Here is a 115343-nt window from a genome sequence, read left to right on the forward strand (position 1 = left end):
CGAACGCTATTATCTGAAAACAGAATGCCAGATTAAATTATTCTAACAAACCGCCGTATACCAGACCGGTACGTACGGTGGTGTGAGGGGACAGTGAGGGAAATAATCCCTCACTTCCTACTCGATTAGGATTCCTAGCGCGGCTATTCATCAGCCGCTCCTGGCTCATTTCTTAAAGTAGTTCTCATTAAAGCGGCATTCCTTGTCAAACAGGGCGTAGGTCTTTCTTTGGGTGGCCGCAATGATCTCCAGTTCTTCCGCTGTTAAAAGCCGTCCTTCCTGTTTGGCGGTTGCTTCTATAGTGTCCAGCAATTGATAAAGTGCAAATACCATGTTGTCGCCTTTGAAATACTCACGGCGCATTAGTTCCGTTTGCTGGATAAATTCATCTTCCGACACGCGCTCCACTTCATCCTTTCCAAACATCACCTTGGGAAGATAATCGGCTCCGGGTACAAACCTGCCGGTATCCCAATCCAGCTTCAATACCTGCATGCCGCCATTTTCGAGGGGGAGCAACTGTACGGTACGATTGCCGACTACAAAATATTGGGGTGCATCAGGGTTGTTCTGTGTATCATTCATAAGTTATTCTTTTACAGTTTCTGCAGGTTTGGCGGTAGCTTCTTTTATTGCTTTACCAAAAATCTCATTTACCCTGGCTTCTATTGACAAAGCGATGGCATGTTGTTCCGGTGTTAACAGGCCGTCGGCTCTGGCTTTGTCCGGGGCAACCACCCGCTTTATTTCATATATCGGATGCTCGAAACTAGCTACTTTATCTATCTGTTCCAAGTGCAGCCTTAATTCGGCTACATGGCCATTGGACATTTTAATACTCATGAGCACATCGCGGTATCCGCTTTGCTGAGGATCTGCAAAGCGATCCTTGACTTTAATGATCCTGCCGCCAAATTTGCTTTTTATCACCGCCAAGGCCTGGTAGAGTCCTTCCAGGGTTGTAAATACGAATTTGCCACCTGCCAGGTCCACCAGCCAGGACGCGTCGCCGCCATATTCATCTTTGACCTTCTGTGAGGCCCGTTCTTTCCCTTTAAGGCCTGGACGCATTTCTTTGCGGCCACCGGCTTTTTTTACGGCAGGGTCACTCAATATTTCATCCATCACATTGCTTAACTCTTTAGTAGCTTCGGCTGCATCCACATATAGTTTATCCAGATCTGCCGTTGACTGCCGGGGTTTGCCCTGGTTGATTGCTTTTACCTCTTTTTCAAATTCCCCGCTAATTTTCCGTTGTTCTTCCGTTAATGGTGTAGCCTCCCGCAGGTCCCTGCCTTTATATTTTTCCACGACTTTATCCGCGCCAAGGTCTTTCAGTTCTTTCATCACTTCTTCTATTACCGGAATTGCCTCCGGATGTTCAGCGAAGCTCTTGAGGATATTGGGGTTTGCTTCCAGGTATTTGCGGATCGGATCAAATTTATACAGCTGGGCTTTAACTTTCTCGATCTTGATGATCAGTTCAATTTCCTTCATGGCTTCTGCTGCGGTTTCCTCCCGCATTTTCTGTTCACGTGCTGCACCTCTGGCGGCTACTTCTTTGGGACTCATGAATTTTTCATATCCATCAGCGGCGTTAAGCAATTCCTTCGCAGCGGTTGCCTGCTCTATGTCAGTCAACATCTTATCCATTGCATCCAGCTGCTCTTTTACCATGGCATCAATCTCTTTCAACACACCAGATCTCATTTGTTCTGTCAACCTGGCTTTATAACTTTCAATGCTTTTTCTTCCTTCCGGTGTTTTAGCCAGGTCCTTCCAGGGGATTTTCTGACCGTCCTTAACGGAAGACTGATCAAAGAAGCTATTGTCGCCACTTTCCAGCTTATCCACGAACGTATCCGTGTCCATTTTTTCAATTTCCGTTGCTGTTTTCAGTGCATTTTCCTTAGCTTCTTCGCCTGCTTTTACGAGGTTCTCGCGATGTCCTTTTACTTCGGTTTGAAATTCTGCTTTTACTTTTTTCAGGTTTATGCCTGCCTGTACCTGTCGTCTGAATTTTGTAAGAGCTCCATTTATTTTAGCCACTGTTTTCGGGAAAAAGGTTTTTGCTACAAACCGTATGGCTAGTGCCAGTGCTAACAATCCCACGGCCATTATCACGTTGGTAAGTGCGGCGCCGGCCTTTTTCACCTGCTCTTTAAACTCTTCTTCTGTAGTGGCCTGTGAGGCGGCTTTTATGCGTAGCTGTGTTTCTGCGGTGGACAGTACGATGGTTCCAGCCAGCATATATCCCATAAATGCTGCAATGGTAGCTAGTTCTCCTACGCCCGTTAACCAGGATAATACGTACAGCACGCCGCCTACTGCCAGTAGCCAGCCGGACAGCTTGGCGCCGGCTCCTACGCCTCCTGCCCATCTGGCCCAGGCGTTGGCATCTCCGCTGGCGGCTTCCTTGATATCCTGTCCCATGCCTTTAAAGGTATCGCCGGTATTTTGCAGGGTAGCTGCTTTTGCAAAGTCCACTGCGGTTTCACCGGGATGGTCTTTCATGTATTCCAGTTGCGCTTTGGTAACATCCCAGGTTTTTTTAGCTGCCAGGTCGTACCGGTCAGATTCCGACATGGTGCGGATATCCTTGCCATCCAGGTTTTTCAGCGCACCGTCCATCGCCTCCTGCATGGATGCGGGGCCTGCCTGTTTTGGAGCTGCCTGCTGTTCCTTCATGGCCGCTATTATCTGGGCTTTCCGGGCCAGGAACATATCGACCGACTTTTCAAAAAGCTGGAGATTATCGGTAGCGCGTAAGGTCAGCATTTTATATACGGCCAGGTCTTCCTGGGAAAACTGTTTCAGCTTTTCTGCTATGCGTAGCAATTGTTGATAGTCGCCGGGCTTGAAGGTGCCTTCGCCACCCATCAGGGCTTTTAATTCTTTGGGGAGGTCCTCCAGTTTCTTTTTTTCCTCCAGTACTTCGTTACGCATATTTTCCCAGGTGGTTGCGTTCCCTTTTTCTCCTGGTTTGATCTTGGTGGTTTTTCCGGAGACTTCGTAGTATCTTTTATCGGCTTCCGCATTTACTTTATCCTGGCTGTCACCCGGTAAAGCTTTGAAATCTTCTTTTAGTTGTTGTTCTTTCTCCGCTTTTTCTGCTTTGGCTTTTTCCAGTTTTGCTTTGTGCAGTTGAAAAGGTACGATCTGCCCCCTGTTTTTGCTCATGTCGCAATAGCTGCCACAGGTCCATGACAGATTCATTTCCTTGCCATAGGTCACCCGTTCAAATAGCCGGTACATTTGTTCAAGGGTAGTATAGCTTTGAGGTACTTTTACCTGGAACGGTATATAATCAGGATTTTGTTTTTTCTGACGCTGGATTTTTTTCTGGATACCGCTGTTTTGCTGCACCACATGTGTTAGTTCGTGGGCCAGTAGCTTGTCGCCTTGTTTGCTGCCAGGGCTATAGGTACCCTGGTTAAAATATATATCGCTGCCATGCGTAAAAGCGTGGGCGTTTAGTTGCTCACTCAGTTGCACGGCAGTTGAGCCGGTATGTATTTTCACATTGCTGAAGTCTGCGCCAATCGCGTTTTCCATATGTGCGCGGGTGTTATCCGGCAATGGTGCTCCACCGCCCTTTGTTTGTTGCAATGTGGTTGCTACATCATCCCCTGCGGTTACTTCCCCTGTTTTCTCTTTCCTGCTGACAGGTATTGCATCTTCACTTTCATCTTGCTGCATTAATTCCTCTTCTTCGCAATGGGCGCATTTTCGCTGTACTGCGTTGGCAGCTGGTGAAAAGAAAGGCGGTAGCTGGCTACGTGTAAGATCCGGCATTGCCGTTACTTTATCGGCCACTGCATCGGCTTCCTTTTCATAAGGATCGTCAGGAGGATTAACTACCAGTTTGGGTTGTATGCCTGCTGGAACAAAAAAGGGAGTCGCACTGCTTTTCTCAATAAAATTTGCATTGGCAGCCGGCACCGTATTTTTGGGTGATTGAGTTTGATGCTCCATGTCAATGTGTTTTAGTCCCTGGTGTCACAGCAACATGCCGCTGGGAATAAGCGTTCAGCCGGGTTTCCGGGAAAAGGGGTTTATCCATGATGTTCGTAATTCAGGGGTTACAGATTATTATTTTTTTGGGGTCAGGCAGTACCTGCTTTATTTGCTGCTCAAAGCTGTTGTTAACACATGAGTTGAGTGAATTCTAAATTAACTGAAAAAAAAATGCCGGCAAATTTTTTTCGAGGGGATGAGGGGAATAGCGTATAAGTACTGATGGGGGAAAGGTAGAAGTATCAGGGTGGAAATGTAAAAGTTCCACAGGCGCAGGAGAAAACAGGCTTGTGTTAACAGAAATTTACATTTAATGTAAATTTTAATTTACTAAAAAGGTAAATTTTTGTAGATTCGCATCTCAACTTAATTGTCATGTACATTGAAGAGCAATCTACGGATAAAAGAATTTTAGTTGATATAGAATTAGTTACGAATGAGGATTTTAATATTATAAAAGATTTATGCAAATTTGATTTTGACTGGAGTCAATACAAGAGTGAGCTGGTTATAAGCTAGTTCCGTGTATGACAAATGACATGGCTGGACTTACAGCGCTAATTGATCATTCTGAAGAGGGTTTTTGTTATATAGAGATAAAGTTATTAGAATCTGCGAGGGAAAATATTGGTATAAATAAGAAGTACAGGAGGGTAGCAGGTACGCTTATAGCCTTCGCTTGCCGTGAGGCATTTAGGAAAGGTTATTATGGTGCCGTATTCTTAGTCCCTAAAACCAAATTAATACCGTATTACATACAGAAATATGGATTTAAAAATGTTGGAAGAGGACTATGGTTGGATATGGATGCATCCCTCGGATTAATAGAAAGGTATTTGTAAAGCAACTGAGTTTTGAAAATAATATTAACACAGGAGGTCTAATCATGAAGAGCGATAGAAAACTGAAAAAGCATACCCTTGATGAAATCGCTGATGCCCATCTTCTGTCTGAAGATTTAAGCCAAAAGGAAAGGGCAGCAATTCTAAAAGAATTAGCGATGGCCAAAGATAAAGCTGTTTCCAATTTATCTAATGAAAAGAGAATTCTCGCATCCATCCTGCAATTAAGATTTGAAATGGAAGACTATGCGAGTAAAGCTGTCTATGATAAAAATAGCTCATTTGGAGCCTTCCTGAAAACATATATCTCCAGGCTTCAGTTAAGGAACAAGGATTTTGCTGACCAGTTGGGGATGGAACCATCGGAACTGAGCCATATTTTGAGTGGATACAGGAGGCCTAATGACAAAATACTGATACGGCTGGAACTCCATTCTAACAAGAATATTTCAGCGCTGCTCTGGTATAAGATTCTGGAAAGGGAAAAGGAATATGAGTTGTCTACAAACTTTAGTTTGCGGGAAGCGGAAAGGCCTTATGTGAAGCAGTATTTTTCGTATTCATTTTAGTTGGAGGGGGGTAAGCTGTCTGGGTGTATGTATTTTATTATTATGTATTCAGAAATTGGTTTTAGTCGCCGCTGTTGTATAGGATGGTAGCCTGGGGCTGTAAAAAACTCTATATTATTGTCTTTCTTTGAGTACCATACATTTCCTACCGCATTTAAAGTGATGGTATCTGGTTGGGTGATTTTTTTGAAATTCTTTAATTTGAAGGAGTCTAATCCGATTACCAAAGTATCATGAAAAGTTTGATTACATGACACCTGTATGTAATGGTCCCCTGCCCAGTACATACAACTTTCTTTTCCGGCTAAAAGTCGACCATAATACCTTTGATAGCTCCAGTATCCGGTTATTGATAGGATAAAAAACATTAAACCTGCTAAGCCTTTTTTTCGAAAAGCTGATTGCTTGCTCAGATAGCCTGCAGGCCTGAGCATCATCCATTTATTCCACAATAAATTACTAACTTTTTCCTCCTTTTGGGGTTCGTCATTTGTTGTAGAGATACTTTTGGGTTCCTTTTTAGGGATTACTTCCTTCTGTGCAACTTCTTCCGACAGTATTTCCTCTACCTTGTTTGTTTCTTGGAGGTTGGTCTGGTACCTTCTTCCAATCTGATAAGGTCTTGATTCAAAATCCGTCAGCCATGCCAGTAATTCAATATTCTTAACGTCAGTATTTGAGATCTGTTTTCTCAAATAATTTACGAGGGGTTTAAACTTATCAGGATCATGTTTTCGGATAGCCTGAATATATTCTGGAACACTGTCTTTTTTGCCAAAGAATGTTCTGAGTATTTCCTCGTCCTTTGTGCGATAACGTTCATGGCATACTGCTATACATTCTTCCCTGATTTTAGCCGGTGTGGGATGCACGAGGCGATGTGAGAGGGCATTATTAGCCTTTTTATTCTCATAATCTGCGTAAACCTGCGTTTGATAATCGATAAACATCTTAAAAGTATAAGGTTGTATAACTGAATTTTTGGAATTGGTCCAGCTATTCTGGAATTAGCCGGGAATTTTCGGAATTCTCGGAATTGTTTGCATATCAGCCACTTATGCCGGGGTACCTTTGTTTCGAAATCAATTAGTCCTTGTGTTAGCTAGCGGGACTACTGTACAGAATTGATTTCGCCGGAGTAAAGAGAGCGGTTGTCTGTAACCAGCCTGGGAAGTGTTTACCTGCTTCCGCTATCGATACTCTTCCCTTCCCAACAAACTGTGAGAAGCGCTTCTCACAACCTCATCAGTACGGCTCTAAAAGCCTACCCATTCTTAAACATATTAATTATTAATACAATGCTTTATTTATTTATAAGTATGTTTTGGGCATTGGTGTGCCCGGACTACAACAGTGCTACTACTAATGGTAATGGTCCACAGATGACTACAATGGATACAGGAGGAGAAACTGGTCATGTGCCACCTTATCCACCACCCCCACCACCAAAACCACAATCAAACTAAATACCTTGAATGGTAAGGCAGGAATTAACCTGCCTTACCGCTTTTAGATAATAACTATTTTTAACAATATTGGTTTTATTAACATTTGCATAACTATAGAGTCTGATTTTTTACTCCTAATCCTGAATGCTGCCGGAAATAAAAATATATATTTGTTATACTTTGTGTCGATAGAGAATCCTTCTGTAAATGAAGTTGTAAACGAGAATAACTCATTTCCAATATCCCCTTAAAATTGTCATAATTTGAGAACTCCAGTTTGCTTTCTGATATTGATTTGTCTCTTTGCCTGCCATAAGCAACGTTCCCCTGTGCCAGTCGTATTTGAACCTGATTTTCAAAAAGGCTTGGCATTATTACATGTGAAAAATGATTCAGCTTTTTATTACTTTAATCAAGTCGTGTCACATTCAGATGACAGTCTACAGATTGCCATGGCATATAACAGCATGGCATCTATACAGTCGGACGAAGGAGACTATTTTGGCAGCCAGGAAAACCTACTTAAATCTCTTCATTTTTTGCACGAAAAGAGAAAGGAAGATTCCACCTGTCTTTCGTCTGATTATAATGAGCTGGGAATGACCAGTTCCAGTCTGAAAAATTATGCGGCTGCAGTTGATTACTATGATCGGGCATTGGCTTTCGCTACACATGATGGAGCTAAACTGATATACCTGAATAACAAAGCACTAGCTTACCAAAAAATCAAAGAGTTTGCCAAGGCCATTATTATATTTGACAGTCTTCTAAACAAAAACGACACAAACAGACGCTCTTATGCCAGAGTTTTATCTAACAGGGCGCGTACTAAATGGCTTCAGAACTCCAATTACTTGGCTGCTTCTGAGCTGTGGACCGCATTACAGATCAGGACAGAGGAGCAGGATCTTTGGGGCCAAAATGCCAGTTATTCCCATCTTTCCGATTATTACGCCCGTACACGGCCGGACTCGGCTTTGATTTATGCTCATCGAATGTATAATATCGCAATTCGGCTTAATAGTCCTGATGATCAACTGGAAGCATTACAGAAATTGATCCTACTAGATTCCCCACTTAATAATCAACAGTATTTTGCCCGTTATCAGTCTTTGAACGACAGTTTACAAACGGCCCGTAATAATTCAAAAAACCAGTTTGCCCTCATTCGTTATGATGCAGAGAAAAACAAACTGGAAAATATGCAACTTCAAAAAGAAAATGCTGATAAGCAGTTGCAGATTTTTCAACAGCGGATGATGATTTATGGAGGCCTTACTTTAGCATTTTTTGGTTTGGCCTCCTCTTATTTCTGGTTTCGCAAAAGAAAGCAGAAAATCATCCAGGAGGAGAAATTGAAACATTCCAAAAAAGTACACGATGTAGTGGCCGGTGACATATATAGTCTGATGACAGAAACAGAGCACAATGGTATGATGGAAAAAGATGTGCTTCTGGATCGGTTAGATGATATTTATAATAAGTCCCGGGACATTTCTTATGAACAATCTCATAAAACCAAGGTTCCCTATCATGAAGAAATTGCCGGTTTACTAGGTATATTTAAATCAGAAACCATAGGAGTGGTAACGATCGGTAATAACTATGAATTGTGGGAAATGTCCAGTGATACCACCCGGTCTGAATTAAAATACATTATACGGGAATTGATGGTGAATATGAAAAAACATAGTGCCGCTACCACGGTAATCTTCAATTTTGAAAAAACTACTAACTGTATAAACATAACTTATACAGATAATGGTGTAGGACTTGCATCCGAAATTAAACAGGGAAACGGATTGAGAAATACGGTTTCCCGTATAAATGCAATCGGAGGAGTAATTAATTTTGATATGGCAGTAGAAAAGGGAACGAAAGTCTTAATATCCTTTCCAATTTGACAAACATGATAAATAAAGTATTAGTTGCCGAAGATCATCAGACCGTAAATATTTCAGTACAAAGAACGCTTGACGGATTAGGGATTATATGTGTTGATCATACCTATTATTGTGATGATGCACTAAAGAAGGTGGAAGTTGCTAAAACACTTGGAGACTCATATGATCTGCTAATAACTGACCTTTATTTTGAGGATGATGGGCTGACGCAGACTATTAAAGATGGTATGTCGCTTATTCCTGCTGTAAGAAGGATACAGCCAGAATTGAAAATACTTGTATTTTCTGGGGAAAAAGAGCCAACTGTGATCAGGCGTATGAAAGAAGACATTGGCATTGACGGTTATGTGATCAAGGCAAGAAATGATGCAAAAGAATTAGAGATGGCGATGGATGCAATTTCCAAAAATCAAACCTATTTTCCACGTATATCTCAACAGAAAATGAAATATGGAGAGGCCTTTAATCTTTCTTCGCATGACATAGCTATATTAAAGCTGCTGGCGAACGGCATTTCTCAGAAAGATATTCCATTACACCTGAAAAAAGATAACCTCATTCCTTGTAGCTTGAGCAGTGTGGAAAAAAGACTCAATAAATTGAGAGAAGAATTCAACTGTACAAATAATGAACAATTAATTGCAGCTTGCATCGTGGCGGGTTTTTTGAAAATGACTTCCTGAATTTCACAAGCTTTTCTTACACCCTATTTGTTCCAAGGCAGCCATTGCTTCAGCAGTGGCATTTTTTTTTATATTAACTACTTGTATCCTTCATTTCATAAAAAAGTAGCAGATACGGTTTTCCGTAAAATTTACCGTGTTGTAGTAGCTAATTTTGATACAACAAATAAAGAAAGTCATGAAAAAAACATTTTATGTATCAAAAATCCGGCAGGCAAATGGTGATCATGAAGTACACGAAGCATCCTGCCCAAAATTACCATTGTCTCAAAACCGGGTACATTTAGGTGAATATTACACATGTGCCGAAGCGGTGAATGCAGCCCGCAAATTATTTCCTACTGCAGATGGTTGCAAAATTTGTTCGCCTCAATGTAATACCAGGTAACTGGTTTGAGAAATCTGTACCCTATGTTTTGTTTCCTTTCGCCATTATTCTAATAGTAAGTACCGGTCTTTTAAGACTACTTTGAAGAGTGCCTGAAACAGTAGTAGGAAGGCGCTCTTCATGGTTTTTTCGCCTATTCCTAATCGATAATACCACAACTTCCTCTAAAATATCCAAACTATGAACCAGATTGATCAGCAAGTCATAAATGATAATAAGGAAATTTTTTACAGGATTATATATGAATTACAACACGCTACCTCTGAAATACTAATAGCTACCGGTTGGTTTACCGATGATGATCTATTTAATGTGTTGCTGGAAAAGCTGGATCAGGGGGTTGGTATTGAGATCATCATTGCTGATAACCAAGATAATGAAAAGCTCGACTTTAGCCAGTTGGTAGCTAGGGGGGCAGCCGTTCATAAAATTAAGAGTAATGGATATGGTGTTATGAACCAGAAATTTTGTGTCATCGATCAGCGAATAGCTCTGCACGGATCCTATAATTGGACGGTAAATGCCAAGAAAAATAATCACGAGAGTATTATTAGCACCAATCATAAAGAGACAATTGAGTCGCTCATCAGAAATTTTAATGAAATCAAACACCGGATTTCGGGCCTGGCAATCCCCATAGAGCCACATATTGTGCCTACATTGAAAGGTGAAAATCCCCCCTTCCAAAATATGAAACGCGCTATTTCCAATATTGAAATAGATTTTGAACATGTGTTGGATTCCATGATTGCTGCGGAGGTAGGAAGCTTTGATCGCAAGTTACTAAGAGAGCAAGGGTTTGAACGGTGTGGAGCAAATAATGGCGATCACCAGGTTTTATATAAAGCTTTAGATACCCTGTATTCTGTGTTTATCAATGAAATTGATGTGATCGAAGATAAAAAGAGAAGGCTGATAACAAAAATTGAAGAGTATCAGACCAAAAATAAAGGTCAGCTAGAAAAAGAGCATGAAATTGACATCAATTTTTTGGAGCAGGAAAATGCGAATCAAATCGCAAGCCTCGAAGTGCAGGGGATAAAAATTACTACTGAAATAGCGGCGGCAACGCAGCGTATTAAAGAAATTAGGGAGAATAAAATACCATTGTTAGAAAAGGAAAATGAAGTGCTTAGCAAGCAGATTAAGGTGGCTGAGCAGTCTATAGTGAGACCTATATTTAAATGGTTTGAGTTTATTCCGGTAATGGTTTTTAATATTTCTTTGCTCTGCTATTTAGTAATATTTTATTCTTCTGCAGCCTATATTTTGTTATTTGGTGTAGAGGATGCTAAATTACAACAAACCCAAAATATTCCGGTTTCCCCAGCACAAATTTTCAACCCGGAAGCATTAACGCAAGTCTTGCATAAGACGGGTACTGCAACACTATTTATATTCCTGTTTGTATCCGTTCCGTTGGCTTTTGCCACTATTGATCATTTTGTAAAGCCCAAACATAAAAAGTTGGTAGCAATACTAGGTTTCTTATTTGGCATTTTTATGCTGGACGGCGCAATAGCTTTTAAAGTGGCACAGGCAGTGTATGAAGTGAATTATGCACAAGGTATTGTTAATACACGATGGACTACTGATATGGCTTTTACTGATACAAATTTTTATCTCGTGTTTCTATTTGGTGCATCAGGCCTGATACTGTTTAAGCTCACATTTAAGAAACTGATTCAGATATTCGAAGAAAGAAATCCGGATCTAATTGCACAACAAAATCAGTTGCGCATTAAGCAGCTACTCGAAGAAATATCTGTGACTACAAATAAAGTAAAGGAACTGATAGAAAATATAGTGTTGATCGAGGAGCAGATCCTCCGTCTGAAGGCTGACCTGCAGCAAACGGATATTGAATTGAGAGAATTGCCTGGAAGATTGAATAAGGACTTGCAACTGAAAAAGGTGCAATTGCTGAGAAATTTGGAAAGTATTGACAGGATTTCAATCATCTATATAATGCATATTCAATCTGACAATATACCCGTCTCCATTGATGCCCTTAAAGATCGGATAAATGTTTTTCTCGAAGGCTGGAATGATTTCCTACATAAAGAATATGCTATTACCAAAGCCATTTTTAAGACGACTCAGGCAGCTGAAGTTGCCGCTAAATGGCAACAGGAGAATGTCCATGTTCGTAAAATTGATAAACGTGTAAAATTGCCCCAGGATGTCTAAGTTTCTACATTTTTTATTTGTCACGATTCTTTTCATAAAGTGTGGGCCATCGGAAAAAGGGTCGAATGAACCTTCTGGCAAGCAGATTTCTGTCACGCACTTTAATATTTTGTTTGTCCCGGATATGTCCAACCGGGTGAATCCTGGACTCTACCAGAGGCCGTTGGCGGATATGGATATACTTTCTGTAATCACACAGAATTTGTATCCTACTATCCTGAGATTTAAGCGGGCAGAAAATCAGCAAGATAAACTAATGATTGATTTTGTGAATAAAGGGTTAATCAATCAATATGGTGTAAATACAGATAAGCTATTGATTGACTTTAGCCGTTTCGCGAATCAAAATGACAGAATTAACTATATCGCAGAAAGAGAGGGTGTGAATAGGACATTAAGGAGCGATATAAATGAAATGAGCCTGGAATATTCTCGCATCAATAATTTGGCTATCAAACAAAATACGGGTGCAGATATTTGGAGCTACTTCCATCAGGGTATCGATGAAAAAAGAGTACTTCCTGTTTCCAAGCCTCTTATTTATATGAATAACAGGTATGTGAATTCCTATCGTAACATCCTCATTCTTCTTACAGACGGCTACATTGAGGCAGGTATTTTTAACAAGGGATTTGATTTGAGTAAAAAGAGTATTGATATGTTCCGAAAAGCTTTCTTACAATCGGGTGAAAGCGATATGGGACTTTTTCTGCAGAGGAATAAGCAGTTTCAAATAAAACCAGTGAATAATCAATTATTGCAAAATCTGGAAGTACTGGTAATGGAACTCTATGATCGTTCCTTGTCTCCTGCCGGTGTTGCGACCATACATCCAACTGATATGGAGATTATCAGGCTATTTTGGACAAATTGGTTGCAAAATTCCAAAGTAAAACGGTTTGAATTGCATTCATACGCCACTTCGAAAGATGAAGCGGAAAAGACTGTTCTACACTTCCTGGGCATTTCTAAAACATGATATCAGTTCGCCTACTAACAATTAAATATTTTTTATGAGTTGGTCTTACCGTAAATCTATCAGCGCCGGTCCATTTAGATTAAATTTTTCAAAGAGCGGAATTAGCTATTCAGCAGGGGTGAAGGGAGCGAGAATAAATGTGGGCCCCCGAAGTACATTTGTTAATTTGAATACCAATGGAATCAGTTATCGACAAAGACTGTCTAATCCTATTATCCCGCGGCCAGCAACCACGCCTGCGTCTGTTCCAGTTCTAGAATCAATACCCGGTCAAATAGGAGTCGAGATAACATCCGGCGCGGTTGACGAACTTACAGACATAGATTCGCAGGCGTTTATTACTGAATTGAATGAAAAAGCCTCGTTAGTGCCTTACACACCTCGTGTAACTGTTTTCCTGTTGTTTTTACCCTTTCTACTGATGTTTTTCTCCTTTGGCAGGCGCGATAGGGTTATACAGGCAGCAATGGATACAACATTAGTACGAATTTTTGCCGTTAATGGTACCAATATTAGGAAAGAGCCAAATATGAAAGCAAAGATCCTGAAGATTGCGTCCTATGATGAGAAATATGCACTTATTAGCGACAGTAATAATAAATGGATTAAAGTTAAGGTAGGGGATTCGGCAGGTTACGTTAGCAGGGAACTGGCAGAACTTGATCGTCAATCCACTACCGAAATAAAAGAGACGGAATGGTACCTGATTAACAAATACTTGGGTTATGAAGTCTTGCTTTGCCTATTGTGTATAGGATTAGTGAGTATTTGGTTATGGAAACTGGATAAGAAAAGATTTACAATGGAGTTACATTATGATATGGATGCCAGGTACCAGCAAATCTATGAGCAATTTAAAGAGCATTTTAACACCTTTTGCAAATCTTCCCGGGTTTGGCAATACCTCAATGCACAAGGTACAACCGATTATAAACGAAATGCAGGAGCTGGAAAGTTGATTAGGCGTGTGGAGATTAAAGGCATAACAGGAAACAAAGCCCCGCTTCCATGTTTTTGCACGAATGTGAGTATACCTTGTATCTCCCTTCAAAATATGGAGCTGTATTTTTTACCAGAGCGCTTGTTGATGAAACGTGGAAATGTCTTTGCAGCTGTATTTTACAAGAATCTCCTGGTTGCTGGTCAGATTACGAATTTTGTGGAGTCGGATCGTTTACCGTCAGATGCGAGAGTGGTAGATTATACCTGGCATTATGTTAATAAGAACGGTGATCCCGACAAGCGTTTTAGTTATAATCCAAGGATTCCGATATGCGCATATTCCGAATACACTTTTACGTCTGATACGGGCATTTTTGAAGTATTAGCTACTTCAAAAGTCGCAGCTATGGATGATTTTGCAACTTTCATTAAAAAAATCGGAGTTCTTCAAAATTTAGTTGGAGCAAATTATCAATAAAGTCAATCCATCGCTCCTACAGCCCCCACCATTACCAACATTTCTCAAAATAAAAAAAGCCTTGTGAATTTCACAAGGCTTTTTCTGCGGACCGGACGGGACCGCATAAATGCCTTATAAATCGCAGTTTTACAGCAGGTTTCCGGTTAGTGTATCCGAATTTGCTACCTCGCAGTATAACTTATTTTGACTGTGTTTGAAAGAGCTATAACCACTACAAATATACGAAAATAGTTGCTAAATAAAAGCAAAGAGAACTAAAATTGATGTTCTGTAATGCTGAGCTGTCGTGCCTTATACCCTTGGATGACACGGCGAAAACCTTCTGGATTGGTGTGCTTACGTCTTTTTAGTAATTTTGAATGCTCTAAAATAAGCAACAAGACTATGGCCGCTAATTTGATAACGAAAGAAACTAGACGTAAAATTGCCGATTCATTAATCCTTGGGGGATATTCTTATCATGGTAGGTTGACGGAGGCTGATTTTTTGGCCCGTTTGTATGATTTACAGAGTATGGCATCTACTGATACCAGAAGGGAATATAACACTGCATATAAGGATATCCGGCAACACGCAGACAATAATCCAGGAGATTGGGCTGAGGATTGGGTATTTAATGATGATCGCTTCAATTTAATGTACTGCCGTGATGAGGAATTTCTTGCCTTTTTAATTGAGTCGATAAACCCATCCGCAAAGCAAGATCCAGAGAATATTCCCAAATTATTGGAAATCTATAATCGACTTCTGCATGGTGATGGTTTTCATCTTTACCAGGCGGATAATATTAAAGGACTGCCGATATATAATTGGGAGAGAAATGACAAAACACAGTCTCAACTTGCTGCTAAAACAGTCGTAATTAAGGAACGTCTAAATACTGCCTATGTCAACAGGAAAATAGAACAAATGAACAGTGCTATTGCTACTGATACTGATGTTGCTATTGGAACAGGTAAGGAATTACTGGAAATAGTTTGCAAGTCTATTATGAAGCAGAAAGGAGCTGAAATCGACAAGGATTGGAGTTTACCCAAACTACTGAAGGAAACTACAAATGTCCTTGATTTTAAACCTAAAGATGCTGCTAATCCTGAAGCGGCAGAAAGATCGATTAAACAGTTGCTTGGAGGTATATCATCTATTGTTCAGGGGGTTACTGAGCTTCGGAATTCTTACGGCTCCGGGCATGGGAAGGATGCAGACTTTAAAGGCTTGGACCCAATGTTTGCCAGGATTTTTGTCGGTGTTGTGGCTGAAATTTCAGGTTTTTATTTATCGGCCAATGGCGATGCCGAATTGGTCGAATCTTAGGATTCACAATAGTATGAGGGTTAGCCCGTTTAACCCACTATAAACTTTTCTACTTCTATTTCTTTCAAGCCGGTAAATAGACAAAATTCAGAAATACTAATGAATTGCCCCGGTTTTTTCCCGTAGGCTTCTCGGATGCGCTGCATCAATAACCGGGCGGTCCGCTCGCTGCGGCCGGTGATGTTTTCTATATCACGGGCGTAAATCACTATGCGTTTAGGTATCAATCTGTGCGAATTCGGCATATTCGGAATGGAAATTTTTTTGGGTTAAGATGCCGGCTTACGTTTGGTGTGGTTATGCGAATTTACAGCATCCTGCGCAGATGTGAGCCTAACGGGCTTGGCTATGTGAAAGCCCTTTTTAGTATCCTAAATTGTTTTAATATGGCAAAACAAAGCGGAATCCTCCCTCTTAAAGGTACCATAGGCAACATTACCTTTTACAAAACTAAAGCCGGACACCTGGCACGTGAGAAGGGCGGTATTGATGCAAATCGTATCGCTACAGATCCGGCGTTTGTCCGCACCCGTGAGAATGGTGCAGAGTTTGGCCGGGCTGGTAAAGCCGGGAAACTCCTGCGTACCGCATTCCGCGCAATGCTTTTGAATATTGGCGATAGTTACATGTCTTCCCGTCTGACCCGTGAAATGGTGAAGGTGATACAGGCAGATGCTACTAATGTCAGGGGCCAGCGCAACGTTATTGATGGAGAAGCCGAATTGCTGAAAGGTTTTGAGTTCAACATCAATGGACGTTTAGGAGGTACCTTGTATGCTCCGTTTACTACTGCTATTGATCGCGCAGCCGGCACATTGATAGTCGATATACCACCGTTTATTCCGGTCAATATGTTGGCTGGCCCTGCAGGCGCCACGCATTTCAAGGTGCAGGCAGCCGGTGCTGAAATTGACTTTGAGGCGGAAACTTTCGTCAATGGTAATGCGACCAGTGCCGAGCTTCCCATCGATGCTACCGCTACTGCTGTTATGAGTCTGACCGTTAATGTAACGGATAATAGCACTAAACCGCTGTTCCTTGCGCTCGGCGTAGAGTTCTATCAGCAAGTTAATGGGGCGTTATATAGCCTTAAAAACGGGGCTTTTAATGCGCTGGCTTTGGTTGATATTTCCGGGATAGCTGCGGTACCGGGTCCATAGCTTTGAAATGGTCAATCATGACCAGATTTTTTAACCTTCAAATAAGCGTGTATGAAACTTACACAACGTCTTACAGCATCAACACCACCGTTTTTTAGTAAGGTGCGCAATATAGGCTTGATCCTGACCGCGATAAGCGGGGCTTTGATGGGCATCCCGGCGTTACCTGTTATCATTGTCAAGGTAGCCGGTTACCTGGCGGTTGCCGGTACGGTTATGAGTGGTGTTAGCCAGGCAGCAGTTCAAAAGGAAGGCGGTTAACCCATTGTTAAATATTCTCCGGCCAAAGGTGTGGTTACCTTACGGATTGTTTGGTGTAAAGGCACTCGTTTACAACGGGTGCCTTTTTATTTCATAATAGATTCAAGCTTTGATTTGGCAACAAAGGCATCTATTACAGCCATTAAATACTCTTGATCCTTTGATGACAGCTTTTCCAGCTTTTCCAGTTTCCCTATCAGCAACGGCGATATGTTGGAAGAAGTTTCTGATTCAGGATCGATATTTCTAACCAGGTAATCAAGCGATACATTTAGTGCGTCTGCCATTTTACCCGCAACATCGATGGAGGGAGTTGTCAAATCCCTTTCGTATTTCCCTACCATATCGCGGTTAGTTCCAATTGTTGCTGCCAGCTGATCTTGTGTTAGATTTTTTCGCTTCCTTGATATTGTTAGTCTTTCTCCAAATGACATGATTAATATGGTTTTAATAAATGTATGATTTAAAACTAAAAGTTGAAGTACGTGGTATTAATATATTAGTGAAAATAGGTATTTATTTGTGTGATTTATTATGCGCTCTATTAGGCGTATTTGATTCTATGTATCCCATTTAATGACGTTATCATGACACTATTTATGGTAAATAATACCTTTTAGACTTGTTTGAATGAGTTCTATTTCATACATTTGTATTGTTAATAATTCATAAAAATAAGTCTTATGGAACACAAAAGCAGAATTGCAAAAATACACTATAAGTCAGTGCCTAGGGATACCTACTATAGAAAAGTCCCCTGGCTTAACCTATCTGGAGTATGGCTCGAAAAACTAGGCTTTGACGTTGGCGACAATATTAAAATTGAAATACAACAAAACTCGCTGGTTATCACTGTTGCTGAAAAAGCCCCCAAACCAGAGCCATACTTATAAAACCTGCTCGCAGTAACCAATCATTGAAAAACCTTTAGTTAACCCTTTTTTATGCTTTGCATTTATACTGACACCTCAGTCATTGGGGGATGTTTTGACAAAGAATTTCAGAAATACAGCAATGCGCTGTTTGACGAATTTAAGGCCGGCACTAATAAGCTCATATTATCGGATGTCGTAAAAGCGGAGTTGGAACGAGCGGGACCTAATATATTGAAAAAGCCAGACGAAGTTCCAACCAGATTTAAAATTGAAATTAAAACAACCCTTAAGGCGGCAAAATTAGCGCAGGCGTACATTGAGCAAGGTGCTTTAAGTAACAAATGTCAAAATGATGCTTTACATATTGCTCTTGCCACATTGCAAAATGCAGATGTTCTTGCCAGTTGGAATTTTAAGCACCTCGTTAACCTAAACAGGATAAAAATGTATAATTCCATTAACTTGCAGTTGGGCTACCGAACCATTGACATTCGGACACCAAGAGAAATTTTAAAACCACATCTGCCATGAAAAAGAAAAAATCTTATGATGCAGTGGCTGAGGCTCGGAGAATCAAGGAAGAAATGAGCCTCAAATACTTTGGTAAATTTGACCTGCTGTTAAAAGAACTCAAAGAAGTAAGAAAAAGATACAAACTAAGAACCCAAAAGGCTTAACGCCCACCTCTCCCGCAACTATAATAATCAAAATGTCAATTTGACCACCTGCTTTTTACAGCAAGGGGAACAGGCATACTATTGATTTTATGGTACCAGTCAGGCCCCCTCCGCGGGGCCTCGATTGGTTGGGGTTTTGCGTTTACGAAGGGATTTGGCGACGCGTACACGCCTGGCTTATTGGTTAATAAAGTAGTTCAATTGCCAGCATTTGATACCGCTATTATATCCGCTTTTTTCCTGTCAGAATTTTAAGCCACAGGAGTTACCAGGTAATCTCAGTTTATGCTTTCGAGCTAGGGGTATCAGAAAATCAAACACAATAACGTCCGGGACAATAGATGATGGGTTACAACTGCTGGGCCTATATTCTATCGTAGGTCAAAGATCAACTGCTGAGCATTTATACCAAGCTGATCCCATCATCTATTGGCACGGACGCAGCGCGATAAACAAAAGCTGATCAAGGTCCTAAAGCTCAGGTTCGCGCTCCCTTATTCTAAAGCCCTATACGCTATATTTATCATGCTATTGGGATGTAGTTAGTTTACGGATTCAGCTACAGGTAAGAATATACTGCAACTATACCTCGGCTGAAGTAAAATGTATTTCAACAGAATTCACCTGGTATCAACGAATGAAAACCTTGTCGATCCTGCATTCCATTTCCTTGAATAAAGTTTAAAAGCCGGCATCTCAGTGTCGTTTCGTCGATATGCGTGGCTTATACAGTCTTGGAAACATTACTGCAATGATCGTTGATTAGTAGGCACCGTCCGCCCCCGCCGCCCACCGCCCCCGGCTGCTGTGGCGGGAGCTGAACGCAGACCGTAGCGCAGCCCGGAACGAGCCCCGGAGCGAAGCGGAGGGGCGAGTGAAGGGCAAGCGAAGGGCAAGTGAAGCGAAGCCACAGCAAGCCGCGCCTTCGACCTATGTCTGGCCGGGAGCGGAGCGGACGGCAAAATCAAAAATGCAAGGCCGGGGGCGGAAGGCGGGGGGCGGACAAAATGGGCAGCAAAGGGATTGCGGGCCATGAGGCGGTACCGAATAGAAAGAAACGAGCAAGACCGGGAGCTGCCCGAGCGTAGGACGAGGGAGCGCGAAAAGGGTGACAGGCCGGAGCGCAGCCCCGAAGTGCAGCCCCGGAGCGAAGCGGAGGGGCAAACGAGGGGCAAGTGGAGGACTGGCGCCCTTTTTGCCGACTGAGGCCGAAGCGAGTCCTTTTAACCCGCTTAATTCTACGCTTCGATCAGCTAATCTCAAAACCGCTTCGGTACGGGTATTTCTCTGCTGATAGTAGTAATACAGTTGAAGAGTGCGACGCAAGGATGCTTATAGAATTCCAGTCGCTGGACCCATAATTATTTATGGATAGAGAAATCGATTACTTTATAAGAGTTAAGTCGCTCTAAAAGGAGATAGTATTACCCTTGATGGACATTTTCAATTTTGGTATTTTGCCTCATTTTCTCGTTTACCTCATTGCCATAGCCAGTTTACAGAGAGTTTCTTTTTTTTATCTGCTGCTTGGATAGTAAATTTATTATAAATAGTGTACTGTGACATCAATAAAAAATATTCTTGAAGACAAAGGCCCCCTCTTAAGCGGAGAGCTAATTGAAATCCTAATATTGGAACACGGAATAAGTAATGAAGCTGCTCGGAAGCGTATATCCAGAATGAACACTCCTGTTCACAAGATAAAAGGATTCTTTACAGAAAATCAAACGTTCTGCTATTTAAGCACCCAATATAAACAAGACATCTATTTTGAGGGGCTTAGAAATGCATTCAGAAGTAGCGCGAAACGTATATACTCTATCATCTTGGCTTTAGAAAACCATCATGGATATCTTCATAAGGAGCAGCTTGCTGCCTATAGTTTCAGTCCAGTACTTGCCTTGAAGGGACATAAGCGTTTTGATGTACTGATCAAGAATCTATTGACAATGAATGTATTAAAGGAGGAAAATGACTATTATATAATTAATAATCAGATGGCCCTCATTGAACCCAACCATAGTCAATATAAAGCGATAGCTGTAACTCAGAAGTTCCTTCTGGACCAATTTAGTGAGTGGACCCGGAATATTGGATTAGGCTCCTACAATACAGGGAAGATTTATTCTGATTTCGGTAATTTCAAATGGGGATTCACGTCCATATCTTACTCAATAGGAATTAGCAACTTCAAGGACGGAAAAAAATCGGCTGGCTTTATTGTGGCAGATGTCATTCTTGGAAATAGCTTGTCTCTCCATGATGTCGATTTTTTTTTGCAGAAGATCTCCATCCTTCAACAAATGAAATCCCTTCCCAAATTCATTCCTTTCCTTATTGTAGACAGTCTATCAGCAGAAGCACTAAGCAAATTGAAGGAAAAAGGAGTCATAATTGGTTTTGTAAACGAACTATTTGGGAAAGGATTCACAGAACTCTTAAAATCACTTATTAATACAATCGCTCATGCCGGTGCAATCTTAAAAACTAATCCAGAAGGATTTTTGAATCTCATGGATAAAATTGATGGACTTGTTCAGGGTAAAACAAATAATTTAAGAGGCGATTTATTTGAACTGGCTGTCGGATTTTATCATAGTAGGTTTTGTCAAAGTATAGATATTGGTAAACTTATTAATGTTGAAGGGAATCGCAGAGAACTAGATGTATTCGCCATTTATGCAGATAAAATAATTGTGGCTGAATGCAAGGGATACAAACGTAAAGCCTCTTTGGCCGAGGTAGAGAAATGGACCAGTGACAAAATCCCGCTCATCAGAAAATGGATCTCAAGTCAGCCAACTTTTAACAATAAGGACTTAGTCTTTGAGTTCTGGTCAACAGGTGGCTTTGAAGATGATGCGCTGCACAAAATAGGAACTTTAATTAAAGTCAAAAAATACACTTTACACTTCTATGCAGAAAAGGAAATTCTGGATAAAGGTAAATCCCTAAGTATGCCTAGGTTCAATGAAACATTAAATCAATATTTTTTTAAAGAATCACTATAGTTTGAACATGGAGAATGTACTATCATTTCTGGATAACAGCCGCTACTATTAACTATAATGTTTTAAAACAACAAATACTATACTTGGATAATCTCCCATATCTCTGAATCTATGTTATGCAAGTGAGAATTGAAACGATCTTGATGAACTGCAAAAGCCAAAAGATGTGTTGGTCTGGAAAATCCAACATATGCCATTTTCATTGATTGACGCGTCAGCTTTTGATTTAGGTTTGAAGGTGCTCCGCCTTTTAAAACATTTGCAAGTCTTTGTGACTCATAACTTATTCCCCCGGGAGATCGCTCATAAAAAGTTTCCAAATACAGAGTTGCAGTATGAGTTTGTCCTTTAGTTGCATGAATCGTAGATACCTCAACTGCAATATTATTTGCGAAATAGGAATTACTTTTTACGGTAGTAGGTATTGGGTTAACAGGTGTTGGCGTATTGTCGAAGATGAATATCCTGCTTAGCTCAGTTTGATTTCCATCAAACTGAGCTAAAAAAGTCTGCATTTCAGTCCTTAACTCGGCTAAGACATGATTTTTTCGACCTAAAAGTATTCCTCTGCACGATCGGTATAATAAGAGTTTAAATCCTTTAAAATAAATCGGCTTCGATGCCTGTAAGAAATCAATTAACTTTTTTTTAGAATAAAATCGACCGTTAACATCTTTTATGTTTTCTAGTCTAAGCACTTTTAAAAAACCATTCAGAATATTATCGCTAATAGCTTTTGAATTATTAGAGTCGCCCGAAAGGATTAAGTATGCCTCCAAATGGTCATTGTCGATCTTTGTGCCAGTAGCTTCTTTAGTATATGAAGGAAAGTAACTAGAAAGCCTAATCTTATTAGGCTCAGCATTAGTAGTCCAACCTATCGCCTTATAGATCCGTTTAACATCAACAGGAATTAATCCATTCATTTCCATCTCCCTAATAATTGTGGTGAACTTATGAATTGTTTCAGTAATGTTATTATCATTATAAACTAGCAGGTGCGGCTTTATTGATACATTTGAGCCATCAGATTTTTTCAACAATCCTATTACCACAGTTGGAGTTAGAGCAAGATTCTGTACTATAGAGGCTACGTTAGGGCTTAGTCGCTGGCTTCCACTCAACAATAGACTCTTTGGTCTAGTTTGCCAGGGACCTGGTGAATTACCTTCTGTGACAAATATTGATTGATTTTTATCTCCTATTCTTTGGAGTATGCTTGCGGATGCGCCCTGATCCCAAAAAAGAGTTTCCAATAAATTATATTGGTGCTCCTCCATATCTTGCATTTCGTCTATAAAAATATATTTAAATCTCCGTTGCAATACTGTTTTAATTCTTGGAAATTTATCCACATATTCCTTCCCAAGAAGATAAGCACAGTTAAAAGATAAGTACCCGGCCTTTCTAATACCCATCTTCATATTGAACAAGGCACGATATGTAGTGGATGTTCGATCTCTTAAAGGGAATGTATTAGAAAAGGGGTAAGCGAGTATGTCATCACCAAGAATGCGTGAATCAAAGACGATCTTTTCCTTTTGACCTTCGCGATTCCTTAACCAACCATTTGCTCCTTCTGGCACATAATGACGTTCTCGGAAAATCTCATCATCGATTCTGATAATACTCCTCGCGTATTTATGCTCATAATAGGGACGTGCTAAAAACTCATCCACAAACCCTTGTATAGTGCCAATGTAATTTGGGTAAGAGAATAATTTCGGGCAGTGGAAACCAATTCTCTCCTTTATTTCGTTAACAGCAGCATTGGTATGCGAAATAACCAATATACCTCCACTTCTAAATGGCAAGTATCTCTCAATGATCAATAGTTTGGCCAGCAATGCTGTGGTTTTTCCACTACCTGGTACTGCTAGAAGATCACAGGTTGTGTTATCCAATATATAAGTAATTCTTTCTTCATCAAATACTTCCGTTTTTCCAAAAAGGATTTGTTCGGCATATTTGATATCGTTAGCATCAAATTGTGGCAGCATAGCGAATAGCATCTAACAGGTAAGTAATACTAGGTTCGGTAGTAAGATCATCAATTTGCGCCCTTTTAAGATTCTCTGCAAAACGTTGAGCAACAATAGTTTTAGAAACAGCTTCCTTCTTAACGTTTGGTAGATTATGTTCGCCGTTTTTAATATGCGCATAAATTTTATACGCAATTAGCTCATCTGATTCTTGCCAATTATTAAAATAGGTTTCTAGGTTAGTTATTGCGTTATTATACGGCCTTAAATCTGCAACACCATCATCTTCACGCTGTTCTCTTAAAGCTTCTAAAACCGATCTATACAGAATTTTTCTTAGCTTTACAGATCTGGCTATGCAATACTCCAATGTCCAAAATGGAGATACATAACTACGTACCGGACCTCCATTGTACTTTTGCTTACGTGCAGTGGCTTCAATTATGGCATTACTAATTTCTGCTTGAGTTAGTGGAATTTCCTGCTTTCTATTTGGGTCATCTGGATGAGGAATATTTTTTGTGGGCGCCGCTTCTATCGGTAATACATCAACGTCCGTTAATACTGCCACCGGAGTAGTCATTTGAGGGCCTATTTTACGCTTAAAGATTCCGCAATACCTCAAGAATGCTGTGTTCCCCACATTCACTATACAAACTCCTTTCTCCGTTAGATTTATTTTAATTTTGTTTGATAATTCGGGAAGAATTAACTCTTCACCCCATCCTTCAATCAAAATAACACCCTTTGCAAAAAATAAATTTGACTTCGTGACATCTAAAAAACGCATTAGGAATGAGTAGTCTGTTTTTTTGAGCATAGTATAATCAGCACCCATAGGAAATGTTTTGTCACCCTGACAGATTATGAGATTCTCCAATGGTATTTTTGAACCGATATTTGGGCTATGTGTGGTAAATATCAGCTGAACATTCTGTGCTTCTTTTTGAATCGTCTCAATTACTTGAAGCTGAACTTGAGGATGCAAGTGGGCTTCTATTTCTTCAATTAACCCTAAGCGGATGCCTTCCCAATTATCTTTTTGAAGGTGAAGTAATTCGGTAGCAATAGAAAGTAGGTTATGACTGCCCAGCCCAAGATTATAGCCAACATCAAACAATAAACATAATGACTCAAGAATACCTTTCAAGTCAGTTTTCTCCATTAGTATCTTAGAATCCATCTTACGAAACTGCTGAAGATACTTATCAATTATACTTTTTAAAATCTTCCCACCTTGTTGGTCAACGTGAAGGTCTTCACCGTTCTTATTTTGGCCTTTAAAGTAAGCTTCTATTTCGGCATTTAAATCTCTGTACAATCCTACAAAAGGATGAGTATTGTGTTGTCCCTCAAAAGCCTTATGTGCTATTAAAATTTGTGATGACCGTGAATTCCGTTTAGGTACCAGCTCCCATTTGGCATCACGCAATGGGCGCAAATAAGTGCATCTTAGTAATTCTTTGGCCTCTGCTGTTAGTAAATGGCCATTTGCATCGGCTCCTGCTTTTACATCATAAGGCAAAATTCTCTCACTATTCCTACTGGCATCCAAAATCAGCCTCAAATATGGCTTAGCATCTGTCCCAGTTCCACTCCACCCTAACCATTCAGTAAAATGTTGAGCCTCTGTATCATCCTCAAGTCCTTCAATAATACATTCTATCCTTAATCTGATTGCATCTGTATAAAAATCTTCTTGCTCTAACCTCAACCAGTCGTTGCTGTGCGTTTTCAAAACTAATTTGATGGCATCAACAATCGCTGTTTTACCTGAATCGTTTTCACCTATTAAAACATTTAAGCCTCTATTGAAATTTATAATGCAGTGTGGATTTTGAACATTAAATTGATCTTGATTGCCAAATTTGCGAAAATTCCAAAGTTTTAGTTGAGCAACATACATTGGTACAGAATTAAGGCCGCCAAATTATAAAATAAAATTGGATTAAGATGTTATGCACTCGTTATGTTACTATCTTTTCAATTAAAGTTGTACTTGGAGGCTAACAAACATGAAAGATCGCCTTCAATTCTGTCAGAATTACCATTAAGAAGTAGCTATTTTTGCGCGTCTTAATTTTATATTCTATGAAAAACTGGTTGATTTTCCCGACATGCGAGTATGTGCAGAAGGAAAACTATTATTATAGAGCTGAAACCTAAAAAAAATGGCAAATTATTAAAGTAACTAAGTATAATTGTCCGGGGTAGAGTATGCCACCTAATCATAATTCTTTTGATGGAGAATATATAATGTGATTAGAAGGAGCTCGTCTTAAAAGCCAACTTAAAAAGGAAGTTCGTCTTCATCATCAAGAATTTCAGGTTCAAATAACTTATCAATAAATGATTTATTTCTCGCAATCGCTCTTTCAAGTAAAGTTGAATATTTTAATACTTCTGTATAAAGAGTTCCATCAAAATTTTTGAATTCACCAACTATTCGCTTAGCCGGTCTGAAAGAAAAATTAAAATGTGCGGCATTTACAAAATCGGAATCATTGAATCTGACATCAAGGGGTTCCAATGTTTCCCCTATCAGATAACCATAAAATTGTTTAATTGGGAACTCATCCTTTGTTAAATTTAATATTAAGGACGCATAATAATTGATTTCCGCTAAATGATCTGCTACATTAGTATTGGGTGTTTTAAACTCAAGGATAATACATTTCTCTTCGGCAGGGAATAGAAGTACATCAGGCCTTTTTGATAATCGCTTTTCTCGGTTTGCATTAACAAATTTTTCCTGTTCGGGAGTCATATTTTCTATAAATATCTTCTGGCCATCGATAGTAACATTTCTAAGCTCTGACTCAGACACACCTTTAAATAAAATATAGTCTTCGCTAAGAATCCATAAATCACTTTCAATGGGAGTTCCTGTTCGCTGCGCAAAGAGTAGATTATGAAGCAACTTTTCATCTTCATTTCGACCCTGCTTTTGCATTTGCAATTCCCTTTTGAGAACTTTACTAAACATCTCTAACACTAAACGTCTTCTTGCAACATAATGAGTAAGAGCAGCCCGGTTTTGGTGTGGAATTTCCTTAGCTAGGTTTGTTACAATTTGGTTCAGGCTTTTGTCATAGTCTGTTGAAGTAGGATCTAAGTTTAATAGCTCATCATATTGCTTTTTTAGTTCTGCATCCTTTTTAGCGGCTTTTTTTGATTCATATACGTAAACTTTCTCAAGTATTTTCTCTTCACTGTCAGTAATGCCAATTCCTCTTAGATAATTTTCATCAATTAGAAACATCTCTTTAAGGTCAGATACTCTAGCCTGCATCTCTTCAGCCTTACGTGCAATATCAGGGTATAAGTTAAGGATGACAGCTTGCGCCTCTTGCTCAATATCATCAAAAAATATAATGTCTTCGTCAAATAAATCAGCTTCCTTTCCTCGACGTGGTATATTCAATTGACCTCTTAAATCTCCATCTCGCTTATCGATATATGGACTAGAAACGAGAAATAAGTATCTATAATTATCAATGTGATCTTCTGGTGTAAGACCAATTATGTTCAATTGAAAGTCTTTCTCGTCTACTATTTCTCCTTTGCTGGTAAGTTTTAATATGTTCTTAGGAAATTTATTTTTGGGTATTTTGAATGCTTGAATTAAAAAGTTCTCAAAAGTTTCCTTTTGTTTGAATTCTCCCTCCACTACTCCTTTGAAATTTATTGTAAAATCTTTATTGGTATCAACCGCAGGAATATCGGCATCATCAATGTATAGTTTTTCAACAAGTTCGCTTCCTCTATAGCTTTCAAGCGTAATTTTGGGTAGTTGTTGGCGATTTGCACAAAAGTACTGTATGTAGTGTCGTATAATCTCCTCTTTATAATTCTCAAGCGTTAAATTGTATGCTAGTTTATCCTTTGTATGGATAAGATTTTGTAAGGATAGTGAGGTATGTGAGTGAGTGTCTGTAGAGTCTTCATACTTTTCTAAGTATACAATTGCTCGTTCATGAAGAAATTTTTTGTTTTTACTCATCATGAACTTGCGTGTTTTAAATTTTTCTCCGTCTTTAAAAACGCTTTCAAATTCAGCGGTATGAAAAAATTGGATATATTGAAGACGGCCAGAGCCTCTATTGTGATAGCCTTTTTGATTGTCTTTATATGTCAAAAAACGCTGGAATTCTTCATCGTTAAATCCAATACCCGTATCTTCAATTACGATTGCATTCATCACCTTGCTTTCTTCAAATAGCTCCGGTTCATAGAATACCTTAACTTTTATTTCGCCATCTTTAGGATTTCCCTTCAATTGGCGAATTGCCTCTAAAGCATTCGTAAATGCCTCAAACAAGGGTTGTAGTGGATTATTATTCTTGCCAATTTCGTCCAATATGGCAGGGAAATAAACATATTCATTCTTTAAATAACCAAGGGTATTTAGCTCCATTGTCTGATAAATAAGTATTTAAAGATAGCTAAATAATTAATTCCTTCAATTCGTATAATGAATGGTACAGGAAACTGATAATTTCGTTGCTTTTCCAATTGCTAATACTCAGCTACTATTAAGAGAAAAGATATTGCGGTTGACCTCCAACGCAGAATCACGCCTTTGTGTATATTCTTCTCCCATATTCGCATACTCTGCATATATGATACATTCCACCCAATGCCGGCATCCTTGCAAGCTACGAATATGCTTATACGGTATTTCATGGCCATGCTGATAATTCTCCCTGATCCAGGTGCGCAAGTGTATTATACGTCGATAGATAATCTGATGAGGTTTCCAATGTTTCACCAGATTAATGGCATCTTCAATATACCAGTCATAGGTGAATACTTTAAACTCCTGATCGCAGATTCTTAGAACCTTTGTGCCATCAGGCTCGCTTCTAACAAATGTTACAAATGAAGGATACATAAGTTTTGGTTGTAGTGGTTATCGTCTTTTATCTGTGGTGGCGGGATCAAAGGCAATAAGATTGAACATTGCCCGCATCCTGCTGCGTAGCCGGTTGCCGTATAAATCTTCGAGCTCCTGGCTATTGAGATTAGTGGTAACGTGTGTGAGCATTTTATTGGCGATCAGCATGTCGTATCGTGATAGCAGAATCTCCGCCATGACGTTGCAATTATTCCCCCAGAAGTTAATGTTCGTTTCTAGTCCGAGATCGTCGAAGCAATGTACCCGCGGAATATTGGAGTAGGGGAAGAATGCGTTCCTACTGTATCTGCTTATTAGATCAAAACCAATCCTTCCGAATTCAAAACTGATGTCCCTGCAGGATATGATGGTAGGTCTGTAGGCTTCCGTGCACAATGATCGCATAAGACTGATAAGGGAGGTTTTACCGCAACCAATCCTGCCCGTCAGGAGTACCCCTTTATCTAGGTCTATACCTTCGTCTTTGGCGACCAGCTCATCGCGGAGGAAGTATGCCAGCAGTTTGAGTACCACCGGCCGGTCTATGTCATCGACCTTGAAATGAGGGCTGTAAACAGTTCTCCCGCGTTCCTCCAGCAGCTGTACCAGCTGATAGTAGTCATAAGGGGTCTGAGTAGCTTTTGTTTTCGTTGGTGTGGAGCCGTCCTGGCCCTGTTGCTGATTTGGTGTGTTTGTCATTGCTTTCGGGTTTTTGTGGATGAATGTTTAGTACCCATTTGTGAGCGGCAGCCTGCCAGTCGGTGATCGGTGTCTTGCCACCCTGTCGCCATCCGTTTGCCTGGTAGTGGTGGAAAAACTTGTCAGCTTCCACTTCCGGGTAGACGTGGGCGTTAAAAAGTTCCTGTACCTCGGATAGGGAGGGGAGAATTCGCGCGGCGCCTGGTGCATTTTCCGCGCGGGGTGTACCCGGATCGAATTGGTTCTCTTTAGTTTCATTTTTCCTATTTTTTTGTGGGAGCGGGAGCGTGTTTTCTCCCTCCCGTTTTAAATTGTTTATATGTTTATTATTAATGTGGCCCACTTTTGGGCCTGAGCGTGGCCCAGATTTGGGCCTAGTACGTGGCCCAGTTTCGTACTCATTACGTGGCTCACTTTTGGGCCACATGGCACCGCTAAAAAGTAGTAGTTGTTCGGGTGAAGGATCGGCAACAAAATCTGTCAATGTCAGGATCGTTATCAGGCTGGGCGCATACGGGTGTTTTGCAGGCTGATAGACGATATACTGGGAGAGGTGCAGATGCTTCAGACAACCAACGTAGGTGCTGCGGGAGCCAATACGGGAAAGGCTCATGACTTCTTCGCGCAGGATCGGAAAAGGGTTTTGGAACCGATATAGGTTCCAGATCTGGAATAATGCCATATACAGGCTGATATGATGCGCGTGTAAACGGTCATCTTTCCGCACCTGCGCGAAGAAGGCATTTAGATGCCTGATGTAGTTGGTCTGTGCAGATGATGCCGCCATCAGCTGCCTTTGACGTTTTTCTTGGTGCCTTCCATCAATTTGGTGATGTCGTTGAAGTCGTAGAAAATCAGGCCGCCGATTTTTGTAAAAGAGAGAGTTCCGTTAATGCGCATGTTTTGCAGGGTACCCGGGGAAATGCCTAACATGTCACGGACTTCGTAGGATTTGAGCCACTTACGGGGCTGTGTAGTAGGTATGTTGATAAGTTCCCGCAGTTCAATGAATAATTCCTTTTTGAAAACTGCGAGATCTTCACGGGTGAGGATTTCTGCTGCCATAAAATTTGGTTTTGTTTGATGGCAGCAAAAGAAAGGAGATAATCAATGCAAGAACAGTCACGGGGGTGACGGTACCCCCTGTAACTATTTGATAATTAAAGAACTATTTTTGTATAATACTTTTTGTAATGTGTTTGTATTGATTATAGCTGGAGGAGAAGATAGGTGAATACACAGTAAGCAAATATATTTATTGTTTTATGGGAATGGTTAACCAGGTCCATAAGGATTTCCCGCACGGCCTTGGATACAGCTGCATTATCTTTATAGAAATTACTCCGTAGGCTACCGGAAGATACATTGTCCTGCTTTACAGTGGTAAAAAAGTAGGAAAAGAAATCCAGCAGTTCAGTTTTATTTTTGTTGAGATATAGCCCGCTGTCCAAAAGTAATTTTATAATGTTGCCCAGCTGAGGTACAGAGAAAATAGTAACGACTTTAAAGTCTTTCCAGCGGCTTAATTCATCAGCGATATGACCGTTGTTAAATAGTGATCCTTTTTCTTTCTGATAGACAATTTCATCTGCAAGCCAGGACTGTAGTTGGTTTTGTAGTGGTGGATGAACTTTGCTGTAAATGAATCTGGGCTTAATGACTGTCTGGCTAATCTTCTTCTGAAGAAATATAAGACGGTCCAGTTTCTCTCGTATGGTGGGGAGCTCTTCTATGTCCTTCGTTACACTCTTGGACCAGTACCTGAAATAGTGTATGTTATTGAAGTTGAGATACTGCAGGAGGTCTTCCAACTTATCAGTGAGATTGGATTCTGCTTTATGGTTCTCCAACAACACACGCAGCTTCTTTTTATATTCTTTTAGATAGAAAAGCTGATGATAACTCACGGAACAACTCACATGTTCCGCTTCTAAGAAATCATTCAGCGGCAGTAGTATTATCGATAAGAGGTCTTCATCAATACCTCGTTTCATGAAATCATTTTGCAGGGATTCAAGTTCAAATACAAGGCCGTCCTGTGCAGAAAGCAGGTAGGTCATGGGGATCTTACAGTCAACGTCCAGGTATCGAAAGAATTCACGTTCCAGGAATGTCAGCAGTTCCGCAAGATTGCTATAAATAATTTTAAAGAGATTAGTCCATGTAACCTCATTGGATGGAACGTCCATCGTCATTATGGTCGGCACTGAAAGGGAAGTAGCTATTTGATCCATCAATAATACCAGTTGGTGTTGATGCAATTGAATATACCAACCAACCTGTGCATTGTTGCCTAAATCGTAAAGGTACTGACCGAAGCCGTGTAGCATCTTGTCTTTTTGACTGATCACATCATTAGTCGTGTAGGTAAAGAAATTCTTGTCTGGCTGCTCCAGTTTCAGGGCTTGGTGTTTAAGATCCACTCGAATTAATTTCTCGAAAAAAGATAACTGATAATGCTGCTGCATACGTAGCTGTTTTTAGAGTGTACCGGTAGTGTTGTTTTGGTTGGTGAACTCAAACATTCATGTTGTCAAAGAAACAGAGTCTTTGATCGGATATGGTGTCAACGAGGTGTGCAATAAATGATTTTGGATGATCCGTTGATGTTAATGTTTTGTTAAAATGATTGATTATCATGCCAAATACATAAAAGTATTTGGCATGATAAGTTTACGCAACAGCGCTGAATAGCATGGAATCCGGTAACGAGAGATTAAAGATTCCTTTCAGGGCCTTCATGTCCTTGCTCACTTTGGAAGCAACGATCTTAGCGTATATCTGCGTTGTCTTGATTGATTTATGGCCTAGCATGGCGCTGACTGTTTCCAGTGGTACACCATTGGCCAATGTTACTGTAGTTGCAAATGTGTGACGTGCGGTGTGCGTGGTGAGATGCTTGTTAATACCGCAAATATCGGCCACCTCTTTCAGGTAGCCATTGAAACGCTGATTGCTGTTGATAGGCAAAAGACAGTTATTGGCGACGCAATAAGGATGATTTTTGTATTTCTGCAGGATCTCTTTTGCAATAGGCAGCAGCGGAACATTTTCCCGGCACCAGGTCTTTTGTCTGTTCTTAACAATCCAGTCTTCGCCATCAAAGAATTTGCAAAGATGATCTGGGGCCAGTTGCAAAGCGTCCTTATAAGCGAAGCCGGTGAGTGCCATGAACAGATAAGCATCTCTGACTTCTTCCAGTCGCTTTACCGGCATGGCCTTATTGTACAATACGCAAAGTTCCTCCGCATCCAGGATGCTTCTTTCGGGATCTAAATAGGGGCATTCAAAATCTTCCAACGGGTTTGCATCCAGCCACTTTCTACGCACCGCCAGCTTTAAAAGCTGTTTGGTTTGCTTTATATACTTCATAGCGGTGTTATCGCCAAGGCACTGTATAGCTGTAAGGAAATGATGAAGATCCTCGCCGAAAGCGAAATCTATTTTATACAGTGGATAATCTGTAGTATTAAAAGTTGATTTTAAAAACTGTGTCAGCTTGTCTTTTGTAGTGATCCATTTTGTGAGGGATGCTTTCGCGCGTTTGCCGGCAGCTACCTTTTCTGCAAACTGGGTGTTATGGAAGTCAATTACCTGCAGCAATGATTTTTTCTGCTGCTGAACACCCAGGTAAGCATTTTTTAAAGACAGAGGGTCAACATTGGGGCCTCTTTCTTTGAGCAGGTTATAATGCCGGAGTAATTCAGACTTGACATGTGTTATCCGGTTGTTGATTTCTATGGCTTCAGCTGATTTGCCGATAATGACGCCCGCTTTCGTATCAAATTTTTTAGGCTCCACCTGGTAGCCCAATGAAAAACCATCTCTTGCCCCGCTGATGGTTATACGAACATTGATTGAGGCTTTGCCGTCTTTGTTTTTGTTGTCCTTACGAAGCCAGAATAAGATTGATAACTCTTGACTTACTTTCATTGCTGGTGTTTTAGGTTACCGAATTAGTTTGGTGTTGTTTGGTTCGGTCTGAAGCCTTAAACCCAGTGCAGATAAGTGTTAGCGGGGAAAAGGTTACACTAAAATTAGGCTTTGTCAGTGTATCCTAATTTGTAACCTTTCAGATTTGTTTGATGTAGTTTACCTTTACATGCTAAAAACAGAAAAGCCGCGTAAATCATACGATTTATGCGGCTTTAACTTTAAAGGAAGTCCTAGTTGCGGACCGGACGGGACTCGAACCCGCGACCTCCGCCGTGACAGGGCGGCATTCTAACCAACTGAACTACCGATCCTTTCCGTTGGGGTTGCAAATATAGGATTAAATATTTTAAATATCCAAATGATTTTTAAAATAGCCCCAAAATAAACTGACCCCGGTAAAAACCGGGGTCGCTATTTAACGCTATAATTTGTTGCCTTGCACAAATTGTCTGGCTATAATACATAGTAAGTTGGTCGTTCTACTAAGATCTCTTCCTGCTGCTCCTCCATCGTTTGCTCGTGAAGCATCTGACGCAGGTCCCGCTCAATCGTACGCGCAATCGTTGTCATCGGCGTATCCGTTGGCTTGCCCTCAAATGGATCCTGTAAGCTGATGCCCATGCGCTCAATCAGTAAAAACGATGCCGCAATAGCTACCACTAAAGGAATCTCCATAAACCCCAAGGAATCAATCAGGGCAAAAGGTAACAGCAGGATGAAAAATAACACTGTAAAGTGCGTGTATAAGCTGTAGGTCGCAGGAAATACGGTGTTCTTAATACGCTCACATTTTCCCATCGCATCACAAAGCCTGTTCAACGTGGCATCAAGCGCCACCTGCTGGTAGCTGTTAATCCACTCGTTCTCCAACGCCAGCTTAATATCTTTACCGTGTAAAAGCAACAGCGCAGCCGGCACATTATCATACTTCATCACATAGTTCAATTCCCTGCGCGTCAGCAACCGCTCCAAACCCTTTAATGGATCGGTTTTGCGTAACGACTGGCCAAGACTGTGCGTCCAGGCTGCCTGCCGCTTTATAAAACGTTCTCTGAAATGCTCTAACTCTTCTGATGGATAGGCCGTTGCTGTTAAACTTAATACCTGTCTTGACAGAGAACGTGAATCATTTACTATCGCGCCCCATATGGATCGCGCTTCCCACCAGCGGTCGTAGGCCTGGTTGCTCCTGAAAGCCAGCAGCAACGATAACACCGTGCCCAGTACCATCGGCACCGCAATAGGAATACTTATGTTTTTAAGATTGTATTGGTAGTAGAGGATGTTAATTAACATGCTATAGACCGCCACCACTAAAATCTCGTACTTTATCTTCCCGAAAACATAACCAAATGGGATATTCTTTCTAAGCAGCATAACACTCTGTTTTAATTATTCAGATGTAAGCAACAACGATGAAATAGTCGCTTTTACCACTACCTTTCTGCTTCCCGCTAACGTAGCAGCCAGCTTTGGTAATTTCGCCCTGCTGAGCAGCTTTCCGGGATTGTAACTCCGCTTACTCGGTGCATTGTACTCCAGGTCCGAGGGTTCCACAATCACGTCAATGTTGTTAGCCAAACAGAAATTCTTAAACGCAACACCAGTATCTCCATGGAAAAATTCAACCTTTAACTGATGAATACTGGACGCATATTTATTGCGGATAATCTCACAGCCATCCTTGAAATCAGCCGTGATCAACTCAATATGCCTGCTGTTACGGGTGAAAGTCACCAAATCAAAAATGGAATCAGGCATACGCAACGCATGCACGAATATTACATTCACCAACTCGTCCGGGTATTGGGATACTACGTTGTGTACATAACCAAGAGAACGTATGGAAAAGTCAGTAGGAATAAGTACATTTTTCATAGCTGTTGTATTTATGATACAAAACTATGACCGCACAGTTAGAACGCGGTAAGAAGTGGGTTAAAAGGTGGTAAGAATGTGGTAAGAAAACGGTAAGAAACACCGGAATTACAGCGGTAACTCCACCCTGATCTCAGTTCCGATGTTTACCTGACTCTGTACAATGATGTCGCCCTTATGCATCCGGATGATGTTCATCGCCAGCGGCAACCCAATGCCATAGCCCTTAAATTCACCGGTATTGGAGGCCCGGAAGAACGGAGAAAATATATACGGAATGTCCTGCTGAGGAATACCTATACCCTGGTCCTTTACTATGATGATCACCTTTTTGTCCGTCGCCGCCAGGGCAATTGACACCGGCTTATTATTAGAATACTTGCAGGCATTCATCACAATATTGCTCAAAGCCAGTTCCAGCAACTGCTCATTGCCCTTTACCGTCAGTTTTTCCTCCTCTTCAGGGAACAGGCTGTAATCTATATTTACCTGGCTGCCAGGAATCAATTTGTCAATTGTGTCTTTTACGGTAAACAGCAGTTCATCAGTGCGTACGGCCTGCCACTGCGGCTTCATGCCGTCAAAGCCGGTTTGGGCAAGGTGGAGCAAACTCTTTGTAATATGCTCGAGCCTGCCAGCCTCTGTCAGAATGCTTTCCATCGCTTTCTTATAGGTTTCCGGGCTCCTGTCCTTACTCAACGCCAACTCCGCCTCACCAATAATGGCCGTCAGCGGGGTACTCAGCTCATGAGATGCATTGCTCACAAAATTATTCTGCGTTTCAAACGCTGTTTCCAGCCGATCCAGCATGTTGTTAAATGTACCCGCCAGCTCATTCAATTCATCACCGCTGTTGTCTACATTCAGCCGCAGATGCAGGTTTCGGGAGCTGATACTCTTCACCTGGTTCATAATATGACGTATAGGCTGCAACGTTAGGCGACTAAAAAACGCACCTACACCTATTAATATGACAGAAGAAATAAGAAAACAAATCAGCAGAATCCTTTGCAGCCAGGCCATATAGTCCTCACTATACTGGTTAATGGCACTCACAATTACCACATACAGCCCCTGCTTGGATTTGTACAGCACTCCCTCATAAAACCGGTTGCCCTGGCGGTGTGTAGCCAAATGCTGCGTGAGCACGGTGTTGAAAAACGACTGCGGCAAATCCAGGTCGGTATTCATTTGTACATGCCCTGCACTGTCCACTTTCAGGAAATATTCCTTTTCCGCCGGCAGCTTCTCCAGGTGCTCTTCCCTGATTTCATTGTAGATAACAGCATCGGATTCATAATAGGGCAAGGTCGCTTTCGCCGCCAGATAAGCACGTATTTCCAGACGCTTGTAAAAGTCCTCGAAAGAATGCTGGTTGGCAAAAAAGTATACCAGTCCGCCCATGATCACAATGGTGGAAATAGTGAGTCCTGCAAAAGCAAGCAATATCTTATGGCGTATCTTCATCCAGATTGTTATCCTTTAGCATGTAACCCAGTCCGGTAACGGTTTGTATCAACTCGGACTGTCCGTTTTTATTTAATTTCTTGCGGAGATAATTAATATATACATCCACTACTTTGGTGTTCATATTAAAATCAATGCCCCATACCTGTTCCAAAATCTCCATGCGCGACAATACTTTCCGCGGATTGCGCAGCAAATATTCCAGCAGGCGGTATTCAGTAGCGGTTAGCTGAATGTCGTTTCCTGCTCTGGTGGCTGCTTTGGTGTCGGTATTCAGTGTCAGGCCCCCCATCTGCAATACAGTAGTAGGAACCACCGGGGCCGCAATGCCACTCTTACGCCGCAGCAGACTGCGTATACGCGCTTCCAGCTCCTGCAGCTTAAAGGGTTTCACCAGGTAATCGTCTGCACCACTATCTAATCCCATCACGATGTTTTCCGTCGTGCCAAGGGCCGTGAGCATTAATATCGGGGTCGCTATTTCCTCCCTGCGTATAGCCTTGCATACCTCAATGCCATTGAGGCCAGGCAGCATAACATCTAAAATTATCAGGGAAAATATGGGGTTGTCCAAAGCCATACGTAGCCCGCTGGCGCCGTCAGGCGCTACGCTTACCTCATACCCGGCTTCGGTTAAGCCCCGGGTAATCACAGATACTACAGCAGGTTCGTCTTCTATGAGTAATAATTTCATCTACAACAAATATAAGGCATCGGGCATTTACAGTTATCTATTATGTCTATATAATTAACATTTTTTATAGAGAGATGTAATATCTCGTCTGCAAGCCGCCCCGTAGTGGCAAAAAGTTAATTTCAATAATTGTATCTTTCGATTCGATATTTTTCCCGTTATGCTGCAGCGAGCCTTTTGCCTGATTATCTTTTTAGTGATAGTAGTGATCATCCTTTCACAATGCGTAGGTACCAAAACCGATCCGCGCGGGCCGGCATATGCCGGGGATGAATCCTGTAGAACCTGCCACCAATCGGAGTTTGACGATCACCTCTTATCGGCACACCATTTCGCCAGCGCCCCCGCCAATAAACACTCCGTCCTTGGTAGCTTTCTGGCTCCTGCCAATGTTTTTAATTTTCCGGGAGATATAACCGTTCGGATGGAAAGTGATAGCTCAGGGCTCTATCAGACCGCTTATCAACAAGGCACGCCGCAGGAGAAAGCCCATTTTGCCGTTACGATAGGGCAGGGAAGAAAGGCGCAAACGTATCTCTCTTTTAAAGAAAATAAATACTACCAGCTGCCCATATCCTATTTTATGCAGGTGCACAGCTGGGCTAATAGTCCCGGCTATCCCGCCACCCATCCGTATTTCAACAGATCAGTCCCTGCTACGTGCTTCTCCTGCCATAGCTCTTATGTACACGTAGAAGCCTCCTACGAAGGCATGCAGCGCATAGAAAAATTTGCGGAAAATGAAGTGATGTACGGCATCAACTGCGAACGCTGCCACGGTCCCGGACAGGAACACGCCGATTTTCATACACAGCATCCGAATGAAAAAACAGCTCAGCATATCACGCGTATCGGTAACCTTACCCGTCAGCAACAGGTGGATATGTGCGCCGTATGCCATTCGGGCCTGAAAACACCTCAGCGCTCGCTGTTTGAATTTAAACCAGGGGATAAGCTGGCTGACTACATCCTGGCCGATTACCTGGCTACCGCCGGCGAACAACATACCAACGACGTGCATGGCAACCAGTACCAACTGCTCACCGCCAGTAAGTGCTACCGGCAATCGAACCAGCTGACCTGTAACACCTGCCACAATGCTCATGCGGACAATCGCCATCACCTGCAAACCTACAATAACCAGTGTATAAGCTGCCACCAGCCGGCCACCGCGCAATTCTGTACCAATAAAGAACAGGCCCCGGAAGTTTTGCAGCAGCAATGTGTCAACTGCCATATGCCGGTACAGCCGTCCAGGGTGATCACCCTGCTGCCCGATGGGAAAGAGCAGCCAGTAGCCGATTCCCTGAGGTCTCACCTGATAAAGGTATACCGGTAGGCTATTTCCGGAATAAATGCCGGGGACCGCTCCCGGCGTCGCGATTGCCCTGCTCATTGTCGCAACCACCCCTGTTGCATTTGCCGGCTTCCACGTAACTTTAAAGTAAATACCCACCACATGGAAAAGAAAAATATAACCACCATCGACGCTTATATTTCCACCTTCCCCGCAGCTACACAAAAGCTGCTCAAGCAGGTGCGACAAACCATCAAAAAAGCTGCACCTGAAGCCACCGAAAAGATAGCCTACGCCATTCCTACCTTCGTATACCACGGCAACCTGGTTCACTTTGCAGGGTACAATCACCATATTGGTTTTTATCCTGCATCTTCCGGAGTAGCCAGCTTCGGAAAAGAGCTACAGGCATATCATACCTCAAAAGGAACCATACAGTTGCCATTGGATCAGCCCTTGCCTCTGGACCTCATTGCCCGTATCACCGCTTTTCGTATGAAAGAGAATATGGAAAAAGCAGGGAAAAAGAAATCGCCGACTAAAAAGGCCACGGATGAATTTTTCATCCCCCGGATTTCCAACCCTGCCCGCCGGGCCCTGGAAAGCATTGGCGTTACAACCCCCAGGAAACTGGCGAAGTATTCAGAAAAAGAAATACTGGCCCTCCACGGCATGGGCAAAGCTTCCCTGCCGCTGATGCGCGAAACACTGCTGCAGCATGGTCTCAGTTTTAAAGAAGCCTGAACTTAAATACTTGTTAAAATTGAAGCAAACACGGGCATCTTTAAGAAAGCGGTATAATAACTGATGAGGCTATACGTTTTTGAGCTAGATTTGCTACCTGATAAATTTATTTAAAACGTAGCAACGAGAGAATTTTTTAAAAAAATCGTGCCTATCCAACATGAAGAAGAATATTATTACCGCCATAGCTTTACTGTTTACTTCCTATGTCTTTGGTCAGAACAAGCCTGTGATAGGCGTTACCTTCAAAGGCAACGACAGCACCACTTACCAGTCGGCCATCCAGAACACTGTGGAAGATGCTTTCCTGCGTACCAAACGCTTTGACCTGGTAGAGCGTGGAGAAATGGATAATGTGAAAGGCCAGGCCTCTGAAGGCGCCAGTCTCACCGCTATGAAGGAACTGAAAGCGCAGTACCTGCTACTGGGCAACGTAGTAAGCGTGACGGAAGATCAGAAGCAAGCTAAAGTGCCCGTGCTGGGAACTACCGTTACCCCGCAGGCTGAAATCATTTTCAATGTAAAAGTACTGGACGTAAACACCGGCGACCTCGTAGCCTCCGGTAACTTCAATAATACCGGGAAAGGCAAAAACGCCTTCAACGACGCGCTGATGGGTACCCGTAGCCGCCTGGATAAATTCATCAAGGATAACTTTAAACTCACCGCTACCATCGCTTCTGTTGAAGAAAAAAATACCTACGGCGATGCATCCAAGGTATTGCTCACTGCTGGTAATGCAGTGGACCTCCGCGAAGGCGACGAATTTAAAGTATATGAAAACGTAGAAGTAAACGTAGACGGTAAAAAGATTAACCGTAAACGTACCATAGGTAAAATAGTTGTGTCCCGCATCGAAGATGAACACTTCAGCGTATGCACTGTAGTGGAAGGCGCCGGAGAAATTACCAAACTGCTGAACAACAATGCCACCCTGCGTTGTGAGCTCACAGCAGAGGCGCCAAAGAAATTATTCTTCCAGAAATAATACGTTGCACAATAATTAGTTTCGGTAAGGACTGCCTTCAGCAATGAAGGTGGTCCTTTTAATTTGTTGCATCTACGGACATAAGTGTCCGTAATTGAACAGAAAAACTGCATCTCTCCCTAAATAAAAATCGCTATAATCCTTTGCTGTAGCGTATTTCTGCTTTTTCTGGCATTATGGTACTGTTTGTGCCCACCTATAGAAAAACAAAAATATTGCACATGCGTACCTATATCACTTTTTTACTCGTGCTTTTTGCCAGTATTTCCAGCGCCGCACAACTTCCCGGAAAATATGTAACGCCGGTGGTGTTGCGGCTCGACAGCCTCTTCTGGCAGGCCTATAATACCTGCGATATCGAGCGGTTTCGCGGATTGCTGGCGGATGATGTTGAGTTTTATCACGATAAAGGCGGTAGTCTTACCGGGATGGACCCACTGGCAAACTCTATCAAGCAAAATCTTTGTAGCAACAGGGATAAATATAAATTAAGGAGAGAAGCAATTCCCGCTACGGTAAAGGTTTTTTTACTGGAAAATAACCACGAGGTATACGGTGCGCTTATAACGGGCATGCATATATTTTATGTAACAGAAGGTGCCAAACCCGAATATGCTGATGGCAAGGCCAGGTTTGAAATGCTCTGGCTGCTGAAAGACGGGCAATGGAAAGTATCCCGGGTGTTTAGCTATGATCACGGTCCTGCGCAGGATAACTAAATAGGACAAAATTATCATGATATGAGTTGTAACATATTGATTAATAAATATTTCTGAAGGGGTTAAGAAAAATTGTAATTTTTCAGAAAAGTTGTAATTTTAGTTTGATTATTTACGGCAGGAATCCGAAAAGGCCTAACTAGAGTAGGAAAAGAACCCCAAAATTGTATGTTATGAAGAAGCTAATGTGGTTAACATTAAGCGCCCCCATGTTTTTACTATTTGCCTTCACCATGCAGGATCGTCAGGCCAGAAACACCGGTATCCAGCGCACCAGCACAAACCTTTACACAGTAAACCGGACAGCGGTAAAAAATGTTTCCGCTGCAGATCAGGAAGAAATCAAACGCCTGGTGGTTGAAAAGTACAACATCAAGGATTTTAGTCGCGGCGAAATCACCATTGCCTCCAATGACCCCAGAACAAAGGCGATGGGCGGTATCCTGGATAACTCTATTTACAAAGACTGGGTATCCACCAAATTCATTTTCTGGAAACAGCTGACAAAGATTCCGCAGGACGCCATTCGTGCAAACGAAATCATGCAAAAGTATGCAGTGGCACCAGGCAGATAATTTTATCACCGGATGGCTGAAGCGCAACGCTCCGGCCATCCCTGGTTTTGGAAGGATACTGCTCTATGGCTGGATAATCCTGCACCTGCTGTTTATCAGCGTTGTTAACTCCGTGTCGGTATATGACTCCTACCAGGATTTTCACAAACAGCCGCGCAGTGCCGTATGGGCGCATAAGCTGGAAAGCTGGCTGAGCAAGCCTGCCCTGCAACGCTATGGCAGGTACACCGGCGCTGAAACCGGCTATGGATTTTTTGGTATCAACGTGCGTTCCAATGGTATGCTCATCGGTGAGTGTAACGGAGAGGCTATCACGCCTGAATTCCGATCCTTCGAAACCACGCTGCGCTTTTTCTCTATGGGCAACAGCCTCACGGATGAATTCATCAAACCCGGTGAACATACCGAAATGCTGAACGATTACAATCAGCTGGTGATGAAAAACATTGCAGTAACCCTGTTTCGCCGGCGCCACTGCATGGATACGGCTATCTATATCAGCTATAATATGCTGGATTTTCCTATGCTCCAACAAGTGCGGGGTGGTACAATGCCGGCCTACTCGCAGGTTAAACTTATTTCCATCAACTACAGCCTGAACGTATATGAACAACTCAGCAGGCATTAATCACGCGGCATGGTTGTTTTTCTTCCGCGTGAATGTGGCAGCGATTGCGTTGCTGCACTTCCTGGCCATACAGCCCGACTTTGCAGACCTGTACAGCTATGCAGGCTATATTTATCCTGATATCATGGACTTATCAACCGATCAGGTAAGTCTTACATTGGTGCGGTTACAGGAGTGGCTGCAACTCCAGCATATGGGTGTCAGTTATGAAACGTTGGTGTGGATATGCCGTATAGCCTATCCCGTTAGTCTGGTTTGTTTATTGCTGGGGTTACTGACCCGCGTTAATGCGCTGATAGCGCTGTTCCTGCAGTTGCTGCTGATCAAGTCCATTCACTTATATGAGTATGGGGTGGACGGCTATACGACGTTTGCACTTTTTTACTGTTGCATATTCCCGGTAGGTCGCGCTTACTCGCTGGATAACCGCTGGAGGCGCCGTACCGCTACACCCAATGCCACTGCATTCTTGTTTTTGCTGCGGGCACACCTGAGCATTGCTTATTTCTTTTCTGGTTTTGATAAGATAATAGGGCCTACCTGGCGCAATGGCGAGGCACTCTGGAAAGCGCTGCACAGCCATAATTATTACAGCATGTTCAACCTCGACTTCCTCGCCGGTACGCCGTTTTTCCTTGTTTCTGGCTGGCTCACCGTAGCGCTGGAAATGGGATATATCGCAGGTATGAATAATCCTTATACCCGTAAATACTGGCTGGCAGGGATAGTAGCCCTGCATTTATTTATAGCGATGTTTATGGGCCTGTTCTTTTTTTCTGCTCTGCTGATTGTTTTAAATCTCTCCGCATACCTGGCACCTTATGTACGCCAGGAAAAATTGCCAGCTGAAAATCAACCGAACACTTTTTTGAGAAATGCATCTATATAGTTTACCGTAGGGGTGAACCAGGGTTCAAAGAGGCAAAAGGTATGTGGTGTATTATCCAGCTCCTGTACCTCGGTGTAGATGTGATGGGCTTTTAAGGTATCGATATAGTCATTGCGGCCGCCATGAAAGCGGGGAATGCTGCTGTTGATAAACAGGGTAGGAGGTGTGCCGGCGCCGGCATAGGTAAGCGCGGAGGCTTCGTACCACAGGGCGGGCTTTTCCGTTTTCGTATAGCCGAACCATTGGGTAGCGGCGGAAGGAGCTTTGCTGTCATTGCCTTCGGCTGATTCCGGGTGAATAAATGCCAATACGCCGTCAATACACACAATGGCCTGTACCCTGCTGGATACCTGTTGATTACCTGGCAGCGTGTCAAATTCCGGTTTGTTATTGGTGGCGCCGATGAGTGCTGCTAACTGTCCGCCGGCGGAAAATCCTGCGACAGCAATGCGGGAAGTATCTGTTTTCCAGCGGGCGGCATTGGCCTTTATCCAGCGGATGGCTGCCTTGAGGTCTGCCACTGCCGCAGGATAAAGTGCGTGTGTGGATAACCGGTAGGAAGCGGTATAGCATACAAATCCTTTGGCGGCTAACTGTGCGGCCATGGCATGGTGTTGTTGCGGGTTCCCGCTGCGCCAGCCGCCACCGTGAATAATGAGTATGCCCGGCAAAGATTGATGCTTGCGGGCAGGGTAAAATACATCGATGTTGAGCCCGTTGGTATAGGGGATACCGGTTACCCTGGCGACTCCTTCAGGCAGGCTGTCCGCCGGAAACTTCATCTGCGGGAAGTTTTTCAGCGAATGCAAATAAGCGCTGTGATTGGTGAAAGATGTATCTGCCACCATGGTGAGGCCGGTAGTGCGCTGTGCGGCCAGGTGGGTGCTGCAAAAAAATACGGACAGCAGCAATAAGTATTTTAAATGTTGTTTCATAACGTGACCTCCAAAATACTAAATTCTGCGAAGGCGTTGATGCACAAAATAATAAAATAGTCCACCGCCCAGATACGCTGCCGCGTCCAGGAGGTCAGGTGTATATCTCCCTGAAAACCTGGGCATGATTACCTCAAACAATACCGTGGTGTATATGGCAATAAACAGGAGGTATACCAGCGGATATTGATAGGCTGGCTGCCGGATAATATATATACGTGTAACCGTAAGTGTTAGGTGTGCAATAGCAGGAACGGCGATGAAGTCCGTCAGCTGCCCGTTGATAAAAGGCAGTATGATGCCCGCCTGCCGGCAATAGTGAACGGCCAGCCATACCAGGCAATACCCTGTAAACAACGGATCAAACAGCTGCTTCATCTCTTACATTACGAACATTACGGCTGCTGTTAATGCCAGTGTTACCAGGCTTACCATCAGCGCGGTGAGAAAAAAAGCTCCGTTTTTAACCGCCCGTTTCGCCAGGCCGTCCCCCGGGTTGATGGGGAAAGCCATGGCACGCAGGCGCTGCCAGATCGTTTCCTGTTCTTCTTCCATGATTACTAATTTAGGTCAAATGTACTAATTTTATCCTTAGCCGCCTAAGCTGATAATATTATTACCTTTGCGGCATGAAATCAGGAAAACCGAACAGCTCCATCAATGGCTTATTAGTAGAGATCTGTAAGATTAGAAGAAACAAGAGTAACGAATTATTATCAGGGGCAGGCATTCACGCAGGACAGGATATATTGTTGTATTATCTTGATTTGGAAGACGGGCAAACCGTATCGGCGCTGGTAGAAAAAATGGGTATTCAGCAAGGGACCATCGCCGCTATGATCGACAGAATGGTGAATGCTGGCATGATTACCAAGGAAAAAGACGAAAGTGACAAGCGTATTTCAAGGGTGTTCCTGACGAAGAAAGGAAAAGCGGCGCATCAGCAGGTGGCCGACTCCTGGCGGAAAATGGAGAGCATTACGGCGAAGGGATTGTCGCCCATTGAGCAGGCACAACTGATTACCCTGCTGGAAAAAGTGAAGGAAAATCTTTCTTGAGAATGATTATTTTCGTGACATCATAAAATGTCCATTATCCGACTATGCAACAATCTAAATGCCCCAGCTGTGGAGCGACTGTATTTGACCAGGCAAACGCCGGCAGTGATATACGTGAAATGGTGATCAATTGTCAGTACTGCGGATCACAGTTCACCGTTAGCAATCCAAATTACAGGGACCCCCAGCCACAAAACGTCAGCTTTAGCTACAAAACGACCAATTTTACTTATACCGATAATTCCGGTACAAGCCGCGGAAATGGCTGGAAAGAAGCGGGTAAAGGCCAACACAAATTCACCAGTATAGCCGGTCAGATTCTGGCCTATATAGTAGCGGTACCGGCAGTGGTGTGCCTGCTTACCGGCCTTATCATGTGGGAGCCTGGCGCCATCATTGGTGGCTTAATGTTAGGCGGTTTCTTCCTGTTTTTTTTCCTGCTGTCCAAAGCCAGTAAGCGGGAGTTGAAGCGCAGAGCAGAAATGGGAGAAACTCATTAAAATGTATAATTCATTAGGTAAGATATTTGCACAACAGCCATACCAGCGGCTGTTGTGTTTTTTTTAGTATCATTGTTTATTAACTATCGGAAATTATGTCGCACAGATTATACCTGTATAACCTCGAACAAGTTCGGGAGCAGGCAGGAGCGGATGCATCCAACTCACCACTCGCTGCTTATGGCCATACCAACGAGCAGGTGCTCATGATGATGGAGTGGGGCTATGAACTGCCACCATTTTTTTATCCGCTGTTTGCGGGTGGTATCACCATTGCGCCGCCGGTATATAACGGCACGGAAGGTGGTTTGTACGCACCTGCCGAACCAGGGAAGCAGGCGTTTGTTGAATTTTACAACTTCCTGGAAAAGCATGTGGATACCTTAGTGGAAAATAAGGATGCCTTTGAAAATGCGAAAAAGAAACTCTTGCGTTTCTTCGAAAAAAAAGTGACACATGCCTGGTTTCACCTCGACGCCTGGGATGTATTTAACATGTCCGATGATGGTGCTGAAGGAAATCACGCAGCACAGGCGCAGGACCTGAAGTTGATCATTGAGCAAACGAATACGGTTATACGAAAAGCAATTGAGGCGGATAATCCGGATCTGCTGAATGAATGGCCGCCGGCAGAGGGCTACCGCTTTAACTTCCGGCAGCTCCTCAACGAAGTGGACTTCAACTATGGCTGGGCAGTGATCGAATCTGCTGTGATGGGCGATTACACCGGCCTGGAAATATTCATCGATAACGGTCTGCAAGGCCTTAAAAATGAAGAGGACAATATTATTTTACCAGCTGAGTACACGGAGATATTTGAGTATCCCATCGGTGAGGAACTCGCATTGGTATTACATCAATCAGGAAAATACGGGTATGTAAACCGGCAAGGTGAACTGGCTATCCCTTGTCGGTACAGCGATGCCTACGACTTTGCAACAGGTTTTAGCCACATCGTAATGGACGGAAAAGCCGGCGTTATAAACGAACATGGCCACGCCACCATACCCGCCGTGTACGATGATGTGCATGTATTGAAATACGGCGTGTTTGCCGTGAAAAAGGCCGGAGAATGGGCCCTTATGGGTGAACAGGAAAAAATACTGTTGCCATTCCAAACGGCCGAAGACGTTGGTATCGATGATAGTGGGCTGATCTACTTCTTCTTTAAAGTGGAAAAAGAAATCTGGTATTACTCTGATACCTTTCATTTCCTCTTAAAAGGACTGTCGGATAATATTGAAACGGAATCCGGCTGCTACCTGTTTACCATTAAAAAAGAAATGGGGCTGCTTGGCACAACCGGAGAACAACTGATTCCTTTTGCGGAACAAACCATCCGGTACGACTATATGCTGGATGCCTTTATTGTGCAAAACCAGTCAGGTAGCGGATTGTATCATGCTACTCACGGATGGTTGCTGCCGGTGGAGCCAGGAAATATATTTGCCCTGCAAGCTAATCCGGGATCAGAAGGAGAGCGGCTGGCAGTAGTGCAGCAACAGGAAAATACCGGTTTATATGCCGTAGCCAATACTCCCCGTTGGGTAGCCATGCCCCGGTATAAGGGCTTCATCTTCCTGAAAGATAATTATGTGGGCTACAAAACGAGTGATGGCAAGTGGGGCGTAATGGATTATACCGGCAAGCTGATAACAGCGGGCGTGTATGACTCCGTAAATGGTAAAGAAAATTGTCTCACCTATGGCATCGCCATCACTTTTTCAGGGGATGTTATTGGTTTGCTTCAGGGAGATGGAAATGTCCGCCCATTGTCTGCCCGCGAGGTAGTGGATGAAATGTCCGTATACCCCGAATCCTTTTATACCAAAGATCAGCTGACGGCCTTAAAGAAAGCGTTACCGCTGGCAGAGCAGGCGTTAAACGAATATGCCCTCGGAAGTGAGGCACTGGATGCTGCCCGTTACGACGATGCCATTCCTCACTTTGAGCGCGCAGCCATGCTGAACTGCTTCGAAGCTCTTGCCGACCTTGGCTACATTTATGAGTTAAAAGAAGATTTTAAGAACGCGCTGAAATACTATCATCAGGCTGCCGGAAATGGCAACGCATATGCAAAATGGCGGCTGGGTGGCTTTTATACAGATGGTACCGGCGTCCAGCGTGATTTGCAGCAGGCTATGCAACTATACCAGGAGGCTGTGACTGAATTGCCGGAAGTACATGTGGATATCGCCATTCTTTACGCAGCTGATCCCTTCCTTGATCCGGCGGAAGTACAGCGCCATCTTGAACTGGCGAAGGAAGAAGGTGTAGCCACCGCAGATGAATACATTGATAAGTTTAAGCACCTTTGGAAATAACATGGAAAGCTTACTCACACAACTGACTAATATACACCATATCGGAGATGATGCCCGGCTTGATTTAGAGGCGAGTCTCACCCGGATGGTGCTTCCTAAAAACGAATTGCTGATTACCGAAGGAAGAGTATGCCGGCACCTGTACTTTATTGAATCCGGCAGCCTGCGCGGCTTCTATAACCAGGAGGGCAAGGAGGTAACGCACTGGTTTGGATTTGAAAGTGATTTTGTGACTTCGTTTCACAGCTTTATTACCGGGCAGCCTTCGGTAGAAAATATCCAGCTGATGGACGGTACTATATTATGGGCCATCACCAAAGAGGCGCTGACAGCCCTAATGAACAAGCACCACGATATGGAACGCCTGGTGCGCAAATCTTATGAGCGTTACTATATACGCCTGGAAGAACGCTTTATCAACGCGCATTTCAAAACGGCTACCGAGCGCTATGAGCAGCTGCTGGAGGAGTCGCCTCATATAATTGAAAAGGTACCCTTAGGCTACATTGCTTCTTACCTGGGCATTTCCCAGGAAACACTTAGCCGTGTCCGTAGTCGCCTTTAACATTTGTTAAATTGGTTTTTGACTAATGTCAAAAGATATGCTGATGGCGGCTGGTAGCTTTGTATCATCAAATTTACCACTATGGAACAAAGAAATCAGCAACAACCATCTGCCGCCTTCGTAGCCGCTGCCTGGGTAGCCTTATTTGCAGGTGTAAGCGCGTATATCATTGGCCTGGCTAATGTGGACATGGCTCTCAATGAAAAAGGATATTATTTCACCGTGCTCATGTTCGGCTTGTTTGCCGCCGTTTCTGTACAAAAATCTGTACGGGATCAGCTGGAAGGTATTCCGGTAACAAATATCTATTACGGGCTGGCCTGGTTTTCTACCTTGCTGGCGGTGGTGCTGCTAACGGTGGGATTATGGAACGCCGGACTTACCAAAAGTGAAAAGGGTTTCTATGCCATGTCGTTTACCCTTAGCCTGTTTGCTGCAATTGCAGTACAGAAAAACACCCGCGACAGTCGCCAGCAACCGAAAGACCGGTTGAATGGCGAATAGCGCCGGCCTGACATCCTGAAAGTGTTGTAATCCTATATATTGTTTGTTTGAAGGTCCGGGCGGTGTAGTCCGGACTTTTTATTGTCCTTGTTTTCGGGAAAGTCAATGCTAATGATCGTTCCAGCCGCTGTTTCAATATGGCAGGTTCCATCCAGGTCACCGCTTAAACCCTGAATGATGCTCATACCGAGCGAGTTTTCATAGCTGGTGCTCATCGTTGCCGGCAGTCCCACTCCATTATCGGCAATGGTTACACGTAGTGTATCCGTACCCGTTTTAAGCATCTGTATCTGCACAGTTCCCGACTGATTACCAGGAAAAGCATACTTCACGCAGTTGGTAACGGCCTCGTTAATAATGAGCCCTAAAGGCACTACCTGTGTGGTGTCCATTACAATATCATCCACCTGGGTTTCAAAGCGGATTTTTTGGCCTACGCCAAAACTTTCCTTCAGATCGTTGACCAGCTCGTTGATATAATCTGGCATGTAGATCAGGTCTACCTGGTCGCTGAGGTAGAGTTTTTTATGAATCAGGGCCATGGAGTGTACGCGTTGCTGGGTGTCGCGGATGGCCAGCATTGCTGCCTTATCTTCCAGATAGTAGGATTGTATGTTGAGCAGGCTGATTACAATCTGCAAATTGTTTTTCACCCGGTGGTGCAGCTCTTTCAGCAACCATTCTTTTTCGGCCACCAGCCGGCTGAGGCGCTGGTTTTTTAAGTCGATTTCACTTTTTTGCAGGGTGAGCTGCCGGTTTTTTTTCTTGTTGACGCGATAGCTGTTATAGAGTAACCCCAGGATAATGGAGGTGAGTAAAAGTCCCAGCAGGGATGCATTCCGGAGCAGCTTTTCATTTGCCAGGGTAGCAGCCTGGATCTGTGATTGTTGATTGAGGAAACTAATGCGGTTGTCTTGTCTTTCTGCGGCGTACTTAAATTCCTTTTCCCTTTTTTCGTTGTGGTAGGTGTTTATCTGTTGTTCTGTTTCGCGCATCTGCTGTTCCAGCTGTAGTTGTAAGCCTGCCTGCGCCAGTTGTCCTTCCTTGATTTGTTGCTGCTTCTGGAGCAGTACAATGTTCTGTTGTTGCTGCAGCAGCGCCTTATCCTTTTTCTCTGTTTCGTATTTAATCATCAGGTCAGCCATGGCCTGGTTATTTTTGTTGTTATTGATTGAATCGCTCATGTTGTGGTATGCGGTCAGATGTCGGAAGGCCGATTCATAGTCGCCACGGGCAGAATCAATTTTAATTTGCAGACCGGTGTTATAAACTCTGTTTGCGATTAGCAATTGGTGTTGTGGCATTTGATTGAATTTTGATACAAATACTAATGCCTTGTCATATTTGCCTACCGTATAATAAAAATAGGCCATTTGGTTGTAATGGGATGCACGCATAGAATTTACTATGCTGCTGAACCTTGAAGCGGATTCGAAATCCTGCGCATCTCTATCCATCTCCAGGTAATAGGGAGTGGCTTTCTCAGGCCGGCCCATTTCAAGATAAGCTTTGCCGATTACTCCGTAGATCAGCCTGCGCTGATAATCATTGGTGGGTGGATTATCACGAATCGCTTTTGTGGCGGTTGCTACCGCTTCATCGTATTTATTTAATGCCGTTAACCCCTTACTTTGCTGTGTGCAGAAAAAATAATACATATCGAGGTCTTCAATTTCCTTTGATAACTTTATGCCATCTGCTACCACCGCCAGCATTTCCTGGTATTTTTTCATCGTATAATAAACCTCCGCCAGTTGCGACAGGATAAAATTCTTCCAATTTAATTTCGAGGGGGTTACAGGTGGTTCGTTGGCTATTTTGAGCAGTTCGAGATCGTAGTATAGCTGCTTGCCGTAATCGGCTTTGGCCTCTGCAACTTCACTTAAGCCCAGATAAATAAGCTGGAATTTTTTTTCGCCACGTTTAATAGCATCCTCCAGCTGTTGTTGGTAAAGTTTTTCTGCCAGGTCAATCTTTCCTTGGTCCATGTATACCCGGCCAATATAATTACGAACTTCCTTATCCAGGTCCGGACGTTTGATTTTGAGGTATAGCGCACTCGATTTTTCAAAATATTCGAGCTTAATGGGAATGTTTTTCTCAGTAGAAGTAGAAATTTGCTTGCCAAAATCGAAGTACAACCTGGCCTCCTCCTGCTGATCGCCGCTTTTACGCACTTCAGCAAACAAAGGTTCGTAGGTGGCCAACGCTTCCCGGATTTCTCCCTCCCTTAATTGTAAATGTCCCTTAAGTAGTACTGCTATCCTGATATGGCGTTTTGATGCGAGTTCCCCGCTCAGGTCTGCTGCCTGGTTAGCAATGGTCAGTGCTCGTTCATTATCATCCATGTTAATGGAATAATACCTGCTTAGTTTTAACAGGAGGTTGATCTTGTTGGTGTCATCCGGAGCTTTGGAAATTTGTTGCTGCAGATCTGCTATAACAGCTGCCGGTGTTTGTTGTGCATGCACAGGCAATGCTTTCAGTATCAATACTGAAAGCAGCAATATAGCCAACAGGAGCCTGTTGATATGAACTAAAAAATGCATGGGGACTACTATTAACGTGATCTATCTCTCTACGGAAACCGTTTATACGCTTCTACGGTTCAACTATAAAATTACAGTATTATTAATCAGGCGATCAAAATACTATTGGCGAATAGATCAGTTAATGACAACTTGATAACTTTATAAAACTATTTTTTGGGATCAGGTCAACTTTAACCGCTATTTGTGCGTAGTAGGGGATGGTAGTAGGTATTTATTTAGTACATTTCTGCCATTCGAATAGAAACCCCTGAAAGCGAGAACAAATTACCAAACAGACTATTCATTTTATCAGTCCCACTGATCATAGGTGGACTATAAGATAGATGATATTTTAAGCGATAGATGAAATGCAACAACTGTTGAGCAAAGCGGGTGTTGAATTGCAATTGTATCAATTACCAAGCATAGGAGACAATGTCAAAGAAAGTACTAATTGTTGAGGACCTTTTTATTGAAGCCAAAAATTTAGAAATCATTCTTAAGAATGCTGGTTATGCCGTGTGTGGTATTGCAAGAACCTTGGCTGAGGCCAGGGCGCTTGCAGAACGGGAGCCGCCGGAGCTGGCACTGGTTGATATTCACCTGAAAGGTGGGGACAACGGAATAGAGTTGGCTGGTTTTTTTAGGGAGAAGGATATTGCATTTATATATATATCCGCTAATCATGACCATGATACCCTGGTAAAAGCTAAAGCAACGCAGCCCTATGGATTTATAGTAAAACCTTTCAGGGAGCAAGATTTGATGGTAACATTGGAGATTGCAGAATTCCGGCATGAGCATAGCCTGGAATCGGTGGTAAGGAAAGAAGCGCAACTACACCGTCGCCTGCAGGAAATCATACAATCGAATGAAACCTGGCAGGGAAAAATGCAGCACATTGCCGCGGCGTTGCAGCCATTTCTTCCGTTTGATTACCTGGTAGTATGTGCCAGTAAGGGCGCCAGGGCAGGGGAAATGCTCAGTTACCTCCGAATAGGTTTTGATGAGTATCAATCTATTGGCCTGGAGGAATTCAAGGTGATTGCAAGACTTACTGCCACGGACCTGGAGCGGATAGGGAAGGAGGACGTTTATGAAAAGGAACCTGTATTTTATGTGAATGAAGACTTTAATCTACTTGCTGAAAAGAGCAGCCTGGTGAAAATTTTTGCGGATGTTTTTTCTCTGCAATCGCTATCGCTGCTGCCGGTACAACTGGCAGGGGATGCTACTTTTAGTTTTGCTTTTTATAGTCGCCGTCCCGATGCATATAATGCTGAGCAAAATGTGCTGCTGGATCGCCTGCGAATTCCTTTGGCTACAGCTATGGAAGATATGCTGGCAGCGGCGCCACAACCCACTGTATCGCCTAAACCTGCTCCGGCCCGGATGACAGGCTTCGACGGTATTGTTGGAAACAGCCACTTACTACTCAATATTTTTGATCAAATAGCGCAGGTGGCGCCTGTTGATACTTCTGTGCTCATTCTTGGAGAAAGTGGCACCGGCAAAGAGCGTATAGCCGAAAGCGTTCATCGGTTGTCAAATCGCAGAGAGCAGCCTTTTGTAAAAGTGAATTGCACAGCGCTGCCGTATCACCTGATCGAATCAGAATTGTTTGGCCATGAAAAAGGGGCCTTTACAGGCGCTACTGACAGGCGTATCGGAAAATTTGAAAGAGCAGATGGGGGTACCATCTTCCTGGATGAAATAGGAGATATGCCCTATGAGCTACAAGCCAAACTACTGCGTGTATTACAGGAGAAAGAAATTGAACCCATCGGCGGAAAAGTGCCTGTAAAAGTAAGTGTCAGAGTGATAGCAGCCACCAACCGCAATTTAGAAAAAGAAGTGGCAGGCGGGCGCTTCCGGCTCGATCTCTATTACAGGCTGAATATCTTCCCCATAACGCTGCCACCACTGCGCGACAGACAAGACGACATCCCATTGCTAATCCGTCATTTCATCTCTATAAATAACAAAAGAACCAACAAACAGATAATGGATATTAGCCCTGCAGCGCTCCGGGATGCCCTCACTTATTCATGGCCAGGAAATATCCGGGAGCTGGAAAACCTGGTAGAAAGAGCCGTGCTACTAACTAAAGATAAGGAGATCAAAGCATTGGCAATACCTGCGCAAATACCAGATGTGTCAACACCTGCTGCGCCGGCATCCGGTTTCTTTAAATCCATAGATCAAAATGAAAAGGATCACATTATCGCAGTACTCCGGCACTGTAAGGGAAAAGTATGGGGCCCCGGCGGAGCAGCTGAGCTGCTGGAGCTTCCGCCTTCTACCTTAAACTCAAGGATGAAGAAACTAGGTATAACCCGTGATATGATTCTTTGATTGCCGGTCTGCTGTTACCAGCAGTTTTTTTGCATAATTGGTTGAAAAGTACTTTTTACTACAGCCGGTCAGGTCCGGATGATGTATGCTGTTCATGCTGGTTTTGGATATTTTAATCATTTGTTAAGCAGTTGGACATAGTAGGTATTTTGATTTAATTTCGGAAGAAGAAAAAAATTATGCGTCCACTTACTCCTGCTGATTATTTAACTGTGAAAGTTTGAAAAGCATCTTTGCAACAAGAAGTAAGAATGAATCTTTGACTTACAAGTTACCATATGAATAATTACCAGCATATTGCTGCAGCTGATCTTCGTGATTACGCGAAATCACAAGGCTGGCAACAACTGCCTGAGGCGCTGGCGGATGGATTATTTGTATTGAATAACCCTAGATATGCACAGCGTCAGATAGTGTTTCCAATAGATGCTTCAGCTTGCGATTATGTAGATGCGATAGATATCGCCCTCCATAAATTGGCCTTTCTTGAACAAAAACCTTTGGCTACGATATTAGGAGCGATCAACGAGATTAAAGATGATACGCTGAGATTCAGACTGGTAGACACGAGGACAGACGCAACATTTATACCCCTGCCTTATGCCATTTCAGCCATAAATGGTGCAAAAGAAATGTTGTTGGCCGGGGCGTGTACTGTGTTAAGACCTCAGTTGAATCATCCCCGGTTATCCGGGGCTGAAGCACTTGAGCTTATTGATAAAACACGTTTTCGGCAAACGGAAATTGGAAGCTTTGTAATTAAAGTGTCTACCCCTGTTCGGGCTCTGAATATTCAGGGTAGCCTGTTTGAAGAAGATTTTCCGTTTGTGCGTCAAACTACACTGGCTATTAATAGAGGACTGTCCACGCTGATTACTGCCATTGAAACGGATACATTGGAAAACATGATAGAGCAGGTGAAGTTCGACCCGGCACCTGCCGTTTCTGCAAATTTATGCAAAGCCGTTACAAACTTTCAGGAACAGCATGATGCAGTCGACTTGTATATTGATTTCTCCTGGGCTGGAGCTGTTACCATACCTGGGGAATTAACAGTTCAAAACCAACTTAAAATTCAGAATGATTATTTCTCAAGAATAGATGACGTCAGAAGAGAATTAAAGCGATCGGAGGAGCTTAAATTGGAAGATGTGTTTATGGCTACTGTTGAAAATCTCTCCGGTGAAATAGGATTTGATAATAAGAGGTCTGGCGACGTAATACTATACCTGTATAAAGATAGTGAGGTGATTCGTGCGCGTACTATATTGGATGCAGAACAATATTTAAAGGCAGATATATCGCATATGACTGCGGATTCTTATTTACGGATCAAAGGAAAACTTTATCCCGGAAATCAACCAAGGATATTATCCGATATCACGTTATTTGAATTAATTATGCCATAAGGTGGTCAACTCCTTAGTATAATTACGGCTTTCGGATCATGCAAAACTGCCACACGACGTAAGAAGTGCATGCAAAACCCTTAAATTTCATCTTTTTTGGGTATTTTTATACCGATAAGTCATTTCACATAAGCGGGTGTTTTTCAGCGATAATGGGGGAGAATCTACAACAGGAACAGGTATTAATAAAAAATCTCGCTGCCGGGGAACCATCCGCTTTTCAATCCCTGTTTCAACAACATTACAAAGCTTTATGCTATTTCGCCAATAGCATCGTGCAGGATGCCCAGGAAGCTGAAGACCTGGTCCAGGAGTCCTTTTCCAAACTCTGGAACAAACGGGCCGATTTTCAAACCGCCGCAAATATCAAAGCCTTCCTCTTTATTGCTACCAAAAATGCCTGCCTCAATTTCCTGAAAAGCAGGGAGCGACTAACCATTCGTGAAAAAGAGTTTTCCTACCTGCAAACCGGCGTGGATACCGGATTCGATCCCGCCATGACGGAAACAGAAATTATTACACAATTATATAATGAGATAGAAGCCCTGCCAGGCCAGTGCCGGCGGATTTTTAAAATGAGCTATCTCGAAGGCAAAAAAAATGATGAAATAGCAGGAGAACTCCGGATCTCCTATAATACCGTCAGGGCACAGAAGCTACGCGCCCTCAAACTTATTCGCAGCAGCCTTATCAAAAAGAATATCCTGCCTATGCTGGGCGTTTATATCGCATTAATTAAATATTATTTTTATCATTAATATCTCCCGCACAGAAAAAAATCTAAAAAAAGTTTCATTTCCTTTAATCGAAAATAAAGTTTTCTTGTTTTTATAGTAATTGATCGTGTCAGGAGGGGAATAAGAACATGGAGGAACCAACTATTTCACAGCGTATTGCTTATCTCATTTATGGGTACCAGCAAAATACTTTAACGGAAGCCGAAGATGCGGAGCTGCAGGACTGGGTCCGCGCAGCACCAGGAAACCGTGCTTACTTTGAGCAGTGGACCAATGCCGAACTGTTGCAGCAGAAAATGCAGCAATACCGGCAGTTTGATGCCAATGCCGGTTGGGAAACCTTCCGGAACAAGCACTACCCTGCCACTGCAAAAGGCCGGTACCGCCAGCTATACTGGTGGAGCGCTGCCGCTGCCATCGCCCTGCTGGTGGCAACTGGCATCTACCTCCGTCAGGAACGCCAACAGCCCATAATCGCCTCCGCTCAAGCCCCCGCCCTGATTGTACCAGGTTCAGATAAAGCCACGCTCACCCTGGCAGATGGGTCCACCATCCCGCTGGATAGCGCTACCAACCAGGTATTTAACCAACAGGGAAGTATCGCGCAACTGCAAAACGGCCAGCTGCAATATGCACAGCAGGACACCAACGCCGCCATCCGATACAATACCCTTACCACACCCAGAGGCGGACAATTCAGATTAATGCTCCCCGATGGGACGAAAGTCTGGCTGAACGCTGCTTCTGCCATCACGTATCCCACATCTTTCGAAAAAAATAAAAGAGAAGTCACCGTAAAAGGTGAAATATACTTTGAAGTAGCCGCCCACCAGCAATGGCCTTTCCAGGTTAAAACGGACAGAAATACAACGATAGAAGTGCTGGGCACCAGCTTCAATATCAACGCCTATACTGACGAAGCAGGTATCAAAACCACACTCATCAGCGGCGCAGTAAAAGTCAATGCCGGTGGCAGGGCAGCTGTGCTCAGGCCCGGTCAGCAGGCAATGGTAAGCGGTGCCGACAAAATCAGCATCTCCCAGGCCGATACCACCGCTATTCTCGCATGGAAAAGAGACGCATTCTATTTCCAGGATGCTGATATCCCTGCCGTCATGCGCCAACTATCCCGTTGGTACGACGTTACAATTGTATATAAAGGTGCACTCCCTGCAAAAAGGTTCCAGGGCGAAATTCAACGCCGCCTGCCACTGGCCGATGTATTGGAAGGTCTACAGGCCTCCGGCCTGCATTTCAGGGTAGAAGGCCGCAATATTATAGTAGAACAATAAATTATTTAATATATAGGAAGATGCCATACCAACTATAACAGTGGTCACATCGGATAAAAAAACCGGAGGTGATTGGACCCACCCCCGGTAAACGTCCGTTGATCATTCGCCATAAGCACGCTAATACTTAATACCAATTATTCAACCAGACAAATGCAAATCTATGCAATTGAATTTTTATGGTAAAGTCCTTTCTATGCCTGGACTTCACTCAACTAAAATTGCACTTACTATGCGATTGACAGTTTTTCTCATGTTGGTAGCTACCTTAAAAGTATCTGCCTCCGCATTTGCCCAATCGGTCAGCCTGACCGTTAAAAATGCTCCAATGGAGGAGGTTTTCAGCGCGGTCAAAGAACAAACAGGCTACCTGTTTTTCTATGACAAAGAGCTGCTGCGCGATGTGAAGCCGGTAACCGTGAAGGCCCAGAATGCCGCACTCACCACCTTCCTCACCACGGTGTTTAAAGATCGTTCCCTGGATTTTACCATCCGGGATAAAACCATCTTTATCCGGAAAAAAGAGCTGCCGGCAACGCCTGCTGCAACACCTGATGTAACCACCGCACCTCCGCAGGAACAACGGCAAACAGGGCAGGTGAAGGATGCGCAGGGGCAGCCACTCATCGGTGTATCCATAAAAATTCAAGGCACCAGCAATGGTGTGGTAACCAACGAAAATGGTTACTTCAGCATCCCCGCTAAAGAAGGCGACGTAATGGTATTCTCCTATATCGGCTACGAATCAAAAAGTCAGCCGGTGGAGCTAAAAAGACAACTGCTGATTATCCTGAAAGCACAGGCAGCCTCCCTCGACGAAGCCGTGGTAATCGGCTATGGCACCACTAGCAAACGCTTTAATACCGGCTCCGTTTCCAGTATTAAAGCCAGCGATATTTCTTCCCAGCCCGTGGTAGATGCCCTGGGTACTTTACAGGGAAAAGTATCCGGTGTGTTCGTGACCTCCTCCAGCGGTTTGCCCGGCTCGGCCTTTAATGTAGTAATGAGAGGACAAAGCTCCCTGTCAGGCCCCAATAGCCCACTCTACGTGATTGACGGGGTGCCCTTCTATGATGAGCCACTCAATACCTTTACCTCTGCCAACGGTAATCAAAGCCCGATGGCGTCTATCAACCCGGCAGATATCGAAAGAATCGATGTGCTGAAAGATGCGGATGCAACATCTATCTACGGCTCCAGAGGCGGTAACGGCGTAATCCTCATCACCACTAAAAAAGGGAAAACAGGGAAGTTACGTTCTAACTTCAACGTATATACGGGCGCCGGTAAAGTGGTAAACACGGTGGACATGCTGAATACGCCTCAGTATATTGAAATGCGTAAGGAAGCTTATGCACATGATAATAAACCATACGACAGTGAATCTGCCCCTGACCTCACCATCTGGGATCAACAGAAAACAACCGACTGGCAAAAGTTTATCATGGGTAACACCGCGCGTATTACAGAAGCACAGGCGTCGGTGTCAGGCGGAAGCGCACAAACGCAATACCTGGCCAGCGGTACCTATCATAAAGAAACCACGGTGATGCCTGGCAGCCTCGGCTTCCAGCGCGGCGCAGGCAGACTCAATGTTAACCACACCACAAAAAATAATAAGTTCAGTATAAACGCATCGGTGAATTATACGTCCAGCAAAGATATTTCCTTGCCGGTGGACCTTACCATGTTCTACAACCTGGCGCCTAACTATCCGGTGTACGATTCCACAGGAAGCCTGTACTGGTTTGGGAACATACAGAATCCACAAGCCTACCTGCTGCGTAGCTCGGAGGTCAAAACCAATATGCTCCTGGCTAATACCGTGTTGAGATACACCATCCTGCCAGGATTGAATGCCAAAGCAAGTCTGGGGTATACACGCTCCGATATGGATCAGAAACGTATTACTCCTAATTCCAGCCTGAACCCGCTGACCAGCACTGGCAGCGAGTCCTACTTTGGTAATTCTGATGTGAGCTCCTATATCATTGAACCGCAGCTCGACTATAACCGGAAAATCGCAAAAGGAGACCTCCAGGTGATGGCAGGTGGTACCTTCCAGCAAAGCGTGACCAATGGTGAATCAGTGGTGGCTTCCGGCTTTCCGGGCGACTCCCTGCTGGACCACCAGGATGCTGCTACGCTCGTGATCCCAAGACCACTGGTGTACGCCTTTTACCGCTACGCCTCCATCTTCGGAAGAGTGAATTATAACTGGGATGAAAAATATATCGTAAACGCTTCCTTCCGCCGCGATGGCTCTACACGCTTTGGCCCGGGTAACCGCTTTGGTAACTTCGGAGCCGTAGGCGCTGCCTGGATATTCAGCAAAGAATCGTTTATGCAGGAACTGAGCTTCCTCAGCTTTGGTAAGCTGAGAGCCAGCATCGGAACTTCCGGTAACGATAAAATCAGCGATTATCAATACCTCGATGCATGGAGCTCTAACCTGTATCCATATGGGACTATTCCGGGCTTAACCCCTTCCCGCCTGCCTAACAGCAATTACAAATGGGAAACCAATCATAAGAAAGAGGTAGGACTCGAACTCGGTTTCCTCGATAACCGGATCATGTTCAATACCAATTACTATCATAACATCTCCGATAATCAATTGGTGCCTTACCAGCTGTCACCCCAGGTAGGTTTTGAATCTATCACCGCCAACTTCCCTGCCAGCGTGATGAACAGCGGATGGGAGTTTGAAGTGAATTCTACCAATATTAAAAATACCCACTTCACCTGGCAAACCAGTTTCAACCTCACCATCAATAAGAATGAACTGAAAGAGTTCCCGAATATTGAATCCTCTTCTTACAAGGATTTGTATGTGGTGGGTAAACCGCTCACTATCGTGAAAGGTTACCAGTTCCTGGGTATCGATCCTGCAAATGGTAAGCCCCTGTTCTTTAGTAACAGCGGCGCTGCAACCCCTACTGAGTATGACGACTACGTGATCCTGGGTAACAGCGCGCCTAAGTTTTACGGCGGTATCACCAATACTTTTAACTGGAAAGGTTTCAGTTTCGATTTCCTCCTGCAGTTTGTGAAACAGGAAGGCCCTGGTATTAATTATGGCTATGGTACTTCCGCTATTGGTACTGCCGCTAATCAGAATCTGCGTGCGCTGGACCGCTGGCAGCAACCAGGTGATATTACCAATGTTCCCGGTGCTACCACCACTACCGGCTCTGTGGATTATCGCAATTACAGCCTGTCCACTGCCAATTGGGGCGATGCTTCTTACATCAGGCTGAAAAACGTTTCTCTCCGTTATGACTTATCTAAATACACCGAGAAATGGAAGATGAAAAATGTGAGCGTGTATGCCCTTGGTCAAAACCTATTCACGATTACCAATTATGATGGGCTGGATCCGGAAACGCAGGGCTTGAGAATGCCGCCGTTGAAATCATATACCATCGGTGTGCAGTTTGGTTTTTAAAAATATTCTTTAGGGAGATAAAATATTTATCATGAAACGATTACAATTTTTATTGGCAGTGCTGTTGGTGTTTGCTGCTTCCTCCTGTAGTAAGTATGTAGACACGCCTTTGCCCAAAAATGAGCTGGTGTCAGAACTGGTTTTTAAAGATGATAATTCAGCTACATCCGCAGTAACCGGCGTTTATGGAAGCATGAATTCCTTTAACTACATGTTCTCTAACGTGCTGATTAACTACCTCAGCGCCATGCAGGCAGATGAAATGTATTATTACACCACCTTTGCCAACTACGATGTATTCAGGGAAAACCGCCTGTTGCCAAGTAGTCAGTATGTACAAAGTATGTTCGCTGATTTGTACAGCTATATATACCAGATGAATGCCTGCATTGAAGGACTTTCCACCGCTACTGACCTTACTCCCGCAGTAAGAAATCAGCTCCTGGGCGAATCTTATTTTCTAAGGTCTTTCTATTATTTCTACCTGGTAAATATGTATGGAGATGTACCGATGGTTACCGGAACAGATTTTCAGGTAAACGGTACCAAGCCGCGTGCACCACGTGGTGAAGTATATGATACCATCATCTCCAACCTGAAAACGGCCGTGGAACTGCTGGGTGATCAATATCCGTCCGGGTTACGTACCCGTCCTGATAAGGCTGTGGCAAATGCGCTGCTGGCAAGAGTGTATCTCTACAATCAGAACTGGGATTTGGCAGAAAGTACTGCTTCATTAGTGATTAACGATAACGCCTACACGCTGTTGCAGGATCTGAACAGTGTATTCCTGGCAAACAGTAAAGAAGCCTTATTCCAATTGCAGCCCCTGAACATTGCGGGTGGCAGAAATACCTGGGAAGGGTTTACCTCTACACCAGCCACCGCTACGGGCACCGGATTATTCCGTTTGCAGCCAGCGCTGGTAACAGCTTACGAACAAGGTGACCTGCGCTTTGCCAACTGGACATCTTCCAGAACACCAGCCACCGCACCAATTTATTATATCCCATTGAAATATAAAGTCCGCACCTCTACCGCGGGTGTTACTGAATATTCTATGGTGATGCGCCTGGCGGAGCAGTACCTCATTCGCGCAGAAGCCCGTATTCAACAGGGTAAAACCGATGAGGGTCGTGCAGACCTGAATGCCATCCGCAAAAGAGCCGGACTGGGAGAACTTTCCGCCAGTCTGGATAAAGCGGCCCTGCTGCTCGCTGTGGAAAAAGAACGCCAGGTGGAACTGTTTGCAGAATGGGGCCATCGCTGGTTCGATCTCAAACGTACCAAAAGGTCTGATGCTGTGCTCGGACCATTGAAAGGCGCTAACTGGCAGGCTACAGATACCCTGTATCCGATACCGTCTGACGCCATGAGAACAAATATTAACCTGACCCAGAATCCAGGGTATAACTAGGCCGGCTATATGAAAAAATTAATCGTACTGCTATTAGTGATGACGGCTGTCATCACTAATAGCTTCGGACAGCAGTCCGTTACAATATCACCGATCCACCCGGAAAGAGGGCAGCGGGTGACTGTTACTTTCGACCCGACAGTAGCGGGGAATGGTATCCCTGCTGACGCTAAGGCAGTAACGCTGGTGTTTTCCTACTCTAATTTTTACAATCTCCCCTGGAGAATAAAAATGGAAAAAGCAGGGAGCAAGTGGACTACTTCCTTTGTGCTGGCTGATTACACGGTATTTGCTACTTTCTACCTCGAAAGTGGGGAGCAGGTAAATAAACCAGCTAAGGATCAGCATTATGAAGTAGCTGTTTACAAAAATAAAGTGCCGGTAGAAGATGTATTCCTTTATAAAGGTTACAGCATGAGCGCGCAAATGGGTAAGTCGCCATTGCTCGCAGGCCGTCAGCACGACTTATATCAGCAGGAACTGGCAATGTATCCCAATAACTACGAAGCCAAACTGCGTCTGCTTGCCAGCGAAATAGATGCTGCTGCTACTCCGCAGCAAAAGGCTGCACTTCGCGCAAAGGCACAACAGGTAATTGCGGACCGCTTTAACAGTGATCCCGGTAATAGTGGTAACCTGAATAAGGTGACCATGGGGTATTTGATTATTGGTGAAAAAAGTCGCCTCGACTCCATCCGGAAAGTGGTGATGGAACGTTATCCGGAATCTGCACCAGGCCGGGATCTCAATACCGCGGCTGTTGCCAGGGGGAAAGATACTACCGCACAGATCGCGTATTTTGAAAAGGAGCTGGGGAAAGAAACGGCGGAAAATAAGGGGTCATTTACAGAAATGCATGATCAGTTGTTCCGTTATTATGCTGCGCGTAAAAATGCGCCTAAGGCATTATACCATGCACGTTTTCTGACATCTGAGAAGGAGAATCCTTATACAGTAACTGTTTGGGAAGAAATAGGTCGTACCCTGCAACAGCAGCAGCTGGCGCCGGATACCGCCAATTATTATGTACAGCGCGCACTGGATAGTGTGCATCGTTATCCGGTGGGTGTGATCCGCTATTTTCCGGAAACGGGTTATATCTATCCGTATGTGGATGACAGTACGCGGCAGTCGGCGTATGACAAGGCTGCTTGTCGCCTCCACGCGCTGCTGGGATTGATTGCATTGCAACAACACCAGCCGGATGCAGCGGAGAAACATATGGCGCTGGCGGTACAGGAAATTGCCGACAAAGAAACGCTGGACGATGCCGCGGTTTATTATCAGCAAACAGGTAATAAAGCCCGGCTGGCTATGCTGGATCAGTTCCGGAAAAAGATATTACTGGAAAAAATTCTGAAGCAACAGGTTAGCAAACCGGCACCGGCACTTACTTCCTTTGTGGATATGCAAGGTAGGGCGGTATCGCCGGATGCATTGAAAGGAAAAATTATTGTAATTGATTTCTGGGCCACCTGGTGTATTCCGTGTATGCAGGAAATGCCTTACCTGCAGCAGCTCTACGATCAACATAAAAACAATAAGGACGTTGTATTTATGATCACTAACAGCGGCGCCAAAAACACATTGGCAGATGCACAGGGCTGGAGTGGTCATAAAAAATATTCCTTCCCGGTATTTTATAATACCGACCCGGAAATAGGGGATAAGTTCAAATTTAATATCATCCCTGCATCTTACCTGATCGACAAAAAAGGAAATATCAGGTTTGTGAATATAGGTTTTGAAGGGCCTGAGGTGCTGGCAAAGCTACAAGGGCAACTGGATATCTTGCTACAGGAAAAATAGATGAATGCACTTCCCAATGACACCGCAGGTGTCATTGGGGTTTTCCTGTTATACTACGGTTACTTTCACGCCCATATCTTCCATTCGTTTCACGAGGTGTTCCGCAATTGCGTTGTCCGTAATTACCTCGTCTATATCTTCCAGTCCGCATATACGTCCGAACCCTCTTTTTCCAAACTTGCTGGAATCTGCCAGCACTATGGTTTTCTGGGCGGTTGTCATCATCTTTTGATTGAGATGAGCTTCCATAATATTGGTGGTGGTAAGTCCAAATTCCAGATCTATACCATCTACCCCAAGAAATAATTTGCTGCAGGAAAAGTCGTCCAGGATTTTTTCCGCATAGGTGCCGGTAACGGAGGTGGAGCTGTTCCGCAGCTGTCCGCCGAGCTGAATAACTTCAATCTCCGGGCGCCGCAGTAGTTCCAGGGCTACGTTTAAAGCGCCTGTGATTACCATGAGGTTCCCTTTGGGCTGAATATTTTTTGCCAGCGCCAGTACAGAAGTGCCGGAGGCAATGATGATGGCATCATTGGGTGCTATAAGGGCGGCGCCTGCCTGTCCTATTCTGGTTTTTTCTTCCCGGCGGATATTCTCCTTTTCGTTCACCGGTTTATCTATTGTATAAGGGTTTTGTACGGTAGCGCCACCGTGGGAGCGGAACAGGAGTGATTTATCTTCCAGCAGCTTCAGGTCTTTTCGTATAGTCACGCCCGATACATCCAGTTCCTTACATAGCTCTAATACATTAACATAGCCCTTCTCGTGTAGTTTACCAAGAATAAACTTATGACGTTCAGCAATATTGATCATAGACATATCATATAAAATTACGTATTAAAGTGTTCCCCTGATATTATTTATGAGCTCGTTTACAATCTCTTATAATCTAATTTCAAGTTATTACATATAGTTCCTTTTAGGAAGAAAATTACCCCATTATTTGAGTAATTTTTTATTATTTATGAAAGTATTTGAAAGAAGTTACAACTGTAGTTATATAAATGTTAATATATTAATTTATAATAATCAAATAGATATAAAATTTTGCTCATTGATTTTTCACTCATCCTGCTTTTTTTACTTTTTTTCATTTTATTTTATATTTTGCTTTCAAATTGTTTCTTTTTAGTTTCATATTTTGAAAGCAAGGTGAAAATGAAATAAAATATAAGTTATCACAACTAAGCCAGGTTCCCGAAGGAGTCAATAATCACCAATTATTCTTATCAGGCTAGGCAGTTAAGCAGTTTATTATCAACCAATTAATAAAAAAAATACACGTATGAAATTGTTCTCGCGATTCCACGGGATTCAACCAGCATTATTCCTGCTGTGCTGCATCTGGATGCTGTGCGCTATCCCTATGCAAATACAGGCACAGGACCGGCCAGTTTCCGGAAAAACCACTGCTGTCAACGGTACACCACTGATCGGCGTTAATATTCAGATTGCCGGTACCAGTCAGGGAACGGTTTCGGATATAAACGGGGCTTACAAACTCAATGTCCCCGCAGGCGCTACCCTGAAATTTTCTTTTATCGGTTATTTGTCGAAAGATGTGAAAGTCGCAGGGAACACTGTGAACGTAACATTAGAAGAAGATGTTCAGAAACTCAACGACGTTGTGGTTGTCGGTTACGGTACACAGAAAAAAGCAACGCTCACCGGCGCCATCACCACGGTAAAAATGAGTGATAAAGCGGGTCAGCCTATCACTAACGTGAGTAACGCGCTGCACGGTGTGCCAGGCGTATTTGCTACCCAGTCTAACAGTCAACCAGGCGTGGACCGCAGTACCATCCGCATCCGCGGTGTAGGAACACTCAGTAACAATGATCCGCTTGTATTGGTAGATGGTATCGAATACTCCATGGATGAGCTGAATCCAAATGATATAGAAACCATAACGGTATTAAAAGATGCTGCCGCCTCCATCTATGGGTCACGCGCCGCAAACGGTGTCATCATCGTTACCACCAAAAAAGGAAGAGGAACAGCGCATGTAAACTACAGTTATTACTATGGTAAGCAGAAAGCTACCTATCTTCCGGACGCTATCAACGATCCCATTGCATACATGAAACTGAAAAACCAGGCCCTCCTCAATGAAGGCAAGGCCCAGGAATACAGTGATGCTGATATCGCAGAATACCAGGAAGGTATGAAAACAGATCCTTTCACCTATCCTGCAAACGATTGGTATAAAATCGCCCTCAAAAATGGTGTGATCCAAAAACATGATGTGAGTGTGGCCGGCAGTGGCGATAAATACCAGTATCGCTTATCGCTCGGCTATCTCGACAGAGACGGTATCCTCTTCGGACCCGGTAACCATGAAAAGAAATATTCAGTTGGCCTCAACGCCTCCATGGATGTGACCAAACGCCTGCGCACCGGTATCACCTTAGATGGTTACTACAGAAATTATACGCAACCTTTCTACACTGATTCCTGGACTTACCTGGCCCGCACCCTGCCTATCCTCACAGATACGCTCGCAGATGGCCGATATGGTAACTCCTGGTTGAGAACTGCCGGCCGCAATAACTGGGAAAACCCACGTATGCTCGCCTATAATGGCTTGCAAACAAAAGTAGTACAGCGCTTCCTTACCACCGTTTTTGCAGAATACAAACTGCCTTTTGATATCACCTATAATATCAAATTTGGTGTGGATAAATATGATGGATTGCTCAGTGGCTTTACCCCACGAATGCAAACATTTGATCCTAAAACAGGAAAAGCTACCAACTGGAATAGTCCTGCTACAGCACCCAGAGCTGCTAAAACAGATTACAATAACCTGAACATTCACTTCTATAATACGCTGGACTGGAAAAAAACAATCGCCAAACATAACATCTCTGCCATGGTGGGCGCCAGCTACGATAACCTGGATAGTGACACCTGGGCTACCAGCATGTACGGCTACCTCGATGGTACCCTCGACGCCTTCAATGCCGGTACCACCTGGAATGCGACCAGCGGTAACATGACCCGCGATGTACTGGAATCGTATTTCGGTCGCGCTAACTATGACTACGATGGTAAGTATTACCTGGAAGCTACGTTCCGCTACGACGGCTCCAGCCGCCTCGGTAAGCAGAGCCGCTGGGCTTTCTTCCCTTCCGTGTCCGCAGCATGGCGTATTGATAAGGAATCATTCTTCCAATCTGAATTTATCACTTTCCTGAAGCTCCGTGCATCTGCCGGTAAAATGGGGAACCAGGCGGTGGAGCTGTATAGTACCCAGCCGTCTGTAATCCTGGGTGAAGACTATAGCTTTGGCGGTACCCTCAATTCCGGTGCAGCCAAAACAGCGGATGCAGATTCTTCCCTCAGGTGGGAAATCATGAACACTTACAACGTTGGTGCAGACATCAACGTCTGGAAAAATCGTATAGGCCTCACCGTTGATGCTTATCAGAAAGTAACCAACGGTATCCTCCGCCCGGTAAACATTCCGGCACAAGTAGGTAACCTGGCCGGGCCTAAGCAAAACGTGGGCTCCGTGAAAAACATCGGTATGGAAGCTACCCTTCAATACAATGATAAGTTCGGTGATCTCGATGTGAATGTATTCGGAAACATCGGATTTAATAAAAATGAAGTTACCGATCTGAATGGTGAAATTATTTATGGTAGCGGTACTATCACCCGTGAAGGCTATCCGATCGATGCCTACTATCTGCTGCAGGCCGAAGGAATCTTCCAGACACAGGATGAGGTGAACCATAGCGCCAAACAATCTGCCAACACCAAACCTGGTTACATCAAATTTAAGGATGTGAATAAAGACGGTATTATTAACGGCGACGACCGCGTAATTGTGAACAGCTCCTCCTCCGTACCAACCACCACATTTGGATTTGGATTTAACCTCGGCTATAAAGGATTCTCTTTAACCTCCTCCTTCCAGGGAATTGGTGGAGTGAAGGCCTTACCCACAGCTAATCTGGCGTATCCTTTCAATAATGGCGCCAATGCTACCTGGGAATGGACAAGAGATGCATGGACGCCTGAAAATCCAAATGCACGCCTGCCAATCGTAACTACCAGCACAGGAAGTATTGATAATTTCCAACGCTCCACTTTCTGGTTAAGAAACAATTCCTACCTCCGGTTAAAAAGCATTCAATTGGGATATTCCCTGCCACAAAACCTGTTGTCTAAAGTGAAAATTCAGAAAGTTCAGCTCTTCATCAATGCGGAAAACCTGCTAACCTTCTCCAGGTATAAGGATTTTGATCCGGAGTCAGTGTTCAATCAAACGGATCTCTACACCTATCCCATGCTGAAAACCTTTAATGGTGGCATTAACGTTACCTTCTAATCTTAAAAATGATGATTCATATGAAGAAGATATATGTTTTACTTACCTGTGCAGGTTTCCTGGCTGCAGGTTGCAACAAAAGTCTGCTGGATACCACGCCGCATGACCGCTATACAGAAGAAACCTTCTGGCAAACACCGGAGGCTGCCAATGCCGGCCTCGTAGGCTGTTATTCTGTATTGCGTAATGCCGGCGTGTATGGCGGTAAAACTTCCAATAACGCTACTGCACTGTGGGAAGAAACACTTACTCCTAACGCTTATAACCAAACAGATGCCCTGAGCTTTAACACCATTGCCAGAGGTACACAGATGTCCAGTACCGGCGGTATTGTTACCGGCCGCTATTCTGATTGTTATAGTGGTATTGGTCGCTGTAACACCTTCCTTGCAAAGGTAGACGAGGTGACAGCACTCGATGATGCCACCCGCAGAAAGATGAAAGGAGAGGCTTATTTCCTGCGTGGCCTTTACTATTTTATGTTGCAAAATTATTATGGTGCCGTACCATTAATATTAGATCCACCGGATAAAACAGCCCAGGCAAAACTGCCCCGCACACCGCGTGAAGAAGTTGTGGCCCAGGTATTGGTAGACCTGGACAGTGCTGCTAATATTCTGCCGGTGAAATTTACCGGTGCTGACTTGGGTCGTGCTACAAAAGGCGCAGCCATGGCCCTGAAAGCCAGGGTGCTGCTGTATGAAGCGAGCCCGCTGCTTAATCCTGCCAATGATGTAGCTAAGTGGAAAGCAGCCGCAGATGCAGCCAAAGCCGTGATGAATCTGGCTGGTTCCGGCTATGGGATTTATAAGGATTATCGCGCTTTATTTTTGCAGGAAAATGAAAATAATCTGGAAGTAATTTTCGATGTGCAATATGTATTTCCTAAACAAGGCAGTTCCTTTGACCTGATCTGCTCACAATACAATACCAACGCACCGCTGCTGGATCTTGCCAAAACCTACTATACCACCAAAGGTCTGCCAATCACCGATCCCGCTTCCGGTTATGATCCTGCTAACCCTTATAAGGATCGTGACCCGCGTTTAAACGCTACTTTCACTTATCCCGGCGACACCTACAAAGGGGCAGTGATCAACGCTACCCGTTTTGCGATCACTGGTTACGGTATGAAAAAATTCAGTTTATATGATAAGGAAGCTCCTCCAAAAGATAAATCTGACCTGAAAGACGGACAGTCTGATATCAATTTCATCGTGCTGCGATTTGCTGACATCCTCATGATGTACGCCGAAGCACAGAATGAAGTAAGCGGCCCGGACGCTACCATCTTTGCGGCACTGAACAGGATACGCGACCGCGTAGGTATGCCGCATTTCAATGAAGCGGTAGATAAAAATGCACTCCGTGAAGAAATCCGTCATGAAAGACGTGTGGAATTCGCCGGAGAGGGATTGTACTACAGCGATATCCGCCGCTGGAAAACTGCGGAAACAGTGATGAATGCTACCATTCAGAATTACGCTGGCAAAAACCTGGAAACCCGGACTTTTGATAAAAACCGGGACTACTGGTGGCCAATTCCATTGGGCGAGCGTGATGTAAATCCAAATCTGGAACAGAATACAGGTTACTAGGCGATAGATGGCAAACAACAAAAAGGGTATCCGGTAATCGGGTACCCTTTGTTTTTTTAGCGTTACTGCAACATATCCGCAGTAAACTGCAATGAATCCATTTATTCGCTAATTTTAAGAAACCGCTATAATTTGTACTGATATAACCTACTGACCCATATTGACTGGTTGTTCCGAATTCTCCTGACATGGGCAAAAGTTCGTTTAAGTGATTACCGTGTTCCCTCATTTAAACTATAATAAAATGAAAAAATCCATCCTTGTATTCGGTATTGCATTTACTGCATTATCATTGTTTGCGTCCTTGCCTACCAACGGCAGCGCTTGTCCGGATGATCATCACGGCCTCCGGGGTATCTGCCAGAAAAGAGTAGTCAACGGCGTGACTTACTACGTTTGTAATTCACCTGTAGATCCCACTCTTACAAACTGCACTTACTACGTAAACTGATGACTCATCAATTGCAGACAGGGTGTAACGCCCTGTCTGTTTTTTTCTGCCCTATGAAAAAACTGCTTTTTTTGCTGCTGATAGTCACTGCCTGCCAACGTGGAAAAGTTACTCCTGTAAGTAACTGCAGTACTGCTTTTGCGGAGATTCCTGTGCAGGTTACGTATACGGATACACTGGAGTTATACCTGGATAGTCAGATGGTGTTTTCTCCTTTTACCCCTGTTGATTTTGATACGGCCACACAGCAGTTATACGCGTTCGATAGTTACGGCAAGCGCCTGCTAACCTACGATATCTCTAACACAGATACCCTCATTCATCCAACAGCGGAGCATAAAATCCATACGAGAGAAAAGGTGACATATTTTAGGTACTTGTCGCCCGACAGTTTGTTGTTATACGCTTACAACCGCGACTACCTCATGTACTACAGTATTGCCCGTGATACGGTAACGCATACACTGACTTTTCTTCCCCCCGGCAGATCATTTCCTAAAACAGTATTGCCTGCACGGCCCTTTGCCAGTCCGGCTGCACCTATTCACCTTATTGATAGGGTAGTGGTAGGAGCGGGTTATTTGCTCGGTGAAAAAACGGAGGAAAATTTTTCCGGAAGAACCATCTTTTCGGTTATTCATCCGGGGCATAACAATGTGAAATATCATGTGCCTTACTCAAAGGTATATCAGCAAAATAACTGGGGCGGATCTCATTTACGCATACCATATACCACCTATAATGCTGCCTCAAAACAGTGGATACTGAGCCTGCCGGCGGATCATCATATCCAGGTGATCGATAGTAACTGGGGAGTTACTGAAGTGCCGGCATCGACTGCAAAAGGGGTTTGTATCACGAGTATGGATCTGGCAAAAGATAATAAAGCTATCTATGATGCGGATGTTTCCCTGCAATATTATTTACACACGCCAAGCTATCGCAATATCATATACGATGCTTATCGCGACTGCTATTACAGGATGCTGGAGCTGCCGGATGCGGCGCAAACAGGCAAGCAACCCTGGTTAATAGTGTTGGATAAACGTTTTCAATATAAAGGCGAAGTGGCCATCCCTGTCTCTTTTGCATTGGATAATTTTTTTATAGGGAGAGATGGAATTTATTTTCTGGATATGGCAAATGCCAATCAAAATATCGCACGTTATGTACAATGTCAAATTACCTGGTAGTATCCTGATAGTGGTGTTTTTGTTGGTATCATGCAGAGATGATTATTCACCCTTAATGACGGCTGTCCGTTCCCTGGACACTCAGCCGGTGAAAAACGGGATGTATGTAGTGATTCCCAATCAGGGATGTGATGGATGCATCACCACGGCCGAAACATTTGTAAAAAAGAATGTGCGGTCATCTCCCCAAATAAAATACATCTTTACTAAAATTCAATCTGCTAAAATGCTCCGCATTAAGCTGGGAGGCGAAGTTTTCCATGATGAGCACATCCTGTTGGATACAGCCAATACTATCATTTACCCGGAGCCGGAAAAAGATATCTACCCGATGATTTTATATATAGAGAAGGGGGAGATCGCACAGGTGAAATACCAGCGCCCGGGAGAGGATGGGCTGGAAGAATTGAGCCGGGAAATGCCACCGGTGAAATAAAAGCTTATGCTGCCCGCTGTTTGAGATGCTTGTTTACCTTTTCCCTTTTAGTTCGACTAATAATAGGAAGGATGCTTCCTTCCCTGATTCCATCTTATTTCCGGAGCATGCCGAAAATCCGTGAAAGAGTAGGCATCCCATTAGCCGAAAAGGGACATATGAGTAGGCAACCCCAAACACCCCAATTGTTATGAACTACGTTTTTAAAGGAAGATTATGTGGCCTCCTGTGCAGTGATGACTGCCGGGAAGTACTGGCGGGAGTCAAAGTAAGACTGTACCGCACCGATAACAGAGAAGCACTCGTGGCGCTGGCAGTAGCAGATACAAACCAGACATTTCACCAGGTCAGTGAGGAGGACGTGAAGGCGAAAAGTAAGCAACTCCTGGCGGAAACCACCGCTAATGAAAAGGGTGAATTCGTTTTCAACCTGGGTGAAAAGCAAAATTATAAAGGCGAAGCATTTGATATCGATTTCTCCTGTGGAACCGGATTTGGTAAGCCGATTCCCCCCAGGAAGATTACAGACTTCCAGTTTCACCTGACCACCCTGCAACCCCAATGGCGGGAGCGAAATGCTGATAACAGGCAAGAGTATCTCTTTAACTGGGAATATTGCATCGTATCCAAATGGTGGTGCCAGATATTGAAAATGCTGGATCGCTGGGTGATCTGTGGAAAAGTAGTGGACTGTAAAACCGGCAAGCCGCTGAATGGATTACGGGTGTTCGCCTATGATGTGGATCTTATCCAGGATGATCCGCTGGGCAGCGATTTTACAGATGCTTCCGGTCATTTCAAGATCGTTTACACTTCCACAGATTTCTCTAAAACCCTGTTGAACTGGTTGAATGTGGAGTGGCCAGCAGGCCCGGATCTCTTTTTCCGGGTGGAATCGGCTTCCGGAAGTGTATTGCTGAAAGAGCCGCGTAGCATGGGTCACACCACTGCCCGCACCAACGCACATAATTGCTTTTGTGTAAAACTCTGTGTTCCCGACGGCGAAATTTATACAGTGGATACGCCGCTGTTTACACGTTTCGGTGAGTATAAGATCATTGGTGATATCGATGCCAATGGTTTGACGGCCATTAACCGCACCTTTGCCAGTGGTATTGGCTTTGGATTTTTCGGTGCTGTGAAATTGGTGGGTTATGCCACTAAAAAAGTGCCGACCGATGCTACCAGACCCCTGCACTACCGCTTCACCTATTCCTATGATGGCGCCACCTGGAATCCTGTTACGCTGGCACAAACGCAGCAAAGCAGGCTGGTAGTAGGCGTGCGCGAAATTATCTGGAATGGGGTACAGGCATTTCAGGACATTGTGATTGATCCAAATCAGCCGGCCTCCGTGGCGGATAGCATTCCGCCGGATGGTGCACCAGGCGTTATTCCGGATCATGTATTGCATCAGGATGCCAATGGTTGGGTGAGAGTGGATCAGCGCGGGATAGACAATGGCTTTATCGGGCCTTTGCTGTGGGTGAATACCAATGTGCTCGTTCCTGGTGGAGATCCGTTATCAGCGGGTGATACCCCAGGCAATGCTCCTGCCAGCCCTAAAAATGGGCGACGCGTATTTTTCGCTTACCAGACGACAGATGATCCTGCCAACCCGGCTTCACCACATTTCACGGAGCAGCTGACCAAAGGAGTTATTTATATCAATAACTGGGAAGAAGTACGGCTGCTGCAGCTCGACGAGCTTAGCTCCGGCGCCAGTGGTTGCACTCCTATCACTACCAATGCGCATGTGCGTTACACTGCTGACCATGAGCTGATAGCCTCCTGGGCGCTGGGCATCTCCAGTGCAGCTGTTCCGGGCGGTATTACCATTACCGGCGGATCGGGCACGGTGCCACGTGGCTCAAATAATGTGATTGATTTTGCTACACCAGGTGCAGTTACACCTGCGTTTAACACCTGGCCATCCTGCGCTTATAAGCTAACATTGGTGACACGCAGAAAGCTGACGAATGGAGAAGGAAATGATGATCATACGGGAGTGGAAATTATCTTCTGTAGATAATCGGAATAGATTGGAAGGGTCGGATTATCAACAGGTAATCCGGCCCTTTTTGTTAATGGAAATATATGATTTAGCGTTGACTACTTACCGGATATGCTAAAGTGGGATGTTCCCAAAGCTTCCTGGCTGCCGGCCATAAAGTAACCCCTGAAATCCGTTCCCTAACCATTATTTTTAGTACCAGCTAACATTTTTCTACGACAGCAGATTAATACCTAATTCCACGAATATGAAACGCAGAGAATTTATTGGCCTGATAGGCAATACCAGCCTTTTGATGCTGGCTGGTCCTTCCGCACTTATCGCTGCCAGCACGGCTACAACAGAGTTCTTATTTCTCGAAGCTGAAAGCTTTGCTAATTACGGCGGCTGGGACCTGGATCAGCAATCCATGGATGTGATGGGCTCGCCGTACCTGCTTGCGCACGGATTAGGCGTTCCCGTAGTTGATGCTGTGACGGAGGTGGAGTTCCCGGTTGCCGGCAGTTATCGGTTATGGGTGCGCACCAAAGACTGGGTGGCTCCCTGGAAAGCGCCCGGTGCGCCAGGCAAATTTCAGGTGATGATTGACGGTGCGCCGGTAAAGGAAACCTTTGGTACCAAAGGGGATCAATGGCATTGGCATGATGGAGGGATCGTGAAAGTGAACAAAAATGCCAGGATCGCATTACATGATCTCACTGGTTTTGAGGGCCGTTGTGAGGCGATTCTCTTTTGTAAAGATCCCCATTTCAAACCAGTGAACGATGTAGCGGCACTTACAAAATTCCGGAGAAAACTCAATGGATTGAGCGATGTGCCTGTTGATGGCGGAAAGTACGATCTGGCGGTAATTGGTGGTGGTATAGCCGGTACGGCTGCGGCTATTTCAGCGGCAAGGCAGGGATTAAAGGTGGTATTGGTGCAGGACAGGCCGGTTTTGGGTGGCAATGGTAGTTCAGAGGTGCGGGTATGGCCGGAAGGACATACCAAACAGGAGCCGTTTGTGCATGTGGGTGAAATCGTGGAGGAATTTGTGCCGCTTACCGCGCAGCCGGTGCACGGTACCAGGAATGCGTTGGGTGGCATGGCCTATAATGATGAGCTCAAGTTGCAAAAAGTAAAAGCGGAGCCTAATATCACCCTCCTGCTCCATGAGCGTGCGTTTGCAGTGGAGGCGGTGAATAACAATATTAAAGCGGTTGTCTTACAAAATATTAAAACGGGTATCCGTAAGCGTATTACGGCCACCTATTTTGCGGATTGTACCGGTGATGCCGGCATAGGATTCATGGCAGGGGCTGACTTTGAGCAGTCCCAAACAGGCTTAATGGGTGTTTCTAACCTTTGGAATGTGCTGGATGCAGCAGATGATACAGCCGTGCTGGAATGTGAGTGTAAGGATAAAACAGCGCTTGCCACGCAATGTGAAATAGGACAGGTGGCGCAACCGTTTCCACGTTGTCCGTGGGCAATAGACTTAACCGACAAGCCATTTCCCGGCAGGAAAAATTTTAAAGGCCAATGGGGCAAAGAAGATCCGCTGGCTAACCTGGGTGGCTGGTTTTGGGAAAGTGGGTTTGACAAAGATCCGGTTACCCAGATTGAGCTGATCCGGGATTTAAATCTCCGAGCCATGTACGGCGCCTGGGACGCCCTTAAAAACGTGGATAAAGAATATCCTAACCACCGTTTAGGATGGGCTGCATTTATAGCGGGTAAAAGGGAGTCGAGGAGGTTAATGGGAGATGTAATACTCTCTGCGGACGATTTCAGGAACCATACACCGTTTCCTGACCCCGCCTTCCCATGCTCCTGGCATATCGATATCCACAGGCCCGATCCCGCATTTGACAAGGACCTGAAAGGGCAGGAGTTTATTTCCAGGGCTACAGAAGGGGACCACTTTACCTACAAACAGGAAGGTAGTCAGAAACAGCTGTACTGGGCGCCCTATCGCGTATTGTACAGCCGCAACATCAGTAATTTATTTATGGCAGGCCGTAATATCAGTGTGAATAATGATGGCCTGGGGCCTATCCGTGTGATGCGCACCTGCGGGATGATGGGAGAGGTAGTAGGAAAGGCGGCATCGCTGTGTGTGAAATATAATACAACGCCCAGAGGGGTGTATGAGCAGCATGCCGGGAAACTGCGGGAGCTAATGAAGTTGGAGGGGAGTTATAGGGTGTAGGTTTTAGGGAGATGTTTAGGTTCCGGGTGCGGTGAGTGCGCGGGTATTTTATAAGAGTTTTCGGGCAATTTGGCTCTAAGTGGTTCCTTGGAGATACTTAAAGCCAAATTGCGGCTCAATTTCGAAATATATGGTAAAAAACGCTAGCTAAGTTTTGGTACATATAGTCCCAGGGGTAACCGCGCGATTATTTATTTCTAAATTCGGCCCAATACGCTTTGCATATCTCCCAAAGTTCATCCACTGTCAATGGATGTTCACTTTGATCCAGTAGCTTAATTGCTCGGGCACTGATTGTCAGGTTGCCACCACAATAATCAAAGTTGTTATCATGTTGGCTACAGGTTACGACCACCTTGTTTTCCTGAATATCAGCAGAAATTATTTCAAGTTCAGCCCTGAAAATGTCCGCAATTTCAGTTTTAACAACTGTGGGCATATCCTTTTCAAATGGCCATGGATCAAGTTCAACCGTGCTAACGTTTTCCAGTTTTATATAAAACTCGTCAAACGATTTGTCAATACGTTCAGCTAAGTATTTGCAGCTGATAGTTAATGTCAACAAGTCTTTATCACCTGTCCAGGTAGTAATTGTTCCATCGTGGAAGATGGAAAAAATGTCCCTGATGTCGTTGACTGCTGTCATGCTAGGTATGATAATAATGCTAATAATTATTTGAGAGACAAAAATCTCAACTCGGGATTAAACGTTCGTAACATTGATTGTCGCATCTAAAATACAATCAATGACTTTTTCAGCATGGCAACCATTAAGGCCAGCACCCCAACAGGCATTGAATTCAAGAATGAACCAGCCTGTTTGTTCACTAAATGCAATGTCAATTACTGAAACAGCTGGTAGATTGCTCTTATGTTCATCAATAAATTTTGAAACGAATGCTTTGCCGGACGCCAGATTTGCTGACCCTTCATAAAACGCAATGTCCATCACTACACCGTCTTTTACAAAACTTCTTGCTTCGGATTGTATATTATCAATTATCTCAGATACTAAAATTTCCTCAGTAGCTTGAAGTCCATCTGTTGCTTGCTTAAAGTCCGCCATATTTTTAAAAATGCCAGCAGTAAATATTTTCGGGATCACAGGTTTTATAAAGACAGGGAAGTCGCTTTCAAGCACTCGACCAATCTGTTTTATTGCTACTTTTCGTTTAATCCATTCTTTTTCAAGTCGTGCTATTAAGGTGTCGTCAGGTGATAGTAGGCCCACATTATAGATTTGTGCCAAAACAAACGCAAATGCCTGATTGCCATAAATCGCAATTGGCTGTTTAGTCAGATTTTCATCTTTAATCCAATATTTTCTTAGTCTTTTGATTTGTCCACCGTTATTGGTCCAGGTAGAGAATATTTGTTCAAATTCAGCGTCAGTTTTTTCAGGGATTAAAAGTATGGTTGATTGATTCATAACCAGGATTATTAAATTAGGAGACTAAGGGTAATTTTATTAAATATTGGACACTAAACCTAAAATTCACGCAAATTCTAGGTTTATAAACCTAGAATTTGCGTGAATTTTAGGTTTAGAGGCAAAATCAAGGCTCGCCAATCTTTGCCATAAATGCAAAAGGGAGAAATCATACTTGATTATTTGTCCTTTTGCGGGTGGGAGACAAAGTTCGAACCATTTGATAGATAATTTAACTGAAATTCAGAGACTTATTAACAGGAATTAATTAGAAGAATTCATGTCATAAATGGCTGGTTGTTGAATTATGAACGAGGGCGATAATTATGAATATTTGCCCTCGAGTTTCTAATTGAGGGCAAAATTTACCCACGTTTTTAAATGAAAAAATATGGCATGTAATCCATCTGTTCCATATAATAATCTGCCTTTTTTACCTCCGACCGCAGTAATAGAGGATATTACTATCCTTAAAAAGACCATCAAGGCTAGTCGGTCGGTTTTTAGAGCTACTTCAACCCAAGCTGTAATTAAATAATTGTCAATAGACAAATAGTAATGATTTTCAATGCTTCATCGGACACACCTTACTTTCCCTGTTCATGGTATATTTCTCGAAATAGATATCAAAAAGGAGTGTAGGCTTTTATGTTCAGATCATACAAACTCTATGCATAAAAAATAATTAATCCCCAGGAATCGGGCATAATCATATACTTTGTATAAGTATTGATCTTCAAATAAAAAAGCCTGCTCAACTGAGCAGGCTTTTCCGCATTGCTGCGGACCGGACGGGACTCGAACCCGCGACCTCCGCCGTGACAGGGCGGCATTCTAACCAACTGAACTACCGATCCTCGAAAATATAGTCAAGATACTTGCTATCTTTCTGTTTCCCAATCCGTTGTGTTGTACCGTTTTGGGATTGCAAAGATAGCAACAAAGTTTTCATTTTAGCAAATCTTTTTTAAAAAAAATTTTCAGCACTATCTTTACACCGTACTTTAACCAATTTAGTCAAATTATGCAATTCCTGGATTTCGAAAAACCTATCGAAAATTTATACGACCAGCTGGCCAAGCTGAAGGAAAATGGTGAAAAGTCAGGCGTAGACGTTTCCGCTACTGTTGCCGAGTACGAAGCTAAAATCGCAAGTACCCGCCAGGAACTCTATGGCAACCTGACCGCATGGCAAAGGGTTCAGCTCAGTCGTCATCCCGATAGGCCCTATACCCTGGCGTATATCGAAAAGATGTGCACCAACTTTGTGGAACTGCACGGCGATCGTAATGTAAAAGACGATAAAGCCATGGTAGGCGGCTTTGCCGACCTCGATGGAGAAACTGTGATGTTCATCGGTCAGCAAAAAGGAGTAAATACCAAAATGCGCCAGCTCAGGAACTTTGGTATGGCTAATCCTGAAGGTTATCGTAAGGCCCTCCGCCTCATGAGACTGGCAGAAAGGTTTAATAAGCCAATCGTTACACTGATAGATACCCCCGGCGCTTATCCGGGACTGGAAGCAGAAGAAAGAGGCCAGGCCGAAGCCATCGCCCGGAACCTCTTCGAAATGTTCAAACTCCGTGTACCAGTTATCTGTATCATCATCGGTGAAGGTGCCTCCGGTGGCGCACTCGGTATCGGTATCGGCGATCGCGTACTCATGCTCGAAAATAGCTGGTATACCGTTATCTCCCCGGAAAACTGCTCCACCATCCTCTGGAGAAGCTGGAACTTTAAAGAAAAAGCAGCAGAAGAACTCAAACTCACTTCAGACTACATGGCCCAGTTCGGACTGGTAGACGGTGTTATCCGTGAACCACTCGGCGGCGCCCACGTAAACCAGGATGAAATGGCTGATATCCTCAAAAAACGTATCAAACAGGAACTGGCTGAATTAAGGAAAATCGATGCGGATACCCGTATCCAGCAACGTATAGACAAGTTCTCCAACATGGGCTTTTTTGAAGAGCATTAAAAATTATTTAGAGAAGACAATAAAAAATTAGAATTTCGGGCTCCGAAATTCTAATTTTGTTTTTTCGCAAACACAATCATGGAACAATTAAGAGGCACCGGGGTGGCGCTAGTAACACCCTTTAAAGCAGATGAAAGCATAGACTGGAATGCTTTGGAAAAGCTGATCAACTATGTGATTGATGGCGGAGTTGACTATGTTGTATCCCTCGGTACAACCGGTGAAACTCCAACCCTTTCTTCAGAAGAGAAGCTTGATTTGATGAAGTTTACCTTCGAAAAGGTAGCGAAGCGGGTGCCTGTGGTTGTGGGTATCGGTGACTATAACACTAGAGATGTAGTAAAACGCCTGGAATCATGCCCGCTCGACGAGGCGGCAGCTATCCTCAGCGTTGCACCTTACTACAGCAAACCTACACAGGAAGGCATCTATCAGCACTATAAAGCAATTGCAGCAGCTTCTCCCAAACCTGTTATTCTCTACAATGTGCCTGGCCGTACCGGTCGTAACATGACCGCAGATACAACCCTGCGCCTCGCACACGAAGTAGAAAATATCGTGGCCATGAAGGAGGCTTCCGGCGATATGCTCCAATGCATGCAGATCCTGCGCGATAAACCGAAAGATTTTATCGTTGTTTCCGGTGATGATGCACTGGCCCTCGCACAGCTGGCCTGTGGCATGGATGGTGTGATTTCCGTAGCTGCCAATTACTTTGCCACCGACTTTTCCGCGATGGTTAAAGCCGCATTGAAAAACGATTACCCAACGGCTCGTGCCCTCAACAATAAAATGTTGAAAGGCTTCGACCTCATGTTCTCCGAAAACAATCCTGCCGGCATCAAAGCATTCCTGGCCAACCGTGGCCTGGTGGAAAATAACTTCCGCCTGCCTGTTGTTCCAGCTACAGATGGCCTGTACCAGGAGATCGGTGACTATCTCTCCAAATACTAAAGGTTACAATTCTTTATATAAAAAGGCCTCAGTGGTATAACCGCTGAGGCCTTTTTCTTATGTGTAATTTGAGAAACACTTTGTTTATACCAGGAAGGTAACTCCTTCCTCAGCTATGTCGGTATTCGGAAAAATAGGCCGTGTTTCATCCAGGAAAAAATTCAGTTCGGTGTATTTAGACGAAAAATGCCCGATCAACAGTCGCTTCACATTGGCCGCCGCAGCTAAAGTGGCCGCCTGTACGGTGGTGGTATGGAAGCGCTCCGCTGCCTGCGTTTCCAGCACATGCAGATAGGTGGTTTCGTGGTAAATTAAATCCGCCCCGCGTAAATGTGGGATCAGGTTTACATCATAGATGGTATCGGCACAGTACACGTAACGCTTGCCCTGCTCAGGTGGTAAGGTCACCCAATCATTTTTTACCAGCGTCCCGTCCTTTCTTAAATAATCTTCCCCATCCTGCAGCTTCCCATAGAAAGCAGCGGGTATCTCATATGCCTTGGCCTGATCCGGTAATAACTTGCGTTTTTTCTTCTGCAATTGCACAGAAAATCCAAAACAGGGAATACGGTGTTCCGTAGGGAAACAGCTGACTGTCAGATCTTTATCTTCTACAATTATCCCTGTTTGCCCGGTTTCCAGGGCCACAAATGTGAGCTCAAACCGGAAAGCCGTACCGGATACATCTAATTGTATCTGCATAATTTGCTGGAGTTCCGGTGGACCAAAAACAGTGAGGGGCTCCGTCCTTCCCATCAGATTCAGGGTGTTCAGCAGTCCTATCAGCCCAAAATAATGGTCGCCATGAAGGTGACTGATAAAAATATACCTCAGTTTACTGCGCCTGATCTTATATTTCGCAAATTGGAGCTGGGTGCCTTCCCCGCAGTCAAGCAGCAGCAACTGATCATTACACGTAACGATCTGCGCCGTGGGATGCCTGTCCAGCGTGGGAATGGCCGAGTTATTACCTAAAATCGTTACACCAAACATTATAATGATTTACTTGCCTGTAGCTAAATTATTCCATTCCGTCCAATAATTCCCTTTCCAGTTCCTCCATCATCACCAGGTCAATCGCCTCGGCCATCGTAGGCGCGAAATTGAAGTTTTCAGGGGCGGCCGCTTTGATCAAAGCTGTTAAATCGCTGTTAAGACCCGTCACTGCACAGGACCGGTTATTGTCATACATAAATGTATAAACTGCTAAAATGGCTTCCAGCCCGGCATCGTCTATTTTCGTGAGCAAATGTAAATCCAGTATGAGGTTACGGGTATCCAGACCGGGCAGGGTGGTGGCTGTTTCTACAAAAGAAGCTGCCAAATTAGCATCCAAAGCATTCTCTTCTGGACAAAAAACCACTATTTTTTCTTTGGTATCAATTTTGAATTTCATGCGTTGGATCTTGTTTATATTTTAGTAAGAATCAATAAACTGAAACTAATCTGGGACCCGCCTCTAAAAAATACCCTGGAGAGAACGAACAAATACATTTGTTTTTTCGTAGATATTTTTAAAAAGACCCGTACCCATTTCACCCACAAAAATAATGTTATACTATTAAAGTGTAAGATGAAGGAGTAGAAAAAGGAATAACTTCAATCCATCTAATTCGCTGTCAAAGGAAATCAGAATTATTCGTTATTATTGTATAAGCATGCCCCCGTAAGGGTTTTTATCATCTAATTTATTCACAATGGACCAGAATTTTTCACCGCAAGTTAAGGAGATCATTTCGTTCAGCAGGGAGGAAGCTTTACGCCTGGGAAATGATTTTATCGGTACTGAACACCTGCTGTTGGGTATTATTCGCGAAGGCGAAGGTACGGCCGTAAAGATTCTGCAAGCGTTGAACGTAGACTTATACGAATTACGCAAAGAGGTAGAATTGGCTGTAAAGGATAAGACGGGGAAAAATATTGCAAACATCAATAGTTTACCCCTGACCAGACAAGCTGAGAAAGTGATCCGCGTAACAGTCCTCGAGGCAAAAGCCCTGAAGAGCGCTACCGTGGAAACAGAACATCTCATGCTGTCTATCCTGAAAAATAAAGAAAACGTTTGTACACAAATCTTACAACAATTTGACGTGGACTACGATACTTTTAAAAACGAACTGGGCTTTGTAAAATCTGCTGATCCCAAAGCAGAATTTGATGATCCGGGCGAGGAGGAATTCGAAGACGAAAGAAAATCTTACGCTTCTAAATCCAAACAAGCCAATACCAAATCCAAAACTCCGGTGCTGGATAACTTTGGTAGAGACATCACCAAGCTGGCCGAAAGTGGCAGCTTAGACCCGATAGTTGGTCGTGAACAGGAAATTGAACGTGTTTCACAGATACTGTCCCGTCGTAAAAAGAATAACCCTATCCTCATCGGGGAGCCGGGTGTAGGTAAAACCGCCATCGTGGAAGGCCTGGCCCTCCGCATCGTGCAGCGCAAGGTATCCCGCGTGCTGTTCGACAAGCGTGTGGTGAGCCTCGACCTCGCCGCCCTCGTGGCCGGTACCAAATACCGTGGCCAGTTTGAGGAAAGGATGAAGGCGATCATGAATGAACTTGAGAAAAACAGGGATGTAATCCTGTTTATCGATGAAATTCATACCATCGTAGGTGCCGGCGGCGCTTCAGGTTCCCTGGATGCCTCCAACATCTTTAAACCAGCCCTCGCAAGAGGCGAGCTCCAATGCATCGGTGCATCCACACTGGATGAATACCGCATGTACATTGAAAAAGATGGTGCCCTCGATCGCCGTTTCCAAAAAGTAATGGTAGAACCGCCTAGCGTGGAAGAAACCATTCAGATCCTCAATAACATCAAGCCTCGTTATGAAGAATACCATAACGTAAGCTATACCGAAGATGCGATTGAGGCATGCGTGAAACTGAGTGATCGCTATATGACCGACCGCCTCCTGCCCGATAAAGCAATCGACGTGCTGGATGAAGTAGGTGCGCGTGTACACCTGAAAAACATCAATGTTCCGCAAAATATCCTCGATCTGGAAAAACAGATTGAAGATATCAAGCAGGAAAAAAATAAAGTAGTGAAGAGCCAACGCTTCGAAGAAGCCGCTGCCCTGCGCGATACCGAGAAGAAACTGGGTGAAGACCTGGAACGCGCCAAGGCAATGTGGGAAGAAGAAGTGAAGCACAAACGCTACCCTATTGATGAAGAAGCCATCGCGGAAGTAGTAAGCATGATGACCGGTATCCCAGTGAAAAGGATGGTACAGGCAGAAAGCGACAAATTACGCCGCATGGGTGAAGACCTGAAAGGTGCCGTGGTAGGCCAGGACGAAGCTATCAGCAAAGTCACCAAAGCCATCCAGCGTAACCGCGTAGGTCTGAAAGATCCTAAAAAACCAATCGGTACATTCATTTTCCTCGGTCCTACCGGGGTGGGTAAAACTGAGCTTGCCAAATCACTGGCCCGCTACATGTTCGACTCCGATGATGCACTGATCCGTATCGATATGAGTGAGTACATGGAGAAATTCTCCGTAAGCCGCTTAATTGGTGCACCTCCGGGATATGTTGGTTATGAAGAAGGTGGTCAGCTGACCGAAAAGGTTCGCCGTAAGCCTTACTCCGTAATCCTCCTGGATGAAATTGAAAAAGCACACCCTGACATCTATAACCTGCTGTTACAGGTACTGGATGATGGTATCCTCACCGATGGCTTAGGCCGTAAGGTGGACTTTAAAAATACCCTCATTATCATGACTTCTAACATTGGTGCCCGTCAGTTGAAAGACTTCGGTGCAGGTGTAGGTTTTACCACTTCCGCCCGTGCTAGCACAGAAGAGGAAAATACCAAGTCAGTGATTGAAAAAGCACTGAAACGTACTTTCTCTCCTGAGTTCCTCAACAGGATCGATGATGTGATTATATTTAACCAGCTCACCAAAGAGCATATCTATACCATCATCGACATCACCATGAAGAGTGTGCTCAAACGTTTGAACAGCCTGGGCTTCAGCCTGGAACTGACAGACGAAGCCAAAGGATTCCTGGCAGATAAAGGCTACGACCAACAGTTCGGTGCCCGTCCGCTGCACAGAGCCATCCAGAAATACCTGGAAGATCCTTTAGCAGAAGAAATCCTCAACATGAATATTCATGATGGAGATGTTCTGGTGGCTGACCTGGACAAAGAAAACCAGAAACTGGTGTTCACACTCAAAAACTCCAGCAAAAGCAAATCAGAAAAATCAGAAGCGTAATTCACACTACTGAATATATAGAGCCGCCTGCACTCGCAGGCGGCTTTTTTCATAAATTAATGTCTGCTGCCCGGCGAATTCAACATCTCCCTACAGAAAAAGAAGTTACCCCAGAGAAACTGACCCCTACCGCGGAATCTTACCCGATTAATATCCGATGTCTCCCCAGCTAATTTTTATATTATAAAAAAATGTATAACATAAAGATGTTATGACAAAACATAATATTATTTAAATAAAACATGTATATTTTAATTAAAATGTTTGTCTGCTTTTTAGGGAGATGTAATACAGATAAGTGATTTATGGTATAGATATCTATTTGGCAGTCCTATTACCCTACCAGATTTTTTGGGGCATTCTTCACAAACTTAAATGGTATTATCATGCCATTTTCATACCTTATAGATAGTATATTTTTGCATTATATAAGATTATAGACTTTAGTCCGTATTGTCTTACAAAACTTATTTATTTAAAAAAGATACCATACTTTATTAGAGCACCTGAGAGAAAAGATGTAGTACGATGCAATGTAGCAGTATCGGCAGTGTGCCATAGACGATGATGATGTAAGCAAAGCACTACCTAGGAAACTTGACAACTAATTCCCTTTATACTAATAATTTTTATCCGTATATCTATGACTAAAACTCTACAAATCGCTGCTCGCGGTATACTGTTCGGAGGCCTGGCCCTGATGGCAACTCAGGCAAACGCACAGTTGAAAATTGGTGCTAATCCTACCAATATCAAAAAGTCAGCGATCCTCGAACTCGAATCAGACCGCCAGGGTTTACTGTTACCCCGCTTAGCTGATACTACTGCCATTAATGGATTATTTGGTACCGATGATACCCAGCGCAAACTGGAAGGTATGATGATCTATCTCACCAAATCCGGTGCAGAAGGAATATATGTGCGTCAAGGCGGCGGTTGGCACAAACTGGCCCGCGGTGGCCAATCCTGGGATGTTCTCGGTAATGCCCTGACTGGTGTAACCTCTCCATTCATCGGTTCTACTGATAACATACCCTTTGTGCTGAAAGCAAACAATAAAGTTGGTATGGTGATCGACGACGGTAAAGTAACCGTATCGAACGGCATTACCATCACAGGTTTACTGGAAGATTTAACCGCTACCACTGGTGTATTTATAAATAAAACCACTGGAGTAGCTGCCTATCGCGACTTTGGAACCGGAGCTTTCGTTGACCGCTTCAGCATCAATGGCGACAATACACCTAACTTTACACTCGCAACAGCGGATAATAAAAGCTATTTCTTCACTGGTGGTCCGGCAGGTACCCTGACGCTGACTGTTAGAAATCAGGATGGTACGGATGCTACTGCAGCCGGCTTACTGACCTATGCTGACTGGCAACGTATCCAAAACGCCGCCGCGTCCAAAGACCTGCTCACCGGTAACTTTAACAATACTGCCAACGATCAGGGTTTAACGATCGACAGTGCTACCGCCGGAAGAAAATATGTAATCCTGCATGCTGCTGATGGAACCCATCCGGGTGGTGTGTCTGCCAATGCACAAAGCTTTGGTGGCCCTAAAACTTTCCTGGACGAACTGATCGCCAACAGCCTGCTCACCGCTAAATCAACCGCTAATTTCGAGCAGGATGTAAATGTTACCGGTGCAACTGCATTGTCTGGTAACCTGACAGTTGCTGCTGCAGCTACTGCTACCTTTAACGGTGCTACTACCTTCGCCAGCGATGTTACCATGAGTGGCGTAAACACCAATACTTCTACCACCGCTACTGAGTTTGAAATCCTGTTACTGGGTACAAACAGCCTCGTGGAAAAGAAAACACTCCCTGCATCTGCATTCACTCCATTCACTTTCGCAACCGCTCATACAGGAACTGATCTGAACGTAACTACAGGTACTGACCAGAAAGTTACGATCGCTGTTCCTTATGCCGGCCAGGGTATTGCAGGTGGTTTGCTTAACAATCAAACACAAAGCATTATCGGTGATAAAGCATTTTCTGAAAATATCAGAGTGGCTAAACGTGTACTCGTTGGCGATACTACAACCGCACCTACCTCTGTTTTGCAGGTAAACGGTTCCATGGCATTGCCAATTACCTCTGTAGGTGGTAGCTATACTGCAACTGCCAACGATTACACAATCGTTGTTAAACCTACTATGCAGGCTATCATCACACTGCCTAAAGCCAGTGATGCAAAAGGCCGCATCTATGTAGTGAAAAGAGCAGGTGTTGCCTCTGACGGTACCGCTACTCAACAGGATGTAAGCGTGAAAGCAAATGGCACCGACAAAATTGAAGATGGTGCTCAAATAGATCTCAATGTGCCTTGGACTACCATCACACTCCAGTCTGATGGTGTGGATACCTGGTATATCATCAAGAATTAATCCTACTGATACACCCGACGGTCATGCCGTATAGGCATGACCGTTACCCCATTATTCCAATTTTAAAAGAAAGTTGTATGAAGCTGAATAGAAAGCTGAAAATGTGCGTCGTTGGTGTGATATTAGCATGCAGTGGTAGCTTGTCTGCCCAGCAACTTAAACTGGGAGTTGCCCCTACAGTCATTAACCCTGCTGCACTGCTGGAATTAAACAGCGATCAACACGGACTCCTGCTCAACAGAGTCCCCCTCAGCGCCCTATCCGGTTCCGGAAAATTAGCAAACGCCCCCGATGGCATGATCGTATACGTAACAGATGCAGCTGAACGCTCCCTATACATTAAAAAAAATAACTCCTGGCAGAAAGTAATTGACCTGGCAAATCTCCCCGCTACCTCATTTAAAGGCCGCACCGGCAATATTCAACCACAAGCAGGCGATTACGACGGAATGTATGTGCCTAATGCCCGCAGCCTGACCTTTAACACCCTTGCCAATGGTGTACTCACCATTTCCGCACCATTTACCCAGGACCTTTCCGCTGATCGCACCTGGAGTATCAACGCCAATAACACCAGTCCATTGTGGAACGCTAATTCCCTCAACAGTATTTCAATTGATAATACAACCCCTGCAAACGGGGATGTGTTAACAATGGTGGCCGGCAAATGGAAAGCAGCAGCTCCCGCAGCCGGATCATTCATTATCGCTAATCCTGCGACACCACAAACCGCCTCTTTTAATATTACCGGCAATGGCAGAATCGGTGGTAGTGCCGTTATTAATGGCGCTGCTCAGGTAGATGGCGCCCTCGCCGCCAACAGTGTGAATGCAACCAATAATATTGTTGCCGGCACCAAAATAAATACACCGCGCTTAGGCGTTGGTATTGCCACTACTGATCCTAACAACGTGGTGGAAATTTCTACCGGCGCTGCTATTGTAAATGGTGTTTCCGGCTTACGCCTCACAGGCCTTGGCACGGCAGCCACCACTGCTTCCAACGGTAAACTGTTATCCGTAAACGCTGCCGGCGATGTGATTCTTACCAACAACCCAAATAATACGGGTTGGAATATGACAGGTAACAGCGATGCTACTTCTCAAAACTTTCTCGGTACTGTAAACGATACACCCATGATCGTGAAAGCGGCAAATAAGGAATTATTCCGTGGCCAAAAGGGAATCAGTGGATATGCAAATTATATCAGTACTTTATTCAATGGTGCCAAAGCTTACAATGGACATCCCTTCATCATCCGCGCAAACGGTAATGATGTAATGGCTTTCCAGGACTCCACTGGTGCTATGAAATTCCACTGGAACTTATTAGGTGGTGGGTTGAACTTCGTGGAATCGAATGTGAGTGATTATCGGATCATGATTAAATCCGGTGGAGGTATAGGTATTGATACCGCAGCGCCAAATTCGTCCCTGCATGTAAATGGATCCTTTGCGACAAAAATTCGTGTGGCAACCGGAGCCGCTAATGCAAATGTAACGGTGCTGGAAACGGATCATACCATCCTGCTTAACCTGACAACACCTGTAGTGGTGCTGCCAGATGCGGCGGCCGATAATGCCGGCCGCGAATACCGGATAAAAGTAGTACAAGCTGCAAACGGAAACGGAACCACTACCGGGTCATTTACTATTCGCACCACAGGCAATCAGGCACTGGATGTGGGTATCGCTACTACCTATGTAGTAAATAACGGCCTGACCACCGGTACAGGTAATGCCACCCGAAGAACGCTCGGTGCCCGATGCACTGTTGTTTCTGATGGCAACAGGTGGTATATCGTAGACCTTTAGTGATTATATAAAAAACCATAACCATTCAATCTTTATTTTGACCAATTTTTTCATGAGAATATCTATACTCATACTGTTTTTACTATCATGTCTCCACCTGCGTTCCTCCGCACAGGACGGACTATACATCCCCGAAGGGGGAGTGGTCTGGCTGTACAACAACACACAGGTAGGCATCTTCAACAGCATGATTAATAACGGTGTTCTCGGTTCTAATCCCGGCAGTACCTTCTATATCCTCGGCAAGCGATGGACCAACGGTACCAACGCCAAACTGCCGGATGAAAGCGCCGACGGAGTTTCCGGTGTGGGTGGAAACTTTCTCTTTTCTTCATTAAACCCGATCCTCGGAGATGTAGGACAACAAACCATCTTCGGCAACTATAACATTGCCGCCAAACAGGGTACCAGCTTCCCTAACATGGAAGTAAACAACGGAAAAGGTATTATACTCGATGACCTCAGTGACCTTAAAGTCAGAGGTACCCTCCACTTCACCAGCGGTAAGATCTATCTCAACGGCTGGAACCTGATGGTAGGTGAAAAAACACCTGGTGTCATCAGCGGGTATACGGACTCACGTTACATCGTTACCGGCAACACCTTTGCTGGTGGCTACCTGTACCGCAGCGCCATTACCAGTACCGCCAACAGGGTAGTGTTTCCGGTAGGCTCGGCGGATAACGCCTACTCCCCGGCAGCAGTGCTGCTGGACGGTGGCGCTAAAGATAACTTCGGTATCCGCGTGTTCGACAGCGTATATACAGTAGCGATAGGTGGCAGCACGTACCGCGACAGCTTCGTCAACAAAACCTGGAATATCGTACGTACGGATAACTCCGGCGGTAAAGCTACCGTGATACTGCAACATATGGATGCCAGTGAAATGACCTCCTATATCGGTGCCCGCGATAGTAGCTTTATCACCCGGTTCGGTGTTACCGGATGGGATAAGCTCACCGTAATACCTTTCAAACCTCAGGCAGGCAACCTGAGTACCACCACTATGCTGCAGCCAGCCACCATGCATATGCGTGAGTTTACGGACCTGGGCAACACCACCTATTTCGCTAAAACGATCCTGAACGTAAAAATCTCACCGGCCATATTCCTGGTGTTTGAAGCCTCACGTGTGAGTCCTGCGCTCGCACAGCTCGACTGGACCACCTCCCGCGAGGTGAACAACCTCCAGTTTGAGGTGGAACGCCGCTACGAAAAAGATGAGGCCTTTACCACCATCGGGGTAGTGCCTACCAAGGCGGTAAACGGTACCAGCGTAAACCCGCTGTCGTACACGTTCAACGATCCTAATGATTACGACGATAATACCTACTACCGCATCAAAGCAACGGCTAAAGATGGTACTGTTACCTATTCAGAAATCAAAGTGGTTCCACCGGTATTCTCTATCCAGGTTTATCCGAACCCGAACAGAGGCAACTTCCACGTGAAGATCCGCGGTCTGAATAATGATATGCTGCTGAAAATGTATGATACATGGGGTCAGTACCTGCGCGAATACAAAGTCCGCAAAGATGCAGACATCCAGATCACACACATGCCTGCCGGTACTTACTTCCTGGTATTGTATAACCAGCAAACCGAGCAGAAAGTGAAGACAATCAAAGTAGTAGTATTGCCATAAACTGCCTTGTATTTGCTTTTCTCATAGAATTGCGCCAATTTTGTAGGGTCCTTTTGAAAAAAAGGACCCTTTTTTTGGCCCGCTCAAACGGCCGCCGATAAAATCTTACGACTTTGAGAAAAATAATCATCACGATAGACGGCTACTCTTCCTGTGGCAAAAGCACTGTTGCTAAACAACTGGCCAGGAAACTGGATTATGTGTATATCGACAGCGGTGCCATGTATCGTGCTATCACCCTTTATTTTCTGCAGAATCGTATTGACTGGACTTCCACACCGGCAGTAGTGGACGCACTGAAAAATATTCACCTGGAATTTGTTCCCAACACACATACCGGCACCGCCGATATGTTCCTTAATGAGGAAAATGTGGAACACCTGATCCGTGAAATGCTGGTGGCCGAAAAAGTAAGTGAAGTAGCCGCTGTAAAAGAGGTACGCGACTTCGCCGTAGCGCAACAGGTGAAAATGGGTGCCCGCAAAGGCATCGTTATGGACGGCCGTGATATCGGTACCGTAGTATTCCCGCATGCAGAACTCAAAATCTTCATGACCGCTGATATCACCATCCGGGTACAACGCCGCTTTAAAGAACTGTACGCAAAAAATCCAAATATCACCATCGATGAGGTGAAACAAAACCTCGAATTACGCGATTACATCGATGCCAATCGTGAAATAAGTCCCCTCCGGAAAGCAGAAGACGCTATCATCCTGGATAACAGTCACTTAACCATGGAAGACCAGCTGGCACTGGTTATGCAGTGGGTGGAGGATGCGATTATGGCGCATTCTTCATAAAATAATATTTTATATTATTAAAAGTGTTTTATACATTTGCGGGTATTACTTCTACTTGGAAGTAGTTATCCCGATAATTTTCCTGATCCTGAAGAATTTCCTACCCCCAAACCTTATCCATCCTGAAAAGCACTGCGCGTTTTTGGTCGTTGTGTAGTATAATTAATTTATTGACATGTATCGCATTATATATTTATCTCACTGTAGTGTATCCATTACCGTTTGATGAAACAAACTTAATGTGGAATCATGTGCCTTGTGCACATCAATTCCATATTTTCAGTAGGTGTATTCGGTTAATAGGAAGAAGGGGCGAATTCTTTCGCCCTTTCGCTTTTTTATGCCTGCAGGGAAATTTAAGTTAAAATTATAGCGCCTCCCGCCGCTGGCGGGAGGCGCTATAATTTTAGAAGAGACCGAAGGTCTCTTCTGAAATTAAAAGGGTTGATTTATTATATAAACGTCCGCGTACCCGCAAAGCTTTTCCGGAACTCCGACGGCGTATTCCCCTTCTTCTTCTTAAATATCCTGTTGAAATTAGAGAGATTCATAAACCCACACTGATAACAAATCTCAGAAACAGAATGCGTAGTATCAATCAGCATCCGAGAGGCATGCCCGATCCGTATCTCATTTAAACTGTCAATAAACGTTTTACCAGTGCGCTTTTTTATAAAACGACTCAGCGATACCGGCGTCATATTCACATGCTTGGCCAGCTCGTGCAGGCCAATGTCCTTGTCAAAATGCTGCTGCATATACTCAAACGCTTTTTCAATGCGGCGACTGTTATAATTATTCAGTGATTCGGCCGGAGCGCTGCTCAGTACCCGCATATTACGGGAAATACTGAGGTCGTGCAGGATCGATAACAGTTCCAGCACCGAATCAAACCCTGTCTTATAAGGCAACGCGAGCAACCGTGGTTTAAGGGACTGTATCGTCTCCCTGGAAAAAGAAATACCCTTGCTGGCATTCTCAAACAAAGAACGGATAAAGCTCAGCTGATTCCTCCGCAGAAATTTTGCATCCAGCAACTGCGCATGAAATTGTATCGTTACCTCCGTAATTTTTTTGGACTTACAATGATGATCCATCCATACATGTTCTACACTCGGACCTACCAGTACCAGCTCCGCGTCATCAATCTCTTCCACATGATCCCCCACAATTCTTTTTGCCCCCGCCGCATTTAAAATAAAGTTCAGCTCATACTCCTCATGGTAATGCAAAGGGAAATTGAACGTTGATTTTTCACGAATGAAAATCATAAAACAATCATGCTCCGTTAAGGGCGTAATTTCTTTATATGCCTGGGTCTTGCGCATAAAATGTATAGTAAGGTGGTATAAATATAGTATTAATTGGTGTTAAAAGTATTATATCTGTAAGTAATATTTTCTAGTGGCTAACTATCCTTATAGTTGTTGCTAATACTGGATTAATTAAATGTTAGGGAGATGTAAGCACCACAATTAATTGTTTGTTTTGTAAAATATGGGATAAAAAAGTATTGGTATTGAGTTGTATTATAAGATACTTTTGGTTCCATGTTCTGATGCAGGTTCCAACGTTATGAAGCCAACCGGAATGCAAGCTGCAGGAGCAATATTTATTCAACACAAAATCAGATCAACACCAACAAAAAATTATCAATTCCATTAAACAACGCTCTATGCATTTACAGCACACTATCCCTTCAGTTTTCAGGAAATGGCGGCTGGCAGCTTTAACGCTCGTCCTCCTTATTTCCTTCTCCTGCGCCGCCTGGGCGCAAAAGGTGCAGCTAAGCGGCACAGTGACCAATGAGAAAAACGAACCGCTTCCCGGTGTAACCGTTACCGTTAAAGGTACCGTCACCGGCGTGCTCACCAACGCTGATGGTAAGTTTAACATCAGCGCCGCACCTACCGCCACCCTCGTGTTCTCCATGATGGGCTTCGAGTCCCGCCAGGTGCCCGTTGGCAACCAGGCCAACCTCCATGTAAAACTACAGGACCAGCTGACCCAACTCAGCGACGTGGTAGTCACCGCCATGGGCATCAAAAAAGAAAATAAAGTATTAGGCTACGCCATCACCCAGGTAAAAGGAGAATCCTTTACCAAAGCCCGCGAAGCAAATGTGATGTGGGGCCTGCAAGGTAAAGTAGCCGGTGTAAACGTTACCAAACCGGTAACAGGCGCTTCCGGCTCCAGCCGCGTAGTAATGCGTGGCGGCGACTTCGGCGCCAGCCAGCCACTCTACGTGATTGATGGTATACCTATGGTATCCGGTAACAAAGGCAGCATCGATAATATGTACGGCGGTAAAGACGCCGGCGATGGTATCGGTAGCATCAACCCGGATGATATCGAATCCATGGAAGTACTCAAAGGTAATACCGCCGCCGCCCTCTACGGCGCAAGAGCCTCCAACGGTGTGATCGTGATCACCACCAAAAAAGGAACCGCCCGCAAAGGCATCGGTGTGGAACTGAATAGCACCTACAGCATCGAAAATCCAATCGACTACACCTCCAAAGATTACCAATACGAATATGGAATCGGTACTGGTGGTAATAAACCTACCACCGCCGCTGAAGCCCTCGCAGCAGGCCGCTCCAGCTGGGGCGCCAAACTGGATGGTACCAGCGTAATACAGGGCGACGGCGTTGCAAGACCCTACTCAGCCCGCAAAAACAATGTGAAAAATTTCTACGACGGCGGTAACACCTTCACCAACACCGTAGCACTCCTCGGTGGTAACGAAAACGTGAACTTCCGCTTCTCCTTCGGCGATATGAATAACCACGATATCATGCCTAACGCCGGTGTAAGAAGAAATAACTTCACCCTCAATACCAACGCCAAATTAGGCAAGAACCTCACCGCTACCATCAACGCACAATATATCCGGGAAAAAGCAGAGAACAGACCATGGCTCAACGATTACACCATGAACGCCGCTGTGGCCGCCTATCTCATGCCTACCAACTATGATATACGCGACTGGAGCAACCCACGTAAAGCCAACCGTGCAGAAAACCTCTGGACAACCAACAACTACTGGGCAAATCCATACTTCATGGCTTACGAAACACCTAACTGGGATAAAACCAATCGCTTCATCGGCTCTGCGGATATTAAGTATGATTTCGACAGCCACTTCTATGCACGACTGCTCACCGGTACCGACTTCTCCAATGTACTGGGACAGTTCCTCTGGTCCGATGGCATCGGTTTCTATCCTAATGGCCAGATCGGCATGTCCAATAGTTACCGCTCTGAATTCAATGCCCAGCTGATGACAGGTTATAATAATACCTTCAAAAACTGGTCTGTCAACGCTTTCGTAGGTGGTAACACCATGAAACGCAGCAACAATAACACCTCTTCCAGCGGTGATATTTTCATAGTGCCCGGCTTTTACTCCATTGGCAATACCACCAACAAATCCGGTGGCTACAACCTCACTGAATCCCAGATCAACTCTGTATTCGGATCTGCTGAACTCGGATTCCATAACTACCTCTACTTAACACTCACCGGTAGAAACGATTGGTTCTCTACCCTGGATCCAAATAATAACAATATCTTCTATCCATCTGTAGGCGCGAGCTTCGTAGTTTCCGACGCATGGAAAATGCCTTCCTGGATCAGCTTCGCCAAGGTAAGAGGCTCCTGGGCACAAACAGGTAGCGACCAGGATATCGCTGCCTATCAGCTGAACCTGACTTACTCCCTGCCTAACTCACCGAACGGAATTCCATTAGGCGGTATTGGTACTTCCTCGGTACCGAATGCTAACCTGCACCCTCAGCTCACTACCACCTACGAAGCTGGTCTGGAAGCCCGCTTCCTCAACGGCCGCGCAGGGATCGACCTGGCAGTATACAGCCGCCAGGTGACAGACGCTATCCTGAATTCACCCATCTCTATCAGCTCCGGTTTTACCAGCACCTATATGAACGCTGCTAAAATCGGTAACACAGGTATCGAATTGTTGCTAACTGGAACGCCTGTACGTAGCAATGATTTCAAATGGCAAACCAGCTACAACTTCGCCTACAATAAAAGTGAAGTGAAAGCATTGATCAACGGTCAGCAATCCATGGTAATCGCACAAAACCGCTCCGGCCTCTGGGGCGATGGTGGCGTACCTTCCTACGTATACGCAGAAGTAGGTCAGCCCTACGGTGTGCTGTATGGCAGCACTTACACCCGTGATGGACAAGGCCGTATTGTGTACGATGATAAAGGCCTGCCGGTTGCCGGAAAAATTGCCCGCCTGGGTAATGGTATCCAACCAATCGTAATGGGTTTCAATAACACGTTTACTTATAAGCAGTGGTCGCTCGACTTCCTGCTCGACGGTAAATTCGGCGGCAAAATGTTTTCCGGTACTACCAACCTCGCCTGGTACCAGGGCCTCGCTAAAGAAACACTGGCAGGCCGCGAAGGTGGTATCATCGGCGAAGGTGTAACCGCTGATGGTAAACCTAACACCGTGAAAGTAGCGGCGGAAGATTACTATAAGTTCGTTGCCAACAATATCGCTGAACAGTTCGTATACAGCTCTTCTTTCGTGAAACTGCGCCAGATCGTGGTGGGCTATTCCCTGCCACAGCGCTGGATCAAAGGTTCTGCCTTCCAGGCAGTGAACCTGTCGTTCGTAGCCAGAAACCTCTTTACCATTTACCAGGATGTGCCGGTGGTAGATCCTGAATCCGGTTACACCACCGGTGGCGGACAGGGTTTTGAAATGCTGGGAATGCCGGCCGTTAGAAGCTTTGGCTTTAACCTGGGTGTTAAATTCTAATTACTGTTAATGAGAAATGTTATGAAAAGAAAATACCTCGTATATATAGGCGCTTCCCTTTCGCTGCTGGCTGCCAGCTGTACCAAAGACCTGGAAGATCTGAATAAGAATCCAAACAACCCTACCAGCGTACCACCGCTGACTATGTTCAGTAACGCTGAAGTAGCAACTGCCACACTCGGCAGAGGCACCATCCGCCGTACTAACCTGGCGTTTGACATGATGGCCATGCAGCAGCTGGCATCTACAGAAACCCTTGATGGTGGTGAAGGTGATAAATACCTGAAAAATGATAATGCCGGTAATCTGTTCGAAGATTCTTACGGCCTTATCATTAATAATGTGGTGCAGCTGATGGAGTTTGTGAAAAATGATCCTGCACAGGTAAACCTGCTCAGTGCTACCAGGATATGGAAAGTACTGGTGTTTCAGCGCCTCACCGATGCCTACGGCGATGTACCTTACTTCGATGCCGGCAAAGGTTTTATCAGCGGCAACTTCGCCCCTGATTATAATAAGCAATCCGAAATTTATGCGGACATGCTGAAGGAGCTGAGTGAAGCGGTAGCTGCATTTGATGCGGCTAAAAATCCACTCGGCACCGCTGATGTTGTGTACAATGGCGATCTCACCAAATGGAAAAAACTCGCCTACTCCCTGATGCTGAAACTGGCGCTCCGTATGGAAAAACAGGATGCAGCCAAAGCAAAGGAATGGGCAGGTAAAGCACTCGCAGGTGGTGTGATGTCGCTGCCGGAAGACGTATGCGCGATCAAACATTCCGCCGAAAGAAATGCGGTAGCTAACCCGATCACCTATACGTTTAACAGCTACGACCTGGCCAACGAGAAAATTAAAATCAGCAAATACTTCCTGGATTACCTCACTAACACCGGCGATCCAAGACGCCGTGTTTTTGTAAGTACGGTGAGTGGAGATACTACCCTTGCCAGTCAGAAAGGCTTGCCTAATGGCCTGGATGCAAACAGTTTCAAAACTGCTTATCCAACCGTGGCGCTGAAAGATTTCTCTACACTGAACACCAAAACAATCTTGCAGCTCACCGCACCTACCTTCCTGCTGACGCCTGCCGAAGTACAGCTGATGCAGGCTGAGTTAATCGTAAAAGGCTGGACCACCGGAGATGCAGCTGCCATGTACGCAGCTGCGGTTACCAACTCCATGAAACAGCAGGCCATGTATGGCGACAATGGCGTGATCAGCGCTACACAAATCCAGGATTACCTTGCGGCAAATCCTTTCCCAGGCACAGCTGCTGAACAGCTGAAAGCACTGGGTAGTCAATACTGGGTGGCTACCTTCCTGAATGGTTGGGAATCGCACGCCAACTGGCGCCGTACCGGGTACCCGGCTATTACACCGGTAAATTATCCGGGTAATATCACCAATGGACAAATTCCTCGCCGCCTGACTTACATGCTCAGCGAGCAGGTGAATAATCCGAAAGGATTGCAGTCTTCCATTACCAATCAGGGGAAAGATGAGTATATGACGCGGGTTTGGTGGGATAAACAATAATATTATATCGGGCAAGGAGCAGCCCTGTCAGGGCTGTTCCTCGCCCTAAAGGCTCCGGGACCGAAGGCCCTGGAGCCTTTAGGGCAAAAAAAATGTAAGTCTTTACTACTTACCCCCTTCTGCTCCTTTGCGGGCAAAAGCCGCGTAACTTGTGAAGATCAAAAACCAAAACAATGTTACAACTGATCGATTGGGTAATCATCGGCGTTTACCTGGGAATTATTGTTCTGATAGGACTACTGTTAAGAAGGAAAGCGAAGCAAAATAAAACTGCGTATATGCTTGGTGGTAAGTCGCTTCCCTGGTACATGCTGGGCCTTTCGAATGCGGCGGATATGTTTGACATATCAGGTACCATGTGGCTGGTAACGCTGACCTTCGTATACGGCATGAAAAGTATCTGGATTCCTTGGTTGTGGCCGATTTTCAACCAGGTGTTTATGATGGTGTTTGTGAGTGCATGGCTAAGGCGCTCTAATGTCAGTACAGGTGCTGAATGGATCATCACCCGTTTTGGCAATGGGCGTGACGCCGCTTTATCACACACTATCACCGTTGTGTTTGCACTGATCAGCTGCCTGGGCTTTATGGCATACGGGTTTGTAGGTTTGGGTAAGTTTATGGAGATATTCATTCCATGGCAGAACATCGCACCATACGTACCTTTTACGGTACAGCCGGAGTATGTGCCGCATCTGTACGGTGTAGCGTTTGCACTTTTCGCTGTCTTTTACAGTATTCTCGGTGGTATGAGCAGTATTGTTTGGGCAGATGCAGTACAATACGTTATCCGTACAGCCGCGGCCGTTATTATTGCAGTCATTGCCATGCGTGCCCTCGCTGTGCATACCCTGAACGTACCGGAAGGCTGGTTCAATCCTTTCTTTGGCTGGAAGCTGGACATGGACTGGGGCCGCATTATTCCGGAAGTAAATGATAAGATTAACAGTGACGGCTATACGATGTTTGGGGCCTTCTTTATGATGATGGTATTTAAAGGGCTGCTGGTGAGTTTGGCTGGCCCTGCACCTAACTACGACATGCAGAAAATTCTGAGTACCCGTAGTCCGCAGGAGGCCGCAAAAATGAGTGGCTTTGTTTCTATAGTACTGATGCCGGTACGCTACCTGATGATTATTGGTTTCGCCGTACTTGGACTCATCTACTACAAACAGTTGAACCTTAAAACCGGTGACCATATTGATTTTGAAAAGATCCTGCCTGCCGCCATCAGCAGCTTTGCGCCGGTAGGCGTTATGGGATTGCTGGTAGCAGGTATGCTGGCATCTTTCATCGGAACATTTGCAGGTACGCTGAATGCAGCGCAGGCCTATATATTAAATGATGTATACCTCAGGTATATTAATCCGGCAGCGAGCAATCGCAAAATAAGCAGCGTTAACTATCTCTCCGGAATATTGGTAGTGGTGATCAGCATCCTCATTGGTGTGTTTGCAAAAGATGTCAACAGCGTGTTGCAATGGCTGGTATCCGGCCTTTGGGGCGGCTATGTGGCAGCCAACGTACTGAAGTGGTACTGGTGGAGGTTCAATGGTTATGGTTTCTTCTGGGGTATGCTGGCTGGCATTGCTGCCGCATTGATTTGTCCTTATATCTTCACTGGTCTGGATCTCTATTATTTCCCGGTGATCCTGCTTATATCCCTGGCTGGTTGTATCATTGGTACGCTGGCAACTCCACCGGCAGATGAGAAAGTATTGGAACAGTTTTATTATAATGTTCGCCCGTGGGGTTTCTGGAAACCAGTGCTCCGCCGCATGCAGCAGGAAAATCCTGCGCTGCAGCCTAACCGGAATTTTGGCCGCGATATGTTCAATGTAGCTACCGGTATCGTAGCACAGCTCTGCCTCATGGCATTGCCTATGTACCTGATACTGCAACAACAGGTGCCTATGTACATCTCCGCTGCTATATTGGTAGTAACACTGATACTGCTGAAAAAATTCTGGTGGAATTCCCTCGAAAAAAATGATGTGTAAATAAAAATGAGAATGCGAGAAGAAATATTCACTCAACGGCTTCATGAACTGCAACACGAGCAGTCAGTACTTATACAATTAGTAAATGAACCTATACTGCCGGGCAACGGCATCTTCGAACGGTACCGCTTTCCGGTACTAACGGCAGCACATACACCGCTGCACTGGCGTTACGACCTCAACCCGGGCCGCAACCCTTACCTGATGGAGCGCTTTGGTATCAATGCTACCTTCAATGCCGGCGCCATCAAATGGAATGATAAATACCTGATGATGGTGCGCGTGGAAGGTGCAGACCGCAAATCTTTCTTCGCCATCGCAGAAAGTGCCGATGGTATACAGCAATGGCAGTTTCGTGCCGCGCCGGTTCGTATACCCGAAACCGATAGTCCGGATGTAAACATATACGATATACGCCTCACCGCCCATGAAGACGGTTATATCTACGGACTGTTCTGCACCGAGCGTAAAGACCCTAAGGCCGCTCCGGGGGATATGTCGTCCGCCATAGCGCAATGCGGCATTATACGTACCCGTGATATGGAACAGTGGGAACGCCTGCCTGACCTGGTTACCAACTCCCCGCAGCAAAGGAACGTAGTGCTGCATCCCGAGTTTGTAAACGGTCAGTATGCCCTTTATACCCGCCCCCAGGATAATTTTATAGAAGCCGGTTCAGGCGGCGGTATCGCCGTCGGCTATACGAATGATATGACACAGGCAGTGGTGACTACCGAAACCGTGATTGATCCACGGCACTACCATACGGTAAGTGAGCTGAAAAACGGCCAGGGTCCTGCCCCTCTGAAAACTGCTGAAGGCTGGCTGCACCTGGCGCACGGTGTACGTAACACCGCCGCCGGGTTCCGCTATGTATTATATATGTTCCTTACCGACCTGCACGATATTACCAGGGTAACCCATAAACCTGCCGGTTACTTTATGGCACCGGAAGGCCTGGAAAGAGTAGGGGATGTATCCAATGTGCTGTTCTCCAACGGTTGGATTGCTGATGAAGATGGCCGCGTATTAATATATTATGCTTCTTCTGATACCCGCATGCATGTAGCCGTGTCGTCCATCGACCGACTGCTGGACTACGTAAAGCACACTGCCCCGGATCAGTTTAGATCCGCCGCCAGTGTAGATACAGTGATGGGCATTATTGAAGCAAACCGCTAATCAGGTTTTGGAAAATTGTTTGTCCGGAAGGCCGGCATCTCCCTAAATTAATGTCCGACATCCGGTGCCTTTTTCCTGGATCGCCTGGGGACTGGGGCGAAGGCCCCAGCCCTCCAGGCGATTCTTTCATCACCGAAGGTGATGGAAGAATCGCCTTTACCTAAAACAAAACCACTTTTTTGGTAACTTGCTGCTGATGTCAATCAAATCAGTATGTAGCTACCTGCTCCTCTTTCTGTTAGGAGCTATGCCCCGTGTATTTGCACAGGACTCCATTACCACCTTCCGCCTGCTGGACTCCGTGCGCCAGCTGCGGCCGGATACTTCCACCGTGCGGGTAATGCTTGATCAGGGACGCAATACTGCCCGCTATTTCGACGCCACCAAAACTGAAAATGCCTTTATCCTCGGTGCCATCGCGCTGAGCCAGCAACTCAAATACCCCAGAGGCCTGGCCCTGGCCTATAATGAACTGGGTACCAGTAAAAGAAATAAATCCCAGTACATCCTCGCGGAAGACTACCATGAGCGGGCGGTCAAGTACGCCCGGGAAGCAAAAGATTCCCTGTTGCTATGCCAGTCGCTCAACAATGCCGGGGTGGACTGCCGCCGCCAGGATAAGCTGCAAAAGGCTTTCGACTTTCACTACGCTGCCTTGCAGATAGCCGAAGAGATTAAGAATGTGAAAAACATTTGTGTAGCTACCAACAGTATCGGTAACATCCAGCTCACGGAAAAGAAGTACGACGAAGCCATAGAACGCTTCCAGCATGCCCTGAAGCTGGAAGAAGAAAGTCATAACCCGCTGGGAATGGCCATCAACCTGGGTAACCTGGGCTATTCCTATCAGGGGCAGGGCAAGCTGGATATCGCCATTCAATACTATAAAAGCTCCCTGGCCATCAATGAAAAGCTGAAAAATGTAACCGGAATGGTGATCTGTTACAACTGCCTGGGCTCTGCTTACCAGGAAAAAAAGGAATATGCCCTGGCCATGGAATATCTGCAGAAGGCCCTTCGCGCCAATGATCAGGTGGATGACAAGGTCCATATCGCAGAAAGTTACATGAACATTGGTAAGCTGCTGAGCGTACAGGGCAAGCACGAAGAGGCATATCATTTCTTTCAGCAGGCCATAGGGTTAAGTGCTTATTGGGGTTTTAAGTCCATCCTGATGGATACGTATAAAGCCATGGCAGAGGATTATAAAAGCAGCGGCGACTTCCGTAAATCCCTCGAGGCGGCCGATAAATCATTGCTGTATAAGGATAGTATTCTGGATGAGAAGTCGGCTATGGCGCTTAACCAGATGCAAACCATCTATGATGTGGACCTGAAGGATAACCAGATCCGCAACCTGGAGCACGACAAAATCATGGCTCAGATGCGGACTAAACGCAATGTGCTGCTGATATTTTCGCTGATCGCTTTCTTGGTGATGATGGCAGTGGGCGGTTTTTTTTACATCCGTCACCGCAACCTGGAGGAGAATAAACAAACTTTACAACTGGAGCTGAGGTCGCTCCGCTCGCAGATGAATCCACATTTCATCTTTAATTCCCTGAGTTCCATTCATCGTTATATATGGAGTAATAATCAGGAAGAAGCCAGTGACTATCTGACCAAGTTCTCGAAACTGATGAGGCTGATCCTGGATAATACACAGCATACCTTTGTTCCCCTTAATAAGGAGCTGGAATCATTGCAGTTATACCTGGACCTTGAATCATTGAGATGTAATGGTATCTTTGATTACCACATCGTGGTGGCAGATGATATCAATGATGATGAGGTACTGATTCCCCCGATGATATTGCAACCTTATGTGGAAAATGCCATCTGGCATGGACTGGTACATAAGCTGGCGGAAAAGGGGATGCTGGAAATTAATATCCGCCTGAGCGGGCGTAGTCTGGTATGTACAATTGAAGATAATGGTATTGGCCGCAAAAAAGCCATGGAAATAAAAGAGCGAAAAGGCAAAGCACATAATTCTGTCGGGATGAAAGTGACCCAGGGACGCATTGATCTGATACGTAAGATCAATAATAAAGATGCCAGCGTAGAGATTACCGACCTGGTAAATGCCGCCGGTGAGCCTACAGGCACCCGTGTTACCATTGTATTACCTGCGGAGTTTATTTTCTGAACCACCTAAAACCTACATAAATGAGTGAGATAAAAGCCATTATCGTAGATGATGAGCAACATTGTATTGAGGCGCTGCAAACGATGTTATTAAAAAAATGCCCCGGTGTAAATGTGATAGGCGCTGCTCAAAGTGTAAAGGAGGCCCGTGAAATTATTGATGAGTTGCAGCCCGACCTGGTATTCCTGGACGTGGAGATGCCACACCATAACGGATTTGAGCTGCTGCGCCAGTACGAGCGTGTAACCTTCGACGTTATTTTTACCACCGCCTACGAGCAGTATGCCCTCAAGGCAATTAAGTTTAATGCCCTCGACTATCTGCTGAAACCCTTTAGTGTGAAGGAGCTACAGGATGCACTGGATAAGTTCCGGGAAAAGCAGCTCAATAAAAGCAAGGACCCTGGCTCTTCTCCGCTGGAAGTGTTTTTGCAGAATATGAAAACCTTACAGCAAACACATAAGAAAATTGCACTGCCTACTATCAACGGTCTCGTGTTTATGCCTGTTCAGAATATAGTGAGATGTGAATCCACCGGTAACTACACCAAGATCTTTTTTACCGATAAAAAGAACCTGATGGTTTCCCGGCCGCTGAAGGAGTTCGAGGAACTGCTGACGGACGTGGACTTTTTCAGGGTCCACAACTCACATCTTATTAACCTGCAGCAGATGCAGTCTTATATCCAGGGAGAAGGTGGTTTTGCGCTGATGAGCGATGGTACGCAGGTGGAAGTGTCAAGAAGACGCAAAGCTGAATTCCTTAAAAAGGCGATGCAGTTCTAGCATTAGAACCTAAGTATCAATCTGAAAAGCGGATTCCAGATTTATACGTTTTTATACCACTTATAGTAAAATTGCTACCGGATAAGAATTGGATGTTGTAGGAGTTTTAGCTAAAGTTTAGCTTTGTATTACGATTTCAATATTACTCTTATATAAAGATTTTATTCTCTGCATTACTAGCGTGATTAGCCCCAAAGAAAAAAGACACCGGAAGGTGTCTTTTTTGCTTTATCTACTTTCTAATAAAATCTTTACAAATTATTTCTAGATTAAATATATAGTTCGTCCGCCATATGTTCCAAATTGTAGAAGGAGAGAAATCGACGTATTACACCTTCTACTAATGCATCAGGGCAGGAAGCGCCGCTTGTCAGCAAAATAGTCACCTGATCTTTTGCCGGCAAAAAGGTATTACTGTGTAATTCCTGTTTATGGTGAAAATCGTAGTGATGAATGGAGCTGGCTGATTCCAGTTGTGCCGGATCAGATACAAAGTAGGTAGGCAGTTTCTCTTCGCAGAGTTCTACCAGGTGGGAGGTATTGGAGCTGTTGTAGCCGCCAACAACCACGGCCAGGTCGGCCGGTTCCTGCAGCATGCCGGTTACGGCTGTTTGGTTGTCATTGGTGGCGTAGCAGAGGGTATCGCGGGTATCGGCAAAGCGCTCCCCGATGGTTTCTTCTGTGAGGCCGTATTTTTCCACCATTACATTTTTGATATAGTCGGCAATGGCCTGCGTTTCGGTGGCCAGCATGGTAGTTTGGTTCACCACACCTACCCGTTGGAGGTCGCGCGTTACATCAAAGCCGGTAGAAAACTGACCGGCAAAGGTGGCTGCAAATTCAGCAGCGGGGCGTTGGCCGGTGATGTACTCTCCCAATATAATCGCTTCATTCATGTCTTTAACCACAATGGTAGCGGTATTGGACTGACTATGACTGAAGGTAGCCCTGGTTTCCTCGTGTTTAGGCTTGCCGTGTACGATTACCGTATAGTTTTTTTCACCGATCTGCTCGGCCTTATTCCATACCCTTTCCACAAATGGGCAGGTAGTATTGTATTTCAGCGGTTCGATGCCCAGGCTTTCGAGGTGTTTTTCGATTTCCAGGGTGGTGCCGAAGGCGGGAACGATCACGATATCATCCGGCTGCAGTTCTTCCCAGGGTACGAGCTGTTTGCCGCTGGTATCCATGAGGAAACGAACGCCTCTGCTGAGCAGGTCGTTGTTGACATGCGGGTTGTGAATCATTTCGCTGAGGAGGAAGATGCGCTTGTCCGGATTTTCGTCTACTGTTCTGAAGGCGATTTCGATGGCGTTTTCCACGCCATAGCAAAAGCCGAAGTGGCGGGCCAGGAGTATTTTAAGCGGGCCGAAATCCAGGACGGTAGGGGTAAAATCTTTTTTCATGCGGTCCTGCTGCTTACGTTTATTCTTGATAGCCGTAATCAGCGGGCTGCGATATATAACCGGAACGTTGAATGTTTTCATGCGTATTGTTAAGCCAATAATGTTGGCAAAGTTTGGTAAATTTTTTGACTAAGTTACGCAAATCACCTGAGAAGCCATGGTAGCAGCATCCCGCCTGATATTGACAACTTATTGTCAAGGCTGGCAATATCAGAGAATTTGATAAATCAACAAATTTTGCCAGATTTTCCTGGCCAAATTTCATATCAGGCAGTGTGGGCTTAGGTTAACTTATTTTTCCTTGCTCATTTTTTCCAGCCAGGCTTTTTCTTCTGCGCTCAGGCTGTTATATCCTTTTTCATTGATTTTATCCAGCAATTGATCGAGGCGGCTTTGTGGATTTTCGTCTGCTTTTTTTACCACTTTCAGCGGGGATTTCTTGGGTTTGAACTTTTTTACCACTGGTTTTACGCTGCTGCGCTGGGCGGGTGAAAAGAGCCATATCAGTGGCCTTGCGAGGTCGGTGCCGTTTTGCAGCAGTTTAATATAGGCGAAGCCGAGGGCTGCGCCGCCGAGGTGCGACATCACGCCGCCGAAGTTACCATCAAACATAGTGATCACGCCGATGATTACCAGCGCCAGGGCCAGCCATTTCAGTTTAATGGCACCTATAAACATCAGTCCTATTTCGTAGTTTGGGACCTGGGTGGCCGCTGCTACCAGCAGGCACATCACGGAGGCGGAAGCACCGATCATGAGGGCATCCGGGGCAGGCACAAAAAGGAAGTAGGAACCCATATAAATCAACCCTCCGGCGATACCTCCCAGCAGGTACACGGGCAATACCCGCTGATTCCCTAACATCTCCCTGAAAATATTACCAAACCAGAAGAGGTTCAGCATGTTAAAGAGAATATGCAGGATACCTACATGTGCAAACATGTAAGTGAATAACCCCCAGGGTTTAGTGATAAATATCGAAGGGCTTGCATGCAGGGCTACCTGATTGTATACCAGCTCATAAATTCCGGTGTTGGAAATAATATCTACCAGGCGTAATATATTCATAGCCAGGAATACGATAATATTCCAGAATAACAGATGGTTAACTGTGTTCCCTTGCCTAAGCCAATAGCGAATATCCGATTGAAAAGAGGTCCCGTTCATATCTACAAATTAATATAAAAATCCGGGAATTTTGGTTGCACTGCAATAAAAATGCCGCGGCTGTAAAGACAAATATTTTGTTCTGTTCTTATTCGAATTAAAACAAATATCTGCTACGATAGTTCTTATTGGACCAGTCTTTTTTTCTCCGGGAATGGCTGCTTTATTTTGTCGGCGGGCAGGGCGCAGTCTAACCCTCCCCGCTGGTTTCCAGCTGTGCCACAGGCGGAGACGAAACCCGGTCTGATGCCCGGTTTGATAAATTGCTGTTAATACCGGGAAAACCGCCCAAAATTCCGTATTTTTGCAGTCCCAATTAAAAAGGGGGCCCGGGTATTCCGGGTCAAAACACAAATTTTTATGAGCGAAAACAACATTCCTAACGAACAAAACGCTGAACAACAGGCTACTCCGGTAGAAACAGCGGTAAAAAATGCACCTGTTGCTACTGCTCACGACGATTTCGATTGGAGCGTAGACAAACGTAACGTTTCTTCTTACAGCCAGGCTGAAAAAGAAAAGTACGATGCAACTTACGACAGCACCTTCAAAGTGTTTGAAGAAAACAGCCTCCTGAACGGTACTGTAGTAGGTATGACCAATACTGACGTGGTAATCAACATCGGTTTCAAATCCGACGGTCTGATTTCTCTGAACGAGTTCCGTGACCTGCAAGGTCTGAAAATCGGTGACGAGGTAGAAGTACTGGTTGTAGAAAAAGAAGACCGCGATGGTAACCTGCACCTGAGCCGTAAACAAGCTCGTCAAAAACGTGCATGGGAAAAAATCGTGGAAGTTTACAAAACCGGCGAAGTGGTTACTGGTACTGTTACCAGCAAAACCAAAGGCGGCTTGATCGTGGACGTTTATGGTATGGAAACCTTCCTGCCAGGTTCTCAGATCGATGTGAAACCAGTTACCGATTACGACCAGTTCGTAGGTAAAACTATGGAGTTCAAAGTGGTGAAAGTAAACGAAACCATCCGCAACGCCGTAGTTTCTCACAAAGCACTGATCGAAAGCGATATCGAACAACAGAGAGTGGACATCATCAGCAAACTGGAGAAAGGCCAGGTGCTGGAAGGTACCATCAAAAATATCACCGACTTCGGTGCATTCATCGACCTGGGTGGTCTCGACGGTCTGCTGTATATCACAGATATCAGCTGGGGTCGTATCTCTCACCCATCCGAAGTGCTCCAGATGGATCAGAAAATCAACGTTGTTGTGCTTGACTTTGATGACGAAAAACGTCGCATAAGCCTGGGCTACAAACAACTGACTCCTCATCCATGGGATACTTTACCAGCTACCATCACTGAAGGTGCTAAAGTAAAAGGTAAAGTAGTAAACATCGAAGATTACGGTGCATTCCTGGAAATCATGCCAGGTGTTGAAGGTCTGGTTCACGTATCTGAAATCTCCTGGGCTTCTACCCCAATCAACGCTAAAGAATTCTTCAAATTAGGTGAAGAATACGAAGCAGTTGTGGTAACCCTGAGCAAAGAAGAGCGTAAAATGTCTCTGTCTATCAAACAACTGACAGAAGATCCTTGGGCTACTATCGAAACTAAATTCCCTGTTGACAGCCGTCACAAAGGTATCGTGAAAAACATCACTCCTTATGGCGTATTCGTTGAACTGGAAACCGGTATCGGTGGTATGATCCACATCTCCGACCTCTCCTGGATCAAACGTTTCAACCACCCATCTGAGTACACTAAAGTTGGTAACGAAATCGACGTAGTGATCCTGGGTATTGATAAAGAAAACCGCAAGCTGAGCCTCGGTCACAAACAGATCGAAGAAGATCCTTGGAACACCTTCGAAACTATCTTCCCGATCAACTCCGTACACGAAGGTACCGTTGTGAAGAAAGACGAAAAAGGTGCTACCGTTCAGCTGCAGTATGGTCTGGAAGCATACGCTCCTGCCCGTCACCTGAGAACTGAAGATGATAAACCAATCAACGTTGAAGACGTGAAAGAATTCATGATCATCGAATTCGATCGCTCTGAAAAACGCATCCTGGTTTCTCATACCCGCGTTTGGGAAAAAGCTCAGGCTGAAGAGAAACAAGCTGTCGTGAAAGAAAAACGCGAAGAAGCTGACAAAACTCGTAAAGCTGTGAAAAACATCCAGGGTAAAGTAGAAAAAGCTACTTTAGGTGATCTGGGTGCGCTCGCTGAACTGCGCGAAAAACTGAAACAGTCTGAAGGTGGTGAAGAGAAATCTGCACAATAAGATCGTTTCTTAAAATAACAAAAACCCGGTCTGAGTAAAATCAGGCCGGGTTTTTTTATTTGCTTATCCCGCGCCAGTTTTCCTACCCTCTGCCTGCGCAACTGTTTATTTAAGGATCATTATGTGTTGTTTTGAGGATCATTATTTGTGCATTTAGTTGTATTTTTGTTTCAAATATGATCTTTATCTGAACTATGGACAGTCGCAAAGCAATAATATTAGAATATTTACATAACCACCCATCATCTTCCTCTATGGAAATTCATGAGGGTATAGCATCAGATGCGGCATATGTAACTACTAAACGAACACTAAGTAAACTGCAGGAACAAGGCCTGGTCGAGTCAACCGGACAGAAAAGATCTACCAGATATAGGTTAAGTACCTCATATGATATATTGCGCCCAATTGATTTGGCGAAATACTTTGAAAAAGAGATTGATGAGAGAACAATAAAAGAACAGTTCAATCTGGAGCTAATTGCCAGTGTTCTTACCAACATTAGTCTCTTTACAGAAGATGAGAATGTTTACCTCTCATCATTACAGCAAAAATTTAGAGATAACTTGTCACATCTCTCGACGGTCGAATATAACAAAGAATTAGAGCGCCTTGCCATCGACCTCAGTTGGAAATCATCACAAATAGAAGGAAATACTTATTCCCTTCTGGAAACCGAACGGTTATTAAAAGAAAAGGAAACTGCCGCTGGTAAGTCTTTGGAGGATGCTTATATGCTTCTCAATCATAAGGAAGCATTGAATTTCATCATTGATAATCCTGAGTATGTAGTCCCACTTACTGTGTCCAGGATAGAAGATATTCATAGTATTCTGGTGAAAAATCTTGGTGTAGACCGTAATATCAGACAACGTAGAGTAGGCATATCTGGTACAAATTATAAACCATTGGATAACGAACATCAAATACGGGATGCATTAAGAGATATGTGTGATTTAATTAATTCCAAAGACAACGTATTCGAAAAAGCTTTTCTCGCTTTGGTGTTGTTGTCATATATCCAGGCTTTTGCAGATGGAAATAAACGAACAGCTAGAATCATTAGTAATGCCCTGCTAATTGCTTCAGGTTATTGTCCTATTTCTTTCAGAACAGTGGATTCACTTGATTATAAAAAAGCAATGTTAGTTTTCTATGAACTGAATAATATTACGCCGTTCAAAGCAATATTCATCAACCAATTTGAATTTGCTGTGAATAATTATTTCTAAAAAGGTTTCTATGTAGAGTGATAACTACCTCACATTTGTCTGGGCTTTCGGTCTGGACAATTGTGAGGTGAAACCTTACTCAAATATCGCCACCACCCTTGCCGGCGCAGCACTCGCACCTTTTATCTTCAATGGAAACACACTCACCTTAAACCCGGACGGCGGCAACGCTCCCAGGTTCACCAACTGCTCCATATGGCAATACTCTTTCTGCTGCCCTACCAGGTGTGCCTGCCAGAAATAATCGTTTTTTCCGGTTTTTTTGGCGTTTTCCGCCATATATTTTAACGGGAGATCGAAACCCCACTGATCAATGCCCATCACTTTTACACCCTGATCTATCAGCCAGTGCGTGGCTTCCGCGCTCATACCGGTGCCCCGCATCGGGTAGTCTTTCGTTCCAATATATTTATCCCGGCCTGTATAAATCAATACGATAGTACCGGGCCTGATCTCAATGCCGGTACGGGCAATGTCCGCCTGGATATCCGCCAATGTGATCTCTTCAAAATCGGCCTTGTGGGTCATATTAATGACCACTCCATCTCCATAACACCATTCTAAAGGAATTTCATCAATCGTTTTGGCTGGCTTGCCATCCACAGTGGGAGAGTAGTGCCAGGGGGCATCTATATGAGTGGCTGCATGCACACCCATTCCCATAATCTTATCATCTGCCCAGCCCTCAAACCCTCTGGGAAAGAGCTTTGCCGGCAAACCGATGAAGAAACGAATCAATCCTTTGCTTTTACGATGAGGCTTATGCTTGATCTTAATGCGCATAAACCAGGGGTCTTGCTTGTTATAAGCAATCGTTTTGGAGAGGTCTACGATTTTCATAAGAATGAATGTTCTTTTATTCCCGAACGGATAATCGCGACCGCCATCACCCGTTCGGGGCTGACTAAAAAGGCCTGCTTAATGGGCAGGTGATGGAAACCCAACAGCAATTTCGCGGTACCTGGCCCATCATTTTACTTTTGGTCAGCATCTGTTAATGCTGTATGGCCAGCAATTTGGCATCATTAAACTCCAGCAGCGAATCCAGCTTCAAATTCGCCAGCGCATACCTGGCATCCTGCCTGTTATGCGCCTCGGGCACCACTACTGTGGTCATACGCGCGGCCCTGGCAGCCGTCATGCCGGTCACACTGTCCTCAAACGCCACACATTCCAGCGGACTGCTCCCCAGCGCCTTCGCGCAGGCCAGGTACACCGCCGGATGAGGCTTGCCGTAATCCTCGAATTCAGCAGAGGCTACTGCCTGAAAATAATCACTAATGCCCAAATGTTCGATGACCGCATCAATCAACCTTTTAGGGGATGAAGAAGCGAGCCCCATCTTAAATTTCCGCTCTTTAAAGAAATCTAATATATAATGCAAGCCCTCCATGGACCTGCCTTCCGCAATAATCATTTTAATAACAGTGGAAATAATCTCATCCGTTACCTGCTCCTCACTTTTACCATTCCAGTTAAAATGCCGGTGCCAGTAGTTTACCACCTCCTTTGTACGTAAACCGGTGGTTTTATGCCACAAGTCCGGTGTCAGCGATACGCCCACTGTATTAAATACCTCCTGCATCGCCAGTCCCCATAAAGGTTCCGAGTCCACCAGCAGGCCATCCATGTCAAATATTACTGTATTAATCATAGTTCCGATTTGCGGCGCAAAGTTAACTCTTTATTTTTCTGCCTGTTAAAGCCATAACAATAAGTTATTACCCATAATGATAGGTTATGCGGGTAAGCCCGGATTTGTACTCATTTTTAGCGGTGCGGTTGTGTGTAATGCTTGCTGGTATTGGGTTAGGGAGATGCTATTTTTCTCCCGGCCATAATCCATCGGAATTGCAGTCCTTCATTTTTTAAATTTTATCTAAATAACACCCCCATTTTTTATTAAAAAAAGTTTTGGAATGATAACCCCGTCCTATATCTTTGTATTACTCTACTAAAATTATAGGGAATATGGGTAATGGACGGATAAGGAAGTTTGTCGCATGTTGTTGGATGTCAATGATCCAGGAGGCGTGCGCATTATGATCATGTAAATAACTAACTGATTATAAATAAACTGCCTCCGGAAACACCCGGGGGCTTTTTTGTAGAGAAAACAACCAAAAGCCCGTTAGTCAAATCAAATTCAGCAATCTACCACCAGAAAATATTTGTTATGCAAAGCTTCAGAACAGAACTCGAAAATCCGATCGTAGAACGCGATATCATTGAGTTGGAGAAAAAAATCCGCGCTTTCCGCGAAGGCAACATCCCTGAAGAGAAATTCCGTAGCCTCCGCCTGGCACGTGGGGTATACGGCCAGCGCCAGCAAGGCGTACAAATGGTACGTATCAAACTGCCCTACGGTAAAATGACCCTGCAGCAATGGAAAAGAATCTCTGATATCTCCGACGAATACTCCACCGGAAACCTGCACCTGACCACCCGTCAGGATGTACAGATACATTTCGTAAGTCTGGACAGAACCCCTGAACTCTGGTCGAAACTGGAACAGGACGATGTCACCATCCGCGAAGCCTGCGGTAACACCGTACGTAACATCACCGCATCTGACCGCGCCGGCATTGATCCGGAAGAGCCATTCGATATAACTCCTTACGCAGACGCAGCATTCCGCTATTTCCTGCGTAACCCTATCTGCCAGGATATGGGCCGTAAAATTAAAATTGCTTTCTCCTCCAGCGACGCAGATACCGCCTGGGCATTTATGCACGACTTCGGCATGATCCCTAAAGTGAAAGAAGTGAACGGCAAAACAGTGCGTGGCTTTAAAATATTGGTAGGCGGCGGCCTCGGCGCCCAGCCATTCCTCGCCAAAACAGCCTTCGAATTCCTGGAAGAAGATCAGCTCATCCCTTATATTGAAAACGTACTCCGCGTATTCGACCGCTACGGTGAAAGAACCAGCAGACATAAAGCAAGGATGAAATTCCTTGTGCAAAAACTGGGCTGGGAAGAATTCGACCGCCTTGTGAAAGAAGAATACAAAGCAGTGAAAAATAAATCGGTGAAAGTGGATTATGAGGCGTACAAAAACACCGAAGCTCCTGTCACTGGTACAGTGCCGGCCTTTACCATCCGCGATCCCAAACAGTTTGAAACCTGGAAAGCTACCAACGTTTTCGAACAGAAACAGAAAGGCTACTTCGCCGCATACGTGAAAGTACCTTTAGGTAACATCTCTTCTACCGTTAGCCGCAACCTGATCGAAGCGCTGCGCCCGGTGATTGCCGATGATGTGCGTGTTACCGCCAACCAGGGCCTGCTGCTCAAATACATTCTGCCGGCACACCTGCCATATGTATTCAGTGTACTGGAAGCCGAAGGCTTTGCTGCCGCTGGTTTCGACAGTATCGCAGATATCACCGCCTGCCCTGGTACTGATACCTGTAACCTGGCTATCTCCAGCAGCACCGGCATCGCCGAAGCACTGGAAAACGTGATCGCTGCTGAATTCCCAGACCTCGTACATAACAAGGACATCAAAATAAAAATCAGCGGATGTATGAACTCCTGCGGCCAGCACGGCATCGCCAGCATCGGCTTCCACGGTAGCTCACTGAAAAGCGGTGGTAAAACACTGCCCGCACTCCAGGTATTACTGGGCGGTGGTATCGTAGGCAACGGCGAAGGCCGTGTAGCCGATAAAGTGATAAAAGTGCCCAGCCGTCGCGGTCCTGATGTACTCCGCACCCTACTGCACAACTACGAAATCAACGGACAGGAAAAAGAAAAATTCAACGAATACTACGACCGCCAGGGCGAAAAATATTTCTACGAACTGCTGAAACCTTTGGCTGATCTTAGCGCTATCACTGATGATGCTTTCATCGACTGGGGCCAGGCAGAACAGTTTGCTACCGCCATCGGTGTGGGAGAGTGCGCCGGCGTTGTGATCGACCTGGTAGCCACCCTGCTGCTGGAAGCAGAAGAGAAGCTGGATCTGGGCAAAGAAGCATTTGATAAAGGCCAGTTTGCAGACGGTATCTATCACGCATATTCCACTTTCGTACAAACAGCCAAAGCGCTGCTGCTGGGCGAAGGAATCGCTTGCAACACGCAGATTGGTATCCTCAACGACTTTGAGAAAAACTTCATTGCAACCGGTCAGTTCAACTTCGAAGGAGATTTCAAAACGGTTGTACTGCAGATTAACGGCAACGAGCCTACGGAAACTTTCGCCAGAGCTTATTACAAGCAGGCAGCGGATTTCTACCAGGCAGCACAGGCTTTCCGCGTACAGAAAACGGCCACCGTACAGGCATAAATTAAAACTGCCGGGTACCGTCAATAATTTTTTCTATCTTTCTAAAACTTACAATCATGCAACATATACAACCGAAACTCACCCTCGTAGGCGCCGGACCTGGTGATCCGGAACTCATTACGGTAAAAGGGTTAAAGGCCATTCAAAATGCCCGGGTGATACTTTATGATGCACTGTCGAATAACGAATTACTGGAGCATGCACCCGCCGATTGCCTTTGCAGGTTTGTAGGAAAACGCGCAGGCATGCACGTATATCCACAGGAAGAAATTAACCGCATGATTGTGAAATATGCACTCACTTATGGCAGTGTGGTAAGGCTGAAAGGGGGCGACTCCTTTGTGTTTGGCCGTGGTTCTGAGGAAATCGCTTTCGCACAGCAGTTTGGTATTGCTACCGAGGTGATTCCGGGAATAACGAGTGCAATCGCGGTACCAGGAATGAACAAGATTCCTGTTACCGCAAGAAATGTAAGCGAGGGTTTTTGGGTAATCACCGGTAACACAAGAAACGGTAATCTCTCCCGTGACCTCGAACATGCTATCTCTGCAAATACTACCGTTGTCATTTTGATGGGTATGAGCAAGCTGCATGAAATTGCAGGTATCTACGAAGCGGCTGGCAAAGGAGCAATCCCTGCTGCCATCATTCAAAATGGTACCCTGCCAGATCAGAAGTTGGGCGTAGGAAATGTTTCCGACCTGGTAAACATTGCTGAAGCACAGCAACTGCACAACCCTGCTATCATTGTGATAGGTGAAGTGGTACGCTTCCACGAAGCATTCCAGGCCCTTCAAACCAGGGTGTCCGAAGGTTTAAAAATCGCAGTATAATGGAAGAAAATCAGTTGTTTCCCGTATTCTTTAAGTTGCACCGCCTCCATGTATTGGTAGTGGGCGGAGGAAATGTGGGGTTGGAAAAAGTAAATGCTATGCTGCAAAACAGCCCGGAAGCAACTGTTACAGTGGTGTCGCTGGCCTTTTTGCCGGAACTCAAAACCCTCGCTAAGCAATACGCCAATGTGGAGCTGGTGGAGAAAGCCTTTTCCTGTGGCGACCTCTTTGGA

89 protein-coding genes and 2 tRNA genes (1 of these 91 running past the window's edge) are annotated in these 115343 nt (G+C 44.6%); 59 read left to right on the forward strand and 32 right to left on the reverse strand.

The features are described 5' to 3' along the window. Positions 1–165 precede the first annotated feature (165 nt). Both KW844_RS22300 and KW844_RS22305 read right to left on the reverse strand, forming a co-directional pair. Complete coding sequence (locus tag KW844_RS22300) at positions 166–585, reverse strand: hypothetical protein (RefSeq protein ID WP_218379005.1); 420 nt, start codon at positions 583–585, stop codon at positions 166–168. 3 nt (positions 586–588) lie between these two features. Next, a complete protein-coding gene (locus KW844_RS22305) occupies positions 589–3975 on the reverse strand; it encodes a DUF4157 domain-containing protein (protein WP_218379006.1) in 3387 nt (1128 codons plus the stop codon). A 569-nt stretch (positions 3976–4544) separates the two neighbouring features. Here KW844_RS22305 and KW844_RS22310 point away from each other — a divergent pair. Beyond that, complete coding sequence (locus tag KW844_RS22310; protein ID WP_218379007.1) at positions 4545–4859, forward strand: hypothetical protein; 315 nt, start codon at positions 4545–4547, stop codon at positions 4857–4859. A gap of 44 nt (positions 4860–4903) precedes the next feature. Further along, on the forward strand, positions 4904–5428 hold the full coding sequence (locus tag KW844_RS22315; RefSeq protein WP_218379008.1) for a hypothetical protein: 525 nt from the start codon (positions 4904–4906) through the stop codon (positions 5426–5428). Here the strand turns inward: KW844_RS22315 and KW844_RS22320 are convergent. Continuing rightward, entirely contained in the window at positions 5425–6378 is a 954-nt protein-coding gene (locus tag KW844_RS22320; protein ID WP_218379009.1) for a hypothetical protein, read from the reverse strand. The two genes, KW844_RS22315 and KW844_RS22320, sit on opposite strands and share 4 nt — an antisense overlap. A 761-nt stretch (positions 6379–7139) precedes the next feature. Between KW844_RS22320 and KW844_RS22325 the strand changes: the two genes are divergently transcribed. From KW844_RS22325 to KW844_RS22365, 9 genes are all read left to right on the forward strand, one after another. Further along, the gene (locus KW844_RS22325; RefSeq protein WP_218379010.1) at positions 7140–8780 is read left to right on the forward strand and encodes a tetratricopeptide repeat-containing sensor histidine kinase; all 1641 of its coding nucleotides are present in this window, start codon (positions 7140–7142) and stop codon (positions 8778–8780) included. Positions 8781–8785: 5 nt separating this feature from the next. Then, complete coding sequence (locus KW844_RS22330) at positions 8786–9463, forward strand: response regulator (RefSeq protein ID WP_218379011.1); 678 nt, start codon at positions 8786–8788, stop codon at positions 9461–9463. A gap of 178 nt (positions 9464–9641) precedes the next feature. After that, positions 9642–9851: a hypothetical protein gene (locus KW844_RS22335; protein ID WP_218379012.1), complete on the forward strand. Its 210-nt coding sequence runs from the start codon at positions 9642–9644 to the stop codon at positions 9849–9851. Between the two features lie 180 nt (positions 9852–10031). Next, complete coding sequence (locus KW844_RS22340) at positions 10032–12041, forward strand: phospholipase D-like domain-containing protein (protein WP_218379013.1); 2010 nt, start codon at positions 10032–10034, stop codon at positions 12039–12041. Beyond that, a complete protein-coding gene (locus KW844_RS22345) occupies positions 12034–13020 on the forward strand; it encodes a hypothetical protein (protein ID WP_218379014.1) in 987 nt (328 codons plus the stop codon). The genes KW844_RS22340 and KW844_RS22345 overlap by 8 nt, the downstream gene beginning before the upstream one ends. A 34-nt stretch (positions 13021–13054) precedes the next feature. Further along, positions 13055–14440: a DUF4236 domain-containing protein gene (locus KW844_RS22350; protein ID WP_218379015.1), complete on the forward strand. Its 1386-nt coding sequence runs from the start codon at positions 13055–13057 to the stop codon at positions 14438–14440. A 387-nt stretch (positions 14441–14827) separates the two neighbouring features. Next, complete coding sequence (locus KW844_RS22355) at positions 14828–15757, forward strand: abortive infection family protein (protein WP_218379016.1); 930 nt, start codon at positions 14828–14830, stop codon at positions 15755–15757. Between the two features lie 386 nt (positions 15758–16143). Next, a complete protein-coding gene (locus tag KW844_RS22360) occupies positions 16144–16917 on the forward strand; it encodes a hypothetical protein (protein WP_218379017.1) in 774 nt (257 codons plus the stop codon). A 51-nt stretch (positions 16918–16968) separates the two neighbouring features. Continuing rightward, positions 16969–17178, forward strand: a complete 210-nt coding sequence (locus KW844_RS22365; RefSeq protein WP_218379018.1) for a hypothetical protein — start codon at positions 16969–16971, stop codon at positions 17176–17178. A gap of 86 nt (positions 17179–17264) precedes the next feature. Here the strand turns inward: KW844_RS22365 and KW844_RS22370 are convergent, their stop codons facing one another. Further along, positions 17265–17612: a helix-turn-helix domain-containing protein gene (locus KW844_RS22370; RefSeq protein ID WP_218379019.1), complete on the reverse strand. Its 348-nt coding sequence runs from the start codon at positions 17610–17612 to the stop codon at positions 17265–17267. 249 nt (positions 17613–17861) lie between these two features. Between KW844_RS22370 and KW844_RS22375 the strand changes: the two genes are divergently transcribed. The 4 genes from KW844_RS22375 to KW844_RS22390 all read left to right on the forward strand — a co-directional run bounded on the left by KW844_RS22375 (position 17862) and on the right by KW844_RS22390 (position 21741). Beyond that, on the forward strand, positions 17862–18071 hold the full coding sequence (locus tag KW844_RS22375; RefSeq protein WP_218379020.1) for a SymE family type I addiction module toxin: 210 nt from the start codon (positions 17862–17864) through the stop codon (positions 18069–18071). A gap of 51 nt (positions 18072–18122) precedes the next feature. After that, entirely contained in the window at positions 18123–18584 is a 462-nt protein-coding gene (locus tag KW844_RS22380) for a hypothetical protein (RefSeq protein ID WP_218379021.1), read from the forward strand. Further along, complete coding sequence (locus tag KW844_RS22385) at positions 18581–18730, forward strand: hypothetical protein (protein ID WP_218379022.1); 150 nt, start codon at positions 18581–18583, stop codon at positions 18728–18730. Before KW844_RS22380 ends, KW844_RS22385 begins: the two co-directional genes overlap by 4 nt. 1559 nt (positions 18731–20289) lie before the next feature. Further along, positions 20290–21741, forward strand: coding sequence for a hypothetical protein (locus tag KW844_RS22390; protein WP_218379023.1), 1452 nt, complete (start codon positions 20290–20292; stop codon positions 21739–21741). Positions 21742–21818: 77 nt separating this feature from the next. On the opposite strand, the gene KW844_RS22395 is transcribed toward KW844_RS22390, so the two are convergent. The 13 genes from KW844_RS22395 to KW844_RS22455 form a co-directional block, all read right to left on the reverse strand. Beyond that, complete coding sequence (locus KW844_RS22395; protein ID WP_218379024.1) at positions 21819–23741, reverse strand: UvrD-helicase domain-containing protein; 1923 nt, start codon at positions 23739–23741, stop codon at positions 21819–21821. Further along, the gene (locus KW844_RS22400; RefSeq protein ID WP_218379025.1) at positions 23725–25629 is read right to left on the reverse strand and encodes an ATP-dependent endonuclease; all 1905 of its coding nucleotides are present in this window, start codon (positions 25627–25629) and stop codon (positions 23725–23727) included. Before KW844_RS22400 ends, KW844_RS22395 begins: the two co-directional genes overlap by 17 nt. A gap of 384 nt (positions 25630–26013) precedes the next feature. Then, positions 26014–28140: an ATP-binding protein gene (locus KW844_RS22405; RefSeq protein WP_218379026.1), complete on the reverse strand. Its 2127-nt coding sequence runs from the start codon at positions 28138–28140 to the stop codon at positions 26014–26016. Positions 28141–28635: 495 nt separating this feature from the next. After that, positions 28636–29319, reverse strand: a complete 684-nt coding sequence (locus tag KW844_RS22410) for a hypothetical protein (RefSeq protein WP_218379027.1) — start codon at positions 29317–29319, stop codon at positions 28636–28638. Beyond that, positions 29240–30106 carry a hypothetical protein gene (locus KW844_RS22415; RefSeq protein ID WP_218379028.1) on the reverse strand — a complete coding sequence of 289 codons (867 nt, stop codon included), beginning with the start codon at positions 30104–30106 and terminating at the stop codon, positions 29240–29242. The genes KW844_RS22410 and KW844_RS22415 overlap by 80 nt, the downstream gene beginning before the upstream one ends. Beyond that, positions 30106–30384 carry a helix-turn-helix domain-containing protein gene (locus KW844_RS22420; RefSeq protein WP_218379029.1) on the reverse strand — a complete coding sequence of 93 codons (279 nt, stop codon included), beginning with the start codon at positions 30382–30384 and terminating at the stop codon, positions 30106–30108. The genes KW844_RS22415 and KW844_RS22420 overlap by 1 nt, the downstream gene beginning before the upstream one ends. Positions 30385–30527: 143 nt before the next feature. Then, the gene (locus KW844_RS22425; protein WP_218379030.1) at positions 30528–31742 is read right to left on the reverse strand and encodes a hypothetical protein; all 1215 of its coding nucleotides are present in this window, start codon (positions 31740–31742) and stop codon (positions 30528–30530) included. A gap of 250 nt (positions 31743–31992) precedes the next feature. After that, positions 31993–33252: a site-specific integrase gene (locus KW844_RS22430; protein ID WP_218379031.1), complete on the reverse strand. Its 1260-nt coding sequence runs from the start codon at positions 33250–33252 to the stop codon at positions 31993–31995. A gap of 240 nt (positions 33253–33492) precedes the next feature. Continuing rightward, positions 33493–33566, reverse strand: a tRNA-Asp gene (locus KW844_RS22435). 142 nt (positions 33567–33708) lie between these two features. Continuing rightward, the gene (locus KW844_RS22440) at positions 33709–34632 is read right to left on the reverse strand and encodes a bestrophin family protein (protein WP_218379032.1); all 924 of its coding nucleotides are present in this window, start codon (positions 34630–34632) and stop codon (positions 33709–33711) included. A gap of 15 nt (positions 34633–34647) precedes the next feature. Further along, the gene (locus KW844_RS22445; protein ID WP_218379033.1) at positions 34648–35133 is read right to left on the reverse strand and encodes a hypothetical protein; all 486 of its coding nucleotides are present in this window, start codon (positions 35131–35133) and stop codon (positions 34648–34650) included. Between the two features lie 108 nt (positions 35134–35241). Continuing rightward, positions 35242–36600: a HAMP domain-containing sensor histidine kinase gene (locus tag KW844_RS22450; protein ID WP_218379034.1), complete on the reverse strand. Its 1359-nt coding sequence runs from the start codon at positions 36598–36600 to the stop codon at positions 35242–35244. Then, entirely contained in the window at positions 36584–37294 is a 711-nt protein-coding gene (locus KW844_RS22455; RefSeq protein WP_218379035.1) for a response regulator transcription factor, read from the reverse strand. The genes KW844_RS22450 and KW844_RS22455 overlap by 17 nt, the downstream gene beginning before the upstream one ends. Before the next feature lie 160 nt (positions 37295–37454). On the opposite strand from KW844_RS22455, the gene KW844_RS22460 reads away from it, so the two are divergent. The 7 genes from KW844_RS22460 (at position 37455) to KW844_RS22490 (ending at position 43134) form a co-directional block, all read left to right on the forward strand. After that, entirely contained in the window at positions 37455–38633 is a 1179-nt protein-coding gene (locus KW844_RS22460) for a multiheme c-type cytochrome (RefSeq protein ID WP_218379036.1), read from the forward strand. Positions 38634–38753: 120 nt separating this feature from the next. Next, complete coding sequence (locus KW844_RS29155; RefSeq protein WP_255578588.1) at positions 38754–39335, forward strand: DUF1801 domain-containing protein; 582 nt, start codon at positions 38754–38756, stop codon at positions 39333–39335. Positions 39336–39495: 160 nt separating this feature from the next. Then, entirely contained in the window at positions 39496–40323 is an 828-nt protein-coding gene (locus KW844_RS22470) for a CsgG/HfaB family protein (RefSeq protein WP_218379037.1), read from the forward strand. A 221-nt stretch (positions 40324–40544) separates the two neighbouring features. Further along, entirely contained in the window at positions 40545–41042 is a 498-nt protein-coding gene (locus tag KW844_RS22475) for a nuclear transport factor 2 family protein (RefSeq protein WP_218379038.1), read from the forward strand. Positions 41043–41215: 173 nt separating this feature from the next. Next, the gene (locus KW844_RS22480) at positions 41216–41617 is read left to right on the forward strand and encodes a hypothetical protein (RefSeq protein ID WP_218379039.1); all 402 of its coding nucleotides are present in this window, start codon (positions 41216–41218) and stop codon (positions 41615–41617) included. Continuing rightward, positions 41595–42245, forward strand: coding sequence for a hypothetical protein (locus KW844_RS22485; protein WP_218379040.1), 651 nt, complete (start codon positions 41595–41597; stop codon positions 42243–42245). Before KW844_RS22480 ends, KW844_RS22485 begins: the two co-directional genes overlap by 23 nt. Further along, the gene (locus KW844_RS22490) at positions 42223–43134 is read left to right on the forward strand and encodes a hypothetical protein (RefSeq protein ID WP_218379041.1); all 912 of its coding nucleotides are present in this window, start codon (positions 42223–42225) and stop codon (positions 43132–43134) included. The genes KW844_RS22485 and KW844_RS22490 overlap by 23 nt, the downstream gene beginning before the upstream one ends. Here KW844_RS22490 and KW844_RS22495 read toward each other — a convergent pair. From KW844_RS22495 to KW844_RS22505, 3 genes are read right to left on the reverse strand one after another with little or no spacing between them, the layout of a single operon-like run. Further along, positions 43098–44069, reverse strand: coding sequence for an alpha/beta hydrolase (locus KW844_RS22495; RefSeq protein ID WP_218379042.1), 972 nt, complete (start codon positions 44067–44069; stop codon positions 43098–43100). The two genes, KW844_RS22490 and KW844_RS22495, sit on opposite strands and share 37 nt — an antisense overlap. An 18-nt stretch (positions 44070–44087) precedes the next feature. After that, positions 44088–44447 (reverse strand): hypothetical protein, encoded by a 360-nt coding sequence (locus KW844_RS22500; protein WP_218379043.1) that lies wholly within the window; start codon positions 44445–44447, stop codon positions 44088–44090. A gap of 3 nt (positions 44448–44450) precedes the next feature. Next, the gene (locus KW844_RS22505) at positions 44451–44624 is read right to left on the reverse strand and encodes a hypothetical protein (RefSeq protein ID WP_218379044.1); all 174 of its coding nucleotides are present in this window, start codon (positions 44622–44624) and stop codon (positions 44451–44453) included. Positions 44625–44698: 74 nt separating this feature from the next. Between KW844_RS22505 and KW844_RS22510 the strand changes: the two genes are divergently transcribed. The 5 genes from KW844_RS22510 to yiaA all read left to right on the forward strand — a co-directional run bounded on the left by KW844_RS22510 (position 44699) and on the right by yiaA (position 49020). Continuing rightward, complete coding sequence (locus tag KW844_RS22510) at positions 44699–45127, forward strand: MarR family winged helix-turn-helix transcriptional regulator (RefSeq protein ID WP_218379045.1); 429 nt, start codon at positions 44699–44701, stop codon at positions 45125–45127. A gap of 44 nt (positions 45128–45171) precedes the next feature. Further along, on the forward strand, positions 45172–45627 hold the full coding sequence (locus tag KW844_RS22515; RefSeq protein WP_218379046.1) for a hypothetical protein: 456 nt from the start codon (positions 45172–45174) through the stop codon (positions 45625–45627). 95 nt (positions 45628–45722) lie between these two features. Continuing rightward, positions 45723–47951, forward strand: coding sequence for an SEL1-like repeat protein (locus tag KW844_RS22520; protein ID WP_218379047.1), 2229 nt, complete (start codon positions 45723–45725; stop codon positions 47949–47951). A 1-nt stretch (position 47952) separates the two neighbouring features. Beyond that, positions 47953–48516, forward strand: a complete 564-nt coding sequence (locus KW844_RS22525) for a Crp/Fnr family transcriptional regulator (RefSeq protein ID WP_218379048.1) — start codon at positions 47953–47955, stop codon at positions 48514–48516. Positions 48517–48597: 81 nt separating this feature from the next. Beyond that, on the forward strand, positions 48598–49020 hold the full coding sequence (gene yiaA, locus KW844_RS22530; RefSeq protein WP_218379049.1) for an inner membrane protein YiaA: 423 nt from the start codon (positions 48598–48600) through the stop codon (positions 49018–49020). A gap of 32 nt (positions 49021–49052) precedes the next feature. On the opposite strand, the gene KW844_RS22535 is transcribed toward yiaA, so the two are convergent. After that, complete coding sequence (locus KW844_RS22535; RefSeq protein ID WP_218379050.1) at positions 49053–51569, reverse strand: histidine kinase dimerization/phosphoacceptor domain -containing protein; 2517 nt, start codon at positions 51567–51569, stop codon at positions 49053–49055. A gap of 417 nt (positions 51570–51986) precedes the next feature. On the opposite strand from KW844_RS22535, the gene KW844_RS22540 reads away from it, so the two are divergent. The 7 genes from KW844_RS22540 (at position 51987) to KW844_RS22570 (ending at position 64018) form a co-directional block, all read left to right on the forward strand. After that, a complete protein-coding gene (locus KW844_RS22540) occupies positions 51987–53906 on the forward strand; it encodes a sigma 54-interacting transcriptional regulator (protein WP_218379051.1) in 1920 nt (639 codons plus the stop codon). Between the two features lie 278 nt (positions 53907–54184). After that, positions 54185–55315 (forward strand): hypothetical protein, encoded by a 1131-nt coding sequence (locus tag KW844_RS22545; RefSeq protein WP_218379052.1) that lies wholly within the window; start codon positions 54185–54187, stop codon positions 55313–55315. A gap of 152 nt (positions 55316–55467) precedes the next feature. Further along, a complete protein-coding gene (locus KW844_RS22550; RefSeq protein WP_218379053.1) occupies positions 55468–56073 on the forward strand; it encodes an RNA polymerase sigma-70 factor in 606 nt (201 codons plus the stop codon). A 107-nt stretch (positions 56074–56180) separates the two neighbouring features. Then, on the forward strand, positions 56181–57344 hold the full coding sequence (locus KW844_RS22555) for a FecR family protein (protein WP_218379054.1): 1164 nt from the start codon (positions 56181–56183) through the stop codon (positions 57342–57344). 232 nt (positions 57345–57576) lie between these two features. Beyond that, positions 57577–60792, forward strand: a complete 3216-nt coding sequence (locus tag KW844_RS22560; protein WP_218379055.1) for a TonB-dependent receptor — start codon at positions 57577–57579, stop codon at positions 60790–60792. A gap of 31 nt (positions 60793–60823) precedes the next feature. Beyond that, complete coding sequence (locus KW844_RS22565) at positions 60824–62209, forward strand: RagB/SusD family nutrient uptake outer membrane protein (RefSeq protein WP_218379056.1); 1386 nt, start codon at positions 60824–60826, stop codon at positions 62207–62209. A 9-nt stretch (positions 62210–62218) separates the two neighbouring features. Then, positions 62219–64018, forward strand: coding sequence for a TlpA disulfide reductase family protein (locus tag KW844_RS22570; protein ID WP_218379057.1), 1800 nt, complete (start codon positions 62219–62221; stop codon positions 64016–64018). Positions 64019–64066: 48 nt separating this feature from the next. Here KW844_RS22570 and KW844_RS22575 read toward each other — a convergent pair whose 3' ends face one another. Further along, positions 64067–64837 (reverse strand): DeoR/GlpR family DNA-binding transcription regulator, encoded by a 771-nt coding sequence (locus tag KW844_RS22575; protein ID WP_370626509.1) that lies wholly within the window; start codon positions 64835–64837, stop codon positions 64067–64069. 466 nt (positions 64838–65303) lie between these two features. Here KW844_RS22575 and KW844_RS22580 point away from each other — a divergent pair, with 466 nt between their 5' ends. From KW844_RS22580 to KW844_RS22610, 7 genes are all read left to right on the forward strand, one after another. Continuing rightward, on the forward strand, positions 65304–68354 hold the full coding sequence (locus tag KW844_RS22580) for a TonB-dependent receptor (protein ID WP_218379058.1): 3051 nt from the start codon (positions 65304–65306) through the stop codon (positions 68352–68354). A 20-nt stretch (positions 68355–68374) separates the two neighbouring features. Then, positions 68375–69952, forward strand: a complete 1578-nt coding sequence (locus tag KW844_RS22585) for a RagB/SusD family nutrient uptake outer membrane protein (protein ID WP_218379059.1) — start codon at positions 68375–68377, stop codon at positions 69950–69952. 244 nt (positions 69953–70196) lie between these two features. Then, entirely contained in the window at positions 70197–70403 is a 207-nt protein-coding gene (locus KW844_RS22590; RefSeq protein WP_218379060.1) for a hypothetical protein, read from the forward strand. Positions 70404–70456: 53 nt separating this feature from the next. Next, positions 70457–71596, forward strand: a complete 1140-nt coding sequence (locus KW844_RS22595) for a DUF4221 family protein (protein WP_218379061.1) — start codon at positions 70457–70459, stop codon at positions 71594–71596. 55 nt (positions 71597–71651) lie between these two features. After that, on the forward strand, positions 71652–72032 hold the full coding sequence (locus tag KW844_RS22600; RefSeq protein WP_218379062.1) for a hypothetical protein: 381 nt from the start codon (positions 71652–71654) through the stop codon (positions 72030–72032). A gap of 190 nt (positions 72033–72222) precedes the next feature. Then, the gene (locus KW844_RS22605) at positions 72223–74064 is read left to right on the forward strand and encodes a hypothetical protein (RefSeq protein ID WP_218379063.1); all 1842 of its coding nucleotides are present in this window, start codon (positions 72223–72225) and stop codon (positions 74062–74064) included. Positions 74065–74293: 229 nt separating this feature from the next. Then, a complete protein-coding gene (locus tag KW844_RS22610; RefSeq protein ID WP_218379064.1) occupies positions 74294–76237 on the forward strand; it encodes an FAD-dependent oxidoreductase in 1944 nt (647 codons plus the stop codon). A 187-nt stretch (positions 76238–76424) separates the two neighbouring features. Here the strand turns inward: KW844_RS22610 and KW844_RS22615 are convergent, their stop codons facing one another. From KW844_RS22615 to KW844_RS22625, 3 genes are all read right to left on the reverse strand, one after another. Further along, on the reverse strand, positions 76425–76883 hold the full coding sequence (locus KW844_RS22615; RefSeq protein ID WP_218379065.1) for a hypothetical protein: 459 nt from the start codon (positions 76881–76883) through the stop codon (positions 76425–76427). A gap of 57 nt (positions 76884–76940) precedes the next feature. Continuing rightward, positions 76941–77666 (reverse strand): ATP-grasp domain-containing protein, encoded by a 726-nt coding sequence (locus KW844_RS22620; RefSeq protein WP_218379066.1) that lies wholly within the window; start codon positions 77664–77666, stop codon positions 76941–76943. Between the two features lie 783 nt (positions 77667–78449). Beyond that, a tRNA-Asp gene (locus KW844_RS22625) sits at positions 78450–78523 on the reverse strand. A 167-nt stretch (positions 78524–78690) separates the two neighbouring features. On the opposite strand from KW844_RS22625, the gene KW844_RS22630 reads away from it, so the two are divergent. Together KW844_RS22630 and dapA are read left to right on the forward strand one after the other, a co-directional pair. Next, positions 78691–79644 (forward strand): acetyl-CoA carboxylase carboxyltransferase subunit alpha, encoded by a 954-nt coding sequence (locus KW844_RS22630; protein WP_218379067.1) that lies wholly within the window; start codon positions 78691–78693, stop codon positions 79642–79644. A 78-nt stretch (positions 79645–79722) separates the two neighbouring features. Continuing rightward, on the forward strand, positions 79723–80598 hold the full coding sequence (dapA, locus tag KW844_RS22635; RefSeq protein ID WP_218379068.1) for a 4-hydroxy-tetrahydrodipicolinate synthase: 876 nt from the start codon (positions 79723–79725) through the stop codon (positions 80596–80598). Positions 80599–80682: 84 nt separating this feature from the next. Here the strand turns inward: dapA and KW844_RS22640 are convergent, their stop codons facing one another. Then, on the reverse strand, positions 80683–81591 hold the full coding sequence (locus tag KW844_RS22640) for a ribonuclease Z (protein WP_218379069.1): 909 nt from the start codon (positions 81589–81591) through the stop codon (positions 80683–80685). A 28-nt stretch (positions 81592–81619) separates the two neighbouring features. Then, positions 81620–81994: an STAS domain-containing protein gene (locus KW844_RS22645; RefSeq protein WP_218379070.1), complete on the reverse strand. Its 375-nt coding sequence runs from the start codon at positions 81992–81994 to the stop codon at positions 81620–81622. Positions 81995–82295: 301 nt separating this feature from the next. Here KW844_RS22645 and KW844_RS22650 point away from each other — a divergent pair, with 301 nt between their 5' ends. From KW844_RS22650 to cmk, 5 genes are all read left to right on the forward strand, one after another. Next, complete coding sequence (locus KW844_RS22650; protein ID WP_218379071.1) at positions 82296–84827, forward strand: ATP-dependent Clp protease ATP-binding subunit; 2532 nt, start codon at positions 82296–82298, stop codon at positions 84825–84827. A gap of 643 nt (positions 84828–85470) precedes the next feature. Beyond that, positions 85471–87225 carry a hypothetical protein gene (locus tag KW844_RS22655; RefSeq protein ID WP_218379072.1) on the forward strand — a complete coding sequence of 585 codons (1755 nt, stop codon included), beginning with the start codon at positions 85471–85473 and terminating at the stop codon, positions 87223–87225. Between the two features lie 77 nt (positions 87226–87302). Next, on the forward strand, positions 87303–89039 hold the full coding sequence (locus tag KW844_RS22660) for a hypothetical protein (RefSeq protein ID WP_218379073.1): 1737 nt from the start codon (positions 87303–87305) through the stop codon (positions 89037–89039). Positions 89040–89091: 52 nt separating this feature from the next. Further along, positions 89092–90684 (forward strand): T9SS type A sorting domain-containing protein, encoded by a 1593-nt coding sequence (locus tag KW844_RS22665; protein WP_218379074.1) that lies wholly within the window; start codon positions 89092–89094, stop codon positions 90682–90684. Between the two features lie 113 nt (positions 90685–90797). Beyond that, the gene (cmk, locus tag KW844_RS22670; RefSeq protein ID WP_218379075.1) at positions 90798–91487 is read left to right on the forward strand and encodes a (d)CMP kinase; all 690 of its coding nucleotides are present in this window, start codon (positions 90798–90800) and stop codon (positions 91485–91487) included. A 452-nt stretch (positions 91488–91939) separates the two neighbouring features. Here cmk and KW844_RS22675 read toward each other — a convergent pair whose 3' ends face one another. Beyond that, positions 91940–92815, reverse strand: coding sequence for an AraC family transcriptional regulator (locus KW844_RS22675; RefSeq protein WP_218379076.1), 876 nt, complete (start codon positions 92813–92815; stop codon positions 91940–91942). Positions 92816–93162: 347 nt separating this feature from the next. Between KW844_RS22675 and KW844_RS22680 the strand changes: the two genes are divergently transcribed. From KW844_RS22680 to KW844_RS22705, 6 genes are all read left to right on the forward strand, one after another. After that, the gene (locus tag KW844_RS22680) at positions 93163–96285 is read left to right on the forward strand and encodes a SusC/RagA family TonB-linked outer membrane protein (protein ID WP_218379077.1); all 3123 of its coding nucleotides are present in this window, start codon (positions 93163–93165) and stop codon (positions 96283–96285) included. 21 nt (positions 96286–96306) lie between these two features. Further along, positions 96307–97824, forward strand: a complete 1518-nt coding sequence (locus KW844_RS22685; protein ID WP_218379078.1) for a SusD/RagB family nutrient-binding outer membrane lipoprotein — start codon at positions 96307–96309, stop codon at positions 97822–97824. Between the two features lie 173 nt (positions 97825–97997). Then, on the forward strand, positions 97998–99824 hold the full coding sequence (locus tag KW844_RS22690; protein ID WP_218379079.1) for a sodium:solute symporter family protein: 1827 nt from the start codon (positions 97998–98000) through the stop codon (positions 99822–99824). A 12-nt stretch (positions 99825–99836) separates the two neighbouring features. Continuing rightward, complete coding sequence (locus KW844_RS22695; protein WP_218379080.1) at positions 99837–101006, forward strand: glycosidase; 1170 nt, start codon at positions 99837–99839, stop codon at positions 101004–101006. 196 nt (positions 101007–101202) lie between these two features. Beyond that, on the forward strand, positions 101203–103155 hold the full coding sequence (locus KW844_RS22700; protein ID WP_218379081.1) for a tetratricopeptide repeat protein: 1953 nt from the start codon (positions 101203–101205) through the stop codon (positions 103153–103155). A gap of 20 nt (positions 103156–103175) precedes the next feature. Next, complete coding sequence (locus tag KW844_RS22705; protein WP_218379082.1) at positions 103176–103940, forward strand: LytTR family DNA-binding domain-containing protein; 765 nt, start codon at positions 103176–103178, stop codon at positions 103938–103940. Between the two features lie 269 nt (positions 103941–104209). Here KW844_RS22705 and KW844_RS22710 read toward each other — a convergent pair whose 3' ends face one another. Both KW844_RS22710 and KW844_RS22715 read right to left on the reverse strand, forming a co-directional pair. After that, on the reverse strand, positions 104210–105427 hold the full coding sequence (locus KW844_RS22710; protein ID WP_218379083.1) for a 4-hydroxy-3-methylbut-2-enyl diphosphate reductase: 1218 nt from the start codon (positions 105425–105427) through the stop codon (positions 104210–104212). A 210-nt stretch (positions 105428–105637) separates the two neighbouring features. Continuing rightward, entirely contained in the window at positions 105638–106414 is a 777-nt protein-coding gene (locus KW844_RS22715; protein WP_218379084.1) for a rhomboid family intramembrane serine protease, read from the reverse strand. Positions 106415–106873: 459 nt separating this feature from the next. On the opposite strand from KW844_RS22715, the gene rpsA reads away from it, so the two are divergent. Next, the gene (gene rpsA, locus KW844_RS22720; RefSeq protein WP_218379085.1) at positions 106874–108757 is read left to right on the forward strand and encodes a 30S ribosomal protein S1; all 1884 of its coding nucleotides are present in this window, start codon (positions 106874–106876) and stop codon (positions 108755–108757) included. A 194-nt stretch (positions 108758–108951) separates the two neighbouring features. Further along, a complete protein-coding gene (locus KW844_RS22725; RefSeq protein ID WP_218379086.1) occupies positions 108952–109989 on the forward strand; it encodes a Fic family protein in 1038 nt (345 codons plus the stop codon). A 75-nt stretch (positions 109990–110064) separates the two neighbouring features. Here KW844_RS22725 and KW844_RS22730 read toward each other — a convergent pair whose 3' ends face one another. Both KW844_RS22730 and hxpB read right to left on the reverse strand, forming a co-directional pair. Next, positions 110065–110829 (reverse strand): cyclase family protein, encoded by a 765-nt coding sequence (locus KW844_RS22730; protein WP_218379087.1) that lies wholly within the window; start codon positions 110827–110829, stop codon positions 110065–110067. Positions 110830–110983: 154 nt separating this feature from the next. Then, on the reverse strand, positions 110984–111643 hold the full coding sequence (gene hxpB, locus KW844_RS22735) for a hexitol phosphatase HxpB (RefSeq protein ID WP_218379088.1): 660 nt from the start codon (positions 111641–111643) through the stop codon (positions 110984–110986). Between the two features lie 522 nt (positions 111644–112165). On the opposite strand from hxpB, the gene KW844_RS22740 reads away from it, so the two are divergent. The 3 genes in view from KW844_RS22740 to KW844_RS22750 are tightly spaced (at most 56 nt apart) and all read left to right on the forward strand, a layout consistent with a single transcriptional unit that may run on beyond the window. Next, positions 112166–114277: a nitrite reductase gene (locus tag KW844_RS22740; protein ID WP_218379089.1), complete on the forward strand. Its 2112-nt coding sequence runs from the start codon at positions 112166–112168 to the stop codon at positions 114275–114277. A 56-nt stretch (positions 114278–114333) separates the two neighbouring features. Then, the gene (gene cobA, locus KW844_RS22745) at positions 114334–115110 is read left to right on the forward strand and encodes a uroporphyrinogen-III C-methyltransferase (protein ID WP_218379090.1); all 777 of its coding nucleotides are present in this window, start codon (positions 114334–114336) and stop codon (positions 115108–115110) included. Continuing rightward, positions 115110–115343 carry the beginning of a bifunctional precorrin-2 dehydrogenase/sirohydrochlorin ferrochelatase gene (locus tag KW844_RS22750; RefSeq protein WP_218379091.1) on the forward strand. 360 nt of this gene lie beyond the right edge of the window, so 234 of the gene's 594 nt are visible here — the first part of the coding sequence; the start codon lies at positions 115110–115112; the stop codon falls past the right edge of the window. Before cobA ends, KW844_RS22750 begins: the two co-directional genes overlap by 1 nt.

This window comes from Chitinophaga sp. sic0106 (assembly GCF_019219075.1).
Lineage (GTDB): Bacteria > Bacteroidota > Bacteroidia > Chitinophagales > Chitinophagaceae > Chitinophaga.

What these genes read in the sequence shown, in the direction of transcription:
- KW844_RS22300 (WP_218379005.1), bottom strand. Translation starts at nt 585, where the DNA reads ATGAATGATACACAGAACAACCCTGATGCACCCCAATATTTTGTAGTC.
- KW844_RS22305 (WP_218379006.1), bottom strand. Translation starts at nt 3,975, where the DNA reads ATGGAGCATCAAACTCAATCACCCAAAAATACGGTGCCGGCTGCCAAT.
- KW844_RS22310 (WP_218379007.1), top strand. Translation starts at nt 4,545, where the DNA reads ATGACAAATGACATGGCTGGACTTACAGCGCTAATTGATCATTCTGAA.
- KW844_RS22315 (WP_218379008.1), top strand. Translation starts at nt 4,904, where the DNA reads ATGAAGAGCGATAGAAAACTGAAAAAGCATACCCTTGATGAAATCGCT.
- KW844_RS22320 (WP_218379009.1), bottom strand. Translation starts at nt 6,378, where the DNA reads ATGTTTATCGATTATCAAACGCAGGTTTACGCAGATTATGAGAATAAA.
- KW844_RS22330 (WP_218379011.1), top strand. Translation starts at nt 8,786, where the DNA reads ATGATAAATAAAGTATTAGTTGCCGAAGATCATCAGACCGTAAATATT.
- KW844_RS22335 (WP_218379012.1), top strand. Translation starts at nt 9,642, where the DNA reads ATGAAAAAAACATTTTATGTATCAAAAATCCGGCAGGCAAATGGTGAT.
- KW844_RS22340 (WP_218379013.1), top strand. Translation starts at nt 10,032, where the DNA reads ATGAACCAGATTGATCAGCAAGTCATAAATGATAATAAGGAAATTTTT.
- KW844_RS22345 (WP_218379014.1), top strand. Translation starts at nt 12,034, where the DNA reads ATGTCTAAGTTTCTACATTTTTTATTTGTCACGATTCTTTTCATAAAG.
- KW844_RS22350 (WP_218379015.1), top strand. Translation starts at nt 13,055, where the DNA reads ATGAGTTGGTCTTACCGTAAATCTATCAGCGCCGGTCCATTTAGATTA.
- KW844_RS22355 (WP_218379016.1), top strand. Translation starts at nt 14,828, where the DNA reads ATGGCCGCTAATTTGATAACGAAAGAAACTAGACGTAAAATTGCCGAT.
- KW844_RS22360 (WP_218379017.1), top strand. Translation starts at nt 16,144, where the DNA reads ATGGCAAAACAAAGCGGAATCCTCCCTCTTAAAGGTACCATAGGCAAC.
- KW844_RS22365 (WP_218379018.1), top strand. Translation starts at nt 16,969, where the DNA reads ATGAAACTTACACAACGTCTTACAGCATCAACACCACCGTTTTTTAGT.
- KW844_RS22370 (WP_218379019.1), bottom strand. Translation starts at nt 17,612, where the DNA reads ATGTCATTTGGAGAAAGACTAACAATATCAAGGAAGCGAAAAAATCTA.
- KW844_RS22375 (WP_218379020.1), top strand. Translation starts at nt 17,862, where the DNA reads ATGGAACACAAAAGCAGAATTGCAAAAATACACTATAAGTCAGTGCCT.
- KW844_RS22380 (WP_218379021.1), top strand. Translation starts at nt 18,123, where the DNA reads ATGCTTTGCATTTATACTGACACCTCAGTCATTGGGGGATGTTTTGAC.
- KW844_RS22385 (WP_218379022.1), top strand. Translation starts at nt 18,581, where the DNA reads ATGAAAAAGAAAAAATCTTATGATGCAGTGGCTGAGGCTCGGAGAATC.
- KW844_RS22395 (WP_218379024.1), bottom strand. Translation starts at nt 23,741, where the DNA reads ATGCTGCCACAATTTGATGCTAACGATATCAAATATGCCGAACAAATC.
- KW844_RS22400 (WP_218379025.1), bottom strand. Translation starts at nt 25,629, where the DNA reads ATGTATGTTGCTCAACTAAAACTTTGGAATTTTCGCAAATTTGGCAAT.
- KW844_RS22405 (WP_218379026.1), bottom strand. Translation starts at nt 28,140, where the DNA reads ATGGAGCTAAATACCCTTGGTTATTTAAAGAATGAATATGTTTATTTC.
- KW844_RS22410 (WP_218379027.1), bottom strand. Translation starts at nt 29,319, where the DNA reads ATGACAAACACACCAAATCAGCAACAGGGCCAGGACGGCTCCACACCA.
- KW844_RS22415 (WP_218379028.1), bottom strand. Translation starts at nt 30,106, where the DNA reads ATGGCGGCATCATCTGCACAGACCAACTACATCAGGCATCTAAATGCC.
- KW844_RS22420 (WP_218379029.1), bottom strand. Translation starts at nt 30,384, where the DNA reads ATGGCAGCAGAAATCCTCACCCGTGAAGATCTCGCAGTTTTCAAAAAG.
- KW844_RS22430 (WP_218379031.1), bottom strand. Translation starts at nt 33,252, where the DNA reads ATGAAAGTAAGTCAAGAGTTATCAATCTTATTCTGGCTTCGTAAGGAC.
- KW844_RS22440 (WP_218379032.1), bottom strand. Translation starts at nt 34,632, where the DNA reads ATGCTGCTTAGAAAGAATATCCCATTTGGTTATGTTTTCGGGAAGATA.
- KW844_RS22445 (WP_218379033.1), bottom strand. Translation starts at nt 35,133, where the DNA reads ATGAAAAATGTACTTATTCCTACTGACTTTTCCATACGTTCTCTTGGT.
- KW844_RS22450 (WP_218379034.1), bottom strand. Translation starts at nt 36,600, where the DNA reads ATGAAGATACGCCATAAGATATTGCTTGCTTTTGCAGGACTCACTATT.
- KW844_RS22455 (WP_218379035.1), bottom strand. Translation starts at nt 37,294, where the DNA reads ATGAAATTATTACTCATAGAAGACGAACCTGCTGTAGTATCTGTGATT.
- KW844_RS22460 (WP_218379036.1), top strand. Translation starts at nt 37,455, where the DNA reads ATGCTGCAGCGAGCCTTTTGCCTGATTATCTTTTTAGTGATAGTAGTG.
- KW844_RS29155 (WP_255578588.1), top strand. Translation starts at nt 38,754, where the DNA reads ATGGAAAAGAAAAATATAACCACCATCGACGCTTATATTTCCACCTTC.
- KW844_RS22470 (WP_218379037.1), top strand. Translation starts at nt 39,496, where the DNA reads ATGAAGAAGAATATTATTACCGCCATAGCTTTACTGTTTACTTCCTAT.
- KW844_RS22475 (WP_218379038.1), top strand. Translation starts at nt 40,545, where the DNA reads ATGCGTACCTATATCACTTTTTTACTCGTGCTTTTTGCCAGTATTTCC.
- KW844_RS22480 (WP_218379039.1), top strand. Translation starts at nt 41,216, where the DNA reads ATGAAGAAGCTAATGTGGTTAACATTAAGCGCCCCCATGTTTTTACTA.
- KW844_RS22485 (WP_218379040.1), top strand. Translation starts at nt 41,595, where the DNA reads ATGCAGTGGCACCAGGCAGATAATTTTATCACCGGATGGCTGAAGCGC.
- KW844_RS22490 (WP_218379041.1), top strand. Translation starts at nt 42,223, where the DNA reads ATGAACAACTCAGCAGGCATTAATCACGCGGCATGGTTGTTTTTCTTC.
- KW844_RS22495 (WP_218379042.1), bottom strand. Translation starts at nt 44,069, where the DNA reads ATGAAACAACATTTAAAATACTTATTGCTGCTGTCCGTATTTTTTTGC.
- KW844_RS22500 (WP_218379043.1), bottom strand. Translation starts at nt 44,447, where the DNA reads ATGAAGCAGCTGTTTGATCCGTTGTTTACAGGGTATTGCCTGGTATGG.
- KW844_RS22505 (WP_218379044.1), bottom strand. Translation starts at nt 44,624, where the DNA reads ATGGAAGAAGAACAGGAAACGATCTGGCAGCGCCTGCGTGCCATGGCT.
- KW844_RS22510 (WP_218379045.1), top strand. Translation starts at nt 44,699, where the DNA reads ATGAAATCAGGAAAACCGAACAGCTCCATCAATGGCTTATTAGTAGAG.
- KW844_RS22515 (WP_218379046.1), top strand. Translation starts at nt 45,172, where the DNA reads ATGCAACAATCTAAATGCCCCAGCTGTGGAGCGACTGTATTTGACCAG.
- KW844_RS22520 (WP_218379047.1), top strand. Translation starts at nt 45,723, where the DNA reads ATGTCGCACAGATTATACCTGTATAACCTCGAACAAGTTCGGGAGCAG.
- KW844_RS22525 (WP_218379048.1), top strand. Translation starts at nt 47,953, where the DNA reads ATGGAAAGCTTACTCACACAACTGACTAATATACACCATATCGGAGAT.
- yiaA (WP_218379049.1), top strand. Translation starts at nt 48,598, where the DNA reads ATGGAACAAAGAAATCAGCAACAACCATCTGCCGCCTTCGTAGCCGCT.
- KW844_RS22535 (WP_218379050.1), bottom strand. Translation starts at nt 51,569, where the DNA reads ATGCATTTTTTAGTTCATATCAACAGGCTCCTGTTGGCTATATTGCTG.
- KW844_RS22540 (WP_218379051.1), top strand. Translation starts at nt 51,987, where the DNA reads ATGTCAAAGAAAGTACTAATTGTTGAGGACCTTTTTATTGAAGCCAAA.
- KW844_RS22545 (WP_218379052.1), top strand. Translation starts at nt 54,185, where the DNA reads ATGAATAATTACCAGCATATTGCTGCAGCTGATCTTCGTGATTACGCG.
- KW844_RS22550 (WP_218379053.1), top strand. Translation starts at nt 55,468, where the DNA reads ATGGGGGAGAATCTACAACAGGAACAGGTATTAATAAAAAATCTCGCT.
- KW844_RS22555 (WP_218379054.1), top strand. Translation starts at nt 56,181, where the DNA reads ATGGAGGAACCAACTATTTCACAGCGTATTGCTTATCTCATTTATGGG.
- KW844_RS22560 (WP_218379055.1), top strand. Translation starts at nt 57,577, where the DNA reads ATGCGATTGACAGTTTTTCTCATGTTGGTAGCTACCTTAAAAGTATCT.
- KW844_RS22565 (WP_218379056.1), top strand. Translation starts at nt 60,824, where the DNA reads ATGAAACGATTACAATTTTTATTGGCAGTGCTGTTGGTGTTTGCTGCT.
- KW844_RS22570 (WP_218379057.1), top strand. Translation starts at nt 62,219, where the DNA reads ATGAAAAAATTAATCGTACTGCTATTAGTGATGACGGCTGTCATCACT.
- KW844_RS22575 (WP_370626509.1), bottom strand. Translation starts at nt 64,837, where the DNA reads ATGTCTATGATCAATATTGCTGAACGTCATAAGTTTATTCTTGGTAAA.
- KW844_RS22580 (WP_218379058.1), top strand. Translation starts at nt 65,304, where the DNA reads ATGAAATTGTTCTCGCGATTCCACGGGATTCAACCAGCATTATTCCTG.
- KW844_RS22585 (WP_218379059.1), top strand. Translation starts at nt 68,375, where the DNA reads ATGAAGAAGATATATGTTTTACTTACCTGTGCAGGTTTCCTGGCTGCA.
- KW844_RS22590 (WP_218379060.1), top strand. Translation starts at nt 70,197, where the DNA reads ATGAAAAAATCCATCCTTGTATTCGGTATTGCATTTACTGCATTATCA.
- KW844_RS22595 (WP_218379061.1), top strand. Translation starts at nt 70,457, where the DNA reads ATGAAAAAACTGCTTTTTTTGCTGCTGATAGTCACTGCCTGCCAACGT.
- KW844_RS22600 (WP_218379062.1), top strand. Translation starts at nt 71,652, where the DNA reads ATGACGGCTGTCCGTTCCCTGGACACTCAGCCGGTGAAAAACGGGATG.
- KW844_RS22605 (WP_218379063.1), top strand. Translation starts at nt 72,223, where the DNA reads ATGAACTACGTTTTTAAAGGAAGATTATGTGGCCTCCTGTGCAGTGAT.
- KW844_RS22610 (WP_218379064.1), top strand. Translation starts at nt 74,294, where the DNA reads ATGAAACGCAGAGAATTTATTGGCCTGATAGGCAATACCAGCCTTTTG.
- KW844_RS22615 (WP_218379065.1), bottom strand. Translation starts at nt 76,883, where the DNA reads ATGACAGCAGTCAACGACATCAGGGACATTTTTTCCATCTTCCACGAT.
- KW844_RS22620 (WP_218379066.1), bottom strand. Translation starts at nt 77,666, where the DNA reads ATGAATCAATCAACCATACTTTTAATCCCTGAAAAAACTGACGCTGAA.
- KW844_RS22630 (WP_218379067.1), top strand. Translation starts at nt 78,691, where the DNA reads ATGCAATTCCTGGATTTCGAAAAACCTATCGAAAATTTATACGACCAG.
- dapA (WP_218379068.1), top strand. Translation starts at nt 79,723, where the DNA reads ATGGAACAATTAAGAGGCACCGGGGTGGCGCTAGTAACACCCTTTAAA.
- KW844_RS22640 (WP_218379069.1), bottom strand. Translation starts at nt 81,591, where the DNA reads ATGTTTGGTGTAACGATTTTAGGTAATAACTCGGCCATTCCCACGCTG.
- KW844_RS22645 (WP_218379070.1), bottom strand. Translation starts at nt 81,994, where the DNA reads ATGAAATTCAAAATTGATACCAAAGAAAAAATAGTGGTTTTTTGTCCA.
- KW844_RS22650 (WP_218379071.1), top strand. Translation starts at nt 82,296, where the DNA reads ATGGACCAGAATTTTTCACCGCAAGTTAAGGAGATCATTTCGTTCAGC.
- KW844_RS22655 (WP_218379072.1), top strand. Translation starts at nt 85,471, where the DNA reads ATGACTAAAACTCTACAAATCGCTGCTCGCGGTATACTGTTCGGAGGC.
- KW844_RS22660 (WP_218379073.1), top strand. Translation starts at nt 87,303, where the DNA reads ATGAAGCTGAATAGAAAGCTGAAAATGTGCGTCGTTGGTGTGATATTA.
- KW844_RS22665 (WP_218379074.1), top strand. Translation starts at nt 89,092, where the DNA reads ATGAGAATATCTATACTCATACTGTTTTTACTATCATGTCTCCACCTG.
- KW844_RS22675 (WP_218379076.1), bottom strand. Translation starts at nt 92,815, where the DNA reads ATGCGCAAGACCCAGGCATATAAAGAAATTACGCCCTTAACGGAGCAT.
- KW844_RS22680 (WP_218379077.1), top strand. Translation starts at nt 93,163, where the DNA reads ATGCATTTACAGCACACTATCCCTTCAGTTTTCAGGAAATGGCGGCTG.
- KW844_RS22685 (WP_218379078.1), top strand. Translation starts at nt 96,307, where the DNA reads ATGAAAAGAAAATACCTCGTATATATAGGCGCTTCCCTTTCGCTGCTG.
- KW844_RS22690 (WP_218379079.1), top strand. Translation starts at nt 97,998, where the DNA reads ATGTTACAACTGATCGATTGGGTAATCATCGGCGTTTACCTGGGAATT.
- KW844_RS22695 (WP_218379080.1), top strand. Translation starts at nt 99,837, where the DNA reads ATGCGAGAAGAAATATTCACTCAACGGCTTCATGAACTGCAACACGAG.
- KW844_RS22700 (WP_218379081.1), top strand. Translation starts at nt 101,203, where the DNA reads ATGTCAATCAAATCAGTATGTAGCTACCTGCTCCTCTTTCTGTTAGGA.
- KW844_RS22705 (WP_218379082.1), top strand. Translation starts at nt 103,176, where the DNA reads ATGAGTGAGATAAAAGCCATTATCGTAGATGATGAGCAACATTGTATT.
- KW844_RS22710 (WP_218379083.1), bottom strand. Translation starts at nt 105,427, where the DNA reads ATGAAAACATTCAACGTTCCGGTTATATATCGCAGCCCGCTGATTACG.
- KW844_RS22715 (WP_218379084.1), bottom strand. Translation starts at nt 106,414, where the DNA reads ATGAATATATTACGCCTGGTAGATATTATTTCCAACACCGGAATTTAT.
- rpsA (WP_218379085.1), top strand. Translation starts at nt 106,874, where the DNA reads ATGAGCGAAAACAACATTCCTAACGAACAAAACGCTGAACAACAGGCT.
- KW844_RS22725 (WP_218379086.1), top strand. Translation starts at nt 108,952, where the DNA reads ATGGACAGTCGCAAAGCAATAATATTAGAATATTTACATAACCACCCA.
- KW844_RS22730 (WP_218379087.1), bottom strand. Translation starts at nt 110,829, where the DNA reads ATGAAAATCGTAGACCTCTCCAAAACGATTGCTTATAACAAGCAAGAC.
- hxpB (WP_218379088.1), bottom strand. Translation starts at nt 111,643, where the DNA reads ATGATTAATACAGTAATATTTGACATGGATGGCCTGCTGGTGGACTCG.
- KW844_RS22740 (WP_218379089.1), top strand. Translation starts at nt 112,166, where the DNA reads ATGCAAAGCTTCAGAACAGAACTCGAAAATCCGATCGTAGAACGCGAT.
- cobA (WP_218379090.1), top strand. Translation starts at nt 114,334, where the DNA reads ATGCAACATATACAACCGAAACTCACCCTCGTAGGCGCCGGACCTGGT.